This is a genomic window from Streptomyces yokosukanensis, from assembly GCF_001514035.1.
Taxonomy (GTDB): Bacteria; Actinomycetota; Actinomycetes; order Streptomycetales; family Streptomycetaceae; genus Streptomyces; species Streptomyces yokosukanensis.
Map to the genome: position 1 here is coordinate 113067 of NZ_KQ948219.1, position 111718 is coordinate 224784.

A 111718-nucleotide genomic window follows, 5' to 3' on the forward strand; every position below is an offset into this window, starting at 1 on the left:
GTACTTGAAGTCCGTCGTGGCGTGCATCGCGGTGAACTGCCAGCGGAAGGTGTAGGTCTGGCCGCCCGTCACCTTGGTGGTGGGCCAGGCCCCGCCGGACGGTGTGGCCGGCGAGCTGAGCTGGGCGAACCGGCTCAGTCCGCCGTTGCAGATCTGACCGTCGGCGGGCCCGGCGGCCGGGAAGCCCTTGGGGCCCTCGACGCTCTGCGGCTCGTACTGGATGTCGCCGCAGTCCGGCACGGTGCCGTTGGCGCAGAGCTTCTGCCTGCTGATGGGGAGGTCGGTGTAGCCGTGCCCGCTGGCGCCGCCGGTGGAGAGCGCGAACGCTCCGGCGGTCACCACCCCGAGCACGACCGCGGACAACTTGGTCTTGGTGCGCATACTGCCGCTCCTGGAGAACGTGGGGAGTTCGGTGAGCTGTGCAGGTAGGTCTAGACCAAGTGTCAGATTATTGCCGCTTGTTGAACATGTCCATACCAATCGCGAGCCCGCTACGACGGCTCCACGCGCCCCGAGCAGAAGGCCACCGTCAGGTCCCGCACCAGGACCTTGCGTTCGTAGTCGTCGAGTTCGACCAGGCCGCGCACGGTCAGCCGGTTCACCGTGTCCTCCACCGAGTCCACGACCGAGCCGAGCATGCCGGCCCGCCGCTGGGCGTCCAGCGCGGCGATGCTGCGCCGGTGCATCGCGGCGGCGACCTCCGGGGCGTAGTCCACCCGGACCGGCTGGACCGAGAACACCTCCAGACCGACCGGAGCGGCCTCCTCGGCCACCAGCGGGGTCAGCGCGTCCCCGGCCGCCGTCACCCCGCCCGCCGGCTCCACCGGCACCCGGGCCAGCGCCGCCTCCACGCACTCGGTCAGATAGGTCTCGTGGTCCTCGACGCCGAGCACGGCCCGCGCGGTGTCCCGCACCCTCCACACCACCAGCACCACCACCCTGAGCGCCATCCCGTCGGGATCCACCGCCGGCATCGCCTCGCTGCGCCAGTGCCGCAGCCGCACATCGACCCGGCGGCGCAGCACCAGCGGGTTCACCCAGAGCAGTCCGGTGCGCCGGACCGTCCCCCGGTACCGGCCGAACAGGCCGAGCACCCACGCCCGCCCGGTCCGCCCCCGGGCCAGCCCGCCGAAGCCGGACAACCCGAGTGCCCCGGCCCCGGCGTACATCGCCCACTGCGCCGGACCGAACCCCGCACCCGCGGTCGCGGGCAGCCGCAGCGCCTCCACCACGCCGGACGGAAGCATCCCCGCCCACCACGAGACGGCCAGGCACCCGGTGGTCCCGCACGCCCCGGCGAGCACCCCGGCGGCGCCCGGCAGCACGCGCGCGGCTCGCTCCACCAGCTCCGGGTCGACCTCCGGCAGCGCCCGGCGGTGCACCGGTGCCCGGCGCCCGAGGCGCGGCAGTTCACCGGTGCTCTGCCGGCGGCCCACCACGACGGGCCGAAGCGGCACCGTCACCGGGTCGGGGTCGCCGCGAAAGAGCAGATGGACGGGGATCTCGGTGGTCGTCTCGTTCTGGATCAGCCGGGACGGCCGCCCGCCCGGCCCCACGGCGCCCTCCGCCGGTCCCTCGGATTCGGGTGGTGTGTGTGACGTGGTCGTACTCATGCGTGCCTCCAGCCTCCGCGCCAGATGCGTCATGAACAGGGGTGGGGTTACCGGAGCGGTCAGAGGTCGCTCACCTCGCCGGGCCCGGCCTCCGCGAACAGCCGGCGCCAGGTCTCCGGCCCCGGATAGCCGTCCGCCGCACCGCCGCGCCAGCCCTGGGCGCGCTGGAAGGCCTCGACGGCACGCCGGTCCGCGTCGCCCCAGCGCGGGCCGGGACCGGCGGCGTAGAAACTGCCGAACCCTTTCTCCACCAGTCGGCGGCCCAACTCCGTGACATACGCGTTCTCCGCGCCCGGACGGAAGCGGTTCCGGCCGGGATATCCGGACACCCCGTGCGAGTCGGTCCGGCGCGTGCGTGCCGCGCCCGGCACGATCCCCAGGCCGAGCCCCAGCCCCAGGACCATGCCCAGGCCCTTGCCGTCGGCCCCGGAGCGGAAGGGCACGGCGGCCGGGTGGACGGCCGGCGTCGTGGCGGTCGCCGGATGGACGGCCGTCGTCGTGCCGGTGGCCGGGTGGGCGGCCGACGTCGTGCCGGTGACCGGCTGCACGGCCGTCGCGTCGGTGGCCACGCCCTTGTACCGGTAGGGGATGTACTTGTCGACGTGGCTCCAGTAGGGATACGGCGTGGCCTGACTGCGGGCGTGCGGGGGTGTCTGCTCGTAGACCATGTAGGTGGTGTGCGTGTAGTCCGTCCAGCCGCCGAAGAGCACCACGTGGGAGCCCTGCTCGGGGTTGTCGGGGTTGTGGTAGAGCAGCATGTCGCCGGGCTGCAGCTCCTCCTTGGTGATCTTCACTCCGTACTGGCCGAGGCTGCCCGTCCACTCGTTGCCGGGCAGGCCCCAGGCCATGGAGACGAAGCCCGAGCAGTCCTGCCGGTAACCGTCTGACCAGAAGGCGGTCATGCTGTACGGCACCTGTGCAGCCACCCAGACCTTGGCCCTGTTGATGATCTGGGTCCGGGTGGCCGCGGGGATCGGGACGGCGGGCGAGGCCGGCTTGCCGCCCGGGCCGTGCAGTGGAGCCCGGCCGCCCTGGGGGGTCTGGGGCTCGTCGCCGTCGGGGGCGTGGGGACGCTCCCCGGTGGGCCGGTCGAGGGTGACGGCGGCGGCCGGGGCGACCGCGCCGAGGACGGCGGAGGCGGCGGCCACCGCCACGACCGCGCAGGTGGCGGCGGGTCGGCCGGAGGTGCGGCCGGACGGCAGGCGGAGACCGGCCCGTCGCCCCCGTACGCAGCCGGGACAGTCGCAGTCGCTCGCGGGGGCGAATTCCTCGAACACCGGAGCCGTCATGCGATCTGCCTCACATTCGGAAGGGATATGTCCGCGAGTGTGCACGTTGGTCAGTTTCCCAACTGTCCACCGGATCGCCACTTTGACGGTCCGAATGATGTACAGGGCCCCTCCGGGCACCCGTCAGGCCACCGCCGGGTGACCGGGAGGTGGTCGGGAGCACCTCGAAGACTCAGGTAGAGTTGTTCCTGTCAGCAGGCGCCGCTAGCTCAGTTGGTTAGAGCAGCTGACTCTTAATCAGCGGGTCCGGGGTTCGAGTCCCTGGCGGCGCACGATGACGATGGCGAGCCACGTCCGCAGAAATCGCGGACCCGGCTCGCCATCTCTGTTTCTGCGTGGCTGTGCCGCGCGACGTGAGGGCTCCGCCACCCACCCCCCCAGGCGCAGTGCCCGGCGATCGGGAGGCCGGAACAGGGCCGTACCCCCGATTGGCCGGATACCCTCTGGCCATGGCAGCCCGGGACCTTCAGGAGCGGATCAAGAAGCTGATCGTGGACCGGCGGCTGCCCTCGGGAGCCCCGCTGCCGACCGAGCCGGAGCTGATGGACCACCTCGGCGCGAGCCGGAACTCGGTGCGCGAGGCCCTGAAGGCGCTGCAGGCGATGGGGATCGTGGAGATCCGGCACGGGTTCGGGACGTACGTCGGCTCGATGTCCTTCGCGCCGATGGTCGAGGGGCTGGCCTTCCGTACCGTCGCGGGCCACTACCGGGGCGAGGACTCGCTGCTGCAGTTGCTGGAGCTGCGCGAGGCCATGGAGAGAGGGCTGGTCTCGCGGCTGGCCGGGCGGCTGCCGGAGGCGGACCTCGCCGAACTGGACGCCCTCGCGAGCCGTATGGAACGGGAGGCCGCCGAGGGGGCGAGCCTCGCCGAGACCGACCGGGCCTTTCACGCCACCCTCTACCGGGGGCTGGACAACGTGCTGCTGAGCGAGGTGCTGGAGGCGTTCTGGGACGCCTTCCACCGGGTGCAGCGGGATCTGGTGGACGTGCCGCAGGACCCCAGGGTCACCTGCCGCCAGCACCGGGAGATCCTGGACGCGGTCCGGTCCGGCGACTCGATACGGGCGGAGGAGGCCATAAGAGACCACTTCGGCAACATCCGTGTCCGCCTCTCCACCACCGGCGCGCCCCGACCCCCCGAGACCACCGGCACCCCCCGGCCTCCCGGGACCACCGGCGCACGACGGCCCCCCGAGCCCCACGCGCGCCACAATGAACGGGTTTGACCGGTAAACACCGCGTTTCGCGTCTTGCGATCATGCAGATCACCATAGAACCCTGGGTGTCCAAGCTGCCGCCGTTCGGCGGGAGTTGGGGGGGGAAGCAACCGGTTGCAGACCAGCGGGGAGGGGGCCTCGCTCATGAATCGGTGCCGAGGGGGGCATCATGCAACCGGAAGGTCGCCGTCCTGTGTCTGTGAAGTGGGGAAGACATGAGGGCTGCGGACTACCACTGAACCGTGCGCGCGGGCTTAAGGGGAGCCGGCCGGGCACGGCCAAGCACCGACGAAACACGCGGTGACCTGCGTGTGGGGGGAATGACTCATGACGTCGACGCCGACGGGCGCCGGGCCGAGCCACGCTCACGACGATCCGTCACAGACCACACAGCTCAGGGCTGTCAGCCACCGGACGGGCCAGTTCCGCCGGATACGGAAGAGCCTGCCGAGATACGACTACGAGCACTACAGCCGGCTCGCGGGCCCCCTCACCCAGCCCGATCCGACCAAGCCGTACCGGGTGCAGTACCGGTCGCTGCTCTCGCAGGAGCCGCACCGGGTCCGCGCCGCGCTGATGCTGGGCGCGGCACCCCTGCTCTCCCTGGTGCTGCTGTTCTGGCTGCTCCAGCCCGAGCACTGGACGCAACGCGACTATCCCGCCTACGACTTCCTGCCGGCCCTCGACACCGTCATGCTCGTCTCGATCGGCCTGATCGAGTTCTTCCGCTGCATGAACGTGCTGTCCAACGCGCACGCCACGCTCGTCGCCCGCGACCCGGTCCCGGTGGTCCCGCAGACCGGCACCCGCGTCGCCTTCCTCACCTCCTTCGTGCCCGGCAAGGAGCCGCTGGAGATGGTGACGAAGACCCTGGAGGCGGCGGTGAGACTGCGCCACCGGGGCCTCATGCACGTATGGCTGCTGGACGAGGGCGACGACCCGGCCGTCAAGGAGGTCTGCGCCCGGCTCGGCGTCCATCACTTCACCCGCAAGGGCGTCGCCCACTGGAACCAGGCCAAGGGCCCGCACCGTGCGAGGACCAAGCACGGCAACTACAACGCCTGGCTGGCGGCGCACGGCGACGGCTACGACTTCTTCGCCTCCGTGGACACCGACCACGTACCGCTGCCCAACTACCTGGAGCGGATGCTCGGCTACTTCCGGGACCCGGACGTCGGCTTCGTCATCGGACCGCAGGTCTACGGCAACTACGACACGTTCGTCACCAAGGCCGCCGAGTCCCAGCAGTTCCTCTTCCACGCCCTGATCCAGCGCGCCGGCAACCGCTACGGCGCCCCGATGTTCGTCGGCACCTCCAACGCGGTGCGGATCAGCGCGCTCCGGCAGATCGGCGGGCTGTACGACTCGATCACCGAGGACATGGCGACCGGCTTCGAGATGCACCGCGCGAAGAACCCGGCGACGGGGAAGAAGTGGAAGTCGGTCTACACCCCGGACGTGCTCGCCGTCGGCGAGGGCCCTAACGCCTGGACGGACTTCTTCACCCAGCAGCTGCGGTGGTCCCGGGGGACGTACGAGACGATCCTCAAGCAGTACTGGAAGGGCCTTTTCACCCTGGGGCCGGGCAAGTTCTTCAACTACACGATGATGATCGTCTTCTATCCGATGTCCGCCCTCAACTGGATCCTCGCGGCGCTGAGTTGCGCGCTGTTCCTGGGCCTGGGCGCCTCGGGTGTGAACATCGACCCGACCGTGTGGCTGATGCTGTACGGCAATGCCTCGGCGCTCCAGATCGGCCTGTACATCTGGAACCGGCGGCACAACGTCTCCCCGCACGAGCCGGAGGGCTCCGGCGGTGTCGCGGGCATGGTGATGTCGGCCCTGTCCGCGCCGATCTACGCACGCTCCCTCATGGACGCCGTACTGCGCCGCAAGAGCAGGTTCGTGGTGACGCCCAAGGGTGAATCGGCGAGCCCCGACACGTTGTTCGGGACGTTCCGCATCCACTGGTTCTTCATCCTGGTCTTCGCCGGCTCGCTCGCCGCCGGCTTCGCGCTCGGGCACTCCCAGCCCGCGATGATCACCTGGGCGTCCTTCGCCCTGCTGATCACCGCCTCGCCGATCTTCGCCTGGCGGTACACGCTGCGCCAGGAGCGCAGGAGCACCCGGCGCTCGGCCGGTTCGCCCGCCTCGCCCGCGCAGCCGCCGGCCGCGGTGCCCGCGCCGTACGCGGCCCGCGCGCCGCACGTCCCGCAGCAGCGGCCCACCTGGGCGAGCGCGGGGCACGGGGAGCGGGGAGCGGACCGCGGCGGGGACGACGAGCAGACCATGCAGATCGCCCTCGGCGGACTCGGCGGACTTGGGGGACGTGAGAAATGAAGGACCAGGCCGGCCACCGTCGTGCCCGCAGGCTCGCGATCGGTACGGCGGTGGTACTCGCGCTGGCCGGGATGAACGGGCCGTGGGTGTACCGCTTCGGCACCGCGCAGTACCACCAGTACAAGATCAACAGACCCGAGTACAAGGCCGCGAACGGCCACTGGGACATCATCGAATTCCCTCCGGAGTACCGCCAGGACACCATCCACGCGGCGCTCCTGCACACCGGCAAGGTGCTGCTGGTGGCGGGTTCGGGCAACAACCAGGCCAACTTCGACAAGAAGAAGTTCGACACCCGGATCTGGGACCCGGTCAAGGGCACGATCAAGAAGATCCCCACGCCCAACGACCTGTTCTGCACCGGGCACACACAGCTGGCCAACGGCAATCTGCTGATCGCGGGCGGCACCAAGCGGTACGAGAAGCTCAAGGGCGATGTCACCAAGGCCGGCGGCCTGATGATCGTCCACAACGAGAACCCCGACAAGCCGATCACCCTGCCGGCGGGCACCAGCTTCACCGGGAGGACCAACGGCAGGACGTTCGTGTCCAAGGACCCGGTGCTGGTCCCGCGCGCGAAGAAGGTGTTCGACCCGGGTACGGGCGCGTGGCTGCGCAACGACCCGGGGCTCGGCCGGATCTACGTCGAGGCGCGGGCGAGCGGCACCGCGTACGAGACCGGCACCCAGGACAACTACACGATCAAGGGCCTGACCGGCGCCGACGCACGCAACACGTACGGCATCGCGCAGAAACTCGCCCTGGACAAGAAGGACTTCCAGGGCATCCGCGACGCCTACGAGTTCGATCCGGTCGCCGAGCGGTACATCAAGGTCGATCCGATGAACGAGGCCCGCTGGTATCCGACGCTGACGACCCTGTCGGACGGCAGGGTCCTCGGCGTCTCCGGCCTCGACGACATCGGTCAGCTGGTGCCGGGCAAGAACGAGATCTTCGACCCGAAGACCAGGAAGTGGACGTACACGAAGAAGATCCGGCAGTTCCCGACGTATCCGGCGCTGTTCCTGATGCAGAACGGGAAGATCTTCTACTCGGGTTCGAACGCGGGGTACGGGCCGGACGACGTGGGCCGGGATCCCGGCATCTGGGACGTCGACACCAACCGGTTCACCAAGCTGCCCGGACTGAGCGATCCGAAGATGATGGAGACGTCCGGGACCGTGCTGCTGCCTCCGGCGCAGAACGAGAAGTTCATGGTGGTCGGCGGCGGTGGCGTCGGTGAGTCCAAGCTGTCGAGCAGGAAGACCCGGCTCATCGATCTGAAGGCCCGGAGTCCCGAGTTCGTGGACGGGCCCGAGCTGGCGAAGGGGACCCGCTATCCGCAGACCTCGATCCTGCCCGACGACACGGTTCTGGTGAGCGGGGGCTCGCAGGACTACCGGGGCCGCGGCGACTCGAACATCCTTCAGGCGCGGCTGTACCACCCGGACAGCAACAGCTTCACCCAGGTCGCCGATCCGCTGGTGGGGCGCAACTACCACTCCGGGTCGATCCTGCTGCCGGACGGGCGGGTGATGTTCTTCGGGTCCGACTCGCTGTACGGGGACAAGGCGAACACCGAGCCGGGGAAGTTCGAGCAGCGGATCGAGATCTACACGCCGCCGTATCTGTACCGGGACTCCCGGCCTTCGCTCAGCGGTGGTCCGCAGACGATCGCCCGCGGCGCCTCGGGCACGTTCACGTCGGATCACGCGTCGAGCGTGAAGAAGGTGCGGTTGATCCGGCCGAGTGCGTCGACGCATGTGACGGACGTGGATCAGCGGTCCGTCGCGCTGGACTTCAGGACGTCCGGGGACAGGATCACGGTGACGGTGCCGAGGAATCGGGACCTGGTGCAGTCCGGGTGGTACATGGTGTTCGTGGACGACGACCAGGGGACGCCGTCCAAGGCTCAATGGGTCAGGGTTCCTTGAGTCACCTGCTGCTCTCGGCGAGGGCGAGTGCGTAACTCGCCCACCAGTTCCCCGCCTTCGGGCCCCCCTTGCAGGTGCCGTCGGACTCTCCCGGTCGCTTGACCCAGAGGTAGGCGTCGACCAGCGGGTCCGCGGTCCTGGTCGTCGGGGTCTCGCCCAGGGCCCGGCCCGGTGGGTTGCACCACCGCTGGGCCGGGTCGCCGGCCGTGTAGGGGCCGTTGCCGTTGCGGCTGGTGTCGATCACGAAGTGCTTGCCGCCCACCTTCGACGACAGCTGCTTGCCGTAGGCGATGGAGTCCTGGGTGGAGTAGAAGTTGGAGACGTTGACGGAGAAGCCGTCGGCCTGGTCGATGCCGGCCTGCCCGAGGCGCTGGAAGATCTGGTCGGGGTGGCCCCAGCCCGCGTTGCCCGCGTCCAGGTAGACCTTGGTGTTCTGCAGTGACTTGAGCTTGGCGACCGCACCCTTGAGGAGGTCGTAGCGCTCCTCCTGGAACTGGGCCGGGGTGCAGCCGTCGACGAGGTGGAGCACGGCGTCGGGTTCGAGGATCACGATGGTGGGACGGTCCTCGATGCCCCGGGCGACCGCGTCGATCCAGGCGCGGTAGGCGTTGCCGTCGGCGGCGCCGCCCTGGGAGTACTGGCCGCAGTCGCGGTGCGGGATGTCGTAGAGGACGAGCAGGGCCGTGCGGTCGGACTTCTCGGCGGCCTCGGTGAAGCCGCGGGCCTCCTGCTCCGGGTTCTCCGGGCCGACCCACTCCCCCACCGGCTGCTCGGCGATCTTCCGGATCTGTTCGGCCTTCGTCTTGTCGCCGGACGTGGTGTACGCGGCGAGCTGACGGGCCGCGGTGCCGTCCGGGTTGACCCAGAACGGGTCGGCGGCCTTGGACTGCTGGGTGATCCGGCCCCCGGGATCCCCGTTCTTGTCACTGCCTCCGGAGGAGCATCCGGCGAGCAGCAGCAGCGCTCCCAGCACCGCCGCCGCCGACGCCCGCGCGGAAGAACGGGCCCCCCTGCTGTCGTCCATACGAATCCCCCTGATCCCCCTGGGCGAACCGGTCAGGGTGCAATCGTGGCATGTCCGGCCGGTCCGTCACGAGGTCGCGTGGCGGGGCGTACGGGGGTCATCGGGTGGTTCCGGTGAGGTACGCGGACACCACCACATTGGCCGTGTAGCTGTGGCTGGCCCGGTCGAAGGTGCCGCCGCAGGTGATGAGGCGGAGTTCGGCGCGGCCGGCCCGGTGGGGGCCGTAGGCCTGGTGGGCGTCGAAGCCGACGCGGGGCAGGACGCGGACGTCGTCGACGGTGAACGCGGCGACCTTGCCGTCCGAGCGGACCACCCGGACCGTGCTGCCGGGCTGGAGCGTGCTGAGCTTGTAGAAGACCGCGGGCCGGGTCGTGGTGTCGACGTGCCCGACCAGCAGGGCCGCGCCCCGGGCGCCGGGCTTGGTGCCGGCGCCGTACCAGCCGACCACGCCCGGCTGGTCGAACGGCGGTGGGTCCACGGCGCCCTGGGCGTCCAGGCCCCGGCTCACCACCGGTGCCCGCACACCGAGCCGGGGGATGTCGACGCGCCGGGGCAGGGCGTCCCCGAGCGGCTCGGCGGCGCGGGGCAGCAGCGCGGGGTCCACGGGCCCGAGGGCGAACGCGTCCCCCGTGGCGGGGCCGCCCGTGCCCTGCGGTACGCCGGTCAGCGCGCGCCCCCACAGCCACAGCCCGAGCAGCAGCAGCGCCCAGGCCAGGACGGTGGTCAGCCGGCCGGGGAGGGTGGGGTGCTCGTGGTCGTCGGACATGGGCCGCCTTCAGCGCGTGTTGCGGCTCCGACGGGCGCGCAGCCCGACGGCCACCGCCGCGATCCCGGCGAGGGCCAGGCCGGACACCGCCCGGGCGGTGTCGGGCCCGGACTCGGTGGTGGCCACCGTGGCGAAGTGCGCGGTGCCGCCGCCGCCCGCGTGGACGGGGGCGACGGGCGAGGCGTCGTCGCCGGGCTCACGGCCGGCGTTCCCGTCCTGCCCGGACCCCCGGCCGCTGCCCGTCGCCCCGGTCGCCCCCGTTCCTCCCGTCCCCTTGCCGGCCACCGTGATCCTCCCGCTGATCACGTAGTCGGCGCAGGTGACCCGGACGTCGTACGCGCCCGGTGCGAGGGAGGAGCGGACGCGGGTCTCGCCGGACAGGGAACCCTGGCTTCCGGTCAGCCGGGCGTCGCTGACGAAGGCGCTGGAGACGGCGGTGCCCTGGGACCCTGAGCAGCCGCTGACCCGCAGGGCCACATCGGTGCCGGGGGCGGGGGAGGCGGGGGTCACGGAGACCGAGCCGGTGTCGGCGGCGTGGGCGGGCGAGGCGAGTGCGGCGACGGCCAGGATTCCGGTACAGAGAGTGAGGCGTAGTGAGCCCATCGTGAACCTCCAGTTATCAGGAGGCTCCCCCGGCTGGGGCGCTCCCGCATCCTCGGGAGGCGCCCCGTTGCTCCGAACGGGTGGACCGGGTGTGGAAGCGGCAGGTCAGACCAGGTCGACCAGGTCGGCGATGGAGTCGACGACCCGCGAGGGACGGAAGGGGTAGCGGTCGACGTCGGCGGGCTGGGTGACACCGCTGAGCACCAGGAAGGTGCGCATGCCGGCCTCCAGGCCCGCGAGGACGTCGGTGTCCATGCGGTCGCCGATCATCGCGGAGGTCTCGGAGTGGGCGCCGATGGCGTTGAGACCGGCCCGCATCATCAGCGGGTTGGGCTTGCCGACGAAGTACGGCTTCTTGCGGGTGGCGGCGGTGATCAGGGCGGCGACCGAGCCGGTGGCGGGCAGGTCGCCCTCGGTGGACGGGCCGACGTTGTCGGGGTTGGTGGCGATGAACCGGGCGCCGTCGTTGATCAGCCGCACGGCCTTGGTCAGGGCCTCGAAGGAGTAGGTGCGGGTCTCGCCGAGGATCACGAAGTCGGGCTCGTGGTCGGTGAGGATGTAGCCGATGTCGTGCAGCGCCGTGGTCAGCCCGGCCTCGCCGATGACGTAGGCGCTGCCGCCGGGCCGCTGGTCGTTGAGGAACTGGGCGGTGGCGAGCGCCGAGGTCCAGATGTTCTCCACCGGGACTTCCAGGCCCATGCGGTTGAGCCGGGCGTGCAGGTCGCGGGCCGTGTAGATGGAGTTGTTGGTGAGTACCAGGAAGGGCCGCCCGGACTCGCGCAGCTTCTTCACGAAGGCGTCGGCGCCAGGGATCGGCACCCCTTCGTGGATCAGGACGCCGTCCATGTCGGTGAGCCATGACTCTATGGGCTTGCGGTCGGGCATGGTGTGCGTCTCCTGGCGTGCGTACGGTCAAGAAGCGGGGGCGCCGGAACCACGGCGTACCGACGCCCCCAGCCTAGTCAGGACGGCCCTGTGGCGGACCTGGTCAGGACTGGCTGATCCGCACGTCGTCGATCACCCAGTACCAGTTGTTCCCTCCCGTGTAACGGAAGCGGACCCGGACGCTGCTCGCGCCGGCCGGGACCTGGAGGGTGACGGTCTCGGTGCGGGAGGGCACGTCGGCGGTGTACGTCTTCACGCCGACCGGGGCGGCGCCGTCGTAGGAGACGAGCACCTCGCCCTTCTGCGGGGACTCCTGCCGGTAGTAGGTGGTGTACGCCAGGGTCGCCGGGCGTCCGCCGGTGACCGGGTAGGCGGGGCTGACCAGGGTGGAGTCGAAGCTGCCGGTGAGGGACTTGTCGCTCCACTCGTCGCCGTCGGCGACCGCGAAGACGCCTCGGGCGCGGACGTTGCACTCGCGGTTCTGGTCGCGCTGGGCCTGGGTCCAGAACTCGTCGGTGGTGAAGGACCAGCCGCGCCACTCGGTGACACCGCCGGTGCCCATCGCGGAGTTGTCCACGGACCAGCCGGCGGGCGGGGTGTGGGTGAAGCCCAGGATGCTCGCCGGGATGCCGGTCTCGTCGACGCGGGACTGCAACCGGCCGCGCAGGGAGTCGAAGTCGTCGGGGGTGGGCTGCTGCACCGGGCGGCCGTCGAGGCCCCAGGCGGGGTCGAGGGCGACGCCGAGGTGGGCGAGGGCGGAGACGGCCACGTCGGGCATCTTCACGTCGTGGCGGACCGATCCGGCCGCCAGGGCACTGCCGACGGCGATCATGAAGGTCTGGCGCTCCTGCAGGGTGGAGCCGCCGTGGCCGCCGGGGTCGGTGTGGCCGTGGTCGGCGGTGATCATGATCAGCCAGTCCTCGGAGCCGTACGACGGACGGGCCTTGACCGCGGCCACCATCTGCCCGACCTGGGCGTCGGCGCCGTGGATGGCGTCCAGGTACTGCTGGGAGGCGGCGCCGTAGCTGTGGCCCGCGTGGTCGATGTTGTCGAGCTGGACGAAGACCGCGTCCGGGTCGGCGTCCCGCAGCTGGGCGACCGCGCGGGAGGCGGTGCCGGTGTCGTACTCGGCGCCCGGGGTGGAGACCCGGGTGTCGACCTTCGCCGAGAAGACCGTGTCGGTGATCGGGGCCCAGGAGGAGACCGCGTAGGTGTGCAGGGCGGAGTTCGCGGTCTCGGCGCGGGTGAGGAAGTCGGGGTACAGGTCGAAGCGGGCGCCGGTGAAGTTGTTGTCCTTGACCATGTGCTTGTCCGGCCAGACGCCGGTGATGATCGTGGACCAGCCCGGGCCGGACAGGGTCGGCGCGAGCGGGTTCGCGTAGATGCTGCTGGGCGCGGTGAGACCGGCCGCCATCAGGGCGTCCAGGTTCGGCGCGTCGGCGTCCTCGACACGGCTGAGCAGACAGCCGTCCAGGCCGATGACCAGCACCTTCGGCTTACGGGTGGCCGCGCGGGCGACGGCGCCGAGCGGGCCTGCCGAGGCGGCCACCACGGCGGCGGAGACGAGGAACGTACGGCGGGACATGCGGGACGACACGGAGGGCCTCCGTAGGTGAGGGGATGAACGTGTGCGTGCGGGCATGGCAACGCCCCCGGTGGTGCCAGGGGCGTTGCGGTGATACGCGGTACTTTGTGAACGCGGGCCGGTCGGACCCCCGCAGGGGTCAGCTGCCGGTGGCCGACTTCCAGTCCTCGACGTACGAGGTCAGGTTCTTGTCGATGTCGTTCCAGTCGGGCGTGAAGAGGTCCACGCCGTCCATGAGCTTGGTGAGGGCGATGGCGTTGGCGTCGGTGGCCTTCACGTCCTGGCGGGAGGCGAAGCCGCCGCCGATCTCGCTGACCTCCTGCTGCTGCTTCTGGGCGAGCATGAAGTCGAGCAGCTTCTTGCCGTTCTCGCTGTGCGGGGCCTTGGTGACCAGGCCGGCCGCGTAGGGCAGGGCGAAGGTGGTGGGCTTGCCGTCCTTGCCGGCCGGGAACCAGAGGCCGAGGTTCGGCATGGTCTTGGACTGGGCGTAGTTCATCTGCACATCGCCGTTGGCGACGAGCAGTTCACCCTTGTCGACCTTGGGGGCGAGCTTGCCGGTGGAGGCGGACGGGCCGACGTTGTTGGCCTGGAGCTTCTTCAGGTAGGCGAGGGCCTGCTCCTTGCCGCCGAAGTCGTGCATGGCCTTGATCAGCACGGCGGTGCCGTCACCGGCGACACCCGGGGTGGAGTACTGCAGCTTGTTCTTGTACTTGGAGTCGAGCAGCTCGTCCCAGGTCTTGGGGGCCTGCTTCAGCTCCTTCTTGTTGTAGACGAAGCCGAAGTAGTTGTCGACGACGGAGGTCCAGGTGCCGTCGATGGACTTGTCGGCGCCGCTGACCTGGTCGGCTTCCTTGGGGTCGTACTTCTCCAGCAGGCCCTTGTTGTCGGCCTCCTGGATGAAGGGCGGGAGCGTGACCAGCACGTCGGCCTGCGGGTTGCTCTTCTCGCGGACGGCGCGCTGCACGATCTCGCCGGAACCGCCCTCGACGTACTTGACCTTGATGCCGGTCTGCTTGGTGAAGTCCGCGAAGACCTTGTCGTACCAGCCGTCGCCGTTCTCGCCCTTCAGGCCGTCGGCGCTGTAGACGGTGACTTCCTTGGCGTTCGAGGCGGAGGAGGAGCCGCCGCAGGCGGACAGCGCGGGGGTGGCGAGGAGAGCGAGGGCTACGGCGAGCGTGATACGGGTTCTGGGCATGGCGAGGCCAACTCCTGGCATTCTCACGGGGATTACAGGGGTCGTGGGGGTGCGGGGGGATGCGGGGGGTCAGCGGTACGACGCCCGGGTGCGGACCCGGGAGACGGCGAACAGGACGAGCAGGGTCGCGGCCATCAGCACCACGGCGACGGCGGAACCGGTGAACAGGGCGCCGCGGTCGGTGGCGCCGTAGATCAGGAGTGGAAGTGGGGTCCAGTCGGGCGGATAGAGCATCATCGTGGCGCTCAGCTCGCCCATGGAGAGGGCGAAGCAGAGGCCGGCGGCGGCGGTCAGGGACGGCAGCAGCAGAGGCAGCCGCACCCGCCACAGCACGTAGGAGGGCCGGGCGCCGAGGGAGGCGGCGGCCTGTTCGTAGGCCGGGTCGAGGCGGGTGATCGCCGCCGACACGGACTGATGGGCGAAGGCCGTGACCAGCACGGTGTGCGCGAGGATCACGATCCACCGGGTGCCGTTGAGCAGCATCGGCGGCTTGGAGAACGCCACCAGGATCGACAGCCCGACGACGACGGAGGGCACGGCGACCGGCAGCACGAACAGCGCGTCCATGATCCGCCGGTACCGCTTCTTCAGCGCCGCCCCGGCCAGCGCGGCCCAGGTGCCGACGGCCAGCGCGAGCAGGCTGGCCCCGGTGGCGGTGAGCAGGCTGGTGGTGAGCGCCTGCAGGGCCTCGCCGCGGGTGGCGGCACGGTAGTTGGCCGTGGTCAGGTCCGAGGGCAGGACGCTGGACCAGTGGGTGGCGAAGGAGGCGCCGAGGACGACGAGGAGGGGAAGGGCGAACAGCGGCACGAAGAGCAGCAGGAACACCGCCCATACGGCCCACTTGGCCCCCCGGCTATGCACCAGCACGACGGCTCACCACCCGGTAGAGGCTGTAGAGCCCCACGGAGATCAGGACGTTGACGACGGCGACCACGCACGCGCCCGGATAGTCGGACTCCAGGATCGCCTTGCTGTAGACGAGCATCGGCAGGGTGGTGACCCCCTTCGCGCCGGTGAAGAGCACGATGCCGAACTCGTTGAGACACAGGACGAGGACGAGGCTTCCGCCGGCGGCGAGGGCGGGCAGCGCCTCGGGCAGGATCACCTGCCGCACGATCCGCGGTGCCCGCGCCCCCAGCGAACTGGCCGCCTCCAGCTGTGCGGTGTCCAGCTGCGAGAAGGCGGCGAGCAGCGGTCGCATCACGAACGGCGTGAAGTAGGTGACCTCCGCCAGCAGCACGCCCCAGGGCGTGGTGAGGAACTGGAACGGTCCGCTCGCCGCGCCGGTCAGATCCGTCCACGCCCCGTTCGCCATGCCGACGCTGCCGTAGATGAACAGCAGCGACAGGGTGATCAGGAAGGACGGGAAGGACAGGAACACGTCGATGAACCGCGACACCGCCTTCGCCCCGGGGAACGGCACGAACGCGATGACCAGCGCCAGCAGGAAGCCGAGCACCAGGCAGCCGACGGTGGAGGCCGCGGCCAGCCAGACGGTCGTCCACAGCGCGTGCCGGAAGGCGTCGGAGGCGAACACGTCGGTGTACGGCTGCAGCGAGGTGCCGCCGCTGTCCGGCTGGAAGGACTGCTGGACGACGAGGGCGAGGGGGTAGAGGAAGAAGAGGGCGAGGGCGGCGACGGGGGGAAGCGCCCACAGGAGCGTCCCCGAGGAGCGCGGGGCCGTGCCCGATCGGTGGCTGCCGCCGCTCGGGCGCGACCAGCCGCCGACGACCCGCGTGTTCCGGGCGGTGTCAGCCATGGCTCACCCCGGCAGGGAGCAGCACCGCGTCGTCGGAGGCGAAGTGCAGGGCCACCACGTCCCCGAGCGACGGCGGGTCCTTCAGCTCCCGCAGGTCGGCCATCACGCTGTGCCCGTCGACCTCGACGTACAGCCGGTGCGTGGCCCCGCGCCACTGGATCTCGGTGACCGTGCCGACGAGCCGGTTGGGGCCTTCGCCGAGCCCGACCAGGTGCGGCCGTACGCACAGGGTGGCCCGCGCGCCGGCGAGCACCCCGCTCGTGTCGACCTTCAGCTCGGCGCCCGCGAAGGAGACACCCGCGCGGCCCACGGTCACCGGCACCAGGTTCGCGCCGCCCACGAAGGAGGCGGTGAACTCGTCGGCCGGGGAGCGGTACAGCTCCTTCGGTGTGCCGCAGGCCTGCAGCCGCGCCTTGTCCATGACGGCGATCCGGTCGGCCAGGGTCAGCGCCTCGACCTGGTCGTGGGTGACGTACAGCATCGAGACGTCGGGCAACTCACGGTGCAGCCGGGCGAGTTCGGCGAGCATCCCGGAGCGCAGCTGGGCGTCGAGCGCGGACAGCGGCTCGTCCAGGAGCAGCACGTCCGGCCGGATGGCCAGCGCGCGGGCGATGGCGACGCGCTGCTGCTGTCCGCCGGACAGCTCGCGCGGGTGGCGGCGGGCGTAGGCGGCCATGCCGGTCATCTCCAGCGCCTGGGCGACCCGCTGCCGCGTCTCGCTCTTGGCCGTCCTGCGGGCCTTGAGCCCGAAGGCCACGTTCTCGTCGACCCGCATGTGCGGGAAGAGCGCGTACTGCTGCACGACCATACCGATGCCCCGCTGGTACGGCGGCAGGTCCGTCACGTCCCGGCCGCCGAGGAGCACCCGCCCGGACACGGGCCGCACGAACCCGGCGACCGCCCGCAGCGCGGTGGTCTTGCCGGAGCCGGACGGTCCGAGCAGCGCCATGACCTCGCCGGGCTCGACGGTCAGGTCGAGCGAGTCGAGGACGACGTTGCCGTCGTAGGCGACGGTGACGGAATCGAAGCGGATGCCCATCTCAGCGCGCTCCCGACAGCAGGGCGGGCAGCGCGGCGACGGAGTCGAGGACGTGCGTGGCGCCGGCGGCGCGGAACGCCTCGTCGTCGTGGGCGCCGGTGCGGACGCCGGCGACCACCGCGGCCCCGGCCCGTACACCGCTGAGCACGTCGTAGGAGGTGTCCCCGACGACGGCGACCTGGGTCACGTCCTCGGCGGCCTTGGTGCGCAGGAAGGCCTCGAGGACCATGTCCGGGTACGGTCGGCCGCGCCCGCCGGCGTCGGCCGGGCACAGGGTGAGCGAGACGGGGAACGAGGAGCCCTGCCAGCCGAGGGCGGCGAGGATGGCGTCCTGGGTGACGCGGGCGAAGCCGGTGGTCAGCACGACGGTGCGGCCGCTCGCGGCGAGTTCCTCGATGGCCTCGCGGGCGCCGGGGACGGGGGCGATCAGACCGCCGTTCACCAGGTCGCCGTACGCCTTCTCGAAGGCGGTGTTGGCGCGCTGGGCGCGCTCCTCGTCGCCGAACAGGTGCCGGAAGACGGAGATCTTGGACTCGCCCATGGTCGCGCGGACGTAGGCGAGGTGCTCGGCGTGCTCGGCGGAGCCGGGCTCGACGCCCAGTTCGGCCGCGGCGGCGGCGAAGGCGCGCTCGACGAGGCCGCCGTCGGCGACGGTGGTGCCCGCCATGTCGAGGACGACGAGACGGATGTCGGTCACGGTGTTGTCGGTCATGGTGCTCACCAGCCCAGTTCGTTCGCGGTCTTTTCGGCTATCGCCGGCGAGCAGGTCATGCCGCGCCCACCGGGCCCGGTGACCAGCCACACGCCGTCGCTCACCTGCTGCCGGTGCACGACCCGGCTCTTGTCGGTGCACTGCGCGTACACGCCGGCCCAGCGGCGGCGGATCTTCGGCAGCGGCCGGCCGAGGAGGGACTCGACGACCCCGACGAGGTGGTCGTAGGGGTCCTCGACGGTGTCGAAGGCGAAGGGGTGCTCGTACTCGTGGGTGTCGCCGATGGTCAGTCCGCCGTCGGCGCGCTGCACCATGAGCAGCTGCATCTTGTGGTCGGCGGCGGTCTGCGCCTGCGGCTGGCCGGCGTTGAGCGCGTCCAGTGCGGGGGAGGCGTAGGCCGGGTAGTAGCGGAAGCTGTCGGCGTCCGCGACCGAGGTGGTCAGCGGCTCGCCCAGCGGGGCGGTCTGCATCATCTGCAGCCGGACCCGGCGCACCGGCAGGTCGGGGCCGGCCAGCTCGCGGACGAGTCCGCCGAGCCAGGCGCCGGTGCACAGCACGACGGCGTCGGCCTCGTGCACGTCCCCGTGGTCGTCGCGCACCGTGCCGGCGCCGACCACGTCGCGGACCTCGCGGCCCGGCAGGAAGGTGTAGTTCGGGGACTTCAGCAGTTCCTCGCGCAGGGCGAGCTGGGCCGTGCGCGGCTCGACGGCGGCGTCGCGCTCGCAGTACAGGGCGGCGTCGAACTCACCGCGCAGGGCGGGGTTGAGGGCCCGTGCCTCGCCGGGGGTCAGCAGCTTGTAGCCACGGGCGGCGGCGTCCGGGCGGGCCACGGCGGACTCGGCGACGGCGGACTCGAGGTCTCCGCGCACCGGGGTCAGCGAGCCGTTGGCCCGGAAGCCCAGCTTCGGCACGCGCCCGCCGATCTCCTCCCACAGCTCCCGCGCCCGCAGCGCGGTCTCCAGTTCTTCTCCGCCCGCGCGGCCACTGACCCAGATCTGCCCGAAGTTGCGCAGCGAGGCGCCGCGCGCCTCCGCCTCACGCTCGATCTGGACGACCTGATGGCCACGTTTCACTGCATGCCAGGCGTGCATGGTGCCCACTACGCCTGCTCCGACGACTGTCACTCTCACGACGTCAACGCTCCTCGGAATCGGGTAACCGGAAGGGTCCGGCTGACAACGAGAGCGTGAACGACCCATCACGTTTGGGCTAGACCCGTTATCTTCTCGTGATATTCACGGGCGGTCGAGAAGAGTGTCGATGGGTGATTTCAGGCCGTTTTCCGCCCTTGGGTCGGGCGGTGATCAGCCACCGAGATGCGCCGTGAAGGAGAACCGGTCGCCGCGGTACAGGGTGCGCACCCGCTCCAGCGGTCGCCCCTCGGTGTCCCGCGAGACCCGGTGGATCAGCAGCATCGGCAGGGCCGGCGGGGTGCCGATGAGCAGCGCCTCCCGGGGGGTGGCCAGCACGGTCTCGATGCGCTCGTCGGCGTCGCCGAAGTCGATGCCCTGGGCCTTCAGATAGGCGTAGAAGGAGGAGTCCGGGTCGAAGTCGCCGCGCAGACCCGGTACCCGCTCGACGGAGACGTAGGTGCTCTCCAGGCCGACCCGCTCGTCGTCGGCGAGCAGCACGCGCTCCAGGTGCCAGACGGGCTCGCCCCGGGTGAGCCCGGTCTCGGCGGCGAGGGGCTCGGGGCAGGGGAAGCGGTCGAGGGTGACGAGCGTACGGCCCGGGGTGCGGCCCTGGCGGCGCACGCCCTCGGTGTAGCTGGCGAGGGACAGCGGCTGGGCGAGCTTGGGCCCGGCGACGACGGTCCCGCGCCCTCTTCGCTGCAGCCGGCCCTCCAGCACCAGCTCGCGCACGGCCTGCCGCACGGTCTCGCGGGCGACGTCGTACCGCTCGGCGAGATCCCGCTCGGTGGGGATGACACTGTCCTGCCCCAGTTCGTCCAGCAGCGCGGCGATCCGTGCCTTCACCGCGTAGTACTTGGGGATGCGCCCGTGCTCGGGAATTCCGGAGCGGACGGGGGCGCCGGGGGCCTGGTCGTTCGGGTAGTCCACGCAGGGATCGTCGCAGACGGGGGGCGAGTTGCTCGTACGGCCCCCGGTCCCGCGGCCGGGACCGGGGGCCGGTCCGGGCCGGTCCGCCGGGGCTCCGCCCGGTCGGCGCAGTTCGCCCCGGCGGGCGATTCGGCCCCGCCCGGCCGCGGCGCGGGGCACCGTCACGCGTCGCCGTCACGCAGCGCCGTCACGCATCGCCTCGACCGAACAACGGCCGCAGCAACAGCTGCGCGGCGCCCTCGGCCACGGCCCGTTCCCCGCCTGCGGCGACCCGGACCGGCACCTCGGCGCCGAGCGCCCCCTCGCGCCGGGCCCGCGCGTCGAGCACCTCGCCGACCCCCCGTACGAAGACGTCCGGCTCCCCCGTGATCGTCCGCCCCCCGAGCAGCACCACGTCGATGTCCAGCAGCCCCACCAGATTCGCCGCCGCCACCCCCAGCACACGCGCCGCCTCCGCCGGCTCCCCCCGCCCCACCGCCGCCAGGCACAGCGCCTCCACACAGCCCCGGTCGCCGCACTCGCACGGCGGCCCGTCGAGCTGAATCACCTGGTGCCCGAACTCCCCCGCCCCGGTCCGCGGCCCCCGATGCACACGCCCACCGATCACCAGACCGGCACCGAGCCCCGTACCGAGGTGCAGATACGCGAAGGAACCGCCCTCGCCGCCCGCCGACAGGCCGAGCGCCGCGGCGTTCGTGTCCTTGTCCACCACGACCGGCACCCCCAACCGCGCCCCGAGCACGTCCCGCAGCGCGAACCCGTCCCACTCGGGGAACCCGGTCATCCGGTGCAGCACACCGCTGGTGTGATCGAGCGGGCCCGGCAGCGCCACGCCCACCCCGAGCAGCGTCCCCACGCCGGCGAGCCCGTCGTCGTCGAGGCCCAGTCCGTCCCCCACCAGCCCCTCCACCGCACCGGCGACCGTCCCGAGCACGGATTCGGCCCCGGCCCCCAGGTCCAGTCCCGCCCGCCGCTCCCCGACCACCGCCCCGTCCAGATCGACCAGCACCACCCGCAGCTCGTCCCGGTCGAGATGCACCCCCACCGCGTGCCCGGCCTCCGGCACCAGCCGCAGCACGGTCCGCGGCTTGCCCCCCGTCGACGCACGCAGCCCGGCCTGTGCGGCGAACCCCTCCTCGCGCAGCCGCGCGGTGATCTTGCTGACGGCCTGCGGGGTGAGCCCGGTCCGCTCGGCCAGTTCCAGCCGGCTGATGCCGTCCGCCCCGGCGTCCCGCAGCAGCCCCAGCACCAGCGCGGCGTTGTGGCTGCGCACGGCGCCGAGATTGGCCCCCGTCGGCCCGCCGCCCCCGGGCGCCGACGCCGCCCCCGATCCCATGCCCATCCCCGTGCCCGTACCCGTCCCCGTCCTCGTGCTGTTCACGTCACCCATTCTCCCCACCACTTGCACTTTGGCAACAGCGTTGCGAAAGTGGAGCCCATGACTGCTACCCCCCTCCGCGTCGGACTGATCGGCTACGGTCTCGCCGGCTCCGTCTTCCATGCCCCGCTGATCGCCGCCACCGAGGGCCTCGCCCTGGACACCGTGGTCACCTCCGACCCGGAGCGGCAGCGGCAGGCCCGCGCCGAGTTCCCGGACGTGACGCCCGTCGCCGGTCCGCAGGAGCTGTTCGACCGCGCGGACGGACTGGACCTGGTCGTCATCGCCTCTCCGAACAGGACGCACGTCCCCCTCGCCACCGCCGCCCTCGAGGCGGGCCTGCCGGTCGTCGTCGACAAGCCGGTCGCCGGCACCGCGGCCGAGGCCCGCGCCCTCGCCGCCCTCGCCGAGGAGCGCGGCCTGCTGCTGTCCGTCTTCCAGAACCGCCGCTGGGACAACGACTTCCTGACCCTGCGCAAGCTGCTGCAGGACGGCGAACTCGGCGACGCCTGGCGCTTCGAGTCCCGCTTCGAGCGCTGGCGCCCGCAGCCCAAGGGCGGCTGGCGCGAGTCCGGCGACCCGGCAGAGATCGGAGGTCTGCTCTACGACCTCGGCAGCCATGTCGTCGACCAGGCCCTGGTGCTCTTCGGCCCGGCCACCGAGGTGTACGCGGAGACCGACGTCCGCCGCCCCGGCGCCGAGACCGACGACGACACCTTCATCGCGCTCACCCACGCGAACGGCGTCCGCTCCCACCTCCACGTCTCCGCGACCACCGCCCAGCTCGGCCCCCGCTTCCGGGTCCTCGGCTCACGGGCCGGCTACGTCAAGTACGGCCTGGACCCGCAGGAGGCGGCCCTGCGCGAGGGCGACCGCCCCGGCACCACCGCCGACTGGGGCACGGAGGACGAGTCCCTGTGGGGCCGCGTCGGATCCGGCCAGTCGCCGGTGACCGGCGGGGGCACCCCCGTGCCGACCCTGCCCGGCGACTACCCCGCCTACTACGCGGCCGTCGCCCGCGCCCTGGCCGGCGCCGGCCCCAACCCGGTGACCGCGCTGGAGGCGGCCGCCGCCCTCGACGTACTGGAAGCGGCCCGCCGGTCCGCCCGGGACAAGGTGACGGTGACCCTCTGATGTCCCGGACCGCCCCCGACACCGCCCCCGGCACCGCCCCCGAACCCGCCCCGTCCGTGCAGGAGTTGGAAGCGCAGGAACGCCGCCTGGTCCTCCGGCGGTTCACCTGCGACGACGCCTGGGCCCTCGGCTCGCTCCTGGTCGAGCTGGCCCGGGAGCGCCGGGCTCCCCTCGCCATCGGCATCCACCGCGCCGGCCGGCAGCTCTTCCACGCGGCCCTGCCGGGCTCCACCCCGGACAACGACGCCTGGATCGCCCGCAAGCGCCGGGTGGTGGAGCGCTACGGCGCCTCCTCCTACCTGGTCGGCGCCCGCTTCCGCGCCAAGGGCACGACGTTCGAGGACTCCTCCCGCCTGGACCCCGACACCTATGCGGCCCACGGCGGCTCGTTCCCGATCCGCGTCGAGAACGTGGGCGTCATCGGCGCGGTGACCGTCTCCGGCCTGCCCCAGCTGGAGGACCACCGGTTCGTGGTGGAGGCGTTGGAGCAGTTCCTGGACGGCTGATCGGGGATTATCAGGAGGCACCCTCCGGTTGGCACTGACGTCACATGCGTCACGGCAGCGCCCCGACCGGAGGGAATCCAGCTCATGAGCGACACCCCGAACCTTCTCAAGGAGTCCATCGGCCGGTACGGCATCTGGAGCCACGGCCTGCGCGACGAGGACCCCTCCCTGCGTGCCGAGATCGGCGACACCGCGGCCGAGCTGGAACAACTCGGCTACGGCGCCGTCTGGCTGGGCGGCAGCACCGCCGCCCGGCACGCCGTACCGCTCCTGGAGACGACGTCGACGCTGGCGGTCGGCACCAGCATCCAGAGCATCTGGCAGTACGAGGCCGCCGAGAGCGCCGCGGCCTTCGCCGAGGTCGAGGCCGCCCACCCCGGCCGCTTCGTGCTGGGCCTCGGGATCAGCCACGCCAAGCTCCACGAGCAGTACCGGCGCCCGTACTCGGCTCTGGTGGCCTACCTCGACGCGCTGGACGAGGCCGGGGTGCCCGCGAACCGCCGGGTGCTGGCCGCCCTCGGCCCGAAGACCCTCGATCTCGCCGGCACCCGCGCGGCCGGCGCGATCCCGTATCTGGTCACCCCCGAGCACACGGCCCGGGCCCGCGAGATCCTCGGCGGCTCCGCGCTGCTGGCCCCGGAGTTCAAGGTCGTCCTGGAGAGCGATCCGGGCAAGGCCCGCGCCGCCGCCCGCGACGTCCTCGCCCGGTATCTCGCCCTCCCCAACTACACCGACACCTGGCTCCGCCTGGGCTTCACCGAAAAGGACCTGGAGGACGGCGGCAGCGACCGCCTGGTCGACGCCTTCTTCGCCTGGGGCGACGAGAGCAGGATCCGCTCCCGCATCGAGGCCTTCCACGAGGCGGGCGCCGACCACGTGGCCCTCCAGGTGATCGACGCCGGTTCCCACGAGGGCCTGCCCCGTAAGGCGTGGAGGCGGCTGGCCGCACTGCTGGGGTGAGCGCGGACGCCCGAGGGGCCCGAGGAACTGCGCGCGCGGCCGCGGACCACCCGCGGCCGACGACGGAGCCGCGGTTCCCCGGCGCTCCCCGGCCAGGCGTCTACGCGTCCTTGAGTTCCTGCCGCTGCCGGCCGAGCCCCGAGATCTCCAGCTCGACCACGTCCCCGGCCTTCAGGTACGGCTTCGGCTCCGGCTGCCCCATCGCCACCCCCGCCGGCGTCCCCGTGTTGATGACGTCCCCGGGGTAGAGCGTCATGAACTGGCTGACGTACCGCACGACCTCCGCCACGGGGAAGATCTGCTGGGCCGTCGTACCGTCCTGCTTCAGCTCCCCGTTGACCCACAGCCTCAGCGACAGGTCCTGCGGGTCGGCGATCTCGTCGGCCGTCACCAGCCACGGTCCGAGCGGGTTGAACGTCTCGCAGTTCTTGCCCTTGTCCCAGGTCCCGCCGCGCTCGATCTGGAACTCCCGCTCGGAGACGTCGTGCGCCAGCGCGTACCCGGCGACGTGCGCGAGCGCCTCCTCGGCCGAGTCCACATAGCGGGCCGTACGTCCGATGACGACGGCCAGCTCCACCTCCCAGTCGGTCTTCACCGAACCGCGCGGGACCAGCACCGTGTCGTTCGGCCCGACCACCGTGTCCGACGCCTTGAAGAAGACGACCGGCTCGGCGGGCGGCTCGACACCCGTCTCGCGGGCGTGGTCGTGGTAGTTCAGCCCGATGCACACGACCTTCCCGATGCGGGCGAGCGGCGGCCCGATCCGCAGTCCGGTCGCGTCGAGCGCGGGCAGCTCGCCGGCCCCGGCCGCCGCCCGTACCCGGCCGAGCGCGTCCTCGTCGGCGAGGAGCGCGCCGTCGATGTCGTCCACGATGCCCGACAGGTCCCGAAGGGTCCCCTCGGCGTCGAGCAGCGCGGGCCGCTCGGCCCCGGCCGTACCGACTCGCAGCAGCTTCATGGTCACCATCTCCCTCGATCGCGGGCGCCCGGACCGATGGGTGCAGCCATCGGAGGACTGGTCGATCCTCCAATCGCACAGTCCAGTCCGCAAGACCCTGTTCACGTACTGGACCGTAACCACGCTCTGACCTGCCAAGCGGCTCTCCCTACCGGTAGAGGAAGGCCCGCTCCGCCGCGCTCCAGGTCGTACTGGTCACGACGTAGAGCGCGGCGGCGAGCGGGACGACCGCGACGGTGACGAGCGTGAAGAACGACATGAACGGCATGACCTTGTTGATCACGCCGAGCCCCGGCGCCTGCCCGGCGCCCACGGCGACCGGACTGTCCGCCATCGTCCGCTTGGTACGCCGGTAGTTGAAGGCGGCGACGGCCGCGACGAGAGCGAAGAGCCCGAGGTAGACCAGCCCGGCGGCGCCGAACGGCCCGCCGGCGCCGAGCGCGTCGGCCCACTTCCCGCCGAGCGGCGCCCCGAGCAGCTGATGGGAGAGCAGCCCGTCCGCCCCGCCGCCGATCGTCGAACTGGAGAAGAGGTGGTAGAGCAGGAAGAAGGCGGGCAGTTGGAGCAGGCCGGGCAGGCAGCCGGAGAGCGGCGAGACCTGTTCCTCGGCGTGCAGATCCAGCACCGCCCGCTGCAGCCGCTGCGGATCCTCGGCGTGCTTCCTGCGCAGCTCGGCGATCCTCGGCTGGAGTTCGGCGCGGGCACGCTGGCCGCGGGCGGCGGCGCGGGACAGCGGGTGGACGAGGAGTCGTACGAGCGCGGTGAACAGGACGATCGCGGCGGCGGCCGCGGAGGCGTGGAAGAGCGGCTGGAGCAGGTCGGCGAGGTGCTCGACCAGACCGGCGAAGACAGAGAAGACGGAAGAGAAGACGGACATGAGCGGGTGAGCCCTCCGGGGGTCTCGTCGTGCCGAGATGCGCCGGAACGGCGCAGCGGTGCAGAGCGGCATGACGACCCGCGCGGGGTCACGTACGCAGGAGTGCGGTGGGACGTGCCCTACGCGGCGGTCGCCGGCAGGGCGTGTCCGGGTGCCCTGGGCCGGCGCCGGCCGGGCGCGTCGGGATCGCGCTGCGGCAGGAAGGCCGTACGCCGTGCCCGGTCGCGGATCGCCGTGCGCACCCGGGTGGGCGGGACGGCGGGCGCGCTGCGGGCGGCGAGAAGGGAGCAGAGGGTGAGCGCGGAACCGACGGCGGCGGTCGCGGCGAGGGCCACGGTCGCGGTCAGATTGCCGACGTCGAGCAGCATGACCGGCAGCAGCAGGAGCAGCAGCGGGGCGAGCGCACGCGAGCGCGTGAGACTGCGGACCACTCGGCTCCCCTCCCCTCGGTCACAACTGTCCATCTCCGTCCGCCCTTTATACCCGACCAGCGGGAACTCGGGCACGGCCGCTGCCCGTGACGACCGAAACCCGCTCGCCCCGCCGGGCCGGTGACGGACAATGTGCGGGCCCGCCGCCACCGTCCGCCACGACCGAAGGGGCCCCACGTGCCGCGCACGCCCACCTGTGTCCTCGGCGACACGTCGCCCACACGCGCCGAGGACGGGCACGCGGTGGACCGGTTCGTCGAGATCGGCTCCTTCACCAAGGTGCTCACCGGTACGGCGCTCATGCGGATGGCCGCCGCGGGCCTGCTCGACGTCGACGACCCCGTCGAACGCCGGCTGCCCGCCGCCGCGGGCACCGGCATCACGCTGCGGCATCTGGCCGAGCACACGTCGGGGCTGCCCCGCCTGCCACCCGGCACCGGCGGCCGCGATCCGTACGCCGCGTTCGACGCCGACGCGCTGCGCCGGCTGCTCGGCCGGCTGGACGGCGTCGTGGTCCGGCCGCCGGGGCAGCAGGAGGAGTACTCCAACCTCGGGTACGCCGTGCTGGGCGCGGCGCTGGTCGCCGCGTCCGGCGCCGCCTACGAGGAGCTGCTCGCCGAGCACGTCCTGCGGCCGCTGGACGTCCATGAGGTGAGCGTGCGCCCCGAGGCCGACCGGCGGCTGCTCGCTCCCGGGCTCCTCGGCAGGGACCGCAGGCCCTGGACCATGGACGGGGCGATCCTGCCCGCGGGCGGTCTGTGGGCCACCCCCCGCGCGGTCGCCGATCTGCTGGTCCGGCTGGTGATCGAGCGGCGGCTGGGCGATCCCGCCCCCTCCTGGCAGAGGGCCGGCGCGCTGCACTGGCACAACGGCGCGACCCGCCACGCCTCCGTCTTCGCCGGGGCCATGGCGGACGGCCGCTGGGTGGTCGTGCACCGGCTGGGCGGCCGGTCGGACGGCACCGACCGGATGGGCGTCGACCTGCTCAGGGGCGACCGCTCGCCGGCCTCCTGAGCGACTCGGGGGTGCCGTCAGCGACTCGGGGGCGCCGCTTCGATCAGGTGGGTTCCGCCTCCAGCGGCTCCAGCGGCTCCAGCAGCCGCTTCGGCCTGAGCAGCGCCCTGCTGACCGGGTCCGCCGGGTCGCGGTCGGCGCCGGGGCCGGGTTCCATGACGACGTCCTCGATCGGCACGACGGTCCGGCAGGCGGGGCACTCGCCGTACGGGCCGATCTCCGTGCCGCAGTCCACGTGCCGGAAGTAGCGCAACTGCGTCTCGGTGAAGTGCTCGCGCCCCCACAGGCCGAGGGAGCGCAGGGTGGGCCACAGGGCGATGCCGCGCTCGGTGGGGACGTACTCGTCGCGCGGCGGCGACTGCTGGTAGCGGCGCTTTTCGAGGATGCCCTCGCCGGTCAGGGTCTGCAGCCGGGCGGCCAGAACGGCGCGCGGGATGCCGAGGTGGACCAGGAAGTCGTTGTAGCGCCGCACGCCGTACAGCGCGTCCCGGACGACGAGCAGCGTCCAGCGCTCGCCGACGATCTCGAGCGCGCGGGCGATCGAGCACTCCTGTGTCGCGTAGTCCTTGCCCAGTGCCATGCCGTCCACTGTAGCCACTTTCCGACAGGTTGGTTCAATGACCGAACCGACAATGCTACGGTGGCCGGGTCAGGTCAGTTCAATGAACGAACCAACAGGTCGGCTCGGCGGCCCTCCGTACGTCGCCGCAGGCCCCGGAAGGACAGGACCACGCCATGACCGGGCTCGACTCCGCCACCACCCCCGCCGCCACGGCCGCACTCGGCGCGACAGCCCGGGACGCCCCCGCACGCCCCCGGGCCACCCTCGCCCTGACCAGCGCGGCCACCGCCGTCACCCTGATGACGTACACGGCCCCGATGGTCACGCTCCCGGACACCGCGACCGCCCTGCACACCCCGCTCTCCGGCCAGGCCTGGCTGCTGAACGGCACCCCGCTCGGCCTCGCCGCCCTGCTCCTGGTGGCCGGCAGCCTCGCCGACGACTACGGCCGCCGCCGGATCTTCCTCGGCGGCACCCTGGCCCTCGGCCTCACCACCGCCCTCGGCGCCTTCACCACGTCCACCTGGCAGTTCACCCTCGCCCGCATCGCCCAGGGAGCGGCGAGCGCGGCGATCCTGGCGAGCAGCCTCGGCCTGCTGGTGGCGGCCTTCCCCTCGGCACGCGGCCGGCTGCACGCGACCGGCGTGTGGGGCGCCTTCGTCAGCGGCGGCATCGCGGCGGGCCCGCTGGTCGCCGGCGCGCTGCCGAGCTGGCGGGTGGCGTACGGCGTCCTGGGCGCCGCCGCCCTCGTGGTCGCCGCGCTCGGCACCCGCGCCCTCACCGAGTCCCGCGCCCCGCGCGGCGGCCGTCCGGACATCCTCGGCGCGCTGGCCTTCGGCCTGGCCCTGGTGGCCCTGGTCGCGGCCCTGACCCTGGGCCGCGACGGCTGGCTGCGCGCGCCGGTGGGCCTGCTGTTCGCGGCCGCCGTCGTCCTGATCGCGGTCTTCGCCGCGGTCGAGCACCGCACCCGTACCCCGATGATCGACCTCGGCCTGCTGCGCCGCGCCCGCTTCCTGGCCTCGGCCGCCGGCGGTCTGTTCACGGGCTTCGCGGTGATCGGCACGTTCAGCTTCCTGCCGACCCTGCTCCAGCAGACGCTCCGGCTGACCCCGATGGACACGGCCTGGCTGTTCCTGCTCTGGTCCGGGCTGAGCTTCGTGGTCGCCCTCCAGGTCAAGCATCTGGCCGGCCGTATCGCCCCGCGCACCCAGCTCGCCGTCGGCTTCGCCCTGCACACCGTCGCCGTGCTGACCATGCTCGGCGCCATGGCCTCCGGCTCCTGGACCCGGCTGCTGCCCGGCCTGATCATCGGCGGAGTGGGCAGTGGCCTGCTCAACGGCGCGCTGCCGCTGCTGGCCGTCGAGTCGGTGCCGCGCGAGCGCGCCGCGATGGGCTCGGGCGCCCAGCAGACCTTCCGCTACATCGGCTCCTGCGCCGGCGTGGCCCTGACCATCGCCCTCGCCACCTCGGCCCACAGCCTGACCCAGGGCGCGAACATCGCCCTGCTGGTGTCGGCGGGACTGGCGGCGGTGGGCGCGGTGAGCGTGGCGGTGCTGCGGGAGCGATGATCGTCCGATGCGCCGGCTCACCTGGGCCGCACAGAGACGAGCTTCCCCCAGACCGCCATCCGGTAGCGCGAGGTGAACTCGGGTGTGCAGGTGGTCAGAGTGATGTAGTAGCCGGGTGCGTCGTAGCCGTAGGACGGCCGGACGAGGGAGCGCGGGACGGGCCGGACGACCCCCGAGTCCGTCGCCGAGGTCTGCGGCAGCACCTGGTCCACGTCGTAGGTGTACGTCGCCGTCCGCGTCTCCACCTCGATGTCGTCCCCGCGCCGCAGCCGGGGCAGGTACCGGAAGGGCTCACCGTGCGTGTTCCGGTGCCCGGCGAGCGCGAAGTTGCCCGCCTGGCCCGGCTGTTGGGTTCCCCGGTAGTGGCCGACATAGCCCTTGTCGAGGACGTCCGCCTTGCTCACGCCCTCGGCGACGGGGACGCGCAGCCCCAACCGGGGGACGGTGAGGACGGCGTACGCCTGCGACCGCAGGGGCGCGGCCGCGGGGACGTACGACCGCCGCGGCGCACGGGACCCGGTCGCGCCCGGGTCCCCGGAGGAGGCCGAGGGCGACGCGGGATCCGTGGGCGACACGACCCCGCCCCCGGCACCGGCACCGGCACCGGCACCGGAGCCGCCCGTCCCCCACTCCCGCTCCAGGGCTTCCACCTGCCGCTCGGCCCCGCGCCGGGCCTCCCGGTTGGTCCACCACAGCTGGTGCACGACCAGCAGCATGAGCAGCACCCCGAGGGTCACGAGCACCTCGGCCCCGCCCCACAGCGCGCGTCTGCGCCGGGCACGCCGACGCCGGTCGCCGTGCCGCAGGACCCGCACACCGGACGACACCCGCATCCGCACCCACCTCCGCACCCGCCTCCGGGGGAGCCGACCGCAAGATAGGCGCAACGCGCACAACTGGCCATACCCACACGGGAGAAGATCCCCCGAGGATCCCTTGCGGGCCCCTTCCTCGACTGGCGACGGGCACGGCACGGGCGGACGCGAGGGTGTCGGTCGACCCGGCGGCTGACTACGGCACTTGGGAGGGCTGGGGCACCTCCCTCTGTCCGACAGGACGGCGTCGGTCCCCTTCGCACCGAAATCGGCGCAGACGCCGCAGGTGGACGGAGTGACGGCGTAGGAATGCGCAGGAAGGCACAGGACGGCGCAGGACGGCGCAGGACGAAAGGGCGGCGCAGGGAACCGAGGGGACCGAGGGACCCGAGAGGGAAGCCGATGACCAGCCCATACCCCCTCCTGTCGCCGCTCGGCAGTACGGTGTCACCCATGCGCCCCGACACGCCTGCCGAGAACGTCGACCACACCGCCGAAGCGGCACGCCTGGAGCGGACCGCCGGACTGTACCCCGAGGACGCCGAGGCCCTGCTGCTGCGCGCCGCGGCCCACCTCGAACTCTCCGGCGACCGCCCCGCGGCCACCGCGCTCTACGACCGCCTGCTGTCGTCCACGGAAGGGCTGGAGAACCCGCCCCTGGTACGAGCCCTGAAGGCGTCCAACCTCTGGGAGTACGGCCACGAGGCCGAGGCGCGGGCGATCATCGAGGGCATCCGGACGGCCGCCCCGCGCGACCCGGCCCCCTGGGTGATCATCGCGGAGTCCCTGGAGTCGCACGACGAGTTGGAGGCGGCGGCGGAAGCCTTCACGCAGGGAGCGAACCTGCTGCTGCCGACCGCGGAGGAGACGGAGGCGGGAACGCCCCCCGCCCCTGCCACCCACCCCCTCCTCTCCGGCCGCCACCGCGTCCGCCGCATGCTGGGCCTGCCGCACGACGCCTGGGACACCCTGGCCGACACGCTCCACACGTCCCCGGTGTCGCTGGACGAACTCCACGACCCCAAACGCGTCTGGTCCCTGGGCTCGGACAACCCGGCCGAACTCCAGGCGGAGATCTCCCGCCTCCGAGCCGAACTGGGCGCCTACCGCGAGGCCCTCTCCCGCCCCTTCCCGGTGGCGGTCCTGCACTGGCCGGCCCCCGAACTGGCCGAACTCCTCTCGGCCTACCCCACCCTGTCGTCGGAGTACCCGTCCCACGAGACCCACCTCACGACCATAGAGTCCTCCCTGCGCGAGCTGTCCTCCTCGGGCACCGCGAACCTGGGCATCGTGACGGGCACGGTCCCGTCCTACGAAGCCTTCGCGGCCTCGGAGGGCTCCTCACCGACGGACGCGTCCCTGCTCCCCCAGTACGCGACGACCCTGGCAGCCCGGGGCCGCGCCGCGGCCTGGCCGCCGCAGGGGGCGGCGGGGTGCTGGTGCGGGACGGGGGAGGTGTATGGGGAGTGCCACGGGTCATAGAAGCGACCAGGCACGAGCCGTCGCGCACTCCACCCCGCAAGCCTTAGGGCCATCGGCGCCGGCCAACGCGGGAGTGGAGCGCAGCGGAACGGGAGCGCCCTTGAGACGGACTGCGGGGGCAGCACACTGCCGAGACGCGGGCAGCCTGGCATTGCACGGAGCGTCGCCTTGAGGACGCCCGCTTCCGAAGCGATACCGCAGCCGAGCTGCAGTCTCAGCTCCTGCCCATATGCACCACCGCCAGCCGATGCCCATCAGCCTCCCGTGCAGCTACGCTCTGCGGTGTGTCCGAAGTTCCCGCGTGGGAAGCGCCAGAGGGTTCCTGGGCTTCGTCCGCAGCACGCCGCCGCAATATGCAAGCGATCCGCAGCCGCGACACAAAACCCGAGAGGCTGATCCGCCGACTTGTCCATGCTCAGGGACTGCGCTATCGCGTAGCCGCCCGGCCGCTGCCCGACCTTCGCCGGACGGCAGACATGGTGTTCCGTCCCGCGAAGGTTGCCGTATTCATTGACGGCTGCTACTGGCACGGCTGCCCGGAACACTATGTCCCGCCGAAAACAAACTCCGGGTACTGGTCGGAGAAGGTCGTGCGCAATGTTGAACGCGATCGGGATACTGACCAGAAGCTGACGAAAGCCGGATGGCTTGTGCTCCGCTTCTGGGAGCACGAGCCATCAAACGCCTGCGCCGACAAAATTGCCGCGACGGTCATTTCCCGCCGGGAGGGACCGAGGGAGATCTGACACAGAAAACAGCATCTCCTCGGACTCAGGCTGAACGGAGGGGCCGTCACCAGAATCCATAACATATCCCTCAAGCAGCTCTTCACGCTGCTCCGGCCGCAGCACCGCAGCGATAGCCCGACCGACGGCTTCTGCAACAGGAGGAGGGAAGGCATTTCCAACCTGCCGATACTTTGCGGTCTTCTGCCCCTGGAACTTCCACTGTTCCGGAAAGCCCTGAATGATGGCAGCTTGATCCACAGTTAGCATAGGACCGGCCGCACGGAATAGATCCCGCTCCGGGACACACTCGCGAGGGTCATTCGCGACACCCATGGCGTCAACTCCCAGGCCAGCCCAGGCTCGCTTCGCCCTGGTGGGCCCGAGATCTGCACCACCATGCCTCTTGGAACCACCTACCAGCGTCGGGGCAACTCCCTTTCCCGCCTTCAGAGCAGCTGTCGCCTTGCGATGCCATTCCTCATACACGTCCTTACCGGTCCGCTCCCCCGGAGCCGGTGGATTGCCCTCGAAATTCGTGTCCCAGAATTCCTTGCATCGCGCCTTCATGCCCTTTTCGAGCTGCTTGACAACCGATGCCTTGGCGCCTTCAATTTGAACTGGCCACTGGAAGCCTGCCCCGCCTTGACCGATCCACTTCTCATGAATGGCGACAAGAATTGCCCTCGGACGCAGTTGCGGGACGCCAAAATCACTTGCGTCCATCCTGCGCCAAACACTGCGCATCGCCAAATCTTGCTTCTCCGGAAGCCAGTGATCTTCGATATCCGGAACGACATAACCAGCTTCACGAAGCCGACTCAGGATATACTCGCGATACTCGATAAAAACCTCGGGCGGCTCAAGGATCCCTCGAACATTCTCAATCATCACAGCCTTAGGCTTGAGATTATCGATAATGTCCAGAGCGGCCGGGAAGAGGTCACGCTCGTCATCCTTCCCCAGCCTTTTCCCCGCCAAGGAGAACGGCGGACAGGGGACTCCTCCCGCAAGGAGATCCAGTTCCCCTTCCTCAAGCCCGAGTTTCTTGTGCACGTCAGAACCAAGGAATTCCTTCACATCCATCGGCTCAAGAGCGTTTGCACGCCCCTTACTCCACCCGGGCCAGTCGGCCACGTTCGCACTGAGGGTCCGCACCGCGTGCGAGTCCCACTCCACAAGAGCCAGATGATCAAAGCCGGCGTTGTGGAGTCCAACGGCTTGCCCGCCGGCCCCAGCACAGATCTCGATCGAGGTCAGTGGTGGGGTGAACTGCGGGCGCTTCCGGCCGCTGGCGCGCATGGGCGCTCCTCCTGGTGTGACTTAAAACATGCGTCGGTTCCCGAGAGGCAGCGATCACGCCTGCCTCTCGGCACCAGGAGTCTCCCAAATTGAATCTCTGGAGGCTAGCGGCTACCCATGTGCCTCAGCAGGGCCTCAATGTCGCCCGGCGCCAGCCCCGCTGCGACGGATGGTTCTTCTTGCAGGTCAGCGAGCTGCTGCACCGTCGGATCATCAAGGATCCGACCCATGAACTCGAGTTTCTGTTCCAAACGAGCCGCTACAACCTCATCAATCGTGTTCCGGACAGCCAGGACAGTGACCCTGGTGTCTGTTCCCGGAGCCAGTCCCAGACGATGAATCCGGTCGAGGCTCTGCAGGAAGCGGCCTGCCATGAAGTCACGGTCCACATACACAGCGTCATGACAGACGTGGTGCAGGCTGATGCCTTCGCCCAGGGTCGCCGGGTTGGAGATCAGCACCATGCAGTTCGGATCCTCGCGGAACCGCCTCAGCTGCTCGTCACGGTCAGGCGTGCCACCGTAGACAACTGCGGGGCTGAACTTCTCCAGCATCTGCTCCAGTGTCGTCAGGCTCCGGACAAAGGTCGTCCAGACAAGCGTCTTACGCCCCTGCGCGGCGTTCTCCGCGATGATCGACACCGCTTCCTGGTACTTCGGCGACAGCTCGTAGTCCGGCAGGTTCTGCATGAGTGAGTACAGAGAGCTGCCTTCCGGGATCTCCAGGGGCGGCAGCTGATAAGCCAGCGGCTCATACCGGCTTCCGCCCTCAAGGAGCAGAGCCGGACTCGTGGCCGCCATCAGCAGGCGCAAGGCCGTCTTGCCAAGCGAGCTGAGATCATCTCTGGCGGCTCCACTGTCCGCACCGCCTACCAAAGAGCCGTAGATCTCGTTGTGCAACGGCGGCATGTCGACATACCGGACCCTCGTCCAGACCGGCGGAAGACCCAGCTCCTGCTTCGTGGTCCGGGTGAACAGAGGCCGGAGGACCGAGCTGGCGTAGCCGAGGTCTCCTCCTGCTACCGCTTGGACCACCGTGCGTTGCCCGTGGCCCGGCCAGACGAAGCCCATAAGGTTCTCCAGATCCTTTGAGCCATTGGGCGCAGGGGTCCCCGTGAGGATCAGGCGCCGCTCGGCGAGAGGGCCCAGGGCCATGCATGCAGCGCCATACGTGCCTCGAGCGCCCAGCTTCATCCTGTGCGCTTCATCAAGGATGATCATGGAGGGACCGGCCTTCAGCCAGCTGGCCAGCGTGGGCAGGGAGCGGTCCAGTCGTTCATAGTTGACGATCAGCACTTCCGCCCACTGATCCATCGACCCGTCGAGAACATGAGTCCTCAGGGGATAGCCGAAACAAACTGCGGTCTCGTAACGCCACGACTCGTACGCCGACTTGGGACACACCACCAGAACCCGGCTCACGCGCCCCTGCGCCTTCTGAGCGGCATAAACTGCCAGAGCCACGCGCGTCTTACCCGCCCCAGGCACACTGAAGTTGGCCCCGTGCTGGAGCGACAGCAGTTTCGCGACGTCCCGGAGCTGGAATTCACTCAGCTCCGCCCCCCAGGTGTCCCCCAGAAGCTCGAACACGTCGTCCCGGGCGACTTCGCCCTGAGGCTGCGTGCCGGCCAAGCGCTCCTTGACCGTATTGGCGTCCTGGACGACGCCGGCAACGAGGTTCCGCAGCTCGGGCGCCCATTCCACTCCTTGGTGGTGCGGCCACCCGTTGAGAACGCTCAGATCCGCGAGGAGCTCATCAAGGGCAACCGAGGCAGCCAGCGGGCTCAGCTGGCCGCCCGTGCGGAAACGGGCCGCCAGCTGGACGAGGTCCTGCTGGTACTGATCAGTCGTCCTCAGGACAACTCGGGTACGCGTCTCATCGAATCCCAGGTGAAGAGACGTCTCAGCCGGGGTACCGGTCACCGAGCACTCTCCGCAGCTGCGGCCTCAAGGAGCCAGGCCACTCCGTCACCGGGGTTGGGCAGCCCCCGGCCAGCCTGCTGGGCCAGCTTGCGAAGGCTTTCACGCAGCTTCAGTACCGCCTCGTCGAAGACCTCCTCGTCCAGGCTCCGAGAAGTACGGGCCTGGACGAGATCCATCACGCACTGGTCGATACTCGCGCAGGCCTCGGCAAGACGCGCAGGGGCAAGCTGCTTGCGCTTGCGCAGGCGTGCGCTCCGACCGGCGGATTCGATAGCCTCGTCAAAAGCCTTCTTGGCGTCATCAAGGAGGGCCTGATCCTGTGCCTTGTCGCCGTCGGGCAGTTCGTGAGTACCGCTTCGAACGGCAGCGCTGGCCCGCAGGATCCGGTCGTTCAGAGCCCGTGCCTCGGACACGGCGGAAGAGGCCGCCGGCACTGCGAGGCCAAGGCCCGGGATCGAGACCGCTTCCTGCCCCGCCACGCCGGAGTCTCCGGCGGACAACGTCGCCGGCAGTGTCCGCCCGAGGTGCCCCTCCTTCAGGAACTCTTCGTCAATGTGGCGCACGTCCGTCTTCGAGAAGTCCAGAAGGATCGCGGCAAGTCGCCACTCCTTCAAGACATCGGCCTGATCACGGTCGACCGACTCCAGCTTCACATACAGACGGTGAAGTTCCTTGAGACGCTCCTGAGCCCCCTCCCAGTCCACCAGCCTCAGAGCCACTCCGCCGCCACTCTTACTGCGGTCGATGAGTTCCCGGATGGTGCTCAGAATCCAGCGCTCCTGGTGGTACGTCTTTACCTGGATCCGGAATTCCTTGGCGATCTGCTCCGGCGTCCGCCCGAGCGAGGCCTGTTCCTCCATGGCCAGAAGCCTGTTGATATACGAGTAGTCGCGGCGGTGGTCCTTGCGCAACTGGAGCGACAGCTCAACGGCGTTGATGTCCGCCCAGGTGAACGACTCAGGCAGTACCCCGACGCGCATCGACTGGGCACCCAGCTCGCGCAGTGCGGCGGCACGCGTGTTGCCGTTCACGAGGATGCCGTGATGGGTCACGAGCCCAGGATCGTTCTGCCCGAACTGGTCCAGGCTTTCCTTGAGCTTGTCGAAGTCCGTATCACGGATGTTCGGATCGGTCGGCGAGGCCTGGAGCAGGAACCTCAGATAGTCCTGGCTTTCAGCGTTCCACGGATCCTTGTCCAGCAAGTCGTCACGGGTTGGGTCGTGGCTGCGCTGCGCCCGGATCCGGTGAGTGCTGGGGTTGAAGTACAGCCCGCTGAGCGGCAGGTCGATGACCTCCACATGAGCCTGCTGTTCGTTCCAGTCGACGGTGACCGTCTCCCTTGTACCGCCGGCCGTCCTGACCTCCTCGACCTTCTTCTTGATCAGTTCACTGAACTCAGCCGCACGAGGCGGCTGCGGGAGTTCCCGCAGCATCGCTCTTCCCCGTCCTATCTCTAGTCGTCCTGGTCGTCCATGTCGTTGAGCGCGTCGGTCACGGCCTTACGTGACTCCTCCGGCAGGGTCCGGAAAATGCCCCACATCTTCTCCATCGGGCTCAAAGGCCGCTGATCGGCCGCGATCCACGTCAAGAAGATCCGCCGCTCCATGGAAGACAGGGCCTCGGTGAGGTCCAGGATCGCCGCAAGGTCAACCTCGTGGTCCCCGCCCCCAGCCCCGCAGCGCTTGCACTCCGTCACCGGCTGGTGCTCGATCTCACCGCTGGGCAGCAGCATCTTCCGGCGGGCAACGTTCAGCACCGCCAGCGTGACGCCGTCCTCGTACGCCTCACCGCCCGCGATCCCACAGGACCGGCAGAGGTGGTTGTCGGCCTGGAAGATCTTCATACGCTGTGCCGTGGTGAGGCTGCTCTTGTGCTTCGGCGCCTTTGACTTGCCAGGAATCCAGACATCGGCTCCCCGGGCGACGAAGCGCTGTTCCTGCTGTTGCAGCGAAACGTCGTCACGGCTGGTGTCGATGCGCCAGTCGTGATCCCGCAGGTCCCGGATACGCCTGTCGATCTGGGCCACGTCCGGGAAGGCAGCACGCAACTGCGCCTTCGTGAAGACGTTCCCCTCCCCCACCACCTGCACAAGCCAAAGCGCAGCCCGCGCCATGCTTCCCAGCTTCTTGTCCTGCCACGACGGCAGCGTCATCTAGCGCCTCCGGTGAAGTCGTATAGCCGACATACCGCAATAAGCCACGCATGCAGAACGAACTCCGCATAGCTGACCTACGCCCCCCGCTCCTCAAGCGGTTGCGTTCTCAAGTCTGGCACCACACCCCGAACGAAGGTCCAGCGAAAGGGCACTTGCTCGCGAAATAGCAAGCGCCGGCGCAGCGTGATTCAGGCACAATTGCGGGGTCTGGCAGGCCCAGCGGGCCGCCAGCCGCGAGCTTGGAGGCCGAACGGCATGACACGGGGTGGAGACATGACGCGCACATGCGGCTGGATAGACAAGAAGTTTCGCAGTGACGTTCCTCCGGGCAAGCGCGCTTTGGCTCTGGCCCTGCAGGGACTCTGCCATCACATCGCCGCCGCCGTTCCGGGTAAATCGCCGCAAGCAGGGCCAACTCAGGCAGAGGTCGCTGACTACCTGAAATTCGGCGGAACTTCCCTGTCCAAGTTCCTGAGCGGGCAGTCCGTACCTCGGGACCGGGACCTTGAGTACTTCTACAAGGTTGCCTGCGTGGAGGCTGGCGGACAGCACGTCCTCGGTATCAGCTTCGGCGAGCTGGCCAGGCTCCGTGAGCAGGCGTGGGCCGAGCGATGTCACGGTTGCGTCGCCTTGCGAGCTGAACGCGATGCACTGGCCGAACAGGTCGAGTGTGCACAGGCCGAGATCACCGGCCTGCGGCAAGCCGCCGCTCGTGACACGGCGGAGTTGGCAGCACTTCGGCAGGACGCGCAGTCACTCAGGGAGACCGTCTCAGAGCTTCAGAAGGCGGCCGCCGAGCTGAGGGAGACCCGAGCCGGCTTGCAGGCACGTCTCGCCGCCCAGGCGGCGCTCGCTCCGCTGCCGGTCCCCCGCTGGAGAGGGGACCGGCAGCGGAGAAGAATCGATGTGTCGGCTGCGCAGCGTGTCGCCCAACAGGCGGCCGAGTTGCACAGCGACGGCCGGCAACAGGCTGCACTGAGCCTGCTTCGCCACAGTACGGAGGTTCTCAGCCCTCTCGAAACAGCCGCGCTGCTCCAGGCGCTCCGGCAGCAACAGCAAAGCGAACTCGCCGACAACGTGATCCATATCTACGGCCGTGATCACCACGACCAGGATGTCCTGCAAGTGACCTGGGAACTCCACAAGCGGGGCGCTTCTGACGATGCCGGCGCACTACTCCGGGCCGCTGCGGGTGATCACCAACGTGCATGACACGTCCTCAGACTGCGGCTGCTTCACCCTCGTGGTGCGTCTGGGCCCGGTCGAGGATGTCATCCGGATCATGGCCTCGCACTTGGGAACTGCACCCCAGTCAATGGCGAGGCTCGTGATGAGATGCGGGCCTCGTCCACACTCCTCGAAGCAGTCCGCCACCCTCGGAGAGGGAAGTGCAGGGCTCCTGTCATGGACGAGATCGCCGCTCCCCTCGGGTTGGACTTCTTCATCGGACTGCCGGCCGCTGAGCGCGCCCGGGTCAGCCGGATGCTGTACCGGCAACCAGATCTCGACCTGACGACGGCGCCTGCCGAATCGGTCCCTGAGGACCTGCGCGAGCTGGTCACCTCCTGGCGTGACCCATTCTCCTTCAGCAACAGGGCGTACGCGGTCACTGACCCTCCCGAAATCGACTTCGACTCGCCCGATCACGGAATCGCCTTCGGCTACGTCATGAACCACGTCATCGGGGGCCTGCCGATGTACGAGCATCGTTACTGGTCGACGCGCTGCGAAAGTCTCTGAGCCGATGACAAGTGGATCTGTCGGGCGGCCGAGCCTGCAGATGATGCTATTGCCGCGCAAATGACCCAAACGGTTGATGTGCAACTCGAAGATGTTGCACCGACAATGGCTGCTCCGGTGAAGAAGGGCGCCCGCCACCGCCCCGACCATGACGCCGCCGAGGAGCCAACTGATCCACCGGGAGGGGAATTTGCGTCGGGATTCCGGCCCGCTGCGGGTCGGGGTGGTTTCGAAGTGGCGTTAATACACGATCAGAAAATCGGCGCGCCTCTGTCCATTGCGGGGTATTTTCTCACTAATCTCCATAACTGCAAGCGGTCGATTCGTCACCGACCGTATCCGCACGCACATCTTGGAGATGACATGCACAACCTTCGCAAGACCGCCGTCCTGGTCGCCGCCCTCGGCAGCGTCGGGCTCCTGGCTTCCGGCACCGCCTACGCCGGTGGCGAGGGGGGCGGGGGCAGCAGCGTCCTGCAGAGCGCCAACTGCCGGTCGCACGACCTGAACGTCGACGTCCTCGGCGAGGTCGGGATCCTCAACGGCGTGCTGGGCAACGCGCTCAACGGCGAGGGCGACCCGGGCGCGCAGGCCAGCCACCTCGGCTCGACCATGGGCTGCAACAGCAGCGCCTTCTGAAGGGCCGGCCCGACAGTTCCCTGACGGCGGACGGCGGCGGCCGGCCAGGCATCCGGTGGGCCCGCCGGCCGCCCCACCGCCGACACGGGAGATGCGGGCGCCGTCCTCGTACGGCCCGCATCCCCGGTGAACGACAGAGCAGCCGACGAAGCTCCCCAGCAGCGGGGGGCTTCTCGGCTTTTCAGGGGGCCGGTAGGAGCGCGGCGGAGACTTGACACACCTCGACTCAACGTCGAGCCGTTCGCCGACCTCCGCGTTAGCCTCAGCCGGAGGCAAAGCCGACAGAGGAGGCAGTTGTGGCCAGGGTTCCCAGTGCAGTTGTTGCCGCCACCGGACTGGTCGGCGGGTACGGCGTCGCCCGTTGGACCAAGAAGCGGCAGCTGGGCGGGGCCGTACTGGCCGTCGCGGGAGTCGCTGCCGCTCAGCAGTGGCGCAAGCAGGCGGGCGGGAAGGCGGCGGGTGCGCTGACGGCCACCTACGTCGCCGCGTTCGCCGGGTCCCACCCGCTGGCGAAGAAGGTCGGCGCCTGGCCGTCCGTCCTCGGCGTCGCCGGCGCCGTCGCCCTCGCCTCCTGGGCCGTCGCCGACCGCAAGGCCTGAGCACACCCCGGCCGCGGCAGCGCCCCCGTCACCGCGCCCCCGCCCGGAACGCCCTCCGATACGCCTGCGGGCTCGTGCCCACCACCCTTCGGAAGCGTTCGCGGAAGGCCGTCGGGGAGCCGAAGCCCGTCTGGGTCGCGATGCGTTCGACCGGGTACGGCGTGGTCTCCAGCAGGTGTTGAGCCCGGCGTACCCGGGCCCGGTGCAGCCACTGCAGTGGCGTCGTGCCGGTCTGTTCGCGGAAGCGGCGGTTGAGGGTGCGGGTGCTCATGCGCGCCTGCGCCGCGATCTCGTCCACCGTCATGTCGCGGTCGCAGTGGTCCTCCAGCCAGTGCAGCAGAGGCTCCAAGGTGGCGCCCGCGGGCGCCGGGGGCAGGTCGTGGACGATGAACTGGGCCTGCCCGCCCTCCCGTTCCAGCGGCATCACGGACATCCGGGCCGCGTGCGCGGCGACCGCCGAGCCGAAGTCCCTGCGGATCATGTGGAGGCACATGTCCAGCGCCGCCGCCGCGCCCGCGGAGGTCAGGAACTGGCCGTTGTCGACGTAGAGGACGTTCGGGTCGACCGTCACCTCGGGATACCGCGCCGCCAACCGGTCCGCCGCGTACCAGTGCGTCGTCGCGCGCAGGCCGTCCAGCAGGCCGGTCTCGGCGAACAGGAAGGCGCCGACGCAGATCGAGGCGATCCGGGTGCCCCGCGCCGCAGCCGAGCGCAGCGCCTTCGCGACGCCCTCCGGCAACTCCTCCGGCAGCTCCGCCAGGCCCGGCAGGATGATCGTGTCCGCCTCTGCCAGCGCCCGGAGGCCGTATGGCGCCCGCACCGTGAACGCGCCCGCGCTCACCTCCTCGCGCACCGAGCAGACCCGCACCCGGTACGGCTGCCGGCCGTCCGGCAGCCGCGCCCAGCCGAAGGTGTCGATGGGGGCGGAGAGATCGAACGGGACGACGCCGTCCAGCGCCAGTACGGCCACGGTGTGCATGGCGGGATCCTAGGTGCACGACGGATTGCGGCCAACGGCCCCCATCAGTACCGCAGGAGTCCCAGGGGCTCCAGAAGTCCCAGGGGCTTCTGGAGCCCAGAGGATCTAGGAGTCCCAAGAGTTCCGGGAGTCCCAAGAGTTCCGGGAGTTCCGGGAGTTCCCGGAGTTCTCGCCAGCGTCTGGCGGGAATCCGTCGGATCCTGGCATTCGCGCCACTGTTGCGTGATCCGGGTCGGCGCCTAGCGTCGGCGCGTGACCAAGTTCCTCCTCGCCGTCCACGTCCTCGCCGCCATCGTCGCCGTAGGCCCCGTGACCGTCGCCGCCAGCATGTTCCCGCCCGTCGCACGCCGCCTTCTCGCCGCGCCGGACGACGGGAGTGCCGCCGGGACGCTGCAGTTGCTGCACCGGATCTGCCGGGTGTACGCCGTCGTCGGCGTCGTCGTCCCGGTCTTCGGGTTCGGCACCGCGAGCGAGATGGGCGTGCTCGGCAGTGCGTGGCTGATCGTGTCGATCGTGTTGACCGCCCTCGCCGCCGTCGTCCTCGCCGCGCTGGTGCTGCCTGCTCAGAGCGCGCTGGTGGAGGGCCGGGGGGCGAACCCCGCGCGGCTCGCCATGGTCACGGGGATGTTCAACCTGCTGTGGGCCACGGTGACCGTCCTGATGATCGTGCGGCCCGGATCCACGACAGGAGCCTGAGAAGGGCGAGTTACGGCCCGCTCGCGGCCGGCGGTGATGGTGGTGACGGCGGTGATGATGGTGACGGCGGTGGCGGCTGTGACGGCGGGCCATGCGCGCCCTGCGGACCCCGATCGCCCCGCGGACCCCGATCACCCTCCGCACCCCCCGCACCCCCCGCGCCCCGCGTCGACGTCCCGGAGCGGACGGCCACCGCCGTCAGCGGGCGGGCGATGTCCTCCAGGGGGCGGCGTTCGGCCGGTACCGCGAGTGCCGCCGCGACCAGGCCGGCGACGCACATCAGGGCCGCGCCGACGGAGAAGGCCAGGACCGTGTCGCCGACCTTGCCGGTGCCGGTGAGGTCGGCGAAGAGCAGGGGGCCGCTGATGCCGCCGGCCGCGGTGCCGAGGGCGTAGAAGAAGGCGATGGACATCGCCCTCGTCTCCATCGGGAAGATCTCGGAGACGGTCAGATACGCGCTGGAGGCACCCGCGGAGGCGAAGAACAGCACCGCGCACCAGCACGCCGTCAGCGTGGCCGCGCTCAGCGCACCCCGGTCGAACAGCCAGGCCGTGCCGAAGAGCAGCAGACCGGACAGCAGATAGGTCGAGGAGATCATCACCCGGCGGCCGACGGTGTCGAACAGCTTGCCCAGCAGCAGCGGGCCGCAGAAGTTGCCGACCGCGATCGCCGCGAAGTAGTACCCCGTACGGTCGGTGGGCACGGCGAAGAACCGGGTCAGGATCGCGCCGAAGCCGAAGGTGATCGCGTTGTACAGGAACGCCTGGCCCACGAACAGGGAGAAGCCGAGCACCGCCCTCCTGCGGTAGCGGCCGAAGACCGTGCGGGCGATCTCCGTGAACGTCACGCTCTCGCGCTGCCGGATCTCCAGCTCGCCCGCCGGCTCCGGCAGCCGCTCGCCGCCGTGTGCCTCGATCCGGTGCTCGATGCCGGAGACGATCTCCTCCGCCTCCCGCTCCCTGCCGTGGATCAGCAGCCAGCGCGGACTTTCCGGGACGTGCCGCCGTACGAGGAGGATGACGAGGGCGAGGACCGCGCCGAGGGCGAAGGTCAGGCGCCAGCCCACGTCCTTCGGCAGCAGGTCGGTGTTCAGCGCGACGATCGACAGCAGGGCACCGCCCACGGCGCCCAGCCAGAAGCTGCCGTTGATGATGAGGTCGACCCGGCCGCGGTGCTGCGCCGGGATCAGCTCGTCGATCGCGGAGTTGATCGCCGCGTACTCGCCGCCGATGCCGAAGCCGGTCAGGAAGCGGAACAGGAGGAACCACCAGGCCGTCCAGGACACGGCCGTCAGGGCCGTCGCCGCCAGATAGACCGCCAGGGTGATCATGAAGAGTCTCTTGCGGCCGTGGCGGTCGGTCAGCCGGCCCCAGAAGAGGGCGCCCGAGCAGGCGCCCGCCACGTACAGGGCCGCGGCCACGCCCGTGATCTGGGCCGAGGTGATCGCGACACCGCTGCCGGGTTCGGCCAGGCGGCCCGCGATGTTGCCGACGACCGTGACCTCCAGGCCGTCGAGGACCCATACGGTGCCCAGGCCGATCACGACCGTCCAGTGCCAGCGGGACCAGGGCAGGCGGTCCAGCCGGGCCGGGATGTCGGTGACGATCGTCCGGCCGCCGGTGCGCGACGGCGGACCGGGCGACGGCGCCTCGGCTGCGGCCATCGGGCTCCCTTCTCGGTTCCCTCACGCCCCCAGCGTGCGCGTCACCACGTAGATCAGCAGTCCCGCCAGTGATCCCACCACCGTGCCATTGATCCGGATGAACTGCAGGTCGCGGCCGATGTGGGCCTCGATCTTCCGGGTGGTGTGCTCGGCGTCCCAGCCCGCCACGGTGTCGGTGATCAGCGAGGTGATCTCCTTGCGGTAGGTCGTCACGACGTGCACCGCCGCGCCCTCGACCCAGCTGTCCACCTTCTCCTGCACCTTCGGCTCGGTCGCCATCCGGGTGCCGAGGGACAGCAGCGCGGAGCGCACCCGCAGCCGCAGCTCGCTGCGCTCGTCCTCGGCCGCCGCGACGATCATGGATCGTACGGCCGTCCAGGCGGACGCGATCAGGTCCTGCACCTCGCCGCGGCCCAGCACCTCGCCCTTGAGCCGCTCCACCCGAGCCCGGGTGTCGGTGTCGGACTGCAGGTCGGAGGCGAAGTCGGTGAGGAAGCGGTCCAGCGCGCCGCGCGCCGGATGGGCGGGCATGTCCCGCATCTCGGTGACGAACCGCAGCAGTTCCTTGTAGACCCGCTCGCCGACCTTGCGGTCGACGAACCGCGGGGTCCAGCCGGGCGCGCCGCCCTCCACGGCGCCCATCACGTCGTCCCGGTGCAGCACCAGCCAGTCGTGCGCGCGGGTCACCACCAGGTCCACCACGCGCCGGTGCCCGCCGTCCGCGACGATCCCCTCCAGCATCTTGCCGAGGCCCGGGGCGATCTCCTGGGTGTTCGCCCGCCGGGTGACGGCCTCGGTGACGACCGCCTGCACGTCCGAGTCCCGCAGCACGGTCAGCGCGCCGCGCAGCGCGGTGGCCAGTTCCGCCGTCACCCGGTCCGCGTGCTCCGGCTCGGCCAGCCAGGCCCCGAGCCGGCTGCCGATGCCGACGGCGCGCAGTCGCTGGCGCACGACGTCCTCGGAGAGGAAGTTCTCGCCGACGAACTCACCGAGCGAGACGCCCAGCTGGTCCTTCTTGGTGGGGATGATCGCGGTGTGCGGGATGGGCAGACCGAGCGGGTGCCGGAAGAGCGCTGTGACCGCGAACCAGTCGGCCAGCGCGCCGACCATGCCCGCCTCCGCCGCCGCGGCCACATAGCCGGCCCAGGGCCCCGCGCCCTCGTGAGCGGCGAGCTTGGCCAGGACGTAGACCAGCGCCACGAGGAGCAGCAGCCCCGTCGCCGTGAGCTTCATGCGGCGCACCCCGCGCCGACGCTCCTCGTCGGCCGGGGTGAAGGCCGTCATGGTCTTGTACGACACACCCCGCGCCGGCGCCGGCGCCGTCTCGGTCGGTTCCATCAGCTCCACCCCGTTCGGTGATCCCGCGGTGATCCCGCACACAATTGTCCCTGCCTGACCGACTCCCGGAACGGAACAAGAGTTCCCGGCGTCTGTTCGAGCGGGGGATTGGGCAGGGCCCTGACAGCTCTCCCGAACCCTTGACGCATGATGGGCTCATCAAGATCGGAGCCTTGGGCTCCCGTCCCCGAGGAGAACAGCACAGCGTGACCAGGCGACAGGGCTATGCCGTGCTCAGTGCGCTCGTCGCGCTGGTCGTGGCCGTGTCCGCCGCGATCTACCTCACCGTGGCCACCGACCACGGCATCGCACGCGACGCTCTCGGCGACGACCGGCCGCACCGCGGCTCCGCCGCCCCCGCCTCGACCGGCACCTGGGTCGGCGCCTGGTCCACCGCCCCGGTCGGCGGCGAGCCCGGCACCGAGACACAGGGGCTGGCGGGCCGCTCGGTGCGCAATGTCGTGCACACGAGCACCGGCGGCACGAGCGCCCGGATCACGCTGTCCAATCTCTACGGCCAGGCTCCGCTGACCATCAGCCACGCCTCGATCGCGCTGTCCGCGGGCGACGGCACCGCCGCGGCCGACCCGGAATCGATGCGCCGCCTCACCTTCGGCGGCGCCACCGGCGTCGTCGTCCCGGCCGGCGGGCAGATCGTCAGCGACGCCGTACTCCTGACCGTGCCGCACGACGGCGACGTCCTGGTCACCACCTACTCCCCCACCCCGTCCGGCCCGGTCACCTACCACCCGCACGCCCGGCAGGTCTCCTACGTCGCCGACGGCGACCGCACCGAGGACGCGACGGGCGCGCCGTACACCGAACAGACGCCGTACTGGCGCTACGTGACGAGCCTGGACCTGCTCAGCAACGAGGCCGACGGCACGGTCGTCGTCCTCGGCGACTCCATCACCGACGGCATCACCTCCACCACCGGCGCCAACCACCGCTGGCCCGACGTCCTCGCCGGCCGGCTGCGCGGCGCGGCCGAGAGCGGGCGGCAGGTGCCGCGCTACAGCGTCGTGAACGAGGGCATCAGCGGCAACCAGATCCTCGCCGACGGGCTCGGCCGGCCCGCCGAGAACCGAAGCGGCCTCGGCCGTTTCGACCGGGACGCGCTCTCGCACCCGGGCGTCGAGGTCGTCGTCATCGACCTCGGCGTCAACGACATCCTGCGCAACCCCCGCCTCGCCGACCCGAACCGCATCGTCGCGGGCCTGCGCACGCTCGTCCGCGAGGCGCACGCCCGCGGTCTGAAGGTCGTCGGCGCCACACTGATGCCGTTCCAGGGCCACCGCGGCTCCAGCCCGGCCCGGGAGGCGGTGCGCCGGCAGGTCAACGCGGAGATCCGGGCCGGTGGCGTGTTCGACGCGGTCGTCGACTTCGACAAGGCGCTGCGCGACCCCTACGACCCGCGCCGGCTGCGCCCCGACTACGACTCCGGCGACCATCTGCACCCCAGCGACCCGGGTTTTCGCAGGATGGCCGAGGTGTTCGACCTGAGCCTGCTCAAGGGTGCGGGGCAGACGCAACTGTAGTCGCGGGGCGAGGAATACTGGCGGGCATGACCCGCTTGATCCTCGCCACCCGCAACGCCGGAAAGATCACCGAGCTGAGGGCCATCCTGGCCGACGCCGGACTCCCCCACGAACTCGTCGGCGCCGACGCCTACCCGGACGTCCCGGACGTCAAGGAGACCGGGGTGACCTTCGCCGAGAACGCCCTGCTGAAGGCGCACGCCCTCGCTCGGGCCACCGGCCTGCCGGCGGTCGCCGACGACTCGGGCCTCTGCGTCGACGTGCTCAACGGCGCCCCCGGCATCTTCTCGGCCCGCTGGGCCGGCCGGCACGGCGACGACCGGGCCAACCTCGATCTGCTCCTCGCCCAGCTCTCCGACATCGCGCAGGAGCACCGCGGCGCCCACTTCGCCTGCGCCGCCGCGCTGGCCCTGCCGGACGGCACGGAGCGGGTGGTGGAGGGACAGCTGCGGGGCCTGCTGCGGCACACGCCCGCCGGGACCAACGGGTTCGGCTACGACCCGATCCTGCAGCCGGAGGGCGAGGCCCGCACGTGCGCCGAGCTGAGCTCCGAGGAGAAGAACGCCATCAGCCACCGCGGCAAGGCGTTCCGCGCGCTGGTGCCGGTCGTACGGGAACTGCTCGGCTGACGCGGGCAGGGCCGCGCGGCCGAACTCCGGTGCGGCCGGAGGGACTCGAACCCTCACGGGAGTTACCCCACTGGGACCTAAACCCAGCGTGACTGCCAATTCCACCACGGCCGCGTGATGCTGCCCGGCCATGCTAGCGGCCGGGCAGCGGCTCCCGGAGGTCAGATACCCAGATCCTTGATGATCTTGGCCACGTGACCGGTGGCGCGGACGTTGTAGAGGGCTCGCTCGACCTTGCCCTGCTCGTCCACGACGATCGTGGAGCGGATGACGCCCAGGTACGTCTTGCCGTAGTTCTTCTTCTCGCCGAAGGCGCCGTAGGCTTCGGTGACCTTCTTCTCCGGGTCCGCGAGGAGGGTGACCTTCAGGGACTCCTTCTCGCGGAACTTCGCCAGCTTCTCCGGGGCGTCCGGGGAGATGCCGATGACGTCGTATCCGGCGCCGGCCAGCAGCTCCAGGTTGTCCGTGAAGTCGCAGGCCTGCTTGGTGCAGCCGGGGGTCAGGGCGGCCGGGTAGAAGTAGACGATGACCTTGCGGCCCCGGTGATCCGACAGGGACACTTCATGGCCGTCGGCGTCGGGGAGGGTGAAGGCGGGGGCCGCGTCGCCCGGCTGGAGTCGCTCGCTCATCGGGCCAGCGTAACCGGGGGGCCTTGCGGTGCGGTGCGGCCCACAACTGACAAACTGTCCGGAACAGCATCAGGAGACTTCGGAGGCCGTACGGTGGCGGACACGTCGGACACCAGAACCCCGGCGCAGATCGAGGCGGACATCAAGCGTCGCCGTGAAGTGCTGGCCGAGACGCTCGACGAGATCGGGGTGCGGGTGCATCCGAAGACGATCGTCGGGGATGCCAAGGCGAAGGTCGTCGCCAACCTCGACCACACCGTCGGCCGGGCGTATGTGCAGGTCAATAGAGTGGTGAGTGACGTCAGGGCGCAGTTCGTCGACGAGGAGGGCGGCCTACGGCTGGAGCGGGTCGTGCCGGTCGCGCTGCTCACCGTCGGTGTCGTCGGGCTGCTCGCCGCGGGCAGACGCCGGCGCAAGGGCTGACCCGGACACGTACGGGCAGGGCGAGGACAGGTAGGTTCGAGGCGTGAGCCCCAACAGAGACGAGCACAACACCCCCCGTCACGACAAGCTTCCCATCCGGATGCTGCACGACCGGGTTCTGGTCAAGCAGGACACCGGCGAGGGCGAGCGACGGTCGGGGGGCGGCATTCTGATTCCCGCCACCGCGGCGGTCGGCCGGCGGCTGGCCTGGGCCGAGGTCGTCGCCGTCGGCCAGAACGTCCGGACGGTGGAGCCCGGCGACCGCGTTCTGTACGACCCGGAGGACCGGGCCGAGGTCGAGGTGCGGGGTGTGGCGTACGTGCTCATGCGCGAGCGGGATCTGCACGCCGTGGCCGCGGACCGCTTCGAGGGGTCGGAGGACTCCACGGGGCTGTACCTGTAGTCCGGCGCGGTTCGGCGGCCCACCGCCGCACGGCAGCGCGCAAGGGGCCGGTGACCATCGTCACCGGCCCCTTTTGCGCTGCCTTTGCTATGTTCGAGAGTGAACCCGACGAGACGCGCCGTACCGGGTCGAAGGCAAAGACGACGCACCCCCGTCCGCATCACGTCTCGGAGGTGCTCCTCATGGCCTGGGTTCTGCTGATCGTCGCCGGTCTGCTCGAAGTCGGCTGGTCGATCGGAATGAAGTACACGGAGGGCTTCACCCGGCTCGTGCCCAGCCTGTTCACCGGCGCCGGCATCGTGGCCAGCATGGTCCTGCTCTCGTACGCCGCGAAGTCCCTGCCCATCGGTACCGCCTACGGCGTCTGGGTGGGCATCGGGGCGGCCGGTGCGGCGGTGCTCGGCATGGTGGTGCTCGGTGAGCCGGTCACCGCCGCCCGGATCTTCTTCGTCTGTCTGCTGCTGGTCGCCGTGGTGGGACTGAAGGCGACCAGCGGCCACTGAGACGTCAGGTGAGGGGGCCGCCGCCGTCGCCGGCGGCCGTCCCCGTCGTACCACCACCGCCGTCGGCAGCGCCGCCCGTGGCCGCATCACCGCCGGTGGCGGCCCCGCCGTCGGTCACTCCGCCGGTGGTGCCGGTGCCCGTGGTCGTACCCCCGCCCGTGGCACCGCCGCCGGTGGCGGTGGTGCCACCGGTGGTCGTGGTGGTGCCGCCGGTGGTGCCGGGGCCTGTGCCGGTCGTCGCACCGCCGTCGGTGGGCGTGCCGGTGGCGCCGCCGGCCGGGCTCTGGGTCGCGCCGCCGCCGGTCGGGCTGGCGGTCGCGCCGCCGGTGTTCTGGCCTCCGGTGGTGCCCGGCCGGGCCGGGCCGGTCGCGCTCGGCGGCTGCGGCTCGTCGGCGCCCTGCTGCAGCTGGAGATCGAAGTCGGAGGCCGGCTTGCCCTCCAGCGCGTCACGCGTGTACTGGGCCCAGATCTCGGTCGGCGGGCCGCCACCGTTCATCCGGGCCTGGCCGAGGGCGCCGTACAGCCCCACGTGCTTGGCCGTCACCGGGTCCTGGCCCATGACCGAGACCACCGTGGCCAGATCCGGGGTGTAGCCGGCGAACCAGGCGGCGGTGTCGTTCTCGGCCGTACCGGTCTTGCCGGCCGCCGGACGGTCCGCGGCCTGCGCGGCGGTGGCGGTGCCGTTGTCGACCACGCTCTGCAGGATCGACGTGGTGGTGTCGGCGGCTTCCCGGCTGACGGCCTGCTTGACCTGATCGTCGGGCAGCTTGACCTCCTCCGTACCGTCCTTGGTGATCTTCTCGATCATGGTGTACGTGCCGTGCTTGCCGTGGTTGGCGAGCGTCGCGTAGCCCTCCGCCATGTCCAGCACGCTGGCGGTGGCGGTGCCGAGGGCGATGGACGGGTACGGCTGCAGGTCCGGGGTGCCGGAGGGAATGCCGAGGTCGATCGCCGTCTGCTTGACCTTGGACGGGCCGACGTCGACGGCCATCTGCGCGTACACCGCGTTCACGGACAGGTCCGTCGCCTTGGTGACGCCGATCTGGCCGTACGACTTCTGGTCCTCGTTCTCCGGGGCGTAGCCGCTGCCGCTCCAGCCCTGCACGGGGCGCTCGTTGGTGCCGTCGTACGTGGTGTTCGGGGTGATGGTGCGGCCGTCCTGGGTGGTCGAGCCGTTCTGCACCGCCGAGGTGAACACGAACGGCTTGAACGTCGAGCCGACCTGGAAGTCACCGCGGGTCGCGCCGTTGGTGTACTGCTTCACGTAGTCGATGCCGCCGTACATCGCGACGACCTTGCCGGTCTTCGGGTCGACGGAGGCGCCGCCCGCGCGGACGTAGTTGTCGACCTTGTTGTTCTTCTTGTCCAGCTTGGAGATCAGCTGGTCGTCGACCGCCTTGACGAAGGCGTCCTGCCTGGTCTTCTGGATGGTGGTGGTGATGCGGTAGCCGCCGGCCTCGAGCTGGTCGGTGTCGACGATGTTGTTCTTGGTCAGGTAGTCGTTGACCGCCCGCACGAGATAGCCGCGCTGGCCGGACAGGCCGGTGGAGACGGTCTGCTCCTTCGGCATCGGGAACTTCATGCCGGCACGCTTGGACTCGCTGAGCCAGCCCTTCTTGACCATGCCGTCGAGGACGTAGTTCCAGCGGGCGACGGCCGCGGACTTGTTCTCGGGGTGGGCGACGACGTCGTACTCGCTGGGCGCGTTGACGAGCGCGGCGAGGTAGGCGGCGCGGGCCGGGTCCAGGTCCTTGGCGTCCACGCCGTAGTAGGCCTGGGCGGCGGCCTGGATGCCGTAGGCGTTGCGGCCGAAGAAGCTGGTGTTGAGGTAGCCCTCGAGGATCTCGTCCTTGGACTTGTTGCGGTCCAGCTTGATCGAGATGAAGAACTCCTTGGCCTTGCGGGTGACCGTCTGCTCCTGGGCCAGGTAGTAGTTCTTCACGTACTGCTGGGTGATCGTCGAGCCGGACTGCTTGCCCTTGCCGGTCGCGGTGTTCCAGGCGGCGCGCAGCATCGCCTTGGGGTCGATCGCCGACTCGGAGTAGAAGTCGCGGTCCTCGGCGGCCAGTACGGCGTGCTGGGCGTCCTTGGAGACCTGGGCGAGGCTCACGTTCTCACGGTTGATGTCGCCGTCGCGGGCCATCTGCGAGCCGTCGGCGTACAGGTAGACGTTGCTCTGCTTGACGGCCATGGCGTTGGCCGGCGGGATGTTGACCATCGAGTAGCCGAGGACGAAGAGTCCGATGACCAGCAGCACGCCGACGACGAAGCCGCCGAGCACCATGCGCCAGGTCGGAATGATCCTCCGCCACCCGGTCCGCTTGGGCCGCTTCGCCTTCTTGCCCTTGCCCTCCGCCGCGCCGGGCCCGCCGTCGTCGGCGGCGGCGAGGGCACCGGTCTCCGGCTCGGCGGCCCCGGCGGAGTCGCGGCCGACGGTACGGCCGGCGCCGGTGGCGCTGCGGGGGCCGGGGGCGGTGCGGGAGCTGCTGCCGGTGCGGGGGCCGGGGGCGACCGCTCCGGCCGCGCCCGCCGCCGCGGCGCCCGCGGCGCCCGCCTGGGATGCCTGGCCCGCCGCGCCCGCGAGCCCGGCGGCACCGGCGGCGGCTGCTCCGGCCGCCTGGGCGGCGCGGTTCGCGCCGGGGCCGGGGGTCCGGGGGGTGCGCGCGGCACGGCCGGTGGTGTTCGGAGCGGCGGCCGCCGTCCTGGCGGCCTCGCCCGGCTCGGCGGCCTCGCGGGGTGCGGTGACCCGCCGCAGGACCTGGGTGCTCTCGGGCGCCCCGGTCTCGGCGGAGCCCTGAGCCGCCCCGGCCGCCTTGCCGGACCCGGCCCCCTGGGCTCCCCGGGGTGCGGTGACCCGCCGGAGCACCTGGGTGCTCTCGGCCGACTGCCCCTGCTCGGCAGCGGCCGACGTGCCGGCTGCGCCGGGGCCCGTCGCCGCATTGCCCGGGGCCGTGCCGGACGCAGAGCCCCGGTCGGATGGCGTGTCGCCGCTCGGCGCCGGCGCCCCGGGCTCCGTCCTGCCGCCCTGGGCGGCCTGGCGGGCGCGGGCCATGGAGGCCGTCCGGTCCTGGGCGGCCGGACGGGCCTGCCCACCCCGGTCGGCACGCTCGGGCTCCGTCGCCGGCGTCGCGTCCGTCGTCTTCGGCGTGTCGGGCGTCGTCGGCGTCTGCCCGGGCTCCGCCCGCTCGCCGGACCCCGCGGGCCGTGCCGGTGCTTCGGCCCCCTCGGAGCGTGACGGTGTGCCGGCTCCCTCGGGCCGGGTCGGCTCGGCGGTCCCCCCGGCCGTGGCGGGGGCCGTGTCGTCGCGGCTCGCGGGCTCACCGGGCCCTTCAGCCCGCAGCGGCTCTGTCGGCGGCACGCCCTCGGTCGGCTGCTGCTGCTGCGGCTCGTCGCTCATGTCGTGCACGGACTCCTGTTTCGCGTCGTACGTTCCCGTACGTCTCGTACGCTTCTGCGCCCCCGGTTGGAAGACTCTCGCACCTGGCGTTCCGTTCCCGGATTCCGGCACGCTTCGGGCACAAATTGCGTGGCCGACAGCCGGACCTCCGGACTACGCTCCTGCGCTTCGGTGTCGAGCGGCCCCAGGAGGTGGACTGGCGTGGGCGCGGGACGGTTGTACGCGGCCGTCGCGGCGGGGGGATTCAGACGGTACGCGACGTATCGGGCCGCCACTGCGGCAGGGGTGTTCACGAACACGGTCTTCGGGCTGATCCTCGTGTCCACCTATCGCGCCCTCTGGGACGAGCGGCCGCACCTCGGCGGATGGGATCAGACGCAGGTCGTGACCTATGTGTGGCTGGGCCAGGCGTTCCTTTCGACGCTCGCGATCGGCGGTGGAGGCGTCGAGAACGAATTGATGGATCGCATCCGTACGGGGGACGTGGCGATCGATCTGTACCGCCCCGTCGATCTGCAGCTGTGGTGGCTGGCGACCGACCTGGGCCGGGCGTTCTTCCAGCTGCTGGGCCGGGGCGTGGTCCCGTTCGTCTTCGGCGCGGTGTGCTTCCCGGTGTACCTGCCGACGGACGCGGGCACCTGGGTCGCCTTCTTCGTCGCCGTGCTGCTGGCGATGCTCGTCGGGTTCGGGATCCGGTACCTGGTGGCGCTGAGCGCGTTCTGGCTGCTGGACGGCATGGGGGTGACGCAGATGGCCTGGCTCGCCGGCTTCTTCTGCTCGGGCATGCTGCTGCCGCTGAACGTCTTCCCGGGCGCGCTCGGCGAGGTCGTACGGGCCCTGCCGTGGTCCGCGCTGCTCCAGGCGCCGGCCCAGATCCTGCTGGGGCACGCCGACCCGCTGGGCACGTACGCCTTCCAGGGGGCGTGGGCGGTGGCGCTGCTGGGCGCGGGGCGGCTGGTGCAGTCGGCGGCGACACGGCGGGTGGTGGTCCAGGGTGGGTGACGTGGGTGAGGTGGGTGAGGTGGGTGAGGTGGGTCACCCGGGGCGCGGCCGGGTGCGCGAGGCCGTGCGGGAGGGGGTGCGGGCCTACCTGATGATCGCCGGGATGTGGGTGCGGTCCACGATGGCCTACCGCGCCTCGTTCGTGATGACCACGTTCGGCAGCTTCGCGACGACGTTCTTCGACTTCGTCGGGATCATGCTGATGTTCTCGCGGGTGGACGCCCTGGGCGGCTGGTCGCTGCCGGAGGTCGCCTTCCTGTACGGACTGTCCGGTACGTCCTTCGGGCTGGCCGACCTGGTGATCGGCTCGATGGAGCGGCTGGGGCGGCGGGTGCGCGACGGCACGCTGGACACGCTGCTGGTGCGTCCGGCTCCGGTGCTGGCGCAGGTGGCGGCCGACCAGTTCGCGCTGCGGCGGCTGGGCCGCGTGGTGCAGGGCCTGCTGGTGCTGGGCTGGTCGGTGGCCCGGCTGGACGTCGACTGGACACCGCTGAAGCTGCTGCTGATGCCGGTGATGCTGGTGAGCGGCTGCGGGATCTTCTGCGCGGTGTTCGTGGCGGGCGCGGCCTTCCAGTTCCTGGCGCAGGACGCCTCGGAGGTGCAGAACGCCTTCACCTACGGCGGCGGGGCCCTGCTGCAGTATCCGCCGACGGTGTTCGCGAGGGAGCTGGTGCGCGGGGTGACGTTCGTGCTGCCGCTGGCCTTCGTCAACTGGCTGCCCGCGACCTATGTGCTGGGGCGGCCGTATCCGCTGGCACTGCCCGAGTGGGTGGCGTTCGCTCCGCCGCTGGTGGCGGTGGCGTGCTGTGCGCTCGCGGGGCTGGCCTGGCGGGCGGGACTTCGTTCGTACCGGAGCACAGGGAGCTGACAGATGGCCAAGACGGCGGAGACGGCGGACGGGAGCCTCGCCGAGGGCTTCATCGCGCTTCAGGACGTGGCGAAGGTCTTCGAGGTGCGCAGGAAGACCGGGTTCCTGAAGCGGGAGCGGCGCGAGGTGCGGGCGGTGGACGGGCTCTCGTTCACCGTGGCGCGCGGGGAGATGGTCGGGTACATCGGGCCGAACGGCGCCGGGAAGTCGACCACGATCAAGATGCTGACCGGCATCCTGACGCCGAGCGCGGGGCGGTTGCGGGTGGCGGGCATCGACCCGTCGCGGGAGCGGCGCCGGCTCGCGCACCGTATCGGGGTGGTGTTCGGGCAGCGTACGACCCTGTGGTGGGATCTGCCGCTGATCGACTCCTACCGGCTGGCGCACCGCATGTACCGGATCCCGGACGCCCGCTACCGCGAGAACCTCGACCGGTGCGTCGAACTCCTGGAGCTGCAGGCCTTGTTGGACGTCCCGGTGCGGCAGCTCTCGCTCGGGCAGCGGATGCGCGGGGACATCGCGGCGGCGCTGCTGCACGACCCGGAGGTGCTGTACCTGGACGAGCCGACGATCGGCCTGGACGTCGTGTCGAAGGCCAAGGTCCGTGGATTCCTGCGGGAGTTGAACGCCGAGCGGAGCACGACCGTGCTGCTGACCACGCACGATCTGCAGGACATCGAGCAGTTGTGCTCCCGGGTGATGGTGATCGACCAGGGGCGGCTGATGTACGACGGTCCGCTCGCGGGGCTGCACGAGGCCGGGGAGAGCGAGCGGACGCTGGTGGTGGACCTGGAGCGGGAGCTGCCGCCGGTCGTGGTGCCGTCGGCGCGGGTGGTGCGGGTGGAGGGGCCGCGGCAGTGGCTGGCGTTCCCGGCGGGGCAGTCGGCGGCGCCGCTCGTGGCCCGTCTCGCGGCGGAGTATCCGCTGGTGGACCTCTCGGTGCGGGAGCCGGACATCGAGGCCGTCATCGCCAAGATGTACGCGGAGAAGGCCGTCTCGTAGGCTTCTGCCATGACCGACGACGCTAGTGCGGACCTCCGGGCGTCCGACGCCGATCGTGAGCGGGTGGCCGAGATCCTGCGGGACGGCCTCGCCGAGGGACGGCTCGACATGGAGGAGTTCGAGGAACGCCTGGAGGCGGTGTACAAGGCGCGCACCTACGGCGAGCTGACGCCGATCACCCGCGATCTGCCGGCGGCCGGTGCGGCGGCGCCGCCGGTCCCGGTCTCCTTCGTCAAGGAGCCCGCGCAGCGCGGTGGTTGGGCCGGTCGGATCGTCGGCGGCGAGGGGTCGTCGACGGGTGGGGTCGCCATCATGTCGGGGTTCCAGCGCAAGGGCCGCTGGACGGTGCCGAAGCGGTTCAGCTGCTTCGCGTTCTGGGGCGGCGGCGAGATCGACCTGCGCGAGGCGGACTTCGCGGACCGCGAGGTCGAGATCAACTGCGTGGCGATCATGGGCGGTGTGCAGGTCGTCGTGCCGCCCGGGGTCGAGGTCGTCGTCCGCGGCATCGGCATCATGGGCGGCTTCGACCACCCGCGGGAGGACGGCCCGGCCGAGCCGGGCGCGCCGCGGGTGATCATCGGCGGGCTCGCCTTCTGGGGCGGTGTCGACGTGACGCGCAAGGTCACCCGCGCCGAGCAGCAGCGGCTGAAGGAGCAGCGCCGCCAGGAGAAGCTGGAGCGCAAGGAGTCCCGGCAGTCCCGGCACGAACTGCCGCGCGGGCGGCGCGAGGACCGGCAGGAGTTGTACCGGGAGCGGCGCGAGGAGCGGCGGGATCTGCACCGCGAGCGGCGCGAGGAGCGGGAGCAGCGGCGCCGGGACCGGGGGTACTGAACGCCGTCGGCGCCGATGCGGCCCGCGCCCCTACTTGGTGCAGACCTTGGTCAGTTCGCCGGCCGCGTCCGTCACCGGGCTCACGTCCGGGGTCTTGTCGCCGTTCTTGATGGCCGTGCGGATGTTCGACACGGCCTGCCGCAGATGGTCGACCGCCTTGTTGACGTCGGTGTTGTCGGTCTTGTCGCCGATCTTGTCGAGGTTCTTCTCGATGGAGTTCAGCGAGGTGTCGGCCTGGGCGGGGTCGTTCGCGGCGTTCTCCACGGCCTGCTGCAGGTCGGTGACGCTGTCGGCGATGGAGTCGGCGGTCTGCACGCAGTCCAGGGCCTTGTCGACGGCGTCGCAGCCGGTGGTGAGGCCGGCGGTGAGCGCGGCGGTTGCCACGACGGCGGCGACGGCGGTGAGACGGCGTCGGCTGACGGCCATGGTGGTGGTCCCTCCCCTGTTGGGCGCCCGGTGCGACTGACCGGGCGCGCGGTGGTGGGGCCGTGCGCCCGTACCCCTAGGACGCCGGGGAGGCCGCGCGGGTTGCCCGCGCGCACGCTTCCCGTTGGCCCGCCCTTTACTCGCCGAGTGCCGCTTCCAGCGTGGCGCGCTGGATCGCGGCCAGGTCGGCGCAGCCGGCGACGGCGAGGTCGAGCAGGGAGTTCAGTTCCTCGCGGGCGAAGGGCTCGGCCTCGGCGGTGCCCTGGACCTCGACGAAGCGGCCGTCGCCGGTGCAGACGACGTTCATGTCGGTCTCGGCGCGCACGTCCTCCTCGTAGCAGAGGTCGAGGAGGGGGACGCCGCCGACGATGCCGACGGAGACGGCGGAGACGGTGCCGGTGAGCGGCTGCCGGCCGGCCTTGATCAGCTTCTTGCCCTGGGCCCAGGCGACGGCGTCGGCGAGGGCGACGTACGCGCCGGTGATGGCGGCCGTGCGGGTGCCGCCGTCGGCCTGGAGGACGTCGCAGTCGAGGACGATGGTGTTCTCGCCGAGCGCCTTGTAGTCGATGACGGCGCGCAGCGAGCGGCCGATGAGCCGGGAGATCTCGTGGGTGCGGCCGCCGATCTTGCCCTTGACGGACTCGCGGTCGCCGCGGGTGTTGGTGGCGCGGGGCAGCATGGCGTACTCGGCGGTGACCCAGCCCTCGCCGCTGCCCTTGCGCCAGCGCGGGACGCCTTCGGTCACGGAGGCGGTGCAGAACACCTTGGTGTCGCCGAAGGAGACGAGGACGGAGCCCTCGGCGTGCTTGCTCCATCCGCGTTCGATGGTGACCGGGCGGAGCTGTTCGGGGGTACGGCCGTCGATGCGAGACATGGCATGGAGCCTATCCGTACCTGCGCAAGGGGCTCCTCCCGTGTCGGGAAGAGCCCCTGGAGAGCGAGTCCGCGGCCCCGGGGGCCGGGCGGCTCACATCATGTCTTCGATCTCCGAGGCGATCGGGTCGGCGTCGGTGCCGATGACGACCTGGACGGCGGTGCCCATCTTGACGACGCCGTGCGCGCCGGCGGCCTTCAGCGCGGCCTCGTCGACCAGCGAGCCGTCCTCGACCTCGGTGCGCAGCCGGGTGATGCAGCCCTCGACCTCCACGATGTTCTCGATGCCCCCGAGCCCGGCGACGATCTTCTCAGCCTTGCTGGCCATGTTCCTTCTCCCTGCTCCGTACCGGTTTGTCGCAGTAACCCACAGTTGGCCCATCTTTGCGAGCGGTCATGCCGTACGTGCCGAATGATGGCGATCACAACAGCGGAACCGTCCGCCAACTGGTCTACACCACCTGGGGGACGGTCGCCAAACCGCGACCGAGTCGAGTGGCCGGGAGGACGCCATGAGCGCCGACAGCGCACCCGCCGACAGCACGGCCGGCCCGGCGCGGGAGCGCTGGAACCATCTGTTCCAGGGCCTGCAGAAGATGGGCCGCAGCCTGCAGCTGCCGATCGCGGTGCTGCCGGCGGCGGGCATCCTCAACCGCCTGGGCCAGCCCGACGTGTTCGGCAAGGACGGGCTGGGCTGGACGGACGTCTCCAAGGTGATGACCGGCGCGGGCGGCGCCCTGCTCGACGGCTCGCTCGGTCTGCCGCTGCTGTTCTGCGTGGGCGTGGCGATCGGCATGGCGAAGAGGGCGGACGGCTCCACGGCGCTCGCGGCGGTGGCCGGTTTCCTCGTCTACTACGGCGTGCTGCACCAGTTCCCCGAGTCCTGCCCCGGCGGCTCCAAGGCGGTCCCGCAGATCGGCTGCCAGGTGAGCGTCGGCACCGGCACGGGCTCGGTGACACCCTTCACCTTCCAGAACCCGGGCGTCTTCGGCGGCATCGTCATCGGTCTGCTGGCCGCCTTCCTGTGGGCCCGCTTCCACCGCACCAGGCTGGTGGACTGGCTGGGCTTCTTCAACGGCCGGCGCCTGGTGCCGATCATCATGGCGTTCGTCGCGATCGTCTTCGCGGCGCTGTGCCTGTGGATCTGGCCCCCGATCGGCAGCGGCCTGGAGAGTTTCAGCCACTGGCTGCGGGACGTCGGCGCCTGGGGAGCGGGCGTCTTCGGCCTCGCCAACCGGGCGCTGCTCGTGATCGGCCTGCACCAGTTCCTCAACGTGCCCATCTGGTTCCAGTTCGGCAGCTACACCAAGCCGGACGGCACGGTGGTGCACGGCGACATCAACATGTTCCTGGCGGGCGATCCGAACGCGGGCCAGTTCACCTCGGGCTTCTTCCCGATCATGATGTTCGCGCTGCCGGCGGCCGCACTGGCGATCACCCACTGCGCCAAGCCGCACCGCCGCAAGGAGGTCGGCGGCCTGATGCTGTCGGTGGCGCTGACGTCGTTCGTGACGGGCATCACCGAGCCGATCGAGTACTCCTTCCTCTTCGTCGCACCCCTGCTCTACGCCATCCACGCCGTGCTCACCGGTGTCTCGATGGCGGTGACCTGGGCGCTCGGGGTGCACGACGGCTTCAGCTTCTCGGCCGGCCTGATCGACTACGTGATCAACTGGAACCTGGCGACGAGACCGTGGGGGATCATCCCGATCGGCCTGTGCTTCGCGGCGGTGTACTACGCCGTCTTCCGGTTCGCGATCACGAGATTCGACCTGAAGACACCGGGCCGGGAGCCGGAGGACGAGGTCGAGGACATCACCAAGGCCTGACCCCCGCGAGTCCGCCGCCCGACGGACTTCCGGACCTTGCGCCAGGGCCCTTCGGCCCCTTCGGCGCATCGGCACGCCGCGTAGCGTACCGGTAGCGGATTTCGTGGTTCCTTACAGCGCCTTCATCGTGCTACAACAGGTCTACACCACTGAGTGGTGTAGACCAGAGACGCTGCCGTCCCCTTCCCACGGATCCCCGGGCGGCGCTCGCATGCCCTCCCCCGGCCTCCGGCCGGAGGCACCCCCAGGAGGAAGTTGTGACCACGGCCAGCGCCGCTCCCGCGGCCGAGAAGAAGAAGGGCCCCGGCGTGATGGCCGTGCTGCAGCGTATAGGCCGCAGCCTGATGCTGCCGGTGGCGGTACTGCCGGCCGCCGCCCTCCTGGTCCGCCTCGGCAACACGGACATGTTGGGACGCCCCTCCTTCCCGACGTTCCTGACGAAGATCGCGTCGTTCATGGCCGCCGGCGGCAACGCGATCCTCGACAACATGGCCCTGCTGTTCGCCGTGGGCATCGCGATCGGCTTCGCGAAGAAGTCGGACGGGTCCACGGCCCTCGCCGCGGTCGTCGGCTACCTGGTCTTCAAGAACGTCCTCGGCACGTTCACCGACAAGAACCTGCCGAAGGTGGCGACGGTCGTCGACGGCAAGATCGTCATGGCGAACGCCCCGGCGGACGCCAAGGTCCTCGGCGGTGTGGTGATGGGCCTCGCCGTCGCCCTGCTCTACCAGCGGTTCTACCGCACCAAGCTGCCGGACTGGGCGGGCTTCTTCGGCGGCCGCCGGCTGGTGCCGATCCTGTCGGCCCTCGCCGGTCTGATCCTCGGCATCGTCTTCGGCTACATCTGGCCGGTGCTCGGCACGGGTCTGCACAACTTCGGTGAGTGGCTGGTGCATTCGGGCGCCGTCGGCGCCGGCATCTTCGGCGTGGCCAACCGTGCGCTGATCCCGATCGGCATGCACCACCTGCTGAACTCCTTCCCCTGGCTGCAGGCGGGCGACTACCACGGCAAGAGCGGTGACATCGCGCGCTTCCTGGCCGGCGACCCGACCGCGGGGCAGTTCATGACCGGCTTCTTCCCGATCATGATGTTCGGCCTGCCGGCCGCCTGCCTCGCGATCGTGCACTGCGCCCGCCCGGAGCGCCGCAAGGTGGTCGGCGGCATGATGCTCTCGCTCGCCCTGACCAGCTTCGTCACCGGCGTCACCGAGCCCATCGAGTTCACGTTCATGTTCATCGCGCCGGTCCTGTACGCCATCCACGCGGTGCTCACCGGTGTCTCCATGGCGCTGACCTGGGCGCTGGGCATGAAGGACGGCTTCGGCTTCTCCGCCGGCGCCGTCGACTTCACCCTGAACCTCGGCATCGCGAGCAACCCGTGGGGCCTGGCGCTGATCGGCCTGTGCTTCGGCGCCGTCTACTACGTCGTCTTCCGCTTCGCCATCACCAGGTTCAACCTGCCGACGCCGGGCCGCGAGTCCGACGAGGAACTCGCCGAACTGGAGAAGGCCGAGGCCAAGTAAGGCCCTTCCGAAAACCCGGCCGACGCCGAATTCCCCGATCCGCGAGGCGGATCGGGGAATTCGGCATGCCCATGTGCGAACCGCCGACAAAGTCCTCCTCATTCGTCAGACGGAATTTCCGGCCCCGGCGATCCAGTGACCATCGTCACCGACCCTCCCTTCTTGATCGCGCCGTCGCGCCGTGAATATCGTCTCCACCAGGCCGATCACGGCCGGGACCGACAACAACTGGGGAAATCATGAGCCTTCAAGCTCTGCGTGAACTGAACTTCACCGCGCTGACCGACGAAGAAGCCGCCGCCACGTCCGGCGAGGGCAAGAAGCCGAGCCGCGCCCAGTGCGAGTGGATTTTCGCGCAGATCGGCAATCCCATGTCCTGCAGCTACGGGGACTACTACAAGCTCTGGAAGTCGCTGGGCTGCGACAAGCTGTAGTGCGGACAGCGCCCGCCTCGTCCCGAGGCGGGCGCGTTCCTTTCCCGCCAGGAGTTCTTCAGTGAAGTGGCAGAGATACCACACCCATCAGTCGGGGGACACCGACTGCGGACCGGCGTCCGTGCGTGCCGTCCTGATGCGGCACGGGGCCGTGGTCGACGCGGCGATCCTGCGCGAGTCCACGGGCCTGGGCGAACGCGGCTCCAACCTGCTCAGGCTCCGGGAGGTCCTGCGGGGTTACGGAGTCGACAGCGAACTCCTCCGGCTGGACACCGACCAGCTGCGGCAGGCCGTACGGCTCGCGGGACCGGCGATCATCCTGCTGGCCGAGGACGGGGACCGCCACTTCGTGGTCGTCCACGAGGCCACCGACAGCGGCCACTTCATCATCGGCGACCCGCTGCTGCACCGCCCGATGCGCGTGGCGCCCGAGGTCCTCGCCGCCGTGTTCCACGGGGAGGCGCTGGTCACCGACCGGCCGAGCGCACGCCTGCCGCGGGGTGCCCGGCTGCGGGCCCTGCCGGGGCGGAGCCTGGTGTGGCAGACCGTCCGCGCCCACCGCGGACGCCTCCTGCTCATCCTGCTGGCCACCGCCGTCGTGGCGCTGGTCGCCCTGCTCAACAGCCTCTTCGTGCAACTGGCCGTCGACCACGTCCTGCGGGACGGATCCCGGCGGGCGCTGGCGGTGATGTCCGTCGAGTTCATCGGGGTCGCGGTGGCGGCGGCAGGCGTCCAGTATCTGCGCGGACGCGCCATCGTGGCGCTCAGCCAGTCGCTCCAGCGGACGTTGTCGGAGCGATATCTGCACAAACTCCTGCGCCTGCCCGCCGATTACTTCAAAGGCCGCAGAGCCGGTGATCTGGTCAGTCGGATCGACGACGTACAGGAAATCCAGGCGCTGGTGACGGCGGCCGCGGTCCGGGCGGCCATCGACATCTGTGTGGTTCTCTCGGTCGGCGGTTATCTCCTGGCGACCGGACCGACCCTCTTCCTTTTCCTGATTCCGCCCGCGGCGGTCAATGTACTCAGCTCGCTGCTCCTGTACCCGCACATCAGGAACGCCGCCGAAGAGGCCCTCCAGCGGGATGCCACACTGAAGTCGGAGACGCTCAACTCCCTGCGCGGGCACACCGAGTTGACCGGCTACGGAAAGCGTGAATACGTCTTCGAGCGGATGAGCCGCGCGCTGCGCCGCAGAATCGAGTCGGAAACCCGGCTGGGCCGGCTGGAGAATCTCAACTCCGTGATCAAGACGGCCAGTCAGACGGTCTTCACGGTGGTGGCGGCCTGGGCCGGGCTGAGCCGGATGCTCTCCGGCTCGCTCACCGTCGGCGAGGTCTTCGGCTTTCTGACCATGGCCGGCTACTTCCTGGGCGCCATGGACTCCGTGGCCTCCCTCCAGGTCACCGCCCAGCGCACCTCCGCGGCCCTCGGCCGCTACCGGGACGTGGTGCTGCAGCGCGAGGACGCCCGGCTCACGCTGCCGGCCGATCAGATCGTCCACCCGCTGGAACCGGCCGACATCGCGGTCCGGTCCCTGGGTTTCCGCCATCCCGGCGCCCGGCACGACACCCTCACCGGCATCGACCTCGACATCCCGTACGGCACGAGCACGCTCCTGCGGGGCGGGAACGGCTCGGGCAAGAGCACGCTCCTCGCACTGCTCGCGGGCACCCACCCCGGCTACACCGGCAGCGTCACCGTCGGCGGAGCCGAGATCGGCCGCATCACCGCCGACGCGTTGTCGCGCCATGTCCTCTACGTCCCCGAGAACCCCGTCCTGCTGCCCGCCTCCGTGCGCGAGAACCTCACTCTCGGTGTCCCGCACAGCACGGACGACATCCTGCGGGCGTGCCGCATCGCCTGCTTCCAGGACGTCCTCGACACCCTCCCCGAAGGCCTCGACGAGCCGGTGAAGGAGAGCGGCGCGGGACTCTCGCGCGGTCAGATCCAGCGTCTGTCCATCGCCCGCGCCGTGCTGCACGCCCCTCGGGTGTACCTGTTCGACGAGACGTTCAGCGGCATCGACCGGGACACCTTCGCCCGGATCTGGGAGGAGCTGGGCTCGGTCAAGGGCACCAAGATCGTGGTGTCCCACGGGCACGTCCAGGACGCCGCGTTCGACCTGGAGCTCTTCCTCGACCCCTCCACCGGCCTGCGCACGGAAAGCCCTCAGCCGCGATGAACCTCTCCGACCTGCTCGACCTCCTCCATGTCCCCGGGGGCGTCCCCGCCTCCGCACTCGCGGCCGACCTGGCACTGATCACCTCCATGTCACCGGAGCTCGCGGCCGCACCGCTCTCCTCGTCGGACCCCGCGGCCCTGGCGGCGGCGTACGACGCGCACCGCCCCCGCCCGGTGACCGCGGTGGTGCTCACCGCGAACGAGGAGGAGCGCATCGCCGCGTGCCTGACCGCACTCGCCGATGACGTCGACGGCTGTCTGCTGATCGACTCCGGCTCCTCGGACGGCACCGCCGAGCAGGCCCTGCGCGCCCGCCCCGGCACCCGGATCCTGTCCGCGCCGTGGGCCGACGACTTCTCCCGCCAGCGCAATCTCGCCTTCGGCGAGGTCACCGAGGGCTGGCTGTGCCATGTGGACGCCGACGAGGTCCTGGTGCCGTCGCACGCGGGCAGGCTGCGCCGCGCCCTGTCCGTGCTCGACCATCTGCTGCCCGGACACGACTTCGTCGTCTCCCCCGTGATCGCCGACCACGGCGGCTCGGTGTACACCAACACCCAGCGGGTGCTGCGGGCGGACGGCTCCTTCCGCTTCCGCGGCCGGGTCCACGAACACCCCTACGCCCCAGGCGACTTCGCCCCGCCGCGCGTCCAGGTCGACGTCCGCTTCGACCACTTCGGCTATCTGCCGGAGGTGATCGAGAAGAGGGGCAAGCGGGAGCTGTACGTCAGGCTGGACCGGCTGGGCCGGGCCGAGGAGCCGGACAACCCGAAGTGGGTGTACTACGAGGTCCGCGACGGGCTCGACCCGGCGGCGCCCGAGGAGGAGGTGCGCGCGGCGTTCGCACTGCTGGCGTCCGTCACGGGCGACATGGTGCCGGACGAGCCCGGCTACCGGACCGAACGGATCGTCGACTCCTGGAGCCTGCTGTGCGAGCTGGCCGTCCGGCTCGGCGACACCGAGGCCCTGCGGACGTACACGGGCCTGCTGGCGGGGGCCGGGCGGACCGTGGAGGCCACCTATTACCGCACGCTCGTGGAGGCCGGCAGGCTCCTGGGCCGGCTGTCCGCCCTGGTCGACGGCATCGCCTCGGTGGAGTCGGCCGAGGAGCCGGCGAACCGCCGTCTCATGGCCCGCCTGTTCGAGCTGCAGTCGACGCTCGCCCTCGCCAGCGGCCGCTACGAGACGGTGCTGCCCGCCTACCGGAAGGCGGCCGAGCGCGGTGCCGGCCGCAGCGTGACCGAGGACTTCGCCATGCTCGCCCGCGTGCTGGCCGAGGTCGACGCCTGACCCCCGCGTTCACGCGAAGGCCCTGGAACCGGACGAGCGGGTTCCAGGGCCTTTCCGGCCTTTCGGCCTTCCGTCTCCGGGAGAGCTAGATCTCGTACGTCACCCTCGGTGCGGCCAGCTCCACCGGGCCGCTGAAGACCTCGCGCGCGTCCCGGAGGTTGACCTGCGGGTCGGTCCACGGCGGGATGTGGGTGAGGACCAGGCGCCGCGCGCCCGCGCGGGCCGCCGTCTCGCCGGCCTCGCGGCCGTTGAGGTGCAGGTCCGGGACGTTCTCCTTGCCGTGCGTGAACGCGGCCTCGCACAGGAACAGATCGGTGTCCCGGGCCAGCTCGTCCAGCGCCTCGGTGACACCCGTGTCGCCGGAGTACGTCAGCGACCGCCCGCCGTGCTCGACACGGATGGCGTACGCCTCCACGGGGTGGCGGACCCGCTCGGTGTGCACCGTGAACGGGCCCACCTCGAACGTGGACGGCTTGACGGTGTGGAAGTCGAAGACCTCGCTCATGGACGAGGCGGAGGGAGTGTCGGCGTAGGCCGTGGTCAGGCGGTGTTCGGTGCCTTCGGGGCCGTAGACCGGGATGGGGTCGCAGCGGCCGCCGTCGTGGCGGTAGTAGCGCGCGACGAAGTACGCGAGCATGTCGATGCAGTGATCGGCGTGCAGATGGCTGAGGAAGATCGCGTCGAGGTCGTAGAGACCGCAGTGGCGCTGCAGCTCGCCCAGGGCGCCGTTGCCCATGTCGAGGAGCAGCCGGAAGCCGTCGGCCTCGAGGAGGTAGCTCGAGCAGGCCGATTCCGCGGACGGGAACGACCCCGAGCAGCCGACGACGGTGAGCTTCATGAAGCAGAAACCTCCGTTGGCGGGAAAGAGCAAAAGGGTGTGGGGAACGGGGGTCGTGCGGTTTGTCGAGCGTAAGGCGCGAAAGCACGGGTCGCTCCTCCGCAAAGGGCCGTTGTGGGCGAACTCACCTGCGCTGTCACCGGTTCGGCTGGACCGGGGGCGCAGAAGGTTCACCAGAGGGCGCGCGATCCTCGGCGCGCGCCGGTAACGTCGTCGTATGGACACGTCCTGGTGGCTGGCGCTCGCTGCGGTGGTCCTGCTCGCGCTGGTCGCCACGCTCATCGACGGCTGGGGGCGCGGTCGCCGGCCCGGCGGACGGCGCCTTCGGCCGCTCGGGCGTGCGGGAACGCGCCCTGCGCAGGCCGCCCGCCCGGTCCCCGGGGACATCTGGTGGGCGGACGTGCCCTACGAGGACCGCGCCGAGGTGAAGGACCGGCCCTGTCTGGTGCTGGCCGTGCGCGGGAACCGGGCCACGGTCGCGAAGATCACCAGCAAGTACCACGACGAGCGCGCCGGGGTGATCCCGCTGCCGCCCGGCGCGGTCGGCGACGCCCGCGGCCGCCCCAGCTTCCTGGAGACCGACGAGCTGCGCGAGGTGCCGGTCGGCGACTTCCGGCGCCGGGTGGGCGTGGTCGACCCGGTGCTGTGGGACCAGGTCCGGCACCTGGCGGGTTAGGCGGGCGCCGAAGGGGGCGCGGGGCTCCGTCGATGTGCGGCGCTCGGGGCGGAACGCCCCGTCACTTCACCGTCACGGTGACCGTCCAGTCCTGGATCCCCTTGCACGAGACCTGGCCGGGAGCCGTCGGCTGGGCGCACAGCGGGCGGGAGGACGTCAGCTTCACCGTCCCGTCGGCCACCGCGTGGTACGCGGCGCCGGCGTCGCCGGGCTGGATGACGAACCCCGCGTTGATGCCCCGCAGGGCCGTGCCGCTCGCCATGACCGGCTTCCACGGGCGGGACTTGGTGCCGTCCAGGGTCAGCCGGACCTCGCCGCCCTTTTCCACGCAGACGGTACGGCCGCCGTCCGCGGCCTTCAGCTGGACGTCCGCGGCGCAGCCGCCCGAGGCCGGTGCGGAGGGCGCCGACGGTGACACCTTGCCACCGCCTGCGGAGTCCGAGCCGCTGTTCGAGCCGCATCCGGCCAGGAGCAGCGCTGCCGCCGCGAGGGCGAGGGATGTCGTCGTACGGCGCATGGGGGTTCGCCTTTCTGCCGGGGCCGTGAGGGGGACTCGGCCGCCTGATGCAGATGTGACGTACCGGAGCCACGAACGGATCCCGCACGCGGAGGGCTTCCGCGTGCGGGATCGTCTGGTCAGGCCGTGCGGAGATCAGCTGGTCGTCAGGGCGGTGTCGTCCACGACGAAGCTGGTCTGCAGCGAGGAGTCCTCCACGCCGTTGAACTTCAGGGTGACCGTCTGGCCCGCCAGCGAGGACAGGTCGAAGGTCTTCTGGGCGTACCCGGAGGCCGCGTTGACGTTCGAGTACGACGCCAGGGTGGTCGAACCGGCGGTCACCGTCAGCTTGTCGTACGCGGTGCTGCCGGTCTCGGCGGTGTCGATGTGCAGGTAGAAGGTGAGCGTGGCCTTGCAGCCGGCCGGGATCGTCACCGACTGGGACAGCGTGTCGGTGTGCGAGGAGCCGTATCCGTCGAGCCAGGCCTTGTACGAGCCGCCGTGCGCGGCCTCACCGGAGTCGGTGGTGATGACACCGCTGGTCGCGGTCCAGCCGGTGCTGCCCGACTCGAAGCCGGGGTTGGCCAGCAGCTGGGACGAGGTGCAGCCGCCACCGCCGGAGCCGACGGTCCAGGTGAAGGAGGTCGAGCCGGAGGCGCCGGTGGAGTCCTTCGCGGTGACCGTGACCTGGTAGGTGCCCGCGGTGGACGCCGTGCCCGAGATCAGGCCGGTGGAGCTGTTGACGGACAGGCCGGTCGGCAGGCCGGTCGCGCTGTAGGTCAGGGCCGCGCCCGCGCTGTCGGTGGCGCTGATCTGCAGGCTGACCGAGCTGCCCGTGGTGGTGGACTGGCTGCCCGGGTTGGTGACGGTCACCGTGTTGCCGCTGCTGGAGCCGGCGGTGAAGGCGGCCGTGCCGTTCGGGGTGCCCCAGCCGGTCGGGCCGTCGTAGCCGGCGGTCGCGGTGCAGAAGTACGACGGGGAGCAGCTGCCGTTGTTGCCGCTGGTGACGTCGTACAGGTTGCTCGTGTGCTGGTACGGGTACTTCGCCGGGTAGTCGCTCGCGCCCGGGGTGCCGGCGAGGGCGTAGACCGAGGCCATGATCGGCGAGGAGGCGCTGGTGCCGCCGTAGACCGCCCAGCCGGAGCCGCCGTAGGTGTCGTAAACCGCGACGCCGGTGGCCGGGTCGGCGACGGCGGAGACGTCGGCCTCCATGCGCTTGGAGCAGCCGGTGTCGGTCTGCCAGCTCGGCTTCGGGTCGTACGCGGAGCAGCCGGAGCCGGTGCCCTCGGTGGAGCTGGTCTTCCAGACGGACTCGCTCCAGCCTCGGGAGTTGGAGGCGGTGGTGAGCGCGGTGCCGCCGACGGCGGTCACGTACTGGGAGGTCGCCGGGTACTCGGCGCCGTAGGCGGAGTCACCGGAGGAGACGGTGATCGCGACGCCCGGGTGCTTGAAGTACTGGGTGTCCTCGCTGGTCTGGGAGGAGGCCTCGGAGCCGCCCCAGCTGTTGGAGACGAACTTGGCGCCGAGCGCGACGGCCTCGTTCTCGGCGATGCCGAGGTCGGTGTCGTTCGCGGAGTTCGCCTCGACCAGGTCGATGCTGCAGTTCGGGCAGACCGCGCTGACCATGTCGATGTCGAGCATCTCTTCACCGGCCCAGCCGGTGTCGTTGGTCGGCAGCGAGGTGGTGGAGCCGGTCTGGCTGACCTGCTTGAAGCAGCCGTTGGCCTTGGTGCAGGCGGACAGGCCGTAGGTGGAGCGGTAGGTGGCCAGGTCCGACTCCGCGTTGGGGTCGTTGTAGGCGTCGACGATGGCGACCGTCATGCCGGAACCGGCCGTGGTGGGCAGGTTGTAGGCGCTGTGCAGGTTGGCCGGGGAGAGGCCGGAGGGGGCCGCGGCGGCGAGTGCCGAGGCGAGGCGCTGCTTGATGTCGGTGCGGCGCTGGGCGAAGCAGGACGCGTGGCCCGGCTTCGCGGTGGCGCACAGGTGCGTCGTGGGCACCTTCTGACCGGCCTTGCCGGTGGAGTGGAAGGTCTGCCGCGCGGGTGCGGTCAGCGCCTTGTCGTTCTGCGCGACCTTGGTGCTGTGCGGGTGGACCGCGGTGGGCTGGGCCCCGGCCGTCGGTGCCGCGACGAGTCCGGCGACGGTGAGGGCGAGGGCCGGGAAGGAGACGGCGACGAGTCTTCGCAGACTCCGTCTCCGCTTGCTCAGGCGTGACTCACGCATGGGGTGCTGCCTCCGTTGACGTGGGGATGCGCACTGGATTGGCAGGCCCGTGACGCGCGTAGCGGCGGTGGAACCGCGCAGTCATGAGCATGACATTCGCAGACACCTGCCAGGACGCTGGGTGAGCGTGACATGACAGGGTGCGGGAGGAACGTAGCCCTGGCCCGCGCATGACCGGCAGTGCCGGATGGATTTCTTTGCCCTGCCGTAGGAATGGCTTAGCCCCCTCATTAGAGGGGGCTTCGGCGCACTCGGGAGGGGTTCTACGCCCAGAGCTGGCCCTGCAGCGTCTGGATGGCCTCCTCGGTGGTGGCCGCCGTGTAGACGCCGGTGGACAGGTACTTCCAGCCGCCGTCGGCCACGACGAAGACGATGTCGGCGGACTCCCCCGCCTTCACCGCCTTCTTCCCCACACCGATCGCCGCGTGCAGGGCGGCGCCGGTCGAGACGCCCGCGAAGATGCCCTCCTGCTGCAGCAGTTCACGGGTGCGGGTGACCGCGTCGGCCGAGCCGACCGAGAAACGCGAGGTCAGCACGGAGGCGTCGTACAGCTCCGGTACGAAGCCCTCGTCGAGGTTCCTGAGGCCGTACACCAGGTCGTCGTAACGCGGTTCGGCGGCGACGATCTGGATGCCCGGCCGGTGCTCGCGCAGATAGCGGCCGACGCCCATCAGGGTGCCGGTGGTGCCGAGACCCGCGACGAAGTGGGTGATCGAGGGCAGGTCGGCGAGGATCTCGGGGCCCGTGGTGGCGTAGTGGGCACCCGCGTTGTCCGGATTGCCGTACTGGTAGAGCATCACCCAGTCGGGGTGCTCGGCCGCCAGCTCCTTCGCCACGCGCACGGCGGTGTTGGAGCCGCCCGCGGCCGGCGAGGAGACGATCTCGGCACCCCACATGCCGAGCAGGTCCCGGCGCTCCCGCGAGGTGTTCTCCGGCATCACGCACACCATGCGGTAGCCCTTGAGCCTGGCCGCCATGGCGAGGGAGATGCCGGTGTTGCCGGAGGTGGGTTCGAGGATCGTGCAGCCCGGGGTCAGCCGGCCGTCCTTCTCCGCCTGCTCGATCATGTGCAGGGCCGGGCGGTCCTTGACCGAGCCGGTGGGGTTGCGGTCCTCCAGCTTGGCCCAGATCCGGACCTCGTCGGACGGCGACAACCGCGGCAGCCGCACCAGCGGGGTGTTGCCCACCGCGGCGAGCGGGGAGTCGTAGCGCATCGCTGCTCAGCGGCCGATCAGCGCATGCCCGGCAGAACCTCCGGCGACGGCCGGCAGGATCGTCACGGTGTCGCCGTCGGACAGCTTGGTGTCGATGCTGTTGAGGAAGCGGACGTCCTCGTCGTTCAGATACACGTTCACGAACCGGCGCAGCTTGCCCTCGTCCACGATGCGGGCCTGGATGCCCGCGTGCCGGGTCTCGAGGTCGGCGAACAGCTCGGCGAGGGTGTCGCCGCTGCCCTCCACCGCCTTTTCACCGTCGGTGTACGTGCGGAGGATGGTCGGGATGCGGACCTCGATGGCCATGGTTGCGGGCTCCTGTCGGAAGGGGTGTGGTCTGCGGGCGCACGACTGGGGATCCCCCCGGGGCGTTCGGGACCGGGGGACCGCCGCGGCCACGGCCGTACGGCGGCGGGGGACGTCAACAGATGGCGCTGTTCAGCCTGCACAGGTCGACGTGCAGCCGCGCCACGAGCAGCGTGCCCTGCGCCTTCTCGCTCACGTCGTTCAGAACCATGGGCTCATCGTATCGATTCCCTGCCCCGGTTCCCGAGTGTGATCTCGCATGCTGGATGAATTCTGACCGGACTGCGAGATCAGTAGGCCTCCACGACCTTGACCTCCTCCTCCGTGACCTCACCTTCCACGATGCGGAACGAACGGAACTGGAACTCACCGAGGCCGTCGGTGTCGGCGGTGGACACGAGGACGTAGTGGGCGCCGGGCTCACCCGCGTAGGAGATGTCGGTGCGGGAGGGGTGGGCCTCGGTCGCGGTGTGGGAGTGGTAGATGATCACCGGCTCCTCGTCGCGGTCGTCCAGCTCGCGGTAGAGCTTGAGCAGATCGCCCGAGTCGAACTCGTAGAAGGTGGGCGACATGGCCGCGTTCAGCATCGGTACGAAGCGCTCGGGGCGGTCCGAACCCGCGGGGCCCGCGACGACGCCGCACGCCTCGTCCGGGTGGTCCCTGCGCGCGTGGGCGACGATCTGGTCGTACAGGGCCTGGGTGATGGTCAGCATGACGGTCAGGATAAGCAGAGGGCCGTCCCGTACCGAGGTGTGGTACGGGACGGCCCACATGCTGGACGTCCTGAGCGGCGGCCGACGAGGATGCCACGAGTACCCTCGCCGGCCGGACGTCCCTTTTCCGGTGGCTACACCGGTGGCCGCGCGGTGCTCAGCGCTTGCGGAAGGCCGCGGCCTCCGGGTTGCGGCGCTTGAGCACCCAGTAGGAGACGCCGAGGATCGCGCCCCACAGCGGAGCACAGTACAGCGAGACCCGGGCATCCTTGTCGATACCCATGAGCACGATCACCATGAAGATGAACAGCAGCGCGAAGACGCTGGTGTACGGCGCACCCGGCGCGCGGAACTCGCTCTGCGGCAGCAGCCCGCGGTTCGCCTTGCTCCGGTAGCGGATCTGGCAGATCAGGATGACGATCCAGGCCCACATGCCGGAGATGGTCGCGAAGGACACCACGTAGTCGAACGCCTTGCCCGGCCACTGGTAGTTGATCCAGACGCCGACCAGCATCAGCGCGGCGGAGAACGTCGTGCCGGCCAGCGGGGTGCCGCTGCGCGTGAGCTTGGTGAAGAACTTCGGGCCCTGGTTGTTGAGCGCCAGGTCGCGCAGCATGCGGCCGGTGGAGTACATGCCGGAGTTGCAGGAGGACAGCGCCGCCGTGAGGACGACGAAGTTCACGATTCCGGCGCCCGCGGCCAGGCCCATCTTCTGGAAGGCGGCCACGAACGGGCTCACCCCGGGGTGGAAGTTGGTCCACGGCACGACCGACAGGATCATGATCAGCGCGCCGACGTAGAAGACGGCGATGCGCCACGGCACGGTGTTGATCGCCTTCGGCAGCACCTTCTTGGGGTCCTTGGACTCGCCCGCGGTGACACCGACCAGCTCGACGGCGAGGAAGGCGAACATGACCATCTGCAGGGTCATCAGCGTGCTGCCGACGCCGTGCGGGAAGAAGCCGCCGTCGTCCCACAGATGGCTGACGGAGGCGGTGTCGCCGGCGTCGGAGAAGCCGATCGTGAGGATGCCGGCGCAGATCAGGATCATGCCGACGATCGCGGTGACCTTGACCATGGAGAACCAGAACTCCAGCTCACCGAAGAGCTTCACGGAGATCAGGTTGGCGCCGTACAGGACGAACGTGAAGACCAGCGCCGAGACCCACTGCGGGATGTCGAACCAGTACGTCATGTAGGCGGCCGCGGCCGTCACCTCGGTGATGCCGGTGACCACCCAGAACAGCCAGTACGTCCAGCCGGTGACGAAGCCCGCGAAGGGACCGATGAACTCGCGCGCGTACTCGGAGAACGAACCCGACACGGGGCGGTACATCAGCAGCTCGCCGAGCGCCCGCATGATCAGGAAGATGACGACGCCGGCGATGGCGTAGGCGAGGATCAGGCTGGGACCGGCCTTGGAGATGCCCTTGCCCGCGCCGAGGAACAGGCCGGTGCCGATGGCACCGCCGATGGCGATCATCTGGATCTGCCGGGACCCGAGCCCGCGCTGATACCCCTCGCCGCCCTCGCTGTCCTCGGCCCGCGCGGCCTCATTGCCGTCGCGAAGCTGATCGACCTGCGATGAGGTCATGTGTGGTGCGCCTTTCTCCATGCCGACCCGGGCCTTTCGTCGGCCTCGGATCGGGTTTCGATCCCCCCGGATGATGGAGTCGGGCGGGATTCACGAACCCGCCCCTGCCTGGCCGACGGTCGTCGGCTCGGTGGCGCACCCGGCCGGACGTGGGTGGTGTCGGCCGGGCGATCGTGAAGATTTATCACGGCCGCAATACTGATCACAGGGGTGAGTTGTGACGCACCGCACAGGGAAAAGCGGACAAAGGGCGAACAATCCTTGCAGAACCGGCCGGAACGGTGACGGGATCGTTATCCGGAATTGAGCGTCCTCTGAGCGAACACTCACGGACGGCGAAAACCCGCCGAACGCACTCGGGCCGCCGAACCGCCCGGACTAGGGCATGAGCGTGGCGACCAGGGTCTCCTGGAGCCCACCCAGCCACAGATAGGCCATCACCATCGGCTTGCGCGGATCCTCGTCGGGGAGCCGGTAGAGCAGATCGGTGTCGTCCTCGTCGGTGATGTCCAGCCGGGTGCCGATCGCGAGCCGCAGGTCGTTGAGGGCGGCGAGCCACTGCCGGGACTCCTGCGGCGCGAGCTTCAGCACCGCCCCGCCGTCCTCCACCGGGGCGAGCGAGTCCAGGGTGCGGACCACCGCGAGCGCGTTCTCGCGCTTGCCGGTCCTGAGGTCGTTCTCGGTGTAGCGGCGGAACTCGGCGGAGTGGGCCCGTCGCTCCTCGGCGTCGGCGGGCGAGTCCGGGGCCTTCTCCGGGTCGCTGTAGGCGTCCGGGAAGAGCCTTCTGAGCACCGGATCGGCGGGCGGCTCGGTCGGACCCTCCGCGAACAGCTCGGCGAGCGGGTCCTCCGGGGAGTCGGCACCGGGGCCGGGACCGATCAGCTCCATGAGCTGGACGGCCAGCGACCGGATGATGGAGATCTCGACGTCGTCGAGCGCGACGGCCGCGCCGCCGCCGGGGAGCGGTTCGAAGTGTCCGGGCATCTGGCTGGGTTCGCTACTTCCGGTCCTGCTGCAGGGTGGCCCACAGACCGTAACCGTGCATCGCCTGCACGTCGCGTTCCATCTCCTCGCGGGTCCCGCTGGAGACGACCGCCCGGCCCTTGTGGTGGACGTCGAGCATGAGCTTGGTGGCCTTGTCCTTGGTGTAGCCGAAGTACGCCTGGAAGACGTACGTCACATAGCTCATGAGATTGACCGGGTCGTTGTGCACGATCGTGACCCAGGGGACGTCGGGCTCGGGTACGGCGAAGACCTCCTCCGCCGACTCGGTGCGTTCGATCTCTACGGGCGCGGGTGACGTCACAGTGCCCATGCTGCCACGCTCAGCAAAAATCGTCACACTGACGAAATGGGGGTAGCATCCTGGTCATGAACACAGCGGACCTTGGGCTGCCGGTGGATGTCCCCTCGACGGCGCTCTTCACGGACCAGTACGAGCTGACGATGCTGCAGGCCGCCCTGAAGGCCGGTACGGCCGAACGGCGGAGCGTGTTCGAGGTCTTCACCCGGCGGCTGCCGGACGGGCGCCGCTACGGCGTGGTGGCCGGCACCGGACGCGTCCTGGACGCGGTGGAGAACTTCCGCTTCGACGCGGGCGTCCTCGACTTCCTGCGCGAGCGGAAGATCGTCGACGAGGAGACCCTCGCCTGGCTCGCCGACTACCGCTTCGGCGGGGAGGTCTGGGGCTACCCCGAGGGCGAGGTCTACTTCCCCGGCTCGCCGATCATGCGGGTCGAGGGCACCTTCGCCGAATGCGTGCTCCTGGAGACGGTCGTCCTCTCCATCCTCAACCACGACTCCGCGATCGCCGCGGCCGCCTCCCGCATGGCCTCCGCCGCCGGTGACCGCCCGCTGATCGAGATGGGCGCCCGCCGCACCCACGAGCTGGCGGCGGTGGCCGCGGCCCGGGCGGCGTACGTCGGCGGCTTCGCCACCACCTCCGACCTCGCGGCCGGCTTCCGCTACGGCATCCCGACGGTCGGCACCTCCGCGCACGCCTTCACCCTGCTCCACGACCGCGAGCGGGACGCCTTCCAGGCCCAGGTCGACTCCCTCGGCCGGGGCACCACCCTGCTCGTGGACACCTACGACGTCGCCCAGGCCGTCCGTACGGCGGTGGAGGTGGCCGGCCCCGAGCTGGGCGCGGTCCGCATCGACTCCGGCGACCTGCTGCTCGTCGCGCACCGGGTGCGGCAGCAGCTGGACGAGCTGGGCGCCGCCGAGACGAAGATCGTGGTCACGTCCGACCTGGACGAATATGCGATCGCCTCCCTCGCCGCCGCCCCCGTGGACGCCTACGGCGTCGGCACCCAGCTGGTCACCGGCTCCGGGCACCCGACCTGCTCCATGGTCTACAAGCTGGTCGCCCGTGCCGAGTCCGGCGACCCCAAGGCGCCGCTGGTGCCGGTCGCGAAGAAGTCCACCGGCGGCAAGACCTCGCTCGGCGGCCGCAAGTGGGCGGCTCGCCGGCTGGACGAGGACGGGGTGGCGGAGGCAGAGGTCGTGGGCACCGGCCCGGTGCCGCCGGAGCTGGAGGACCGGCAGCTGCTGGTGCAGCTGATCAAGGGCGGGGACGTACTGGCCCGCGAACCCCTGGACGTGCCGCGCGACCGGCACATCGCCGCCCTCGCCAATCTCCCCCTCTCCGCCACTCAGCTCTCCCGCGGGGAACCCGTCCTTCCGACGGAGTACGCCCACGGGCGCTCGGGTAGCTAGAGCGGGACACCGTCCGCACCTTCGAACGCCCCCTCCCGCCCGGGCCCGGAAGTCTCTAGGCTCAGTTGATTGACCCATAGTCGAAGGACACCCATCATGCGCCGCGCCTTGATCGTCGTAGATGTGCAGAACGACTTCTGCGAGGGGGGCAGCCTCGCGGTGTCCGGGGGGGCGGACGTGGCCGCCGCGATCACGGAACTGATCGGCCAGGCGGCGGGCACGGGATACCGCCATGTGGTGGCCACCCGGGACCACCACATCGCCCCCGGCGGCCACTTCGCCGACAACCCCGACTACGTCCGCTCCTGGCCCGCGCACTGCGTCGCGGGCACGGAGGGCGTCGGCTTCCATCCGAACTTCGCCCCGGCCGTCGCCTCCGGCGCGATCGACGCGGTCTTCGACAAGGGCGCGTACTCGGCCGCCTACAGCGGCTTCGAGGGCACCGACGAGAACGGCGTCACCCTCGCCGACTGGCTCCGCGACCGCCATATCGACGAGGTCGACGTGGTGGGCATAGCCACCGACCACTGCGTACGCGCCACCGCGCTGGACGCGGCCGGGGAGGGCTTTCGCACCCAGGTCCTGCTGGACCTCACGGCCGGGGTGGCTCCGCAGACGACGGAGCGGGCGCTGGAGGAGCTGCGGGAGGCGGGCGTCGAGCTGACGGGCAAGCCGGTGGTGGGCGGCTAGCGCCGCCTCGCCGGCTACACCACCGCCGACCTGCGCAGCAGTGCCCGGATGGGGTGCCACAGCTCGTTCACGGTGACACCGTTGTCGGCCGGGGCCGTACGCCATATCAGGCCGTCCGGATGGTGCAGCACCGCCGTGATCTCGTCCGGTGTCGGAGGCGCGGCGTTCCCCCTGAGGTACACCGCGCGCAACCCCAGGTTGCGGAGCCTGGTCAGGGCTCGGGCCCGGTTCTGGGCGTGTACCAGTACCCGCACGCCGGCGGAGTCGTAGGGCAGGTTCAACGCCACTACGACCGTGCCGTGCGGCAGTTTGCAGAAGCCTCCTGCGGCCATGCCGTCACATCCCCGTTTCGGTCGGTGTCAATAAGCGGTCCACAGGACGCACCTAAACACGATCGGCGGCAACCCGCCAAGGGGCTACCGCCGATACGTGCCTGACCTGCGAAAACGTGGACTACTTCACCGCGGGACCCACCTTGAGCAAGATCGTCGAGCCATTCCCGGCCTCCTTGACGATCGCGATCTTGGTGTTGGTGTCAGTGATCTTCACACCCCCGGTGGGGTTCGCCTGGTCGTAGTAGGTGCTGGTGTGGTCGTTGAAGACCGGCACCCCCTTCGACGCCTTGATCACCGTCGGGACGTCCGCCTTGTGGAGCGTGATGCCGTCCGTGCCGTACAGGCTGAACGGGGAGTCGTAGGCCTGCATGCGGTTGCGCAGCAGCGTGCCGTCGGACCACTTCAGCGCCTTCGGGTGCGAGTCGATCGGCAGGATCAGGCCCGAACCCGGGTGGCCGTTGGTGCTGTTGGTGTTGTTGTCCGCCTGGGAGGTGTCCCACTTCCAGATCAACAGGCCGTTCTGGTACGGGTAGTGCTCCACCCAGTCGGGACGCTCGGCCGAACCGAAGTTGTACGGGCCGGTCTTGAGCTGCTTGTCGTAGGACACGTACTGCCGGTTCTCGGCGATGTAGTACTGCTTGTAGTCCTTGGTGAAGGACGCGCCGATGCGGGAGAAGCCGTTCGAGGTCCAACCGGCGTCCTGCGTCTCGGCGTCGTCCGAGAAGAGCGGCGCGCCGTCGGCGCTCACGCCGATCTCGTCGGCCGTGAAGCCGTTCTCGGCGACTCCGCTGTCGGTGGCGTAGCGGAAGCGCAGGTCGATCTTCTTGCCCGCGTAGGCGTCGAGCGCGTACGACAGCTTCTTGTGCGACTGCGAGAAGCCGGTCAGGGCCGGCTTGCCGCCGGCGTCACGCGGGATGGCCTGGCCGTCGGCCGTGCCGTCCAGAGCGGTCCAGTTGGCGCCGCCGTCGGTCGACACCTCGGTGTAGACGAAGTCGTAGCCGTCCTCGGTGGCCCACCAGCCGTCCAGGTCCAGCTTCGCGGAGGACTTGCCGGTGAGGTCCACGGACCGGGTCAGCGTGTTCTTCAGGTCGTTGCCGCTGCCGCTCCACCACTGGGTCGCGCCCTGGGCCGGCTCGGTGATCGTGGTGGTGACCGCCTTGTCGGGCAGGTCGACCACGAGGGCCTGCTTGTCCCAGGTGTTGTACTCGGCGAGGCCCAGCTTGTGGGTGGACTGCGCACCGGCCTTGGCGGTGTCGTAGTTGAGCCAGCCGAGCTGCAGCTTGTCCCAGGCGTTCATGTCGCCCGGCAGATTTCCGATGGACTCCTTGCCGGTGCCGAGCCAGGAGCCGGAGGACATCAGGGTCCAGAAGCCGGTGGAGTTGTCGCCGCCGGCGGTGTCGTACTCGTCCGGCAGGCCGAGGTCGTGGCCGTACTCGTGGGCGAAGACACCGAGGCCGCCGTTCTCCGGCTGGATGGTGTAGTCGCCGACCCAGACGCCGGTGTCGCCGACCTGGGCGCCGCCGAGCTTGTTGTCCGCGGGGCCGGTGCTGCCCGAGTCGGTGCCGAAGGCGTACCAGCGGTGGGCCCAGATCGCGTCCTTGCCCTGGGCGCCGCCGCCCGCGGACTCGTCCTCACCGGCGTGCACGATCTGGAAGTGGTCGACGTAGCCGTCGGGCTCGTTGAAGTTGCCGTCGTGGTCGTAGTCGTAGCGGTCCCACTGGTCGTAGCGGGCGAGGTCCTTCTTGATGTCGGCGTCCGACTTGCCGGCCGCCTTCTGCTGGGCGACCCAGGCGTTCAGGCCGTCGCTGACCACGTTCCACACGCTCGGGCAGTTGGTCTGGCCGCAGGCGTTGTTGCCGTAACGGGCCTCGTTGTAGGGCACCTTGACCCAGTCGGCGACCTCGCCGTCGACCGAGTAGCGGCCCGAGGACTGCTTCTCGTAGTACTTCTTCAGCGACTCGGTCTTCTTGCCGGTGCCGAAGTACAGGTCCTGGTAGTGCTTCTGGTCGTAGTCCTTCTGCCAGGCTGTGGAGTTGTCGTTCTTGCGGTCCGGCGCGGCGATCTTGTTGTGCAGCGGGCCGGGCGTGCCGCCGAACTTGGGGTCGGTCTTGTCCCCGAACTCCACCAGGATCGTGAAGATCTTGTCGGTCTTCTCGCGGCTCAGCTCGACGTACTTGCTCTTGCCCTTGCGGCTCCCCAGCGCCACGACCTTGGAGCCGTTGCGGTCCTGCGCCTTGGCCCTGCCCGATATGAGCTGGCTGAGCGCCTCCCGGCGCTGGGCGTCCTGAGTCTTGCTGAGCGGGCCGTCGAGGTCGTGCGCCCGCTGCTTCACCGGCGCCGGGTCGTGCCGGTCGACGGCCGCGGGCCGGGTGCGGGTGCTCGCCTCCGCGACGGCGAAGGTGGCGAACGTGGCGGAGGCCGCCGTGAGCGTCGCGCCGATCGCGACCGCTCTGAACGTCCAGGATCTGCTGGTCACTTGAGTTCCCCTCCCGCGCTGCACGCAGGTGTGCATGATCGAGCGCGTGTTTCAAGTGACGCAATTTGACTAGAGGTTTAGGAGAAAAGACAGACCTTGACTCGGCCACTTCCCGTGGACTAAGCGAAGTTGGCGTCCGCTTTACGGATACCGTGCTTCTTGTGCGCCCCCCATGCACCTGTACCGTGGGTTAGGTCACGCTTACCAGGGGTCCCGTTCGGGCATGCACGCGAAGAGAGTCGAATGGCACCCCCCGACCCCGAACACTTCCGAGGACACGATTGCCATGCCTCGTCCGACTGCCGCACAGCTCGTTTACGGTTCGTGCACCGTGATCTTCTCGACGCTCGCCATGCTGCTGCTGTCCCAGACGAGTTCGGGCCTCGGGATCACCGTCATCGCCCTCGCAGCACTGGCCCTGGGGCTGCTGGTGGCGATGACGGTGCCCCTGCCTCAGGCCCCCGGGGCCGAGGCACCGGCCGGATCCCCCGAGCCCGCACCTCAGGAACAGCCGGTGTCCACGACACTCTGAGCGGCGTACACGAGAGCGGCGGGTCCGCCACCCGGTACGGACCCGCCGCTCTCGTGTACGCCGCAGCCGCTCAACCGGTGCTGACCACCACCGTCTTGGCCGCCTTGTCGTGCAGGCCCTGTTTGTACGGCTTGTCGAAGTAGCTCCAGCCGCCGCAGATCGCCGTCCAGATGCAGGCGCAGCAGAAGGCGAACGGCACCCAGAGGACCAGGGCGCGGATCAGATTGGTCTGCACCGAGGGCGTGGCCCCGTCGTCCAGGTCCGCCACCCGCATGTTGAGCCACTTCTTGCCGAGGGTCTGGCCGTACTTGCTCATCATGAAGGTGTCGTACGCGATGTAGAGCACGACCGCGATGACGGACTGCCCCACGGACTTGCCGACCTCGACGTGATCACCGTTGACGTTGTACTCGTGCACGCCGAACGCCCAGGTGAGCAGCCAGACGACGATACCGACGAGGATCATGTCGACGATCCGCGCGAGCGTGCGCCGGCCGCTGTCGGCCAGCGGGGGCATACCGGCCAGCGGGTCGGCCGGATAGCCACCGGCTCCGGCGCCGTAGGGCCCGCCGCCGTACGGGCCACCGCCGTAAGGAGGCAGCTGCCCGCCGCCGTAGGGGGGTGGCTGCTGGCCGCCGTACGGGGGCGGTTGCTGGCCGCCGTGGGGAGGTGGCTGCTGCCCGCCCCACGGGGGCGGCTGCTGGCCGCCCGGTGGGGGCGGCTGGCCGCCGGGGGGCGGTTGCGGACCGCCGCCGCCGGGCGGTGGGGGCTGCTGGGCGCCGCCGTACGGGGTGTCGTACGGCGAGCCCGACCCCGGGTCCGACGGAGGCCGTTTCCTGAACGGGTCGTCCTCGGGGGGCTGCTCTCCGGAGCCGGGGGGCGGTTCGCTGCTCATGGCCCGAGTGGAACCCGAACGCCCCGGCTCCGCATCCGGCGGGCGGCCGTACGGAGTACCGGGTCCCGGGGAGGCCGCTGACCGGCCTCGCTCAGCCCGCGACGAAGGTGTGCGCCGCCTTGTCGTGCCAGCACTGGTGCCAGGGCCGGTCGAACAGGCACCACAGCACGCCCAGGACCCCGATGCCGAGCAGTCCGGGCACGCTGTAGACCAGCCAGCGGCGCAGCGCCGCACCGAAGGCCGGGGGCTCGTGCCCCTCGATGTCCCGCACCTGGAGCCCCATCAGCTTCTTGCCGAGGGTGCGGCCCCACTTCGCGGTCGGCAGCGCCTCGTACACGGCGCCGACGACCAGCAGGACGGCGAGCACGATGCCGAGGCTGGTGGCGGTCGTGCCGTCGAGCAGCCAGACGGTGACCTCGTGGCCGGACAGCTTGGCCGCGTCGATCTTCTGCCGGACGTGGTCGACGGCCTCGGTCCCGAGCGGTACGGCGGCGGCGGCCGTCACGGCGCCCAGCACCAGGGTGTCGATCAGCCGGGCGGCGAACCGCTTGCCGAGTCCCGCGGGACGGGCGGCGGCCTGGCGGCGTGCGGCCGCCTGGAACGGATCCTCCACCACCGGCTTCCACGGCGCCACGGGCTGCTCGTCGCCGCCCCCGGCGAGCTGGTGCACCTGCTGCGCCCAGGACGCCTGACCGCCACCGATCCCGCTGGTCACCGGGGTGACCGGGGCACCGCCCTGGGCCGGCACCGAGGGCACCGCCCCGGCGGGCGCGGACGGGGCGGGCTGTGCCGCCCGGGGGGCCTGCGGTGCGTGCGCCGCGTACCCGGCCTGCCCGGCCTGCGCCGACTGCGGTGCCGGTGCGGCGGCACGTGCGGCGGCGGCCTTTCCGGCGCCGAAACCGGGGCCACCGGACTGCGGGGAGGGGATCGAGGGGGACGCGGCGGCGGGCGGGACGGGCGTGCCGACGGGACCCTGCGGTCCGAAGCCACCGGGCGCGCCGGACGCACCGGACGTTCCTGGAGCGCCGCCCGTGCCGCCCGCGCCGTGCGGTCCGAAGCCGGAGCCCGCACCGGCTTCCGCGCCGGCGGGCTGCGGGCCGGCCGAGGGCGGGGTGGCGTAGCGCGGGTCCGGCGCCCCCGCGCCCGGCCGACCCTGGCCCGGCACCGGGCGGAAGGTCATCGTGCCCTCGTCCTGGACGGCCGCGGGCCCCGGGACCGGGCGGCGGAAGATGAAGGTGCCGCCGGGGTCCGGCCCGTCGCCCTCCGCCGGCGCGGTCCCCGCCGTGCCGGCGGCACGGCCCGCCCGGTCCTCCGGCCGGGCCGCGGGCACCCTCGGGTCGACGCCCCAGGCGGTGTGCCCGCCGGCGTCGCCGACGGCACCGGGCTGCCCGGCGGGCGTCGGCCCGGGGTCCTCGTCGAAGAAGTGCGGGCCCGTCTCCTCCACCGCGGGGGTCGCGGGGCGTACGCCGGGCGGCGGGGCGAGCGATTCGCCGTCCTGCGGCGCCGGCCGGCTGGTGCCGGGCACCCAGGAGGCGCCGTTCCAGTACCGGACGTAGCCGGGGATGGACGGGTCCGGGTAGTAGCCCTCGCGGGGCCTGTCGTCACCTGGGGCCGGGGTTGGGGCGCTCATGGTCCGTCGTCCCGTATCTGCTCGGGGGTGGGATAGGGGCCTCCACATCTATCAGACCGCGGGAGTCCGCAGCGCCACTCCCGCAGGACCCACCCCTTTCCGGGCAACGCCGTACCGGGCTCCGGCCGGTGCGCGAAAAGATTTCCCCGGACCCGCGTAATGGCCCGGCCCCTGCCCCCTCTCTCCTGGTGCGGGCCCGTTCCGACCGGCCCCGACCAGCGCAGACGACGAAAGGAACGCAGGTCATGGAGCACACCGTGGTGGAACGCGAGCTGGAACTGAGGCTCATCCTGTCGCCGGAGCGCGGCATCCCGGTACCGGCCAGGCTGAGCTATCGCTCCGACGATCCGTACGCCGTCCACATCACCTTTCACATCAACTCCCAATCCCCCGTCAACTGGACGTTCGCCCGCGACCTGCTGGTGGAGGGGGTCTTCCGGCCGTGCGGGCACGGGGACGTACGGGTGTGGCCGACGAAGGTGGACGGGCGCAGTGTCGTGCTGATGGCGCTCAGCTCGCCGGACGGGGACGCGCTGCTGGAGGCGCCGATCCCGCAGGTGTCGGCCTGGCTGGAGCGGACGCTGCGGGCGGTGCCGCCGGGGACGGAGGGCGGGCAGCTGGGCATCGACGACGCGCTCGACCAGCTGCTCGCCCAGTGAGCGTGACGGGCCGCGGCGAGCGCTCAGAGGACCTTGCCCGGGTTGAGGATGCCGAGGGGGTCGAAGGCCTGTTTCACGGCCCGCTGCACCTCGATCCCGACCGGGCCGATCTCCCGGGCCAGCCACTCCTTCTTCAGCACGCCCACGCCGTGCTCACCGGTGATGGTGCCGCCCAGTTCCAGACCGAGGGCCATGATCTCGTCGAAGGACTCACGGGCCCGCCGGGACTCGTCCGCGTCCCGGGCGTCGAAGCAGACGGTGGGGTGGGTGTTTCCGTCGCCGGCGTGTGCGCAGACGCCGATGGTCAGGTCGTACTTCGCGGCGATCGCCTCGACGCCCTCCAGCATCGCGCCGAGCTTCGAGCGGGGCACGCACACGTCGTCGATCATCGTCGTGCCCTTGACCGCCTCCAGCGCGGTCAGCGAGAGCCGCCGGGCCTGCAGCAGGAGCCGGGACTCGGCGGCGTCCTCGGCCGGGACGACCTGGGTGGCGCCGGCCGCCTCGCACAGGGCGCCGACGGCGGCGAGATCGGCGGCCGGGGCCGGGGTGTCGAAGGCGGCGAGCAGCAGCGCCTCGGTGGTCTCCGGCAGGCCCATGTGGGCGAGGTCGTTGACCGCCTTGACGGTCGTACGGTCCATCAGTTCGAGGAGGGAGGGGACGTGACCGCCCTCCATGATCCGGCAGACGGCGTCGCAGGCGGCGGCCGCGGAGGGGAACTCGGCCGCCAGCACCAGCTGTTGCGGGGGCTTCGGCCTCAACGCCAGCACGGCCCGTACGACGATGCCGAGCGAGCCCTCGGAGCCGACGAGGAGACGGGTGAGGTCGTAGCCCGCGACGCCCTTCGCCGTACGGCGGCCGGTGGACATCAGGCGGCCGTCGGCGAGGACGACGTCCAGGCCGAGGACGTACTCGGCGGTCACGCCGTACTTGACGCAGCACAGGCCGCCCGAGGCCGTGCCGATGTTGCCGCCGATCGTGCACATCTCCCAACTGGAGGGGTCCGGCGGGTAGTACAGGCCGTGCTCCTCGACCGCGCGGGAGAGGGTCGCGTTGACGACGCCCGGCTCGACCACGGCGATCCGGTCGACGGGGCTGATCTCCAGGATGCGGTCCATCCTGGTCAGGGACAGCACGATGCAGCCGTCGGTGGCGTTGGCGCCGCCGGACAGTCCGGTGCGGGCGCCCTGCGGGACCACCGGCACGCGCAGTTCGGTGGCGACGCGCATGACGTGCTGGACCTGTTCGACGGTGCGGGGCAGCACGACGACGGCCGGGGCACCGGCCGGGCAGAAGCTCGCCATGTCGTTGGCGTAGGAGGCGGTGACGTCGGGGTCGGCCAGGACGGCCTCGGCGGGCAGGCCGGACAGGAGCCGGTCGGTGAGGTTGCCGGTCGCCTCGTCGCGGGGCGCTTCGATACGGCTCATGATCACAGCTTTGCACTCGCCGCCATCGGTGTGAACCCCGCCTGCGGCCGGCTTGGGCCGCCCGGGTCAGCTCGTCGTATTGACGCACAGTGAGCGCCATGGACAACCGAGTGTGGGTGCCGGGTACGTCCCTCCTGGCCGGGCCACCGACGCCGCGCCGCGCCCGGCGGTGGCTGCGCCGGGTGCTCGTGGCCGCGTTGGCCGGCGGTGTCGTCGCGGGTCTGGGGCTGATGCTGCCCGAGGAGCGCCCGCACACGGCGGTCCCGCCGCCGGCCGCCGGTGCGCAGGCACAGGCACAGGTGTCGACGGCGGTGACCTCGGGGGTGCCGGCCGCGCTGCCGCAGCTGACGGCGCTCATCGGACAGCAGGAGCGGCGGGTGCGGGCACGGCCCGAGGACGCGCGGGCGTGGGCCGTGCTGGGCAGCGCGTACGTGGAGCGGGCGGACCGGACGGCCGACCCGGCGGACTATCCGCGGGCCGAGCGGGCGCTGCGGACGTCCCTGCGGGTGCGGGCGGCGGCGAACGCCGAAGCGCTGGACGGGCTGGCCGCGCTCGCGCTGGCGCGCCGGGACTTTCCGACGGCGAAGGAGTACGGCGAGCAGGCGCTGAAGGCGGCGCCGAACCGGTGGACGGCGTATCCGCCGCTGATCGACGCCTACACCGGGCTCGGCGACTACAAGGCGGCGCGGGCCGCCCTGGACGACCTGCTGGAGCTGCACACCGGCGCGGCGACCCGGCCCATGGTGATGGCGCGGGCGTCGGCGGTGTACCGGGACCGGGGCTGGCGCGAGGACGCGGTGGCCCAGCTGACCGACGCGGCGGCCGCCGCCGACACCCCGGTCGAGCAGGCCGCCTGTCTGACCGGGCTCGGGGAGCTGGCCTGGGAGCGCGGCGATCTGCAGGACGCGCTGCGGCACTTCGAGGCGGCCGTACGCCTCGATCCCGACCAGCGGGCGGCGCAGGCCGGGCGGGGCCGGACGCTGGCCGCGCTGGGCCGTACGCAGCAGGCGTTCGCCGCGTACGGGGCGGCGCTCGCCCGGTATCCGAGCCCGCAGGACGCCTATGAACTGGGCGAGCTGTACGAGGCGCAGGGCATGGCCGCGCCGGCGCTGGCGCAGTACGCGCAGGTGAAGGCGCTGGTACGGCGGCAGGTGGCGGCCGGGGTCGACGAGGCGCTGCTGATCGGCCGGTTCGAGGCCGACCACGGGGACCCGCACGAGGCCGTGGTGCGGTTGCGGGCGGAGTGGGAGCGCCAGCCGGGGATCGAGGTGGCCGACGCGCTCGGCTGGGCGCTGCACCGGGCCGGCGACGACAAGGAGGCGCTGGCCTACGCCACGGCCGCGACGGACACGTCCAAGGGCGGGGTGCGCAGCGCGCCGTACGCGTTCCACCGGGGCCTGATCGAGCAGGGGCTGGATCTGTCGGCACCGGCCCGCAGGCATCTCCAGGAGGCCCTGCGGCTCAACCCGTACTTCTCTCCCCTGCGGGTGCCCGCGGCGCGAGCCGCCCTGGACGCGCTGGGCGACCCCGCTGACGAGGCGGTGCCGGGCGCGGGCGGGTGACACCGCTCCGTGGTCGCGGAGGCGGTGCCGCCCTGCTGCGGCGGGAACGCCGCGGCTACAGGTTGCCCCGCATGGCCTGCTCCCGCTCGATCGCCTCGAACAGGGCCTTGAAGTTGCCCTTGCCGAAGCCCATGGAGCCGTGCCGTTCGATGATCTCGAAGAAGACGGTCGGGCGGTCCTGGACCGGCTTGGTGAAGATCTGCAGCAGATAGCCGTCCTCGTCGCGGTCGGCGAGGATCTTCAGCTCGCGCAGGGTCCCGATGGGCACGCGGGTGTCGCCGACCCACTCGCCGAGGGTGTCGTAGTAGGAGTCGGGGGTGTTGAGGAACTCGACGCCGGCCGCGCGCATGGTGCGGACGGTCTCCACGATGTCGTTGGTGTTCAGCGCGATGTGCTGGACACCGGGACCGCCGTAGAACTCCAGGTACTCGTCGATCTGGGACTTCTTCTTGGCGATCGCGGGCTCGTTGAGCGGGAACTTGACCTTCAGGGTGCCGTCCGCGACGACCTTCGACATCAGCGCGCTGTACTCGGTGGCGATGTCGTCGCCCACGAACTCCTTCATGTTCGTGAAGCCCATGACCTTGTTGTAGAAGCCCACCCACTCGTCCATCTTGCCGAGTTCGACGTTGCCGACGCAGTGGTCGACGGCCTGGAAGGTGCGCCGGGCCGGCGGTTCGACGATCGGCGCGGCGGCGACGAAGCCGGGCAGGTAGGGGCCGTCGTAGCCGGAGCGGTCGACCAGGGTGTGGCGGGTCTCGCCGTAGGTGGCGATGACGGCGAGGACGACGGTGCCGTGCTCGTCCTTGACCTCGTACGGCTCGGCGAGCGAGCGGGCGCCGTGCTCGACGGCGTAGGCGTGGGCGGCGCGGGCGTCCGGGACCTCGATGGCCAGGTCGATGACGCCGTCGCCGTGCTCGGCCACGTGCCGGGTGAGGAAGTGGCCCCAGTCCGTGCTCGGCTTGATCACCGAGGTGAGGACGAACCGGGCGGAGCCGTTCTCCAGCACGTAACTGGCGGTCTCGCGGCTGCCGTTCTCCGGTCCGGAGTAGGCGACCAGCCGCATGCCGAAGGCGGTGGAGTAGTAGTGCGCCGCCTGCTTGGCGTTGCCCACGGCGAAGACGACCGCGTCCATTCCCTTGACCGGGAAGGGGTCGGCCTGCCGTGCGGTGTCGGGAGTGTGCTGTGTGGTCTGCGTCATAGCGGAAGGGTGGCTCCGCCCTGCAAGGTGCGCAATAGTTTGTGTATTCACTGGGCAATCTGCCCAGCAGTACGGCGGCGTCAACGGCCTTTCTGTACAGGATGACCATTCCTGGGGGTGCTGTGGTGATCGATCATCTGGACGGGCGGATCATCGTGCTCCTCGCCCGGGAGCCGCGCATCGGCGTGCTGGAGATGTCCCGGCGGCTGGGGGTCGCGCGAGGCACGGTCCAGGCGCGCCTGGACCGGCTTCAGTCGAATGGAGTCATCCGCGGATTCGGTCCGCAGGTGGATCCGGCGGCCCTCGGATACCCGGTGACGGCCTTCGCGACGCTGCAGATCAGGCAGGGCCAAGGAGCCGATGTCCGGGCGCACTTGGCGACCGTGCCGGAAGTGCTGGAACTGCTGACCACCACGGGCAGCGGCGACATGCTGTGCCGTCTCGTGGCCCGATCCAACGCCGATCTCCAACGGGTGATCGACCGGGTCGTCGGCTTTGATGGCATCGTCCGGGCCTCCACGACGATCGTCATGGAGAACCCGGTTCCGCTGCGGATCATCCCGCTGGTGGAACAGGCCGCCCAGGACGCGAAAGGGACGTAGCGACGCAAGGACCCGAGGCCGATCAGGGGTGAGCGCGGGTGAACTTCTGGGAGTACCTGGGCAATCGTCACCAGCAGCTGCTCACGGACGCCTATCAGCACGCCAGCGCCGTCTTCCAGTGCATGGTCCTCGCCACCCTCGTCGGGGTGCTGATCGGGGTCGTCACCTACCGCTCCGACTGGGCGGGCAACCTGGCCACCACCGCCACCTCCACCGTCCTCACCATCCCCTCGCTCGCGATGATCGGTCTGCTCATCCCGGTCGTCGGCCTGGGCGTGCCGCCCACGGTGATCACACTGACGCTGTACGGACTGCTGCCGATCGTGCGGAACGCGATCGTGGGCCTGCGCGGTGTGGACCCGGCGCTGGTGGACGCGGCCCGGGGCATCGGCATGTCCCGTCCGCTGCGGCTGTTGCGGGTGGAGCTGCCCCTGGCCTGGCCGCCGATCCTGACCGGGATCCGGGTCTCCACACAGATGCTGATGGGCATCGCCGCGATCGCCGCCTACGCCTCGGGTCCGGGCCTCGGCAACGAGATCTTCCGCGGGCTCGCCTCCCTGGGCAGCAAGAACGCACTGAACCAGGTGCTTGCGGGCACCCTCGGGATCATCGTCCTCGCGCTCCTCTTCGACGCCGCGTACGTCCTGATCGGGCGGCTGACCATTCCCAGGGGGATCCGTGTCTGAGACGTCCGCCGCCAAGGGCCACGACGGCCGGGAGAGCCATGGCGCCGCCATCGAGCTGGAGAACCTGACCAAGCGGTATCCGGGCAGTCAGCAGCCGGCCGTGGACAACGTGAGCATGGAGATCAAGGCGGGCGAGACGGTCATCTTCGTCGGCCCGTCCGGCTGCGGGAAGTCCACGACGCTCAAGATGATCAACCGGCTGATCGAACCGACCGGCGGCCGCATCCGGATCAACGGCGAGGACGTCACCGACATCGACCCGGTGAAGCTGCGCCGCAAGGTCGGCTACGCCATCCAGTCGGCCGGCCTCTTCCCGCACATGACCGTCGCCCAGAACATCGCCCTGGTACCGAAGATGATCGGCTGGCCTAAGGCGCGGATCCGGGCGCGGGTCGAGGAGCTGCTCGATCTCGTCGGGCTCGACCCGGGCGAGTTCCACGGCCGCTATCCGCGCCAGCTCTCCGGCGGACAGCAGCAGCGCGTCGGCGTGGCCCGCGCCCTGGCCGCCGATCCGCCGGTGCTGCTGATGGACGAACCGTTCGGCGCGGTCGACCCGATCACCCGCGATCACCTCCAGGACGAGCTGATCCGGCTCCAGCACGAGCTGCACAAGACGATCGTGTTCGTCACCCACGACTTCGACGAGGCGATCAAACTGGGCGACCGGATCGCCGTACTGCGCGAACGCTCGCACATCGCCCAGTTCGACACCCCCGAGGCGATCCTCACCAACCCGGCCGACGACTTCGTCTCCGGTTTCGTCGGCGCCGGCGCGGCCCTGAAACGGCTGAACCTGACCCGGGTGCGGGACGTGGAGATGCGGGACTACCCGACGGTCACCGTGGACACGCCGCTGCAGCAGATCTTCGGCGTGATCCGCGGGCGCGGCATGAACGAGATCCTGCTCCTCGACAAGCGCCGCCGCCCCTACAAGTGGCTGCGGCGCGGCGACTTGATGCGGGCCCGGGGCTCGCTGGCCCGCGCGGGCACGCTGGTGCACGACACGGTGACCCGGGACGCGACCCTGCGCGACGCGCTGGAGGCCGTGCTGACGGACAACGCGGGCCGGGTCGCGGTGACCGGGCGGCGCGGCGAGTACATCGGCGTGGTCGACATGGAGACCCTGATGAACTCGGTGCACGAACTGCTGGAGGCCGACCGGCTGGAGGCCATGGAGGCCCAGCACGAGCTGGAGGAGGCGCGCACCCAGCAGACCCATCTGGAGCAGGAGGGGCCCGGAGGGGTGACGAAGGCGTGAGCGGCGACCTGCAGCAGCGGCCCGAGGGCGAGCACGAGGTCAAGGGGCTCGCCTTCCGCGACGAGGGCGCGGCGGAGCAGGAGGCCCCGCCCCCGCCCCGGCGCCCGCCCGCGCGGCGCCTGTCCTGGCCGCGGCTGACGGTCCTGCCCGCGTTCCTGGCGGCCCTGCTCCTTGCGACCTGGCTGTGGTTCCGGCAGGCGCACCTGGACACGATCTCGCGGAACGCGCTGTCGGGCGGCCAGGTCTCCAAGGCGCTGCGGCAGCACGTGGAGCTGACGGCGGTCTCCACGTTCTTCGTGCTGATCATCGCGATCCCGCTGGGCATCCTGCTCACCCGGCGGGCCTTTCGCAGGGCGACTCCGCTGGCGATGACCTTCGCCAACATGGGCCAGGCGACCCCGGCGATCGGCCTGCTGGCCCTGCTGGTCATCTGGCTCGGCACGGGGACGAAGGCCGCGCTGATCGGCATCATCGTGTACGCGATCCTGCCGGTGCTCTCCAACACCATCGCGGGCCTCAAGGCCAACGATCCGACGCTGCTGGAGGCGGCCCGCGGCATCGGGATGTCCCCGCTCGGCGTGCTGTCGAGGGTCGAACTCCCGCTGGCGGTCCCGCTGATCCTCGCGGGCGTCAGAACCGCCCTGGTGCTCAACGTCGGCACGGCGACCCTGGCGACCTTCGGCGGGGGCGGCGGCCTGGGCGTGCTGATCACCACCGGCATCACCACGCAGCGGATGCCGGTGCTGGTGCTGGGCTCGGTCCTCACCGTGGCGCTCGCCCTGCTGGTGGACTGGCTGGCCTCGCTGGCCGAGGTGCTGCTGCGGCCGCGCGGCCTGGAGGTGGGGGCATGAGACGCGGCGCGCGCCTGACCCTGGCGGTGCTGGTGCTGGCCTCCGGCTGCGGCCTGACCAGCGGCTCCCCCATGACCGACGACGTCAGGCCCGGTGCGATCGGCGCGGGCCAGCCGCTGAAGGGGGCCCATCTCACCGTCACCTCCAAGGAGTTCACCGAGCAGCTGGTCCTCGGCGCGATCATGGGGATCGCCTTCCAGGCGGCCGGCGCGGACGTGCTGGACCGCACCGGCATCCAGGGGTCGATCGGGTCGCGGGAGGCGGTCAAGAACGGGGCGGCGGACGCCATGTACGAGTACACGGGCACCGCCTGGATCACCTACCTGGGCAACAGCCACCCGATCCCGGACCCGGAGCGGCAGTGGCAGGCGGTGGCCGACGCCGACCGGAAGAACGGGCTGACCTGGCTGCCGCCCGCGCGGCTGAACAACACCTACGCCCTGGCGATGAACCCGGCCGGGTTCAAGAAGTACGGCACCCGGACGCTCTCGCAGGTGGCCGCGCTGGCCGGGAAGGACCCGGGCGCCGTCACCCTGTGCGTGGAGAGCGAGTTCGCCAACCGGGCCGACGGGCTGCCCGGCCTGGAGAAGGCCTACGGGATGAGCGTGCCGGCCAAGAACGTCACGCAGATGGACACCGGGATCATCTACACGCAGGTGGACAAGGGGAAGTGCACCTACGGGGAGGTGTTCACGACCGACGGGCGCATCAGGTCGATGAACCTGGTGGTGATGGAGGACGACAAGCGGTTCTTCCCCAACTACAACGCGGCGCCCGTGATCAACACCAAGGTCCTGCAGAAGTGGCCGGCCATCGCGACCGTCATCGAGCCCGTCACGAAGAAGCTCGACAACTCCGTGGCACAGACCCTGAACGCCAAGGTCGACGTGGACGGCCAGGACCCCCACCAGGTGGCGCTGGACTGGATGAAGCAGGAGGGGTTCGTGAAGTAGCCGCCTCGACCCCGGCGGCCCGGGCCGGGCCCTGCCTAGCAGCTCGGGATCGAGCCCTTGCCCGTGCGCAGCGCGGTCAGGGAGGTCATCGCGGTCTTCAGTGTGGTGACCGGGACCAGTCGCAGGCCCTTCGGGAGTTCTGCCTTGGCGTCGGTGCACTCGGCCTTCGGCACCAGGAAGACGCTCGCGCCGTCCCGGCGGGCGGCCTGTGTCTTCAGGGCCACCCCGCCGACCGCGCCGACCGTGCCGTCCGCGTCGATCGTGCCCGTACCGGCGACGGTGCGGCCGCCCGTGAGGTCACCGCCGTTGCCGTCGCCCTCCAGCTTGTCGATGATCCCCAGGGTGAACAGCAGACCCGCGCTCGGCCCGCCCACGTCGGCGAGCTTCAGCGTGACCTTGACCTTGCCGGCGCTCAGCCCGAGATACTTCAGCGCCGCCTGGGTCGCCGCGTCCTGCGACTGGAGCATCTGCGCCGCGTTGTGCTTCTCGATCTCCTTGACGGTGTCCCCGCTCGGGTAGACGGCGTCGCGCGGCATGACGGCCCGGTCGGTGCGGAACCAGTTGCCCAGCACGTCGCCGAAGGTGACCTTGGCGTCCGGGCCGGTCGCCTCGATCGTGACCATCCGCAGCTGCCCGCTGGTCTTCCGGGTCGGTGCGCCGGAGACGGTGATCACCTGGGTGCCCTGGTTCTCGCCGAGCACGTTCGCCGTCATCCCGGGCTGGGCCACCGAGAACGGCAGCGGCGCGAGCGCCGCCGTGGCCAGCAGGGCCACGACGGGCAGAGCGCAGACGGCTACGGCCTGGAGACGCGTGAGACGAGAGAGCACGACATCAATCTAACGTGACGACGACCTGTGCCTCATCCCTCGCGCTCAGCGCAGGGCCTCGGCGACCTCCCTCGCCGCTTCGACCACCCTCGGCCCCACCCGCTCCGGCACGGAGTCCGTCAGCATCACCACGCCCACGCTGCCCTCGACGCCCGTGACCCCGACCAAGGGCGCCGCGGCACCGCTCGCCCCGGCCTCCAGCTCCCCGTGCGTGAGGGTGCAGCCGGGATCCGCGGACGGCGACTGCCGGGCCGCCAGGATCGCCCGCCCCGCGGCTCCCCGGTCCAGCGGATGACGGAAGCCGGCCCGGTACGCCACGTGGTAGTCGGTCCACGTCGGCTCGACCACGGCGACGGCCAACGCCTCCGTCCCGTCCACCAGCGTCAGGTGCGCCGTCGCCCCTATGTCCTCGGCGAGCGAGCGCAGGGCCGGCAACGCGGCCTCCCGCACCAGCGGATGCACCTGCCGCCCGAGCCGCAGCACGCCGAGCCCGACCCGGGCTCGCCCGCCCAAGTCACGGCGTACGAGGGCGTGTTGCTCCAAGGTGGCGAGCAACCGGTACACCACGGTGCGGTTCACGCCCAGTTTCGTGGACAACTCGGTGACGGTCAGCCCGTGGTCGGTGTCGGCCAGCAGTTTGAGGACACGCAGGCCCCGGTCGAGCGTCTGGGAAGTCTCCGCGGTCACGACGCCCACTCCTTCGGCGGTGAGGTCGACGGCCCGCTGAGCGACGGATGCGTCACCGAGTCCCGTCGGCGACGCGCTTCAGAGGCCGCCGATCGGCAGGACGGCCCGGCGGCTCCGGGTCGTGTCGCTTCACGGCTGCGCTCCGCGGCGGCGCTGCCACGGGGCGTGTGCGTAGCGGGACAGTAGCGAAGCAGGTTCGCTGAGCGGAAGTCTCAGTCCAGAATCCGGGCAGGACAAGATCCGGCCTGCCGCCATTCGTCCGGATACGACCCGCCGCCCGACGGCCGCCCGGGGCCGGGCCCCGCGACCGTCACCGCATGCGCGTGGCCCACTCCTGCACCTTGGCGATCCGCTGCCGCAGCTGCCCCGCCGTGGCCTCCGCGCTCGGCGGCCCCCCGCACACCCGCCGCAGCTCGGTGTGGATCACCCCGTGCGGCTTGCCGCTCTGGTGGACGTACGCGCCGACCAACGTGTTGAGCTGCTTGCGCAGCTCCATCATCTCCTTGTGGCTGACCACCGGCCGCCGCTCGGCCGGCAGCTCCAGCAGGTCGGCCTCGGTGTCCGGCTTCTTCCGGCTGTGCGCGATCTGCCGGGCCTGCCGCTTCTGCAGCAGCAGCTGCACCTGGTCCGGCTCCAGCAGGCCCGGAATCCCGAGGTAGTCCTGCTCCTCGTCGCTCCCGGGATGCGCCTGCATGCCGAACTCGGCACCGTCGTAGAGAACCCGGTCGAAGACGGCCTCGGACTCCAGCGCCTCGAAGGAGAACTGCTCCTGCTCGCCGGTGTCCTCGTCCTGCTGCTTGTTCGCCTCGTCCATCTCCTTCTCGGACTCGGCGTACGGGTCCTCCTCACCCTGCTTCTTCGGCTTGTCGAGGGCGTGGTCCCGTTCCTTCTCCATCTCATTGGCGAAGGTCAGCAGGTCGGGCACGGTCGGCAGGAAGACGGACGCGGTCTCGCCGCGCCGCCGGGACCGTACGAAACGCCCGACTGCCTGCGCGAAGAACAGCGGGGTGGAGATGGTGGTGGCGTACACCCCGACCGCGAGCCGGGGGACGTCGACGCCCTCGGACACCATCCGCACGGCGACCATCCAGCGGTCCTCGCTCGCGCTGAACTCGTCGATCCGGTTCGAGGCGCCGGCGTCGTCGGAGAGCACCAGCGTCGCCTTCGTCCCCGTGATCTCCCGGATGAGCTTGGCGTAGGCGCGTGCGGAGTCCTGGTCGGAGGCGATGACGAGCGCTCCCGCGTCCGGGATGCCCTTCCTGACCTCGGTCAGCCGCTGGTCGGCGGCGCGCAGCACGCTGGGCATCCAGTCGCCGCGCGGATCGAGCGCGGTACGCCAGGCCTGGCTGATCGCGTCCTTGGTCATCGGCTCGCCGAGCCGGGCGGCGATCTCGTCACCGGCCTTCGTGCGCCAGCGCATGTTGCCGCTGTAGGACAGGAAGATCACCGGCCGCACGACACCGTCGGAGAGCGCGGAGCCGTAGCCGTACGTGTAGTCGGCGGCCGACCGCCGGATGCCGGCGTTGTCCTCCTCGTACGTCACGAAGGGGATGGGGTTGGTGTCGGAACGGAACGGCGTACCGGTCAGCGCGAGCCGGCGGGTGGCGGGCTCGAACGCCTCCAGGCAGGCCTCGCCCCAGGACTTCGAGTCACCGGCGTGATGGATCTCGTCGAGGATGACGAGCGTCTTGCGCTGCTCGACGCGGTTGCGGTGCAGCATGGGGCGCACGCCGACACCGGCGTAGGTGACCGCGATGCCGTCGTACTCCCTGCCGAGCGGGCCGGCGCTGTACTCGGGGTCGAGCTTGATCCCGATCCGGGCCGCGGCCTCCGCCCACTGCTTCTTCAGATGCTCGGTCGGCGCCACCACGGTCACCTGCTGGACGACGTGGTGGTGCAGCAGCCAGGAGGCGAGCGTCAGCGCGAAGGTGGTCTTGCCGGCGCCGGGCGTGGCGACGGCCAGGAAGTCACGCGGCTGCTCCTGTACGTACCTCTCCATCGCCCCCTGCTGCCAGGCACGCAGTTTGCTGGCGGTACCCCAGGGGGCCCTGCCGGGGAAGGCGGGCGAGAGGTGGTGCGAGTGCGCGGCGGAAGCAGACATAGGGGTGGGCCCGGAGGGCACTCCGTTGAGGGCGGTGGCGGGTGACGGGCGGGCGGTAGTCACGGTCTCCGTTTTGGTGGGGCTCGGGGTGCTCGGCTTGTGATGGGGCTCGGGGTGCTCGGCTCCGTATGACAACCGGGCCACCCTACCGGCGCCGCCCGGCCGTCAACGCCCGGACGAGGCCGCCTCGCCCGCGGGTGGGACTGACGTCACAACCCCTGCAACCGCCCCGCGATCACCGCGACATCACCGACACCCCCGGAGGCCACCTCGATGACCAGGTCGTATGCCCTGCCCTGGTCGACGTCGGCGAGATCCACGCCGTTCAGGGCGAGGAAGGTGGCCGTGGCCGGCCAGGCGGTGCGCTTGTCGCCGTCGACGAAGGAGTGGTTGGCGGCGAGCCCGTGCAGCAGCGCGGCGGCCTGCTCGTACAGGTCGCCGTAGGCGTCCGTACTGCACATCCGGGCCCGGTCCGGTGCACGGCGGAGACCAGCAGCCCGGGCTCGCGCGTCTCGGGCGGACGGCCGCCGAAGGCGATCTCGGCGACGGCGGTGACCTCGGCCGCGGTGAGACGGCGGCTCGTTCGCCGAGCCTCCGCAGCAGGTCCGCATTGGCTGCGCGCGAGCCGTTCGGCACGACCGCGGACCAGCGCCCGCTCTTCGTGCAGACACCGGTGTACGGCCGCCGGCACCACCTCGTCGGTCCGACGCCCCAAGGCGTCCGCGAGGTCGTCCAGCGCCTGCCGGGTGGCGGGATCGGGGGAGGTGGCGGGATCGGGGGAGAGGGACAACTCGCGCACGGGCAAGGGCTAAGGAGCCTCGGGCCGTTCGGCGTCCGGCTTTCTCGGGCCGCGGGCCCGCAGGCGCGTCGTCACCCACGCCCCCGCCAGCGCCACCACCGCCATCGGCAGGAAGACGGCGGCGAACGCGGCCGGGTGGCCGGCGTCGGCGGTCGCCGCCGTCGTGGCCGCCGCGCTGCCGCCGCCCAGGGCCGCAAAGGCGGCGCCGGTCGCGGCGAGGAGGACGACGTTGGACAGGGCGTCGGAGATCTGGAGCGCGGCGGAGTTGGCGCCGGCCTCCCTCGGCGCGGACAGCTGGAGCAGGAGCACGCTGGTGGAGGAGATCACCAGCCCCATGCCGAAGCAGCCGAAGCCCCAGGCGACGGCCACGGTCCACACGGGCACGGAGTGCGCGAGCACACTGGGCGCGGCGACGATCGCGGCGGCGACCAGCACCATCCCGACGGTCATCAGCCGCTCCCGATGCGGCCGCACCCGCGGCCGGGACTGCACCCACGAGCCCAGCGCCCAGGTGCCGCCGCCCGCCGCCAGCGAGAATCCGGCGAGCGTCGGGGACAGCCCGCGCTGGGTGACCAGCATCAGCGGGACGAAGGACTCGGCGGCGATGAAGGATCCGGCGGACAGTCCGCGCAGCAGCACGACGGAGGGCAGTCCGCGGGCCGCGCGGTAGGTGCCGGGCGGGAGCAGACCGAGGACGGCGGGCACCAGCAGGGCGGCGCCGGCCAGCCCCGGGAGCAGGGAGAGCGGGCGCAGGTCCTGGGCGGCGTACTGCAGGAGGCCGGCGCCGAGGGAGACACCGAGGGCGAGCCGGATCCGCCGCCGGTCGAAGGAGTCGGCGCCCGCCTCGCGGTCCACCGGGCCGGCGGCTCTGCGCCGTATCTGGGGCAGGGCGAGGGCGAGCGGGAACACGACGAGGGCCGGGATGCCGAGGAAGACCCAGCGCCAGCCCAGGTGTTCGGTGACGGCGCCGGAGGCGAGCGGGCCGACGATCGAGGGGACGACCCAGCCCGCCGCGAAGGCCGCCATGATCGCGGGCCGCAGCCGCTCGGGGTAGGCGCGGCCGACGACGACGTACAGCGCCACGATGACGAGGCCGCCGCCGAGGCCCTGTACGGCGCGGCCGAGGATGAACACCCACATCGTCCGCGCGGTCCCGGCGACGACCAGGCCCGCGGCGAAGGCGCCGATGCCGGTGGTGAGCGCGCCCAGCGGGCCGCGCCGGTCGGACCACTGCCCCGACAGGACCATGCCGAACAGGCTGGTCGTGAAGTACCCGGAGAACGCGAACGCGTACAGGGCCACGCCGTCCAGCTCCCGCGCCGCGACCGGCATGGCGGTCCCGACGGCGGTCGCCTCGAAGGCGATCAGCAGGACGACGGAGACGATGCCGACACTGAGCGCCCGGTAGGCCCGGCTCAGCACACCGTCGTCGTCTCCGGCGACGGACACGGACACGGCGGCGTCGCGCGGCTCCAGGGCGGTCATGCTCGTCAGAGTAAGGCCCGCAATCCCTTTTGACCCCTGTCAAAAGTCCGTCCCTCGCCTCCGCCGCTGGTCGTAGATCTCCCTCTCCCCCCTTTCATGAACGCCATATGGCAGTCCCGTTGCAGCCCCACGTTTCCCCTTGAGCCCCCCACCCCCGCCCCGTAGCTTCATCTCCACGAACACGGCCGTGTGCCCGAGTGGTTCAGGGGCTCGCCTGCAAAGCGAGTTACGTGGGTTCGAATCCCGCCACGGCCTCTGATTGCGTGACCATGCAGAACGAAAGGGCGGCACCCCCGCAGGGGTGCCGCCCTCCTGGTCGTTCGTCTCGGTCGCCGGCGGCTCGGCGCGAGGCGGAGCGCCCGGTGAACCTGCCGCGCCCGGCCCGCGTCTTCCCCCGCGACCGCCACCGCCACCGCACTCCCAGGAGAACAGACCGTGGCCGACAAGGACGTCGAGCAGACCGACGAGCGGGATCACGCCCCGGGGCCCTGGTGGGCGGGGCTCGGGACGTGGGGGGCTGTCGCGCTGATCGCCCTCGGGGGTCTCGCGGCAGCGTGGGTCTTCTTCCGGCTGCCCGGCGCCCCGGAGAGGCCGGCATCCGGCTACTACCAGGCCGCCAGGGTCGCCACCGTCGGCCTGGTGATCGTGGGGTGCACCTTGCTGGGCCGCCGTCGCGGCCGGGCTGCGGCCACCGAGGAGACGAACGAGCCGGACGGTACCTGACGCACCGGCCCGGCAGTTGCCAGGAGGTCGGGCGTCGCCGTCAGAGCGCCCCACCCGATTCGTCCCGGAACTGTTCCGTCCAGTAGTGCCAGGGCGTGTCCGGGAGGGTGGCTGTGGGGTCGAGGGCGGTCAGGGTGTGGAGCATGGCCGCGGCCAATTGGTCGTAGGCGTGGGTCGTCAGGTCGTGGGCGAGGTGCTCGTCGATCGTGCGCTCGTGGTGCAGGAGCCAGAGCGTGAAGGCGAGGGTGGAGACGTCGGTGTTGAGGGGGTGGAGCGTCGCCTCCGGCTCGCTGAAGGTCAGGACCGCGCCCGTTCTGCCGTCGATCACCAGGCTGTTGTCCTCGACCAGATGTCCGAGGCGGATCAAGTGGTCGGCGTGGGCCGGGAGTTCGTCCAGGGGGAAGCCGTCCGCGCACTCCTCGGCGAAGTACTCCCGGAGCGTCGGCAGCGGCACGTCCGTGTCGGCGTGGAAGAGGACCGCCTCCTCCGGCAGTCCGGTCTCGCGCAGAAAGCGCCGGGTCGGCTCGTGCGTGAGCGTCGCGGGGAAGTCGACCTCCTCGAAGCGGGCCACCCGGCCGTGCCCGAACTCCTGGTCCAGCAGGCGGGCCGGGACGTCCAGGGTGAGCCCGGACGCCGTGCCGGGGCCGGCGACGAGGGCGAGCGGGCGGATGAGGGCCGCCGCCTTCCAGTACGGCGGGACCGCGCCGCCCGCGCCCTCCTCGAAGAGGGAGAGCAGCCGGCGGGTCGCCTCGGCCACCGTCTTCGGGCCGTACCGGCCCGCGAGCGAGCCGAAACGGCCGCGCAGACCGGCCAGTTCCTCGGTGACCGCGGCGAAGCGCAGCAGCGTGTCCAAGGACGGCGCGAAGGGGCGGGCGCCGGACGGGTCGAAGAGGTAGGCCGTCGTCAGCTCGCCGGTGCCGCCGTCGAGCAGGATGGACTCGCGCGCCATCCCCACCGGGTTGAGGAGTTCGCCTATCACCAGGCGGTCGCGCAGCTCGTCCGCCACGCGGAACGGGCCGTCCGCCGCGTCGGCGAGCGTGCGCAGGCCGTGCCGGCGCAGCGGGGAGAAGGTCAGCAGGTCGGTGTCCACGGGCAGTCCGGAGCCGCCGAGCAGGCCGCGCGTGGGCGCGTGCGTGACATAGCGGTCCAGCTCCGCCTCGGTCAGCGTGATCGCCGGAGCCCCGGCGTCGGTCGTGCTCATCGCTCCCCCGCGATCTTCCCGTGCGTGACCGCGTGCGTCGTCGCACCCGGCCCTGGGCGGTTTCCCCCACCGCTCAGCACACTACGCCGCCCCACTGACAACGGCCCTCACGGGAAAGGACGCCTGGCGCCCCGGGCCCGTTGCACGCCGGGGTGAACCGGCCGCACCGTCACGCGGGGCACGGGGGCACGGGGGGGGACCGACCCGTCGGGATCAGGTGAAGTAGATCCCGCCCAGCACCACGGCCAGCGCCGCCACGACGAACAGCAGGATCCACAGGCCCAACTTGCCCACGCTGGGCGGGGGTTCGTAGCGCTGCTCACCGGAAGGCGTGGTCACCGGTCCGTCACCACCGCCGCCTGCGGGCGGATCGGGAGCCGGTTGACCGGGCGGCCGGTGGCCGCGCGGACCGCGGAGGCGATCGCGGCCGGTGCCGTCACGACCGGGACCGCGCTGACGGACTTGGCGCCGAAGGGGGCGACGACGTCACGCTCCTCGACCAGTTTGACGATCCGGATGTCGGGGGCGTCCAGCGCGGTCGCCAGGGCGTACCCGGTCAGGTCGGGGTGGCGGATCAGACCGCGGGGCGTACGGAGGTTCTCGGTCAGGGCGATGCCCACACCCTGGGTCACGCCCGCCTCGATCCGGGCGGCCAGCTGGGTCGGGTTGAGGATCCGGCCCACGTCCTGGGCGAGCGCCAGCTCCACCACGCGGACCGAGCCCAGCTCGATGTCGACGTCCACCACCGCGCGGATCGCGCAGAAGGCGAGCCCCACGAAGGCGTCGCCCTGCCCGTCGGCGTTCAGCGGCTCGGTGGGGTGCGGGCGGCACTGGGCGGTGGCCCACAGCTCCTTGCCATCCAGCGCCTCGGTGACGGTGGTCGACAGCACGCCGTCGTACGAGGTGATCTTGCCGTCGGTGATCTGCAGCAGCTCGGTGGACATGCCGAACTTGTGCGCGAGGGGCTGCAGAAGCTGGGTGCGGACCATCTTGGCCGCCCGTTCCACCGCGCCGCCGGACACCCACGTGTGCCGGCCCCGGCAGCCCGCGCCGGCCGGCGGCTGGTCGGTGTCGACCGGCGCCACATGGACTTCCTCGATGCCGAGGGTCTCCTGGACGATCTGCCGGGCGAGGGTGGTGAAGCCCTGGCCGGTCTCCACGGCCGCGCACAGCACGGTGGCGACCCCGTCGTGGACCTTGACCGTCGCCGTGGACACCTCGTCGGCGCCCTCCGCGCCGAGCATGTGCACCATGCCGAGGCCGTAGCCGACGCCCCGGCGCACCGCGCCCGGTTCGCCCGCGCCCTCGGGCCCGCCCGGCAGCAGCCACTCCTCCTCGGGGGTGTCCTTGGGCAGGGCGGGCAGCGGGAAGTCCCGGACCGCCTGGAGGAGTTCGGCGACCGGGGCCGGGCAGGTCACGGTCTGGCCGATCGGCAGGACGTCGCCCGTCGCCAGGACGTTCTGCAGACGCAGCTCGGCCGGGTCCAGGCCCAGCTTCTTGGCCAGCTTGTCCATCTGCGCCTCGTAGGCGGCGCACACCTGCATCGCGCCCTCGCCGCGGACATGGCCGGAGGGCGGGTTGTTGGTGCGTACGGCCCAGCCCTCGATGAAGGCGTTCGGGACGACGTACGGGCCGCACGCGAAGGAGACCGCGGCGGCCAGCGCGTCGGAGGAGGTGTCGGCGTACGCCCCCGCGTCGAGCAGGATCTGCGCCTCCACCTTCACCAACTTGCCCTCGGCGTCCGCGTGGTGGCGGTAGCGCAGCAGGGTGGGGTGGCGGTGGATGTGGCCGAGGAAGGACTCCTCGCGGGTCGCCGTGAGCTTCACCGGGCAGCCGGTCCTGAGCGCGAGCAGGCCGAGCGGCAGCTGGAAGCCCTGGTCCTCGCGGTCCGCGGTGGCGCCCGGCACCCCGGTGACCACGATCTTCACCCGATCCGGGGACAGGCCGTAGCAGGCCGCGGCGGTGTTGCGGTCGGCGTGCGGGTCGGTGGAGGCCAGGTACAGCTCCACGCCGCCGTCGGGACGGGGCACGGCGAGACCGGCCTCGGCGCCGATGGGGGCCGGGTCCTGGCGCCCTATCCGGTACAGGCCCTCGACGACGACCTCGCCGACGGCGTCGGGATCGCCGTGGTGCAGCGGGATGTGCCGGATCAGATTGCCGTCGGGGTGCAGGGGTTCCGCCTCGAAGGCCCGCTCCGGGTCGGTGACGGGGTCGAGCACCTCGTACTCGACGATGACGGCGGCGGCGGCCATCCGCGCGGTGTCCGGGTGGTCGGCGGCGACGGCGGCGATGGGCTCGCCGTGGTGGCGTACGACCTCGGAGGCGAACACCGGCCGGTCGGGGACGCCCCGGCCGTGGCGCGGGGTGCCGGGCACGTCCTCGTGGGTGACGACCGCGCGGACGCCGGGCATCTCGCGCGCGTGGGTGGTGTCGATGGAGACGATGCGCGCGTGCGCGTGCGGGGAGCGCAGCACGGCCGCCCAGAGCAGGCCCTCGGCCCACAGGTCGGCCGCGTACGGGAAGGTGCCCTCGGTCTTGGCGCGGGCGTCGGCGTGCGGCAGGGAGGCGCCGAGGCCGTGCGGCGGCGCCTCGGTCTCGGCAGCGGTCTCCTCGGCGGTGGTCGCCGTGGCGGCTTCGTTGCTCACGCCTGGCCTCCGTCCTGGCCGTAGTGCTGGTCGTGCGGGCCGTTCGGGTCGTGCGGTCCCGGGGTGCCGTACGGGTCGGGCGCGCCGTAGGGATCCTGCGCGTCGCCGTAGCCCGCGGGAGCGGTGGGCGGCGTGTCGAACGCGCCCGGCGCCTCGAACGCCGACGGGTTGACGCCGCCGGAGCCGGGGCCCGCCTGGTGGGGGATGCGGACCTCGTCCCCGTCGGTCCCGGGGTCGCCGGTGGCGTGGGCGGTCTCGCGTTCGGCGACGACCTCCTTGACGGCGTCGAGGACGCCCCGGTAGCCGGAGCAGCGGCACAGGTTGCCGCACAGCGCCTGCCGGGTCTCCAGCTCGGACGGCGCGGGGTTGCCCTCCAGCAGGTCGTGCACGGTCATCGCCATGCCGGGCACGCAGAAGCCGCACTGCACGGCGCCGCACCGGGCGAGCGCGCGCTGCACGTCGGAGGGCTGTCCGTCGGCGGCCAGGCCCTCGACCGTACGCACCTCGCTGCCGGCCGCGGTGACCGCCGGGACCAGGCAGGAGGCCACCAGGCGGCCGTCGACCTGGACGTTGCAGGCTCCGCACTCGCCCTGCGAGCAGCCGTCCTTGGCGCCCGCGAGACCGAGCCGCTCGCGCAGCACGTACAGCAGCGACTCGCCGATCCAGGCGTCGGTGACGGGCCGGTCGGCGCCGTTGACGCGCAGGACGTAGGACGCGAGCGGGTGGTCGTCGTGCGGCGGCTGGGGCGCGGGGTGCTCCTCGGCGGCCGCCTCCGGCCGGGGCGCGGTGCCCTCGCCGGTGGTTCCGGCGGCGTCCTCGGGCGTGTCGTCCTCCCCCGGTGCCTCCAGGGCCTCGGAGGTAACCCGATCCGGTACGGCCGCCACGGGCGTGTCGGCGGTGGGCTCCGGTTCGGCTGCCGCGGCCGGGGTCCGAGGGGCCGCCGGTTCGGCCGTGGCGGGCGCTGTGGCGGCCTGCGGACCCTGCGCGGGGCCCGCGGAGCCGTCATGGCCCGCCGGGCCGTCAGCGGGGCGCTCAGGGGCCTCGGCGGGGCCTCGGCCGTCCGCGTCCGGCATCGCCGCCGACGCGGCTCGCGGCTGCGCCGGCCGGGTGGACTCGCCGGAACCACCGGCCTCGGCGTGCGCATGGGCGGGGTCGTCGTGCCCGGCCGTCTCGTGCCCGGCTGCCTCGGGCGCCGCCGCCTCGTGCCGGGTCTCCTCGTGCCCCGCCGGGCCGTGCCCGTACTGCTCGTCCGGGGCGTACTGCCCGTCCGGCCCGAACCGTTCGTCCCGCGCGTACCGCTCGCCGGGCGTGTACGGCCCGTCCTGCGCGTACCCCTGCGCCGCCGGGCCGCCGGGTGCCGGCTCGGGCGAACCGCCCCCGGGGTGTGCGCCGGTGTGGTCGGGCAGGTCGGTGCGACCGGTGTCCGCGGGCCGGTCCCAGGAGCGGCCCGCCTCCTCCGTCACCCAGGGCGCGGGCGCGCCGCCGGGCAGTGTGGCGGGCGGGGTGCCGCCCCACTGCTCGACCAGGGAGGACGTGGTGAACTCGCCCGATTCGTCCGGCAGGTCGCCGCCGGCGACCGGGATGGACCACTGCCCGGTGACGTCGTGTCCGGGCGCGGCCGGGGCCGCGGGCTCCTCGAAGGTCCACTGCTGGGTCGTGCCGGGCTGGTAGGTGAACCGGTCGTCGGCGGGCTGCGTCTGGGGCGCGTTCGGATCGGGCCACTCGACCGCGCCCGTGGGCGCGGTCCAGGTGCCGGTCGCGGCGGGGTCCCCGGTGCCGGGAGCGACCGTTATGCGCGGCGGCACGTAGCCGTGTCCGGGCGCGGCCAGCGGGCTGTCGCCGGACAGCAGGGCGTCGATGCCGCCCTCGGGGAGCTTCACGAAGGCGGTGGCGCCGTCGTCGTAGTCGCCCTGGGGCAGCGGGTCCCAGCGCCCGCCGCTCTGGGGCGCGCCCTCTCCGTGCTGGTCGTCGGTCACGACAGTGCCCTCCCCAGTGCTCGTCGGGCCAGTGCGGCGACGCTGCGCCGCAGGTGCAGTACGGCGGGCGGAAGCGGGGGCACCGAGCCGTCGGGCTCCGGTGCCGGGTCCGGGATGCAGGCCGCGGCGACGTACTCGCCGAAGGCGTTCAGGGCCTCCGGGACGAGCGCGCGGTCGTTGTCCCAGTCGATCAGCTGCGAGACCCACTGCTCGGCCTCCAGGGGCCGAAGCGGCATCGGCGCTATGGCGCCGACGGCGCACCGCACTCCGCGCCGGGCGGGGTCGAGGACGAGCGCCACGGAGGCCAGCGCGCGGCCCGGCCCGGTGCGTCCGGTCGCCTTCAGGAAGACCTGCGGGGCGTGCAGCAGCGGCACGCGCACGTAGCCGATGAGTTCACCGCCGCGCAGCATCTCCATGCCCGCCAGCAGATGCGACACCGGGACCTCTCGGCGGGCTCCGCCGGCGCCCGCGATGATCAGCGTCGCCTCCAGCGCGGCGAGGACGGGCAGCGCGTCACCCGTCGGCGCGGCGGAGGCGATGTTGCCGCCCAGGGTGCCCGCGTTGCGGATGTGCGGCGGGCCCGCGGCGCGCGCGGCGGCGGCGAGCGCCGGGATGAGGGCCGCGAAGTCGGGGCGGCCCATCCGCGCGTGCGTGAGGCCCGCGCCGAGCAGGGCGTGGCCGTCCTGGTACTGCCAGCCGCGGATCTCGCTGATCCGCCCGAGGCCCACCAGGGCGGCGGGCCTGAGCTGGCCGGAGTTGACGGCCGCCATCAGATCGGTGCCGCCCGCGACGGGCACGGCGGCGGGCGTGGCCGCGAGGGCCGCCACCGCCTCGTCCAGCGTCGTGGGCAGCGTGACGGCCTGCGCCGCCTGCGGTGCGTGCGTGGTCAAACCGGCTGCCCCTTCCCGCTGCCCCACCTGGTCCCACCTGTGTGGCCGTACGGTACGTGCTCACAGGGCGGACGTGGCAACTCTGGCACATCTTCGCAACGCCCGAACGCGGGGGTCCGCTAGGAGGCATTCGCCCACTTCATCGCAGAGATGGTCCGTTTTCGCACGGCATCACCGGTGCACGGCGATTGACACTCTTTGGTGACTCTTGAAGCGGTTTTCCAGCACTTGTTCGGGACAGCCGCCCGGACGGGAGGGTCACTTGTTCGGCGGCGGCCCCTCGACCGGGCGGCCGGGGACTCCGGGGCGCCGCTGCCACGGCCGGGGCCCGGTGGGCGGCCGGTAGGCGACCCCGAGGGCGTCGAGTCGCGCGTAATGGGCGGCCATACGGCGTTCGAAGCCGGCGAAGTCCCGCTGCGCGGGGGCGGGCAGGCGACTCCAGGCCACCTCGGCGAAGGCCGCGAGCCGCGGGAAGGTCTGGTAGTCCACGCGCGCGGCGTCCTCCATCACCTCGGTCCAGACATTGGCCTGAGTACCCAGCACATGCCGGGCCTCCGCCTCGGTGAGTTCAGCCGGGACCGGTTCGAACCGGTAGACGTCCTCCAGGGTGCGCACGAACCCGATCGGCACGGGCTCGTCCTCGCCCGGGGCCTGACGGTGGTCCAGGTAGACGTACTGCTCCGGGCACATGACGACGTCGTGGCCGGCCCGCGCGGCCGCGATCCCGCCGCCGTAGCCGCGCCAGGACGACACGGCGGCGCCCCGGGCCAGCCCGCCCTCCAGGATCTCGTCCCAGCCGATGAGCCGGCGCCCGCGCGCGGCGAGCCACGCGTCGAAGTGCCCGATGAACCACGACTGCAGCCCGTCCTCGTCGGCGAGCCCGAGGTCCGCGATCCGGGTCTTGGCGGTCACCGACCCGGTCCACTGCTCCTTGCGGCACTCGTCGCCGCCGACATGGACGAACTCCGCGGGGAACAGCTCCAGGACCTCCTCGAACACCCCCTCGTAGAAGCGCAGGGTGGTGTCGGTGGGGGCGAGTACGTTGGCGGAGATCCCCCAGTTGTCCCAGACGTCCAGGGCGGTGGTGTCGATGACGTCCGTGTTGCCGAGTTCCGGATACGCGGCGATGGCGGCCTGCGAATGGCCGGGTACGTCGATTTCCGGGACGACGGTGATATGCCGCTCGGCGGCATAGGCGACGATCTCCCTGATGTCGTCCTGGGTGTAGTAGCCGCCGTGCGGCTTCTCCTCCCACAAGGGGGACGCGCGGTGACCGAATTTCGACCGTGACCGCCAGGAGGCGGTTTCGGCCAGCTTCGGATACCGCTTGATCTCGATCCGCCAGCCCTGGTCATCGGTCAGATGGAAGTGGAAGACATTGAGTTTGTGCGCGGCCATCAGGTCGAGATAGCGCAGCACGCCTTCCTTCGGCATGAAGTGCCGGGCCACGTCGAGGAGAAGTCCGCGCCAGCGGAAACGGGGGGCGTCGCGAACGGTGACGGCCGGGAACTCCCACTCGGTCCGGCCGGTGATCGGGGCGCGCCGGAAAGCGTCCGGGCCGAGGAGTTGACGGAAGGTCTGGGCGCCCCAGAACAGACCGGCCTCGCTCGCGCCGTCGATGCAGACGAGATAGCCGTCGGCGCACAGCTGGTAGGCCTCGGGGCTGCCCAGTTCGTCCTCCAGCGAGGGCCGGATCCGCAGCAGGATGCGCGACCCGCTGTTGCGGTGCGGGGCCAGCGGCAGCCCGGTCGCCGCGCCGACGGTCGTCCGCAGCCAGCGCGCGACCGCCTCGGTGCCCTCGGTGGCCTCGATCTCGGTGTCCGCCTCGATGACGAATCCGGTGCCGCCGCCGGGCAGCGAGGCCGACACGCGGTTCGGCGCGGGGATCAGCGCCACATCGGGGTCCGGGAAAAGGGGCTCGTCGCTCATGTCGCCGGTGACACCTCCGTACATGCGTTGCACAGAGTGCAACGACCGTTTCGCTCCGCACAATCCATGGCGAGGCTACGGAGTCCGGGAAGCGCCGACAAGAGGTCTCGACCACGTGGTCCCGCGTGCCGGAGCGCGGCGCGCCGCTCCCCCGCCCGGCGGCAGGACGCCCAAGGCCCCGGCGCACACCAAAGGCCCCGGCGCGCGCCGAAGCGCGCCGGGGCCCAGTGGTCGGGCCAGGTGCGGAGCGCCTACTTGTCGCCGCCCTTGCCGCCCTTTCCGCCCTTGTCGTCGCCGCCGCTGCCCATGGACTCGTAGATCTCCTTGCACATGGGACACACGGGGTACTTCTTCGGGTCGCGGCCCGGCACCCAGACCTTGCCGCACAGCGCCACGACGGGGGTGCCGTCGAGGGCGCTCGCCATGATCTTGTCCTTCTGGACGTAATGGGCGAAGCGCTCGTGGTCGCCGTCGCCGTGGGACACCTGTGGTGTCGGCTCTACGAGTGTCCCCGTACCAGTCCCGCGCTCGGGCTCAAGAGTGCTCATACCAGCCAGGGTAATCAACCGCCCGGGGCTGCGGGCCCGGGAGACCCGCACTCAGTTGAGCGAAGGGTCGTCCGGATACGTGGCCACCATCGCCAACTCGTTGCGCTGGCGGCGCAGCACTTCGCGCCAGAGTCTCTCCGGGGCCGGCGAGGAGACGTCGCCGGGCTCCGACTCGACCACGTACCAGGCACCCTCGACCAGTTCGTCCTCCAGCTGGCCGGGTCCCCAGCCGGCGTATCCGGCGAAGATCCTCAGGGAGCCCAGCGCCGAGGCGAGCAGCTCCGGCGGGGCCTCCAGGTCGACCAGGCCGATCGCGCCGTGCACCCGGCGCCAGCCGAGCGGGGCGAGGCCGCCGTTCGCGCCGCCGGGGATGACCGCGACGCCGAGCGCCGAGTCCAGCGAGACGGGCCCGCCCTGGAAGACCACACCGGGCTCGCCCGCGAGGTCGGCCCAGGCTTCCAGGATGTCCTTCACGTCCACCGGGGTGGGGCGGTTGAGGACGACACCGAGGGAACCCTCCTCGTCGTGGTCGAGAAGGAGCACCACCGCGCGGTCGAAGTTCGGGTCCGCCAGGGCGGGAGTGGCCACGAGCAGCCGCCCTGTGAGCGAGGACACCTCGGTCATGCCAGACATGATCCCGCATCTTGCCCCGCGGTGGGGAGCCGACGGGGGTGCCGGAGTGAACGCAGCTCAGGGAGCACGGAAGCGCCCCGGGCGCACGTCCGCGCCCGGTGACCCCATGTGCCCGATAGGGAACGGTTCGTGTTGTGACACAGCTATGACGTGGCTGGGTGGCACTCGGGCTTACGGGCGGGGGGTAATCGGCGATTACCCTGTCTTCCCGGCCCCTGCGCACAGTGATCGGCCGGCCCCTGCCCAACTCATCGGAACGCGAGATACATGACCGTCAACGACGATGTCCTGCTTGTCCACGGCGGAACCCCGCTGGAGGGCGAGATCCGTGTCCGCGGTGCGAAGAACCTCGTACCGAAGGCCATGGTCGCCGCCCTGCTGGGCAGCGCGCCGAGCCGCCTGCGCAACGTCCCCGACATTCGTGACGTGCGGGTCGTCCGCGGCCTGCTGCAGCTGCACGGGGTGACGGTCCGTCCGGGCGAGGAGCCCGGCGAGCTGGTGCTCGACCCGACGCACGTCGAGAGCGCCAACGTGGCTGACATCGATGCCCACGCGGGTTCCAGCCGTATCCCGATCCTCTTCTGCGGGCCGCTGCTGCACCGTCTCGGCCACGCGTTCATCCCGGGCCTCGGCGGCTGCGACATCGGCGGCCGGCCCATCGACTTCCACTTCGACGTGCTGCGGCAGTTCGGCGCGAGCATCGAGAAGCGTGAGGACGGGCAGTACCTGGAGGCCCCGAAGGGCCTGCGCGGTACGAAGATCCGGCTGCCGTACCCGTCCGTCGGCGCGACCGAGCAGGTGCTGCTGACGGCCGTACTGGCCGAGGGCGTCACCGAGTTGTCCAACGCGGCCGTCGAGCCGGAGATCGAGGACCTCATCTGCGTGCTGCAGAAGATGGGCGCGATCATCGCGATGGACACCGACCGGACGATCCGCATCACCGGTGTGGACAAGCTCGGCGGCTACACCCACCGTGCCCTGTCGGACCGCCTGGAGGCCGCGTCCTGGGCCTCGGCGGCCCTCGCGACCAACGGCAACATCTACGTCCGCGGCGCCCAGCAGCGCTCGATGATGACGTTCCTGAACACCTACCGCAAGGTGGGCGGTGCCTTCGAGATCGACGACGAGGGCATCCGCTTCTGGCACCCGGGCGGCCAGCTGAAGTCGATCGCGCTGGAGACGGACGTGCACCCCGGCTTCCAGACCGACTGGCAGCAGCCGCTGGTGGTGGCCCTGACGCAGGCCACGGGCCTGTCCATCATCCACGAGACGGTGTACGAGTCCCGGCTCGGCTTCACCTCGGCCCTCAACCAGATGGGCGCGCACATCCAGCTCTACCGCGAGTGCCTGGGCGGCTCCGACTGCCGCTTCGGCCAGCGCAACTTCCTGCACTCGGCGGTCGTCTCCGGCCCGACCAGGCTGCAGGGCGCCGATCTGGTCATCCCCGACCTGCGCGGCGGCTTCTCGTATCTGATCGCGGCCCTGGCGGCCGAGGGCACCTCCCGGGTCCACGGCATCGACCTCATCAACCGCGGCTACGAGAACTTCATGGAGAAGCTCGTCGAACTCGGCGCGAAGGTCGAGCTGCCCGGCAAGGCGCTCGGCTGACGGCTCCGTACACCCGCACGCCGAAGGGGCGGCCCTCCATCGCTGGAGGGCCGCCCCTTCGGCGTCATCGCGCCTCAGAACGTTCGCACACCGTCCCGTGGTGCGCGAACGGCGAGGTCACTTGCCCTTGGCGGCTTCCTTGAGCTTGGAGCCCGCGGTGACCTTCACGCTGTAGCCGGCGGGGATGTTGATCGGCTCGCCGGTCTGCGGGTTGCGCGCGGTGCGAGCGGCACGGTGGGTGCGCTCGAAGGTCAGGAAGCCGGGGATGGTGACCTTCTCGTCGCCCTTGGCGACGATCTCGCCGACGGTCTCGGCGAACGCGGCCAGCACGGCGTCGGCGTCCTTGCGGGTCACCTCGGCGCGATCGGCCAGCGCGGCCACCAGCTCACTGCGGTTCATGTTGTTACTCCCGTGTTTTTCTTGCCGTTGGGGTGTGCCACGCGGCGGATCCGCCCGAGGCACTGCGATGCCGATGCGCTCGCGCCCAGGGACGCATCCTGCCCCTACCTGCGGCGGTAAAGCCAATCCGGCACCCGTAGGAGTCGTGAGAACACCCTGGGGAGTCACACGAAAAGCGCCCGCTCGGCGTCACCCTAGAGCGCGCCCGGCATCAGCTGGTTCCACGACGCGCCGGTGCGGGGGCCGCCGTGGTGATCCTCACAGCCCCTGCACAGTACGACACGCCGTCACCGGGCCGACGCCCGGTCGCCTCCTGCCCTTCACCCGGCCGGGCTCAGCGGCGCCCGGCGCCGGGGAGGGCCAGGGGGACTAGACGGTCGCCCCGGCCGCCTTCGCGGCCTCGCGGACCGCGCCGGCGACGGCGCCCGCGACCTTGTCGTTGAAGACGCTCGGGATGATGTAGTTCGGGTTCAGCTCGTCCTGGCTGACGACGTCGGCGAGGGCCTGCGCGGCGGCCAGCATCATCTCGGTGTTGACGGTGCGGGACTGGGCGTCCAGCAGGCCGCGGAAGACACCCGGGAAGACCAGCACGTTGTTGATCTGGTTCGGGAAGTCGGAGCGGCCGGTGGCCACCACGGCGGCCGTCTGACGGGCGATCGCCGGGTCGACCTCGGGGTCGGGGTTCGCGAGCGCGAACACGATGGCCCCTTCGGCCATGGCGGCCACGTCGTCGCCGTCGAGGACGTTCGGGGCGGAGACGCCGATGAAGACGTCCGCGCCGCGCACGGCCTCCTTCAGGGTGCCGGTGAGGCCCTCGGGATTGGTGTTGTCGGCGATCCAGCGCAGTGCCGAGTCGGCCGGGGCGTCCACCAGGTCCGCGCGGCCGGAGTGCACGACGCCGTGGATGTCGGCGACGACGGCGTTCTTCACGCCCGCGGCGAGCAGCAGCTTGAGGATGGCCGTACCGGCCGCGCCGGCGCCGGACATGACGACCCGGATGTTCTCGATGGCCTTGCCCGCGACGCGCAGGGCGTTGGTCAGGGCGGCGAGGACGACGATGGCGGTGCCGTGCTGGTCGTCGTGGAAGACGGGGATGTCGAGGGCCTCGCGCAGCCGGGCCTCGATCTCGAAGCAGCGCGGCGCGGAGATGTCCTCGAGGTTGATGCCGGCGAACCCGGGGGCGATGGCCTTGACGATCTCCACGATCGCGTCGGTGTCCTGGGTGTCCAGGCAGATCGGCCAGGCGTCGATGCCGGCGAAGCGCTTGAAGAGGGCCGCCTTGCCCTCCATGACGGGCAGCGCGGCCTTCGGGCCGATGTTGCCGAGGCCCAGCACGGCGGAACCGTCCGTCACAACCGCAACCGAGTTGCGCTTGATGGTCAGGCGGCGGGCGTCCTCGGGGTTCTGGGCGATCGCCATGCAGACGCGGGCCACACCCGGCGTGTAGACCATGGACAGGTCGTCACGGTTGCGGATGGGGTGCTTGGACT

The 111718-nt window shown here is 71.1% G+C and carries 105 protein-coding genes, 3 tRNA genes, 1 pseudogene and 1 riboswitch (2 of these 110 only partly in view); of the genes and pseudogenes, 44 read left to right on the forward strand and 65 right to left on the reverse strand.

Annotated features, from left to right (window positions below):
• The 3 genes from AQI95_RS31120 to AQI95_RS31130 form a co-directional block, all read right to left on the reverse strand.
• Window positions 1-381, reverse strand: partial view of a lytic polysaccharide monooxygenase auxiliary activity family 9 protein gene (locus tag AQI95_RS31120; protein ID WP_067131389.1) — the 5' portion only. 225 nt of this gene lie to the left of the window's left edge; the window shows 381 of its 606 coding nt (coding positions 1-381); the start codon lies at window positions 379-381; its stop codon lies beyond the left edge, outside the window.
• Window positions 382-491: 110 nt separating this feature from the next.
• Window positions 492-1613 carry an SPFH domain-containing protein gene (locus tag AQI95_RS31125; protein WP_067131392.1) on the reverse strand — a complete coding sequence of 374 codons (1122 nt, stop codon included), beginning with the start codon at window positions 1611-1613 and terminating at the stop codon, window positions 492-494.
• A gap of 59 nt (window positions 1614-1672) precedes the next feature.
• Entirely contained in the window at window positions 1673-2902 is a 1230-nt protein-coding gene (locus AQI95_RS31130) for a peptidoglycan-binding protein (RefSeq protein WP_067131395.1), read from the reverse strand.
• A 198-nt stretch (window positions 2903-3100) separates the two neighbouring features.
• Between AQI95_RS31130 and AQI95_RS31135 the strand changes: the two genes are divergently transcribed.
• From AQI95_RS31135 to glxA, 4 genes are all read left to right on the forward strand, one after another.
• Window positions 3101-3174: transfer RNA gene (locus AQI95_RS31135), tRNA-Lys, on the forward strand.
• A 177-nt stretch (window positions 3175-3351) separates the two neighbouring features.
• Window positions 3352-4128: a FadR/GntR family transcriptional regulator gene (locus tag AQI95_RS31140; protein WP_244188904.1), complete on the forward strand. Its 777-nt coding sequence runs from the start codon at window positions 3352-3354 to the stop codon at window positions 4126-4128.
• A 318-nt stretch (window positions 4129-4446) separates the two neighbouring features.
• Window positions 4447-6459 carry a glycosyltransferase family 2 protein gene (locus AQI95_RS31145; RefSeq protein ID WP_067131398.1) on the forward strand — a complete coding sequence of 671 codons (2013 nt, stop codon included), beginning with the start codon at window positions 4447-4449 and terminating at the stop codon, window positions 6457-6459.
• Window positions 6456-8393 carry a radical copper oxidase GlxA gene (glxA, locus tag AQI95_RS31150; RefSeq protein ID WP_067131401.1) on the forward strand — a complete coding sequence of 646 codons (1938 nt, stop codon included), beginning with the start codon at window positions 6456-6458 and terminating at the stop codon, window positions 8391-8393. The genes AQI95_RS31145 and glxA overlap by 4 nt, the downstream gene beginning before the upstream one ends.
• A gap of 1 nt (window position 8394) precedes the next feature.
• Here glxA and AQI95_RS31155 read toward each other — a convergent pair whose 3' ends face one another.
• The 13 genes from AQI95_RS31155 to AQI95_RS31215 form a co-directional block, all read right to left on the reverse strand.
• The gene (locus AQI95_RS31155; RefSeq protein WP_067131405.1) at window positions 8395-9417 is read right to left on the reverse strand and encodes a glycoside hydrolase family 6 protein; all 1023 of its coding nucleotides are present in this window, start codon (window positions 9415-9417) and stop codon (window positions 8395-8397) included.
• A gap of 97 nt (window positions 9418-9514) precedes the next feature.
• Window positions 9515-10183, reverse strand: a complete 669-nt coding sequence (locus AQI95_RS31160; RefSeq protein ID WP_067131407.1) for a class F sortase — start codon at window positions 10181-10183, stop codon at window positions 9515-9517.
• A gap of 9 nt (window positions 10184-10192) precedes the next feature.
• Entirely contained in the window at window positions 10193-10786 is a 594-nt protein-coding gene (locus tag AQI95_RS31165) for a hypothetical protein (protein ID WP_067131410.1), read from the reverse strand.
• A gap of 105 nt (window positions 10787-10891) precedes the next feature.
• A complete protein-coding gene (locus AQI95_RS31170) occupies window positions 10892-11671 on the reverse strand; it encodes an HAD-IIA family hydrolase (protein ID WP_067131413.1) in 780 nt (259 codons plus the stop codon).
• Between the two features lie 103 nt (window positions 11672-11774).
• Window positions 11775-13256: an alkaline phosphatase family protein gene (locus AQI95_RS31175; RefSeq protein WP_079071558.1), complete on the reverse strand. Its 1482-nt coding sequence runs from the start codon at window positions 13254-13256 to the stop codon at window positions 11775-11777.
• Window positions 13257-13395: 139 nt separating this feature from the next.
• Window positions 13396-14451: a 2-aminoethylphosphonate ABC transporter substrate-binding protein gene (locus tag AQI95_RS31180; RefSeq protein ID WP_067131416.1), complete on the reverse strand. Its 1056-nt coding sequence runs from the start codon at window positions 14449-14451 to the stop codon at window positions 13396-13398.
• 69 nt (window positions 14452-14520) lie between these two features.
• Entirely contained in the window at window positions 14521-15318 is a 798-nt protein-coding gene (locus AQI95_RS31185) for an ABC transporter permease (RefSeq protein WP_067131420.1), read from the reverse strand.
• Complete coding sequence (locus tag AQI95_RS31190) at window positions 15305-16210, reverse strand: 2-aminoethylphosphonate ABC transporter permease subunit (RefSeq protein ID WP_067131423.1); 906 nt, start codon at window positions 16208-16210, stop codon at window positions 15305-15307. The genes AQI95_RS31185 and AQI95_RS31190 overlap by 14 nt, the downstream gene beginning before the upstream one ends.
• A complete protein-coding gene (locus tag AQI95_RS31195; RefSeq protein ID WP_067131428.1) occupies window positions 16203-17249 on the reverse strand; it encodes an ABC transporter ATP-binding protein in 1047 nt (348 codons plus the stop codon). Before AQI95_RS31195 ends, AQI95_RS31190 begins: the two co-directional genes overlap by 8 nt.
• 1 nt (window position 17250) lies before the next feature.
• Window positions 17251-17961, reverse strand: a complete 711-nt coding sequence (locus AQI95_RS31200; RefSeq protein ID WP_067131851.1) for a phosphonatase-like hydrolase — start codon at window positions 17959-17961, stop codon at window positions 17251-17253.
• A gap of 5 nt (window positions 17962-17966) precedes the next feature.
• Window positions 17967-19091, reverse strand: a complete 1125-nt coding sequence (locus tag AQI95_RS31205; RefSeq protein ID WP_067131431.1) for a TIGR03364 family FAD-dependent oxidoreductase — start codon at window positions 19089-19091, stop codon at window positions 17967-17969.
• A gap of 174 nt (window positions 19092-19265) precedes the next feature.
• Window positions 19266-20021 (reverse strand): GntR family transcriptional regulator, encoded by a 756-nt coding sequence (locus AQI95_RS31210; RefSeq protein WP_067131434.1) that lies wholly within the window; start codon window positions 20019-20021, stop codon window positions 19266-19268.
• A gap of 187 nt (window positions 20022-20208) precedes the next feature.
• Window positions 20209-21363: an ROK family transcriptional regulator gene (locus AQI95_RS31215; protein WP_067131437.1), complete on the reverse strand. Its 1155-nt coding sequence runs from the start codon at window positions 21361-21363 to the stop codon at window positions 20209-20211.
• 96 nt (window positions 21364-21459) lie between these two features.
• Between AQI95_RS31215 and AQI95_RS31220 the strand changes: the two genes are divergently transcribed.
• From AQI95_RS31220 to AQI95_RS31230, 3 genes are all read left to right on the forward strand, one after another.
• On the forward strand, window positions 21460-22533 hold the full coding sequence (locus AQI95_RS31220) for a Gfo/Idh/MocA family protein (protein ID WP_067131439.1): 1074 nt from the start codon (window positions 21460-21462) through the stop codon (window positions 22531-22533).
• Window positions 22533-23039, forward strand: a complete 507-nt coding sequence (locus AQI95_RS31225) for a heme-degrading domain-containing protein (RefSeq protein WP_067131442.1) — start codon at window positions 22533-22535, stop codon at window positions 23037-23039. The genes AQI95_RS31220 and AQI95_RS31225 overlap by 1 nt, the downstream gene beginning before the upstream one ends.
• Window positions 23040-23123: 84 nt before the next feature.
• Window positions 23124-23999 (forward strand): LLM class F420-dependent oxidoreductase, encoded by an 876-nt coding sequence (locus AQI95_RS31230; protein ID WP_067131445.1) that lies wholly within the window; start codon window positions 23124-23126, stop codon window positions 23997-23999.
• Window positions 24000-24099: 100 nt separating this feature from the next.
• Here AQI95_RS31230 and AQI95_RS31235 read toward each other — a convergent pair whose 3' ends face one another.
• The 3 genes from AQI95_RS31235 to AQI95_RS31245 form a co-directional block, all read right to left on the reverse strand.
• On the reverse strand, window positions 24100-24957 hold the full coding sequence (locus AQI95_RS31235; RefSeq protein ID WP_067131854.1) for a fumarylacetoacetate hydrolase family protein: 858 nt from the start codon (window positions 24955-24957) through the stop codon (window positions 24100-24102).
• Between the two features lie 148 nt (window positions 24958-25105).
• Entirely contained in the window at window positions 25106-25834 is a 729-nt protein-coding gene (locus tag AQI95_RS31240) for a YidC/Oxa1 family membrane protein insertase (RefSeq protein ID WP_067131448.1), read from the reverse strand.
• Window positions 25835-25953: 119 nt separating this feature from the next.
• On the reverse strand, window positions 25954-26298 hold the full coding sequence (locus AQI95_RS31245; RefSeq protein ID WP_067131452.1) for a DUF6412 domain-containing protein: 345 nt from the start codon (window positions 26296-26298) through the stop codon (window positions 25954-25956).
• 144 nt (window positions 26299-26442) lie between these two features.
• Here AQI95_RS31245 and AQI95_RS31250 point away from each other — a divergent pair, with 144 nt between their 5' ends.
• Window positions 26443-27279, forward strand: coding sequence for a serine hydrolase domain-containing protein (locus tag AQI95_RS31250; protein ID WP_067131455.1), 837 nt, complete (start codon window positions 26443-26445; stop codon window positions 27277-27279).
• 43 nt (window positions 27280-27322) lie between these two features.
• Here the strand turns inward: AQI95_RS31250 and AQI95_RS31255 are convergent, their stop codons facing one another.
• Window positions 27323-27859, reverse strand: a complete 537-nt coding sequence (locus AQI95_RS31255) for a winged helix-turn-helix transcriptional regulator (protein WP_067131857.1) — start codon at window positions 27857-27859, stop codon at window positions 27323-27325.
• A 155-nt stretch (window positions 27860-28014) separates the two neighbouring features.
• Between AQI95_RS31255 and AQI95_RS31260 the strand changes: the two genes are divergently transcribed.
• The gene (locus AQI95_RS31260) at window positions 28015-29409 is read left to right on the forward strand and encodes an MFS transporter (RefSeq protein ID WP_067131458.1); all 1395 of its coding nucleotides are present in this window, start codon (window positions 28015-28017) and stop codon (window positions 29407-29409) included.
• Between the two features lie 17 nt (window positions 29410-29426).
• On the opposite strand, the gene AQI95_RS31265 is transcribed toward AQI95_RS31260, so the two are convergent.
• The gene (locus AQI95_RS31265; protein WP_067131461.1) at window positions 29427-30242 is read right to left on the reverse strand and encodes a class E sortase; all 816 of its coding nucleotides are present in this window, start codon (window positions 30240-30242) and stop codon (window positions 29427-29429) included.
• 435 nt (window positions 30243-30677) lie between these two features.
• Here AQI95_RS31265 and AQI95_RS31270 point away from each other — a divergent pair, with 435 nt between their 5' ends.
• Together AQI95_RS31270 and AQI95_RS45325 are read left to right on the forward strand one after the other, a co-directional pair.
• Window positions 30678-31706, forward strand: a complete 1029-nt coding sequence (locus AQI95_RS31270; RefSeq protein ID WP_067131464.1) for a hypothetical protein — start codon at window positions 30678-30680, stop codon at window positions 31704-31706.
• A gap of 284 nt (window positions 31707-31990) precedes the next feature.
• Window positions 31991-32452 (forward strand): very short patch repair endonuclease, encoded by a 462-nt coding sequence (locus tag AQI95_RS45325; RefSeq protein ID WP_079071560.1) that lies wholly within the window; start codon window positions 31991-31993, stop codon window positions 32450-32452.
• On the opposite strand, the gene AQI95_RS45330 is transcribed toward AQI95_RS45325, so the two are convergent.
• The 4 genes from AQI95_RS45330 to AQI95_RS31285 form a co-directional block, all read right to left on the reverse strand.
• Window positions 32384-33733, reverse strand: coding sequence for a DNA cytosine methyltransferase (locus AQI95_RS45330; protein WP_079071562.1), 1350 nt, complete (start codon window positions 33731-33733; stop codon window positions 32384-32386). The two genes, AQI95_RS45325 and AQI95_RS45330, sit on opposite strands and share 69 nt — an antisense overlap.
• A 104-nt stretch (window positions 33734-33837) precedes the next feature.
• Window positions 33838-35655, reverse strand: a complete 1818-nt coding sequence (locus AQI95_RS31275; RefSeq protein ID WP_067131466.1) for a DEAD/DEAH box helicase — start codon at window positions 35653-35655, stop codon at window positions 33838-33840.
• A complete protein-coding gene (locus AQI95_RS31280) occupies window positions 35652-37088 on the reverse strand; it encodes a ParB N-terminal domain-containing protein (protein ID WP_067131469.1) in 1437 nt (478 codons plus the stop codon). The genes AQI95_RS31275 and AQI95_RS31280 overlap by 4 nt, the downstream gene beginning before the upstream one ends.
• A gap of 20 nt (window positions 37089-37108) precedes the next feature.
• On the reverse strand, window positions 37109-37807 hold the full coding sequence (locus AQI95_RS31285) for a hypothetical protein (protein WP_067131472.1): 699 nt from the start codon (window positions 37805-37807) through the stop codon (window positions 37109-37111).
• Between the two features lie 276 nt (window positions 37808-38083).
• On the opposite strand from AQI95_RS31285, the gene AQI95_RS47515 reads away from it, so the two are divergent.
• From AQI95_RS47515 to AQI95_RS31310, 4 genes and pseudogenes are all read left to right on the forward strand, one after another.
• Window positions 38084-39022: a hypothetical protein gene (locus AQI95_RS47515; RefSeq protein WP_159056612.1), complete on the forward strand. Its 939-nt coding sequence runs from the start codon at window positions 38084-38086 to the stop codon at window positions 39020-39022.
• A gap of 195 nt (window positions 39023-39217) precedes the next feature.
• Window positions 39218-39454: pseudogene (locus AQI95_RS31300) on the forward strand (esterase); the annotation flags it as partial.
• A gap of 459 nt (window positions 39455-39913) precedes the next feature.
• Window positions 39914-40189 carry a hypothetical protein gene (locus AQI95_RS31305; RefSeq protein ID WP_067131485.1) on the forward strand — a complete coding sequence of 92 codons (276 nt, stop codon included), beginning with the start codon at window positions 39914-39916 and terminating at the stop codon, window positions 40187-40189.
• Between the two features lie 296 nt (window positions 40190-40485).
• Complete coding sequence (locus tag AQI95_RS31310; RefSeq protein WP_067131488.1) at window positions 40486-40788, forward strand: hypothetical protein; 303 nt, start codon at window positions 40486-40488, stop codon at window positions 40786-40788.
• A 28-nt stretch (window positions 40789-40816) separates the two neighbouring features.
• Here AQI95_RS31310 and AQI95_RS31315 read toward each other — a convergent pair whose 3' ends face one another.
• Window positions 40817-41767 carry a GlxA family transcriptional regulator gene (locus AQI95_RS31315; protein WP_079071565.1) on the reverse strand — a complete coding sequence of 317 codons (951 nt, stop codon included), beginning with the start codon at window positions 41765-41767 and terminating at the stop codon, window positions 40817-40819.
• 252 nt (window positions 41768-42019) lie between these two features.
• Between AQI95_RS31315 and AQI95_RS31320 the strand changes: the two genes are divergently transcribed.
• Window positions 42020-42463, forward strand: a complete 444-nt coding sequence (locus tag AQI95_RS31320) for a hypothetical protein (RefSeq protein ID WP_067131489.1) — start codon at window positions 42020-42022, stop codon at window positions 42461-42463.
• 10 nt (window positions 42464-42473) lie between these two features.
• On the opposite strand, the gene AQI95_RS31325 is transcribed toward AQI95_RS31320, so the two are convergent.
• Window positions 42474-44126 carry an MFS transporter gene (locus tag AQI95_RS31325; protein WP_067131491.1) on the reverse strand — a complete coding sequence of 551 codons (1653 nt, stop codon included), beginning with the start codon at window positions 44124-44126 and terminating at the stop codon, window positions 42474-42476.
• 21 nt (window positions 44127-44147) lie between these two features.
• Window positions 44148-45464, reverse strand: a complete 1317-nt coding sequence (locus AQI95_RS31330) for a DUF445 domain-containing protein (RefSeq protein WP_067131864.1) — start codon at window positions 45462-45464, stop codon at window positions 44148-44150.
• Window positions 45465-45670: 206 nt separating this feature from the next.
• On the opposite strand from AQI95_RS31330, the gene AQI95_RS31335 reads away from it, so the two are divergent.
• Window positions 45671-47002 (forward strand): SGNH/GDSL hydrolase family protein, encoded by a 1332-nt coding sequence (locus AQI95_RS31335; protein ID WP_067131494.1) that lies wholly within the window; start codon window positions 45671-45673, stop codon window positions 47000-47002.
• A 26-nt stretch (window positions 47003-47028) separates the two neighbouring features.
• Entirely contained in the window at window positions 47029-47631 is a 603-nt protein-coding gene (gene rdgB / locus AQI95_RS31340; protein ID WP_067131497.1) for an RdgB/HAM1 family non-canonical purine NTP pyrophosphatase, read from the forward strand.
• A 30-nt stretch (window positions 47632-47661) separates the two neighbouring features.
• On the opposite strand, the gene AQI95_RS31345 is transcribed toward rdgB, so the two are convergent.
• Window positions 47662-47745 (reverse strand) — tRNA-Leu (locus tag AQI95_RS31345).
• 47 nt (window positions 47746-47792) lie between these two features.
• Window positions 47793-48260 (reverse strand): thioredoxin-dependent thiol peroxidase, encoded by a 468-nt coding sequence (bcp, locus tag AQI95_RS31350; protein WP_067131501.1) that lies wholly within the window; start codon window positions 48258-48260, stop codon window positions 47793-47795.
• Window positions 48261-48353: 93 nt separating this feature from the next.
• Here bcp and AQI95_RS31355 point away from each other — a divergent pair, with 93 nt between their 5' ends.
• The 3 genes from AQI95_RS31355 to AQI95_RS31365 all read left to right on the forward strand — a co-directional run bounded on the left by AQI95_RS31355 (window position 48354) and on the right by AQI95_RS31365 (window position 49589).
• A complete protein-coding gene (locus AQI95_RS31355) occupies window positions 48354-48683 on the forward strand; it encodes a DUF3618 domain-containing protein (protein WP_067131504.1) in 330 nt (109 codons plus the stop codon).
• Window positions 48684-48783: 100 nt separating this feature from the next.
• A complete protein-coding gene (locus AQI95_RS31360) occupies window positions 48784-49086 on the forward strand; it encodes a GroES family chaperonin (protein ID WP_076089203.1) in 303 nt (100 codons plus the stop codon).
• Window positions 49087-49167: 81 nt separating this feature from the next.
• A riboswitch (guanidine-III (ykkC-III) riboswitch) is annotated at window positions 49168-49236 on the forward strand.
• A gap of 32 nt (window positions 49237-49268) precedes the next feature.
• Window positions 49269-49589 (forward strand): DMT family transporter, encoded by a 321-nt coding sequence (locus AQI95_RS31365; protein ID WP_067131866.1) that lies wholly within the window; start codon window positions 49269-49271, stop codon window positions 49587-49589.
• Window positions 49590-49593: 4 nt separating this feature from the next.
• Here the strand turns inward: AQI95_RS31365 and AQI95_RS31370 are convergent, their stop codons facing one another.
• Window positions 49594-52455, reverse strand: a complete 2862-nt coding sequence (locus tag AQI95_RS31370; RefSeq protein WP_067131869.1) for a transglycosylase domain-containing protein — start codon at window positions 52453-52455, stop codon at window positions 49594-49596.
• 732 nt (window positions 52456-53187) lie between these two features.
• On the opposite strand from AQI95_RS31370, the gene AQI95_RS31375 reads away from it, so the two are divergent.
• Genes AQI95_RS31375 through AQI95_RS31390 form a run of 4 tightly spaced genes read left to right on the forward strand, consistent with a single transcriptional unit; the run spans window position 53188 to window position 56689 of the window.
• Entirely contained in the window at window positions 53188-53988 is an 801-nt protein-coding gene (locus tag AQI95_RS31375) for an ABC transporter permease (protein WP_067131510.1), read from the forward strand.
• 19 nt (window positions 53989-54007) lie between these two features.
• Window positions 54008-54856, forward strand: a complete 849-nt coding sequence (locus tag AQI95_RS31380) for an ABC transporter permease (protein WP_244188905.1) — start codon at window positions 54008-54010, stop codon at window positions 54854-54856.
• A 3-nt stretch (window positions 54857-54859) separates the two neighbouring features.
• Complete coding sequence (locus AQI95_RS31385) at window positions 54860-55858, forward strand: ABC transporter ATP-binding protein (protein ID WP_067131513.1); 999 nt, start codon at window positions 54860-54862, stop codon at window positions 55856-55858.
• A 9-nt stretch (window positions 55859-55867) separates the two neighbouring features.
• Window positions 55868-56689, forward strand: a complete 822-nt coding sequence (locus AQI95_RS31390; RefSeq protein WP_067131516.1) for a DUF1707 SHOCT-like domain-containing protein — start codon at window positions 55868-55870, stop codon at window positions 56687-56689.
• A 30-nt stretch (window positions 56690-56719) separates the two neighbouring features.
• On the opposite strand, the gene AQI95_RS31395 is transcribed toward AQI95_RS31390, so the two are convergent.
• The 3 genes from AQI95_RS31395 to AQI95_RS31405 all read right to left on the reverse strand — a co-directional run bounded on the left by AQI95_RS31395 (window position 56720) and on the right by AQI95_RS31405 (window position 58316).
• A complete protein-coding gene (locus tag AQI95_RS31395) occupies window positions 56720-57115 on the reverse strand; it encodes a hypothetical protein (RefSeq protein ID WP_067131519.1) in 396 nt (131 codons plus the stop codon).
• A gap of 136 nt (window positions 57116-57251) precedes the next feature.
• Window positions 57252-57989, reverse strand: a complete 738-nt coding sequence (gene rph, locus AQI95_RS31400; protein ID WP_067131522.1) for a ribonuclease PH — start codon at window positions 57987-57989, stop codon at window positions 57252-57254.
• A 93-nt stretch (window positions 57990-58082) separates the two neighbouring features.
• Complete coding sequence (locus tag AQI95_RS31405; RefSeq protein ID WP_067131525.1) at window positions 58083-58316, reverse strand: PTS sugar transporter subunit IIB; 234 nt, start codon at window positions 58314-58316, stop codon at window positions 58083-58085.
• A 184-nt stretch (window positions 58317-58500) separates the two neighbouring features.
• Between AQI95_RS31405 and AQI95_RS31410 the strand changes: the two genes are divergently transcribed.
• The 5 genes from AQI95_RS31410 to AQI95_RS31430 all read left to right on the forward strand — a co-directional run bounded on the left by AQI95_RS31410 (window position 58501) and on the right by AQI95_RS31430 (window position 65245).
• Window positions 58501-59817, forward strand: coding sequence for a PTS transporter subunit EIIC (locus tag AQI95_RS31410; protein WP_067131528.1), 1317 nt, complete (start codon window positions 58501-58503; stop codon window positions 59815-59817).
• 257 nt (window positions 59818-60074) lie between these two features.
• A complete protein-coding gene (locus AQI95_RS31415; RefSeq protein WP_067131530.1) occupies window positions 60075-61340 on the forward strand; it encodes a PTS transporter subunit EIIC in 1266 nt (421 codons plus the stop codon).
• Between the two features lie 239 nt (window positions 61341-61579).
• The gene (locus tag AQI95_RS31420; RefSeq protein WP_067131533.1) at window positions 61580-61774 is read left to right on the forward strand and encodes a hypothetical protein; all 195 of its coding nucleotides are present in this window, start codon (window positions 61580-61582) and stop codon (window positions 61772-61774) included.
• Between the two features lie 61 nt (window positions 61775-61835).
• A complete protein-coding gene (locus AQI95_RS31425; protein ID WP_067131536.1) occupies window positions 61836-63959 on the forward strand; it encodes a peptidase domain-containing ABC transporter in 2124 nt (707 codons plus the stop codon).
• Window positions 63956-65245: a glycosyltransferase gene (locus AQI95_RS31430; RefSeq protein WP_067131539.1), complete on the forward strand. Its 1290-nt coding sequence runs from the start codon at window positions 63956-63958 to the stop codon at window positions 65243-65245. The genes AQI95_RS31425 and AQI95_RS31430 overlap by 4 nt, the downstream gene beginning before the upstream one ends.
• A gap of 85 nt (window positions 65246-65330) precedes the next feature.
• Here the strand turns inward: AQI95_RS31430 and AQI95_RS31435 are convergent, their stop codons facing one another.
• Entirely contained in the window at window positions 65331-66083 is a 753-nt protein-coding gene (locus AQI95_RS31435) for an MBL fold metallo-hydrolase (RefSeq protein ID WP_067131541.1), read from the reverse strand.
• 217 nt (window positions 66084-66300) lie between these two features.
• Here AQI95_RS31435 and AQI95_RS31440 point away from each other — a divergent pair, with 217 nt between their 5' ends.
• Entirely contained in the window at window positions 66301-66759 is a 459-nt protein-coding gene (locus AQI95_RS31440) for a type II toxin-antitoxin system PemK/MazF family toxin (RefSeq protein ID WP_067131544.1), read from the forward strand.
• Window positions 66760-66820: 61 nt separating this feature from the next.
• Here AQI95_RS31440 and AQI95_RS31445 read toward each other — a convergent pair whose 3' ends face one another.
• From AQI95_RS31445 to clpS, 9 genes are all read right to left on the reverse strand, one after another.
• The gene (locus AQI95_RS31445) at window positions 66821-67276 is read right to left on the reverse strand and encodes a hypothetical protein (RefSeq protein WP_067131547.1); all 456 of its coding nucleotides are present in this window, start codon (window positions 67274-67276) and stop codon (window positions 66821-66823) included.
• A gap of 135 nt (window positions 67277-67411) precedes the next feature.
• Entirely contained in the window at window positions 67412-69478 is a 2067-nt protein-coding gene (locus tag AQI95_RS31450; protein WP_067131550.1) for a putative Ig domain-containing protein, read from the reverse strand.
• 263 nt (window positions 69479-69741) lie between these two features.
• Window positions 69742-70692, reverse strand: coding sequence for a PLP-dependent cysteine synthase family protein (locus tag AQI95_RS31455; RefSeq protein WP_067131553.1), 951 nt, complete (start codon window positions 70690-70692; stop codon window positions 69742-69744).
• 6 nt (window positions 70693-70698) lie between these two features.
• On the reverse strand, window positions 70699-70998 hold the full coding sequence (locus AQI95_RS31460) for a MoaD/ThiS family protein (protein WP_067131556.1): 300 nt from the start codon (window positions 70996-70998) through the stop codon (window positions 70699-70701).
• 115 nt (window positions 70999-71113) lie between these two features.
• The gene (locus AQI95_RS50195) at window positions 71114-71209 is read right to left on the reverse strand and encodes a putative leader peptide (protein WP_341849486.1); all 96 of its coding nucleotides are present in this window, start codon (window positions 71207-71209) and stop codon (window positions 71114-71116) included.
• Between the two features lie 79 nt (window positions 71210-71288).
• Window positions 71289-71711, reverse strand: coding sequence for a M67 family metallopeptidase (locus AQI95_RS31465; protein WP_067131875.1), 423 nt, complete (start codon window positions 71709-71711; stop codon window positions 71289-71291).
• Between the two features lie 157 nt (window positions 71712-71868).
• Window positions 71869-73305 carry an amino acid permease gene (locus AQI95_RS31470; protein WP_067131559.1) on the reverse strand — a complete coding sequence of 479 codons (1437 nt, stop codon included), beginning with the start codon at window positions 73303-73305 and terminating at the stop codon, window positions 71869-71871.
• A gap of 378 nt (window positions 73306-73683) precedes the next feature.
• Window positions 73684-74289, reverse strand: coding sequence for a DUF2017 domain-containing protein (locus AQI95_RS31475; RefSeq protein WP_067131562.1), 606 nt, complete (start codon window positions 74287-74289; stop codon window positions 73684-73686).
• A 13-nt stretch (window positions 74290-74302) separates the two neighbouring features.
• On the reverse strand, window positions 74303-74620 hold the full coding sequence (gene clpS, locus AQI95_RS31480) for an ATP-dependent Clp protease adapter ClpS (protein WP_067131564.1): 318 nt from the start codon (window positions 74618-74620) through the stop codon (window positions 74303-74305).
• Between the two features lie 56 nt (window positions 74621-74676).
• On the opposite strand from clpS, the gene AQI95_RS31485 reads away from it, so the two are divergent.
• Together AQI95_RS31485 and AQI95_RS31490 are read left to right on the forward strand one after the other, a co-directional pair.
• The gene (locus tag AQI95_RS31485) at window positions 74677-76023 is read left to right on the forward strand and encodes a nicotinate phosphoribosyltransferase (protein WP_067131567.1); all 1347 of its coding nucleotides are present in this window, start codon (window positions 74677-74679) and stop codon (window positions 76021-76023) included.
• A 96-nt stretch (window positions 76024-76119) separates the two neighbouring features.
• On the forward strand, window positions 76120-76713 hold the full coding sequence (locus tag AQI95_RS31490) for a nicotinamidase (protein ID WP_067131569.1): 594 nt from the start codon (window positions 76120-76122) through the stop codon (window positions 76711-76713).
• A 14-nt stretch (window positions 76714-76727) separates the two neighbouring features.
• On the opposite strand, the gene AQI95_RS31495 is transcribed toward AQI95_RS31490, so the two are convergent.
• Window positions 76728-77045: a hypothetical protein gene (locus tag AQI95_RS31495; RefSeq protein ID WP_067131572.1), complete on the reverse strand. Its 318-nt coding sequence runs from the start codon at window positions 77043-77045 to the stop codon at window positions 76728-76730.
• Window positions 77046-77166: 121 nt separating this feature from the next.
• Window positions 77167-79524 carry an immune inhibitor A domain-containing protein gene (locus tag AQI95_RS31500; RefSeq protein WP_067131575.1) on the reverse strand — a complete coding sequence of 786 codons (2358 nt, stop codon included), beginning with the start codon at window positions 79522-79524 and terminating at the stop codon, window positions 77167-77169.
• A gap of 286 nt (window positions 79525-79810) precedes the next feature.
• Between AQI95_RS31500 and AQI95_RS31505 the strand changes: the two genes are divergently transcribed.
• Window positions 79811-80056 (forward strand): hypothetical protein, encoded by a 246-nt coding sequence (locus AQI95_RS31505; protein ID WP_067131579.1) that lies wholly within the window; start codon window positions 79811-79813, stop codon window positions 80054-80056.
• 70 nt (window positions 80057-80126) lie between these two features.
• Here AQI95_RS31505 and AQI95_RS45335 read toward each other — a convergent pair whose 3' ends face one another.
• Together AQI95_RS45335 and AQI95_RS31515 are read right to left on the reverse strand one after the other, a co-directional pair.
• A complete protein-coding gene (locus AQI95_RS45335) occupies window positions 80127-80951 on the reverse strand; it encodes an RDD family protein (RefSeq protein WP_079071567.1) in 825 nt (274 codons plus the stop codon).
• Window positions 80952-81042: 91 nt separating this feature from the next.
• A complete protein-coding gene (locus AQI95_RS31515; protein WP_067131587.1) occupies window positions 81043-82581 on the reverse strand; it encodes an RDD family protein in 1539 nt (512 codons plus the stop codon).
• A 245-nt stretch (window positions 82582-82826) separates the two neighbouring features.
• On the opposite strand from AQI95_RS31515, the gene AQI95_RS31520 reads away from it, so the two are divergent.
• On the forward strand, window positions 82827-83240 hold the full coding sequence (locus AQI95_RS31520; protein WP_067131590.1) for an SsgA family sporulation/cell division regulator: 414 nt from the start codon (window positions 82827-82829) through the stop codon (window positions 83238-83240).
• Window positions 83241-83263: 23 nt separating this feature from the next.
• Here the strand turns inward: AQI95_RS31520 and AQI95_RS31525 are convergent, their stop codons facing one another.
• Complete coding sequence (locus tag AQI95_RS31525) at window positions 83264-84670, reverse strand: FAD-binding oxidoreductase (protein WP_067131593.1); 1407 nt, start codon at window positions 84668-84670, stop codon at window positions 83264-83266.
• Between the two features lie 92 nt (window positions 84671-84762).
• Here AQI95_RS31525 and AQI95_RS31530 point away from each other — a divergent pair, with 92 nt between their 5' ends.
• Window positions 84763-86226 carry a tetratricopeptide repeat protein gene (locus AQI95_RS31530; protein WP_067131596.1) on the forward strand — a complete coding sequence of 488 codons (1464 nt, stop codon included), beginning with the start codon at window positions 84763-84765 and terminating at the stop codon, window positions 86224-86226.
• Window positions 86227-86281: 55 nt separating this feature from the next.
• Here AQI95_RS31530 and hppD read toward each other — a convergent pair whose 3' ends face one another.
• Complete coding sequence (hppD, locus tag AQI95_RS31535; protein ID WP_067131602.1) at window positions 86282-87427, reverse strand: 4-hydroxyphenylpyruvate dioxygenase; 1146 nt, start codon at window positions 87425-87427, stop codon at window positions 86282-86284.
• 122 nt (window positions 87428-87549) lie between these two features.
• Here hppD and AQI95_RS31540 point away from each other — a divergent pair, with 122 nt between their 5' ends.
• The 5 genes from AQI95_RS31540 to AQI95_RS31560 are packed head-to-tail and all read left to right on the forward strand — an operon-like array spanning window position 87550 to window position 91777.
• The gene (locus AQI95_RS31540; RefSeq protein WP_067131605.1) at window positions 87550-88029 is read left to right on the forward strand and encodes an Lrp/AsnC family transcriptional regulator; all 480 of its coding nucleotides are present in this window, start codon (window positions 87550-87552) and stop codon (window positions 88027-88029) included.
• Between the two features lie 38 nt (window positions 88030-88067).
• Window positions 88068-88715 carry an ABC transporter permease gene (locus tag AQI95_RS31545; RefSeq protein ID WP_067131609.1) on the forward strand — a complete coding sequence of 216 codons (648 nt, stop codon included), beginning with the start codon at window positions 88068-88070 and terminating at the stop codon, window positions 88713-88715.
• Window positions 88708-89973: a betaine/proline/choline family ABC transporter ATP-binding protein gene (locus AQI95_RS31550; RefSeq protein WP_067131612.1), complete on the forward strand. Its 1266-nt coding sequence runs from the start codon at window positions 88708-88710 to the stop codon at window positions 89971-89973. Before AQI95_RS31545 ends, AQI95_RS31550 begins: the two co-directional genes overlap by 8 nt.
• Window positions 89970-90824: an ABC transporter permease gene (locus tag AQI95_RS31555; protein WP_067131615.1), complete on the forward strand. Its 855-nt coding sequence runs from the start codon at window positions 89970-89972 to the stop codon at window positions 90822-90824. The genes AQI95_RS31550 and AQI95_RS31555 overlap by 4 nt, the downstream gene beginning before the upstream one ends.
• Window positions 90821-91777: a glycine betaine ABC transporter substrate-binding protein gene (locus tag AQI95_RS31560; protein ID WP_067131618.1), complete on the forward strand. Its 957-nt coding sequence runs from the start codon at window positions 90821-90823 to the stop codon at window positions 91775-91777. Before AQI95_RS31555 ends, AQI95_RS31560 begins: the two co-directional genes overlap by 4 nt.
• A 35-nt stretch (window positions 91778-91812) precedes the next feature.
• Here the strand turns inward: AQI95_RS31560 and AQI95_RS31565 are convergent, their stop codons facing one another.
• The 5 genes from AQI95_RS31565 to AQI95_RS31585 form a co-directional block, all read right to left on the reverse strand.
• On the reverse strand, window positions 91813-92604 hold the full coding sequence (locus AQI95_RS31565; RefSeq protein WP_067131621.1) for a S16 family serine protease: 792 nt from the start codon (window positions 92602-92604) through the stop codon (window positions 91813-91815).
• Window positions 92605-92649: 45 nt separating this feature from the next.
• Entirely contained in the window at window positions 92650-93291 is a 642-nt protein-coding gene (locus AQI95_RS31570; protein WP_067131624.1) for an IclR family transcriptional regulator, read from the reverse strand.
• Between the two features lie 310 nt (window positions 93292-93601).
• Window positions 93602-95392 carry a DEAD/DEAH box helicase gene (locus AQI95_RS31575; RefSeq protein WP_067131626.1) on the reverse strand — a complete coding sequence of 597 codons (1791 nt, stop codon included), beginning with the start codon at window positions 95390-95392 and terminating at the stop codon, window positions 93602-93604.
• 209 nt (window positions 95393-95601) lie between these two features.
• Window positions 95602-95853, reverse strand: coding sequence for a type II toxin-antitoxin system death-on-curing family toxin (locus tag AQI95_RS31580; RefSeq protein WP_425264932.1), 252 nt, complete (start codon window positions 95851-95853; stop codon window positions 95602-95604).
• 347 nt (window positions 95854-96200) lie between these two features.
• Window positions 96201-97676, reverse strand: a complete 1476-nt coding sequence (locus tag AQI95_RS31585) for an MFS transporter (protein WP_067131629.1) — start codon at window positions 97674-97676, stop codon at window positions 96201-96203.
• A 183-nt stretch (window positions 97677-97859) separates the two neighbouring features.
• Here AQI95_RS31585 and AQI95_RS31590 point away from each other — a divergent pair.
• Both AQI95_RS31590 and AQI95_RS31595 read left to right on the forward strand, forming a co-directional pair.
• Window positions 97860-97931 (forward strand) — tRNA-Cys (locus tag AQI95_RS31590).
• Between the two features lie 180 nt (window positions 97932-98111).
• Window positions 98112-98399: a hypothetical protein gene (locus AQI95_RS31595; RefSeq protein ID WP_067131632.1), complete on the forward strand. Its 288-nt coding sequence runs from the start codon at window positions 98112-98114 to the stop codon at window positions 98397-98399.
• Window positions 98400-98439: 40 nt separating this feature from the next.
• Here AQI95_RS31595 and AQI95_RS31600 read toward each other — a convergent pair whose 3' ends face one another.
• The 8 genes from AQI95_RS31600 to AQI95_RS31630 all read right to left on the reverse strand — a co-directional run bounded on the left by AQI95_RS31600 (window position 98440) and on the right by AQI95_RS31630 (window position 108212).
• Window positions 98440-99600 carry an SUKH-4 family immunity protein gene (locus tag AQI95_RS31600; RefSeq protein ID WP_067131635.1) on the reverse strand — a complete coding sequence of 387 codons (1161 nt, stop codon included), beginning with the start codon at window positions 99598-99600 and terminating at the stop codon, window positions 98440-98442.
• Between the two features lie 213 nt (window positions 99601-99813).
• Window positions 99814-99939, reverse strand: a complete 126-nt coding sequence (locus AQI95_RS49920) for a hypothetical protein (RefSeq protein ID WP_279617034.1) — start codon at window positions 99937-99939, stop codon at window positions 99814-99816.
• Window positions 99936-102245, reverse strand: coding sequence for a xanthine dehydrogenase family protein molybdopterin-binding subunit (locus tag AQI95_RS31605; RefSeq protein ID WP_067131638.1), 2310 nt, complete (start codon window positions 102243-102245; stop codon window positions 99936-99938). Before AQI95_RS31605 ends, AQI95_RS49920 begins: the two co-directional genes overlap by 4 nt.
• Window positions 102242-104221 (reverse strand): 2Fe-2S iron-sulfur cluster-binding protein, encoded by a 1980-nt coding sequence (locus AQI95_RS31610; RefSeq protein WP_067131641.1) that lies wholly within the window; start codon window positions 104219-104221, stop codon window positions 102242-102244. Before AQI95_RS31610 ends, AQI95_RS31605 begins: the two co-directional genes overlap by 4 nt.
• Window positions 104218-105111, reverse strand: coding sequence for an FAD binding domain-containing protein (locus AQI95_RS31615; protein WP_067131644.1), 894 nt, complete (start codon window positions 105109-105111; stop codon window positions 104218-104220). The genes AQI95_RS31610 and AQI95_RS31615 overlap by 4 nt, the downstream gene beginning before the upstream one ends.
• Window positions 105112-105369: 258 nt before the next feature.
• Window positions 105370-107040: a beta-N-acetylhexosaminidase gene (locus AQI95_RS31620; RefSeq protein ID WP_107121809.1), complete on the reverse strand. Its 1671-nt coding sequence runs from the start codon at window positions 107038-107040 to the stop codon at window positions 105370-105372.
• Between the two features lie 251 nt (window positions 107041-107291).
• Window positions 107292-107588, reverse strand: a complete 297-nt coding sequence (locus tag AQI95_RS31625) for a DUF3039 domain-containing protein (protein WP_067131646.1) — start codon at window positions 107586-107588, stop codon at window positions 107292-107294.
• Window positions 107589-107639: 51 nt separating this feature from the next.
• Complete coding sequence (locus AQI95_RS31630; protein ID WP_067131649.1) at window positions 107640-108212, reverse strand: YqgE/AlgH family protein; 573 nt, start codon at window positions 108210-108212, stop codon at window positions 107640-107642.
• Between the two features lie 276 nt (window positions 108213-108488).
• Between AQI95_RS31630 and murA the strand changes: the two genes are divergently transcribed.
• The gene (gene murA / locus AQI95_RS31635; protein WP_067131652.1) at window positions 108489-109829 is read left to right on the forward strand and encodes a UDP-N-acetylglucosamine 1-carboxyvinyltransferase; all 1341 of its coding nucleotides are present in this window, start codon (window positions 108489-108491) and stop codon (window positions 109827-109829) included.
• 117 nt (window positions 109830-109946) lie between these two features.
• On the opposite strand, the gene AQI95_RS31640 is transcribed toward murA, so the two are convergent.
• Both AQI95_RS31640 and AQI95_RS31645 read right to left on the reverse strand, forming a co-directional pair.
• Window positions 109947-110228 carry an HU family DNA-binding protein gene (locus tag AQI95_RS31640; RefSeq protein ID WP_023550134.1) on the reverse strand — a complete coding sequence of 94 codons (282 nt, stop codon included), beginning with the start codon at window positions 110226-110228 and terminating at the stop codon, window positions 109947-109949.
• Between the two features lie 369 nt (window positions 110229-110597).
• Window positions 110598-111718 carry the 3' portion of an NAD-dependent malic enzyme gene (locus AQI95_RS31645; protein WP_067131654.1) on the reverse strand. The gene runs 295 nt beyond the window's last position, so 1121 of the gene's 1416 nt are visible here — the last part of the coding sequence; its start codon lies beyond the right edge, outside the window; the stop codon is at window positions 110598-110600.

Bases quoted from the DNA above. Each gene is read 5' to 3' on its own strand.
- AQI95_RS45335 (WP_079071567.1), bottom strand. From the start codon at position 80,951: ATGAGCAGCGAACCGCCCCCCGGCTCCGGAGAGCAGCCCCCCGAGGAC.
- AQI95_RS31465 (WP_067131875.1), bottom strand. From the start codon at position 71,711: ATGCTGACCATCACCCAGGCCCTGTACGACCAGATCGTCGCCCACGCG.
- AQI95_RS31390 (WP_067131516.1), top strand. From the start codon at position 55,868: ATGACCGACGACGCTAGTGCGGACCTCCGGGCGTCCGACGCCGATCGT.
- AQI95_RS31440 (WP_067131544.1), top strand. From the start codon at position 66,301: ATGGACACGTCCTGGTGGCTGGCGCTCGCTGCGGTGGTCCTGCTCGCG.
- hppD (WP_067131602.1), bottom strand. From the start codon at position 87,427: ATGACGCAGACCACACAGCACACTCCCGACACCGCACGGCAGGCCGAC.
- AQI95_RS47515 (WP_159056612.1), top strand. From the start codon at position 38,084: ATGACGCGCACATGCGGCTGGATAGACAAGAAGTTTCGCAGTGACGTT.
- rph (WP_067131522.1), bottom strand. From the start codon at position 57,989: ATGTCTCGCATCGACGGCCGTACCCCCGAACAGCTCCGCCCGGTCACC.
- AQI95_RS31165 (WP_067131410.1), bottom strand. From the start codon at position 10,786: ATGGGCTCACTACGCCTCACTCTCTGTACCGGAATCCTGGCCGTCGCC.
- AQI95_RS31240 (WP_067131448.1), bottom strand. From the start codon at position 25,834: ATGTCCGTCTTCTCTTCCGTCTTCTCTGTCTTCGCCGGTCTGGTCGAG.
- AQI95_RS31200 (WP_067131851.1), bottom strand. From the start codon at position 17,961: ATGACCGACAACACCGTGACCGACATCCGTCTCGTCGTCCTCGACATG.
- AQI95_RS31490 (WP_067131569.1), top strand. From the start codon at position 76,120: ATGCGCCGCGCCTTGATCGTCGTAGATGTGCAGAACGACTTCTGCGAG.
- AQI95_RS31170 (WP_067131413.1), bottom strand. From the start codon at position 11,671: ATGCCCGACCGCAAGCCCATAGAGTCATGGCTCACCGACATGGACGGC.
- AQI95_RS31630 (WP_067131649.1), bottom strand. From the start codon at position 108,212: ATGACCGAGGTGTCCTCGCTCACAGGGCGGCTGCTCGTGGCCACTCCC.
- AQI95_RS31190 (WP_067131423.1), bottom strand. From the start codon at position 16,210: ATGGCTGACACCGCCCGGAACACGCGGGTCGTCGGCGGCTGGTCGCGC.
- AQI95_RS31520 (WP_067131590.1), top strand. From the start codon at position 82,827: ATGGAGCACACCGTGGTGGAACGCGAGCTGGAACTGAGGCTCATCCTG.
- AQI95_RS31125 (WP_067131392.1), bottom strand. From the start codon at position 1,613: ATGAGTACGACCACGTCACACACACCACCCGAATCCGAGGGACCGGCG.
- AQI95_RS31420 (WP_067131533.1), top strand. From the start codon at position 61,580: ATGAGCCTTCAAGCTCTGCGTGAACTGAACTTCACCGCGCTGACCGAC.
- AQI95_RS31530 (WP_067131596.1), top strand. From the start codon at position 84,763: ATGGACAACCGAGTGTGGGTGCCGGGTACGTCCCTCCTGGCCGGGCCA.
- AQI95_RS31515 (WP_067131587.1), bottom strand. From the start codon at position 82,581: ATGAGCGCCCCAACCCCGGCCCCAGGTGACGACAGGCCCCGCGAGGGC.
- AQI95_RS31140 (WP_244188904.1), top strand. From the start codon at position 3,352: ATGGCAGCCCGGGACCTTCAGGAGCGGATCAAGAAGCTGATCGTGGAC.
- AQI95_RS31305 (WP_067131485.1), top strand. From the start codon at position 39,914: ATGCACAACCTTCGCAAGACCGCCGTCCTGGTCGCCGCCCTCGGCAGC.
- AQI95_RS31585 (WP_067131629.1), bottom strand. From the start codon at position 97,676: ATGACCGCCCTGGAGCCGCGCGACGCCGCCGTGTCCGTGTCCGTCGCC.
- AQI95_RS31360 (WP_076089203.1), top strand. From the start codon at position 48,784: ATGCTGCACGACCGGGTTCTGGTCAAGCAGGACACCGGCGAGGGCGAG.
- bcp (WP_067131501.1), bottom strand. From the start codon at position 48,260: ATGAGCGAGCGACTCCAGCCGGGCGACGCGGCCCCCGCCTTCACCCTC.
- AQI95_RS31395 (WP_067131519.1), bottom strand. From the start codon at position 57,115: ATGGCCGTCAGCCGACGCCGTCTCACCGCCGTCGCCGCCGTCGTGGCA.
- AQI95_RS31195 (WP_067131428.1), bottom strand. From the start codon at position 17,249: ATGGGCATCCGCTTCGATTCCGTCACCGTCGCCTACGACGGCAACGTC.
- AQI95_RS31430 (WP_067131539.1), top strand. From the start codon at position 63,956: ATGAACCTCTCCGACCTGCTCGACCTCCTCCATGTCCCCGGGGGCGTC.
- AQI95_RS31285 (WP_067131472.1), bottom strand. From the start codon at position 37,807: ATGACGCTGCCGTCGTGGCAGGACAAGAAGCTGGGAAGCATGGCGCGG.
- rdgB (WP_067131497.1), top strand. From the start codon at position 47,029: ATGACCCGCTTGATCCTCGCCACCCGCAACGCCGGAAAGATCACCGAG.
- AQI95_RS31640 (WP_023550134.1), bottom strand. From the start codon at position 110,228: ATGAACCGCAGTGAGCTGGTGGCCGCGCTGGCCGATCGCGCCGAGGTG.
- AQI95_RS31260 (WP_067131458.1), top strand. From the start codon at position 28,015: ATGACCGGGCTCGACTCCGCCACCACCCCCGCCGCCACGGCCGCACTC.
- AQI95_RS31225 (WP_067131442.1), top strand. From the start codon at position 22,533: ATGTCCCGGACCGCCCCCGACACCGCCCCCGGCACCGCCCCCGAACCC.
- AQI95_RS31175 (WP_079071558.1), bottom strand. From the start codon at position 13,256: ATGTCCCGCCGTACGTTCCTCGTCTCCGCCGCCGTGGTGGCCGCCTCG.
- AQI95_RS31405 (WP_067131525.1), bottom strand. From the start codon at position 58,316: ATGGCCAGCAAGGCTGAGAAGATCGTCGCCGGGCTCGGGGGCATCGAG.
- AQI95_RS31315 (WP_079071565.1), bottom strand. From the start codon at position 41,767: ATGCACACCGTGGCCGTACTGGCGCTGGACGGCGTCGTCCCGTTCGAT.
- AQI95_RS31265 (WP_067131461.1), bottom strand. From the start codon at position 30,242: ATGCGGGTGTCGTCCGGTGTGCGGGTCCTGCGGCACGGCGACCGGCGT.
- AQI95_RS31485 (WP_067131567.1), top strand. From the start codon at position 74,677: ATGAACACAGCGGACCTTGGGCTGCCGGTGGATGTCCCCTCGACGGCG.
- AQI95_RS31470 (WP_067131559.1), bottom strand. From the start codon at position 73,305: ATGACCTCATCGCAGGTCGATCAGCTTCGCGACGGCAATGAGGCCGCG.
- AQI95_RS31625 (WP_067131646.1), bottom strand. From the start codon at position 107,588: ATGAGCACTCTTGAGCCCGAGCGCGGGACTGGTACGGGGACACTCGTA.
- AQI95_RS31460 (WP_067131556.1), bottom strand. From the start codon at position 70,998: ATGGCCATCGAGGTCCGCATCCCGACCATCCTCCGCACGTACACCGAC.
- AQI95_RS31130 (WP_067131395.1), bottom strand. From the start codon at position 2,902: ATGACGGCTCCGGTGTTCGAGGAATTCGCCCCCGCGAGCGACTGCGAC.
- AQI95_RS31255 (WP_067131857.1), bottom strand. From the start codon at position 27,859: ATGGCACTGGGCAAGGACTACGCGACACAGGAGTGCTCGATCGCCCGC.
- AQI95_RS31230 (WP_067131445.1), top strand. From the start codon at position 23,124: ATGAGCGACACCCCGAACCTTCTCAAGGAGTCCATCGGCCGGTACGGC.
- AQI95_RS31575 (WP_067131626.1), bottom strand. From the start codon at position 95,392: ATGTCTGCTTCCGCCGCGCACTCGCACCACCTCTCGCCCGCCTTCCCC.
- AQI95_RS31160 (WP_067131407.1), bottom strand. From the start codon at position 10,183: ATGTCCGACGACCACGAGCACCCCACCCTCCCCGGCCGGCTGACCACC.
- AQI95_RS31215 (WP_067131437.1), bottom strand. From the start codon at position 21,363: ATGGGCATGGGATCGGGGGCGGCGTCGGCGCCCGGGGGCGGCGGGCCG.
- AQI95_RS31385 (WP_067131513.1), top strand. From the start codon at position 54,860: ATGGCCAAGACGGCGGAGACGGCGGACGGGAGCCTCGCCGAGGGCTTC.
- clpS (WP_067131564.1), bottom strand. From the start codon at position 74,620: ATGGGCACTGTGACGTCACCCGCGCCCGTAGAGATCGAACGCACCGAG.
- AQI95_RS50195 (WP_341849486.1), bottom strand. From the start codon at position 71,209: ATGGTTCTGAACGACGTGAGCGAGAAGGCGCAGGGCACGCTGCTCGTG.
- AQI95_RS45330 (WP_079071562.1), bottom strand. From the start codon at position 33,733: ATGCGCGCCAGCGGCCGGAAGCGCCCGCAGTTCACCCCACCACTGACC.
- AQI95_RS31280 (WP_067131469.1), bottom strand. From the start codon at position 37,088: ATGCTGCGGGAACTCCCGCAGCCGCCTCGTGCGGCTGAGTTCAGTGAA.
- murA (WP_067131652.1), top strand. From the start codon at position 108,489: ATGACCGTCAACGACGATGTCCTGCTTGTCCACGGCGGAACCCCGCTG.
- AQI95_RS31455 (WP_067131553.1), bottom strand. From the start codon at position 70,692: ATGCGCTACGACTCCCCGCTCGCCGCGGTGGGCAACACCCCGCTGGTG.
- AQI95_RS31600 (WP_067131635.1), bottom strand. From the start codon at position 99,600: ATGAGCACGACCGACGCCGGGGCTCCGGCGATCACGCTGACCGAGGCG.
- AQI95_RS31365 (WP_067131866.1), top strand. From the start codon at position 49,269: ATGGCCTGGGTTCTGCTGATCGTCGCCGGTCTGCTCGAAGTCGGCTGG.
- AQI95_RS31475 (WP_067131562.1), bottom strand. From the start codon at position 74,289: ATGCCCGGACACTTCGAACCGCTCCCCGGCGGCGGCGCGGCCGTCGCG.
- AQI95_RS31495 (WP_067131572.1), bottom strand. From the start codon at position 77,045: ATGGCCGCAGGAGGCTTCTGCAAACTGCCGCACGGCACGGTCGTAGTG.
- AQI95_RS31410 (WP_067131528.1), top strand. From the start codon at position 58,501: ATGAGCGCCGACAGCGCACCCGCCGACAGCACGGCCGGCCCGGCGCGG.
- AQI95_RS31435 (WP_067131541.1), bottom strand. From the start codon at position 66,083: ATGAAGCTCACCGTCGTCGGCTGCTCGGGGTCGTTCCCGTCCGCGGAA.
- AQI95_RS31330 (WP_067131864.1), bottom strand. From the start codon at position 45,464: ATGGAACCGACCGAGACGGCGCCGGCGCCGGCGCGGGGTGTGTCGTAC.
- AQI95_RS31270 (WP_067131464.1), top strand. From the start codon at position 30,678: ATGCGCCCCGACACGCCTGCCGAGAACGTCGACCACACCGCCGAAGCG.
- AQI95_RS31245 (WP_067131452.1), bottom strand. From the start codon at position 26,298: ATGGACAGTTGTGACCGAGGGGAGGGGAGCCGAGTGGTCCGCAGTCTC.
- AQI95_RS31505 (WP_067131579.1), top strand. From the start codon at position 79,811: ATGCCTCGTCCGACTGCCGCACAGCTCGTTTACGGTTCGTGCACCGTG.
- AQI95_RS31580 (WP_425264932.1), bottom strand. From the start codon at position 95,853: ATGTGCAGTACGGACGCCTACGGCGACCTGTACGAGCAGGCCGCCGCG.
- glxA (WP_067131401.1), top strand. From the start codon at position 6,456: ATGAAGGACCAGGCCGGCCACCGTCGTGCCCGCAGGCTCGCGATCGGT.
- AQI95_RS31145 (WP_067131398.1), top strand. From the start codon at position 4,447: ATGACGTCGACGCCGACGGGCGCCGGGCCGAGCCACGCTCACGACGAT.
- AQI95_RS31560 (WP_067131618.1), top strand. From the start codon at position 90,821: ATGAGACGCGGCGCGCGCCTGACCCTGGCGGTGCTGGTGCTGGCCTCC.
- AQI95_RS31180 (WP_067131416.1), bottom strand. From the start codon at position 14,451: ATGCCCAGAACCCGTATCACGCTCGCCGTAGCCCTCGCTCTCCTCGCC.
- AQI95_RS31235 (WP_067131854.1), bottom strand. From the start codon at position 24,957: ATGAAGCTGCTGCGAGTCGGTACGGCCGGGGCCGAGCGGCCCGCGCTG.
- AQI95_RS31220 (WP_067131439.1), top strand. From the start codon at position 21,460: ATGACTGCTACCCCCCTCCGCGTCGGACTGATCGGCTACGGTCTCGCC.
- AQI95_RS31620 (WP_107121809.1), bottom strand. From the start codon at position 107,040: ATGAGCGACGAGCCCCTTTTCCCGGACCCCGATGTGGCGCTGATCCCC.
- AQI95_RS31450 (WP_067131550.1), bottom strand. From the start codon at position 69,478: ATGCGTGAGTCACGCCTGAGCAAGCGGAGACGGAGTCTGCGAAGACTC.
- AQI95_RS31155 (WP_067131405.1), bottom strand. From the start codon at position 9,417: ATGGACGACAGCAGGGGGGCCCGTTCTTCCGCGCGGGCGTCGGCGGCG.
- AQI95_RS31445 (WP_067131547.1), bottom strand. From the start codon at position 67,276: ATGCGCCGTACGACGACATCCCTCGCCCTCGCGGCGGCAGCGCTGCTC.
- AQI95_RS31325 (WP_067131491.1), bottom strand. From the start codon at position 44,126: ATGGCCGCAGCCGAGGCGCCGTCGCCCGGTCCGCCGTCGCGCACCGGC.